Origin of the sequence: Pantoea sp. UBA7232, assembly GCF_002473195.1 — a bacterium.
In the GTDB taxonomy this organism is placed as follows: Bacteria; Pseudomonadota; Gammaproteobacteria; order Enterobacterales; family Enterobacteriaceae; genus Pantoea; species Pantoea eucrina.
In genome coordinates, this window is sequence record NZ_DKTK01000009.1 from 177,199 (window position 1) to 292,541 (window position 115,343).

The window sequence follows — 115,343 nt, forward strand, 5'->3', positions numbered from 1 at the left end:
TCTGCGCCCGGCGCTGCGGATAGCGCCCCTCCTCCCCGCCTGTAAATTTTTCATTTTGTTTTTTTAAAAAGTGTTGCGGTGTGGTCTGAAGCTTCTTCACGAAACCTTCAGCCATAAAAAACGTAAGAAAAAGAGAAAAAACCAGCAGCGGCGGGAAGCGCCATCCGGGTCCGTCGGGGGAGGGCACGGTTCCGGGATGAGCCGACAGGACGTCGGCGGGAGGGCGCGGTGAGCTGGAGCGAATGGCGGCCGGTCCCGGGGAAGCGGGCTTGAGCGAGGGAACCGCGCAGCGGCGGGCGGGGCTGGCGCAGGGCCGGGGAGTGCAGAGGGCGCGGCCAGGCGTCCTCTGCCCGGTCGCCGTGCCGGAGCAAAAGCTGCCGCCGCAGCTGACGGCGAACGGAACCAGCGCTTAACATGCGCCCCGGCGCAGCAGCACGCAGCTGGCGCTAAATCGGGGAGTACAGAGGACGCGGCCAGGCGTCCTCTGCCCGATCGCCGTGCCGGAGCACAGGCTACCGCCGCAGCTGACGGCAAACTTACCGCCTCGCCTGCATCTCTGGCGCAAGCTGCTATGCTTGAAGATGGCAAAACATGGCTGAACCGATTACGCCGCCTCTCTCTCCGCCACGCCATAATCAGAGAAAACGCATTTTAATCAGCGGGCGTCTGTAGCACTGTGTGGAACCACTATCCCCAGCAAAGGGCGCAGACAAGGCGACGGTTGCCCGGCATTCTTTTGCCCACAATATTGCTAATCAAGGAGTTAAGCGATGAACCAGCTAGACGCACTAAAACAGTTCACCACCGTGGTGGCGGACAGTGGCGATATCGAATCCATTCGTCATTATAATCCGGAAGATGCCACTACCAACCCTTCTCTGATCCTGAAAGCTGCCGGTCTTGACGCTTATAAACACCTGATTGATGACGCCATCGACTATGCGAAAAAGCAGGGTGGCAGCAAAGAAACGCAGATTATCAACGCCAGCGACAAAGTGGCTGTCAACCTCGGCATGGAAATCCTGAAAAGCGTGCCGGGCCGCGTTTCAACTGAAGTTGACGCCCGCCTCTCTTTCGATCGCGGTATGTGCGTGACCAAAGCAGAAAAGCTGGTACGCCTGTATGAAGAGCACGGTATCGACCGCTCACGTATTCTTATCAAGCTCGCCTCAACCTGGGAAGGGATCAAAGCGGCTGAAGAGCTGGAGAAAAACGGCATTAAGTGCAACCTGACGCTGCTGTTCTCCTTTGCGCAGGCGCGCGCCTGTGCAGAAGCGGGCGTCTATCTGATCTCACCTTTTGTGGGCCGCATTTATGACTGGTACAACACGCGTAAGCCAATGGACCCCTATGTTGTGGATGAAGATCCGGGCGTGAAATCTGTGCGTCGCATCTATGACTACTACAAAAAGCATCGCTACAGCACGGTGATCATGGGCGCCAGCTTCCGCAAAGTTGAGCAGATTCTGGCACTGGCGGGCTGCGATCGTCTGACCCTCTCCCCTAACCTGCTGGAAGAGCTGGCGAACAGCGACGCGCCGGTTGAGCGCAAGCTGGAGCCTTCTACCGAAGGTTTCCATCAGCCAGCCTCGCTGTCAGAAGCGGAGTTCCGCTGGGAGCACAACCAGGATCCGATGGCGGTTGAAAAACTCTCTGAAGGTATCCGCCAGTTCGCCGTTGACCAGCAGAAACTGGAAGATGTGCTGGCTGCACGCCTCTGATTGCACCACCGTTGAGTGCGGGCGAGCCGAGGCGGACCCGCTGATGCTTCACTACAAGGGAGAACCCTATGTCTTCACGCAGAGAGTTGGCTAACGCGATTCGCGCGTTGAGTATGGATGCGGTACAGAAAGCAAATTCCGGTCACCCAGGTATGCCGATGGGCATGGCCGATATCGCGGAAGTGTTATGGCGCGACTTCCTGAAACATAACCCCACTAACCCGGCCTGGGCCGATCGTGATCGCTTTATCCTTTCTAACGGCCACGGCTCAATGCTGCTCTATAGCCTGCTGCATCTCAGCGGTTACGATCTGCCAATGGAAGAGCTGAAAAACTTCCGTCAGCTGCATTCAAAAACGCCGGGACATCCGGAAATTGGCTATACGCCAGGCGTCGAAACCACCACCGGCCCGCTCGGCCAGGGTCTGGCGAATGCGGTGGGTCTGGCGATTGCTGAGCGTACGCTGGCCGCGCAGTTCAACCAGCCAGGACACGATATTGTCGACCACTTCACCTATGTGTTCATGGGTGACGGCTGCCTGATGGAAGGCATCTCACACGAAGTCTGTTCGCTGGCGGGTACGCTGGGCCTCGGCAAGCTGATCGGCTTTTACGATCACAACGGCATTTCTATCGATGGTGAAACCGAAGGCTGGTTTACCGATGATACGCACAAACGCTTTGAGTCCTATAACTGGCACGTGATCGGCAGCGCTGAAGGCATTGATGGTCACGACGCCGACGCCGTGGCCGCCGCGATTAAAGAGGCGCAGAGCGTCACCGATAAGCCGTCGCTGATTATCTGCCGCACTACTATCGGCTTTGGTTCGCCAAACAAGGCGGGCAAAGAGGAGTCACATGGTGCGGCGCTGGGCGACGAAGAGATTGCGCTGACGCGTAAGCAGCTCGGCTGGAACTACGCGCCGTTTGAAATCCCGCAGGATATCTACCAGCAGTGGGATGCAAAAGAAGCGGGTTCCGCGCACGAAAAAGCCTGGGATGAGAAGTTTGCCGCTTACCAGCAGGCGCATCCGCAGCTGGCGCAGGAGTTTAGCCGTCGTCTTAACGGCGAAATGCCGGCGGAGTGGGAAAGCCAAACCGCTGACTTTATCCGCGACCTGCAGGCGAATCCGCAGAAAATCGCCAGCCGCAAGGCGTCACAGAATACACTGGAAGCCTTTGGCAAACTGCTGCCGGAATTCCTGGGCGGATCGGCTGACCTGGCACCGAGTAACCTCACCATCTGGTCAGGTTCAAAATCGATCAAAGAGGATGCGGCCGGGAACTATATTCACTACGGCGTGCGTGAGTTCGGGATGACCGCGATTGCAAACGGCATCGCGCATCATGGCGGCTTTGTTCCTTACACCGCAACCTTCCTGATGTTTGTTGAGTACGCGCGTAACGCCGCCCGTATGGCTGCGCTGATGAAAGCGCGCCAGATCATGGTCTACACCCATGACTCTATCGGTCTGGGCGAAGATGGTCCGACGCATCAGCCGGTCGAGCAGCTGGCGAGCCTGCGTCTGACGCCTAACTTCAGCACCTGGCGTCCGTGCGATCAGGTCGAAACCGCGGTGGCATGGAAAGCAGCCGTGGAGCGTCATCACGGCCCGACCGCGCTGATCCTCTCCCGTCAGAACCTGCTGCAGCCCGAGCGCAGCCAGGCGCAGGTCGAAAACATCGCGCGCGGCGGCTATATCCTGAAGGATTGCGACGGCACGCCGGATGTGATTCTGATCGCCACCGGTTCAGAAGTGGAGATCACGCTGGGAGCGGAAGCGAAACTCAGCGCGGATGGCCACAAGGTCCGGGTCGTGTCACTGCCCAGCACCGATGTGTTCGACAAGCAGGATAGCGCCTACCGCGAATCTGTACTGCCTACTACCGTACGCGCCCGCGTTGCGGTTGAGGCAGGTATCGCCGACTACTGGTACAAATATGTCGGTATCGACGGCAAAATCGTCGGCATGACCACCTTTGGTGAATCCGCGCCGGCCGGCAAGCTGTTCCCGGCCTTCGGCTTTACCGTTGAAAACGTGGTAAGCCAGGCGGAATCGCTGCTGAAACCGGCATAAGCCCCGCGGCCCTCACCCGATAACGGTGAGGGCCGTTTTTTTTAGCACTTTCTATACAAAAAAAATCGCGTTTTCCCCTTCCCGCTCTGCGCAAACTGATTACTATAGGTTTTCTTCCGATTCTGATAGCGGACGCACTCCCGTTGAAAAAACCGACTTCATTTTTACTGGCCCTGATGGTCTCCGTGCTGCCTGTCAGCGGTATGGCACAGGTCTCACCTAATCCTTTGCTGGCATCGCAGATTGTTGATCGCTATGCCGAACATATTTTTTACGCCAGCGGCGCAACCGGCATGGCGCTGGTCGCCATCGACGGCAATCAGCGCGTCTTTACCAGCTTTGGTGAAACCCGTCCCGGTAATAATGTCCGGCCGCAGCAGGATTCCGTTATCCGCATCGCGTCACTCAGCAAGCTGATGACCAGCGAAGTGATGGTGAAAATGGCCGAGCGTGGGCAGATCCGCCTGGATGACCCGCTCAGCCGCTACGCCCCGCCGGGGGCGCGCGTTCCGGCCTATAACGGCCAGACGATCCGCCTGATCAACCTCGCCACCCACACCGGCTCGCTGCCGCGCGAACAGCCCGGCGGTAAACCGCACCGTCCGGTGTTTGTCTGGCCAACCAAAAGCGATCGCTGGCAGTGGCTGGGCAACGCCACGCTGAAAGCCGCGCCCGGCACTCAGGCGGCCTACTCCAACCTCGGGTTTGACCTGCTGGCTGACGCGCTGGCGAAAGCGGGCGGCACGCCCTATCCGGCGCTGCTGCAGCGGTTAGTCACGCGCCCGCTGGGGATGAAGGACACCACCTTTACACCCTCACCGGACCAGTGCCAGCGCCTGATGGTGCCGGAAAAAGGGGCCAGCCCCTGTAATAATACTCTGGCGGCGATCGGCAGCGGCGGCGTCTACTCTACCCCTGATGATATGGCGCGCTGGATGCAGCAGTTCCTCGACTCAGCGGTAAGCCACCGCACGCCGCAGATCGATCGCCTGCAGACGCTGATCTACCGGCGCGATCAGCTGACTAAAGTTGAAGGGATGGATGTACCCGGACGTGCCGATGCGCTGGGTATGGGCTGGGTCTATATGGCCCCCAAAGCGGGCCGGCCCGGTATCATTCAGAAAACCGGCGGTGCCGGCGGCTTCATTACTTATATGGCGATGATTCCGCAGCATAACCTTGGCGTGTTTGTGGTCGTCACCCGCTCACCGCTCAGCCGCTTTACGCCCATGAGCGACGGCGTGAATAATCTGCTGACAGAGCTGGCGGGCAATAAGACGGGTTCGCCGATGATGATCGGCGCGATCCCCTGACACCCGGAAAGTCGCTCAGCGCGCCGGCTGGCTTACCCACAGCGTGGGCCAGTCGTCGCTGCTGTGCCAGGCGTCGCAGATCTGCTCTTCCGCATATTCCGCCAGAACAAACGCGCTGCCATCAAACTGCCAGCGTGTTGCCGTACCGCAATCACCCAGCCCGCGATTTTTACTGAAGGTATAGAGCAGGCCATTACTGGCATCAAACTCTGCGTTTACCAGCTCCAGCTGCGTGTCGCTGCGCGTCGGGGGAACAAAAGGCAGATTCAGCGTCAGCCCGCGTGATACGTAGGGCTGGCTGCGCGTCACTTCAAACGCCAGATCGATAACGTTGTAGGCACCGGTTTCACAGCTGACCAGCAGCAGCGCTTTGCTGTCGGTCAGCGGCGCAACGCTCACCTCGCGCCGCAGCGGATCCAGTGAGCAGCTATCGGTGGTGATGCGCCAGGTTCCATAGTCGATCAATCCGCTGGTCTCCTCCTGCGTCAGCGGCGCGGGCGGCGGTGCTGATGACGGCAGCGATGGCAGCGACGGCGGTGGCGGGAGATCCCACTGCGCCCCACGCCTGACCCATGCGCTGGTCCCGTTTACGCGCCCCTGCACATCATCCATCAGCAGCAGCGCAGCTTTCAGGCCACGCAGCGGAACCACCGCTTTGGCCTGGTACGTCAGCTGCAGTGTGCTCGCGTCCAGCGTCTGTCCCAGAAACTCATCAATCGCGATAGCGTTGCTGGTAGCAAGATGGTGCGGCTCAACCGTCCAGTGTTTAAGGTCGGGCTTCAGGCGACGCTGATCCAGCAGCAGATTATCTTTCAGCGGGCCACCCGGCAGCGCGCCGGTATAGGCGCTGCCGTAGTCGATACGCAGCAGCGGACGATCGTCGACGCCGGCGTGGCGCGACAGCGTCATCACCAGACCATTGTCGCCGGGAAAGCTGCGCGCCACGCAAAAAGCCGCATTGTTACAGGTGAGCTGCCAGTCAGAAAAAGACTTCTGCAGAGGTTCAGCCTGCACGCTGGCGCTGGCTGCCAGAGAGCTCAAGAGCAGTGACTTTATCCAATACGACATTAACAACCCGGTCCCCGAATTTCTGGAAAGAAAATCATAGCGCACTGCGTGCGTTATCAGCAGGCTGGAAGTGTGAAGCGGCCTGAAAAGCAGAATTAACTGCTTATTAAATCAGCGATTCATCATCGTACGGACAGGTTGTACGCTGCGGTCCCATCATCCACTGCGCCTGACGGCGGCTCAATCAGATTCCCCTGACTATCAGGGCGCAGTTTGAAACGGTCAATCCCGCATAAACGGTCATAAACAGTCATGCTATGGTAGCTATGGATTAATAAGCTGGCGATCGGATCTGTTTTAACAGTGACGCTTCAGGGGTTAATTATGTGAGCCACATCAACATTACGTGCAAATAAGCTTTAAGCATTACATTAATAACTGAACTTATATCACTCAATAACGGGCCTCTTTTTTTACCACCGTGGACTCCTGCCCAGTCCACATTTTCCCGTGCCCGCTTCCAGTAATTTATAGCCATCGGAGGATAAGTATGTTGCCGATTGAGAGACAGCAAAGAATTATTAACGAACTTAATATAAATGGCCGCGTAATTGTCTCAGAGCTGGTCACGCTATGCCAGGTTTCGCAGGAAACCATACGGCGTGATTTAAGCCAGCTGGAAAAAAGAGGATTATTACAGCGCAGTCATGGTGGTGCTGTTCCGGTAAAAAAACAGAACGCCAGCATTCAGGGAAATAACAGAGCTGTCAGAGAAAACGAATTATCTTTTCGGCAGCGTATTAATGAGCATGTCGATGCAAAAATGAGCATTGCCAAGCGCGCGCTCGATTTTATCACGCCGGGTGACTGTATTTTGCTCGATAGCAGTACCACCTGCTGGTATCTGGCGCGGCAGTTGCCCGATATCGAGTTAACCGTGCTAACCAATTCGCTACGCATCGTGCAGACGCTGGCGGCGCGCGGCAGCATTCGCACTATCTGCCTCGGCGGAGAATATTCTGACCGCGATGAGGATTTTCACGGCGTGGTGGCTGAGCAGCCGCTGCGTGAATTTCAGATTAATAAGATCTTTTTTTCCTGTAGCAGTTTAGGTAATGACGGATATTTACGTGAAGGCAATGAGAATAACGCGCATTTAAAACAACAAATGTTACTGGCCGCTGAAAGAAAACATCTGTTACTGGATGGCAGTAAATTTATGCGCCCCTCTTTTGCCCGTGTTTGTCACTACCGTGATGTCGATTTTCTGATAACTGACCAATTAAAAGATAAAGAGCTGGAGCAGGAACTGGCGTGGAATGGCGTTAACGTCATTGTCTGTTCTCAGCGTCATCAGTCCATGCAGCTAATTAAAAATTAACCAGGAGTCTGTATGAAAAAACATCTTATCGCCTGTTCTCTGCTTGCCCTGTTTGCCGCCACCGGCGCGCAGGCCGCTGATAAATTACGCATGGGTATCGTCGTTAAAATCGGGGGTATTCCCTGGTTTAACGCCATGGAAGCGGGCATTAAAAGCGAGGCGGCGAAGCGCGGCATTGATGCATGGATGGTCGGCCCTACCGCAGCCGATCCGGCGCTGCAGGTGCGCGCCATTGAAGATTTGATTGCGCAGAAAGTCGACATCATCGGCGTGGTACCCAACGATCCGAAAGTGCTGGAGCCGGTACTGAAACGGGCGCGGGACGCCGGTATCGAAGTGATTACGCATGAGTCACCCGGCCAGCAGGGTGCCAACTGGGATTTTGAGTTGGTTGACGCTGCAACCCACGGAATCAATCACATGAAAGCGCTGGCGAAGTGCATGCACGACGAGGGCAAATACGCCATGTACGTGGGCAGCCTCACCGTACCGCTGCATCAGCAGTGGACCGATGCCGCGCTCAATTATCAGAAAGAGCACTATCCCAACATGCAGCTGGTCACCGACAAATTTGGCGTCGGCGAATCGCTGGATGACTCCATCCGTACCACCAACGAGCTGATGTCTAAATATCCCGATCTGAAAGGCATTATGGCGTTTGGTTCACAGGGGCCGATTGGTGCCGGGCGCGCCGTCATGAACCGCAAAAAAATTGACCAGGTTTGCGTCATTGGCTCCTTCAGTCCGGGTCAGGGCGCCTCGCTGGTGCAGCGTAACGCCATCAAAGGCGGCTACATCTGGAATCCGGAAACCGCAGGTGAAGTCTTTGTGCGTATCGCCGACATGATGCAGAAGAAAGAGCCGATCACCGACGGTATGACGATTGAAGGACTGGGCAAAGTCAAAGTGGATGAAGCGACGCATACCATTCTCGGCAACAACACAGAGAGTCTGGATAAAGACAACCTGCCAAAACTGGTAAAAATGGGGCTCTGATATGCAAGAGGTCATTCCACAGACGCTAATTGCGCTCGAGAATCTGTCGAAAACATTTGGTGGCAACCGCGCGCTGAGCGATATCTCCCTGACCTTGCTGGCAGGCGAAGTGCACTGTCTCGCTGGCACCAACGGCTGTGGCAAGAGCACCCTGATCAAAGTCATTTCCGGGGTGCACGCCCCGGACAGCGGCAGCCATATTACGCTGGGCGATGGCCCGGCACTGCCGCGCCTGACCACGCAACAGGCGCGTGATTTCGGTATTCAGGTCATCTATCAGGACCTCTCGCTGTTCCCCAACCTGAGCGTGGCGGAGAATATTGCGTTTGAGCATAACCTCAATGGTCTGCTGCGCTGGCACCGCAGCGCGCGCCTGCGTGAAAGCGCCCGCAGCATTATAACCGAGCTGAAATTTGACCTCGATCTGGATGCGAAAGTCGCGGCGCTTTCGATTGCCCAGCGCCAGCAGGTCGCGATCTGCCGCGCGCTGGTCGCCGATGCGCGCCTGGTGATCATGGATGAGCCAACCGCCTCGCTGACCCGTACCGAGGTCAATCAGCTGCTGCGCACCGTGCGCTATCTGAAAGATAAAAATATCTGCGTGGTCTTTGTCAGCCACCGGCTTGATGAGGTGCTGGAGATCTCCGACCGCGTCACGGTGATCCGCGACGGCCGCAAAATGGGCTGCTGGCCCGCCCGGGAGATGACGCCGCATCATCTGACCGAGCTGATGACCGGCCTGAAGCTCGACTACCAGCTGAAAGCGCCGACGCGTAATAGCGAGCGCGTGATCCTGGAGATAGATAATCTTACCCGTGCCGGTCAGTACCGTGACGTCAGCTTTAAACTTTATGAGGGCGAAGTACTGGGGCTGTGCGGTCTGCTTGGCTCCGGACGTACCGAGCTGGCGCTGTCGCTGTTTGGCATGACGCGTCCCGACAGCGGCAAAATCTGGCTCGACAGCAAACCGGTCCGCTTTCGCGGTCATGAAGATGCGATCAAAGCCGGCATTGGCTATGTGTCAGAAGATCGCCTGACGCTGGGGCTGGTGCAGCAGCAGTCGGTGGCCGACAACATGGTGCTGCCGATCCTCGACAAACTGCAGAACCGCTTTCACCTGATCGATGAGTACCGTAAAAACAAACTGATCCTGCAGTGGATCCAGCAGCTCGGCGTGCGCGTCGCCGACCCGAATCTCGCCATATCTACCCTCTCCGGCGGTAATCAGCAAAAAATTGTGCTGGCAAAGTGGGTTCTGACGCAGCCGCGTATTCTGATCCTCGACTCGCCTACCGTTGGCGTGGACGTCGGTGCCAAAGCCAGCATCTATCAGCTGATCCATGAGCTGGCGAAAGAGGGCCTGTCGATCATCCTGATCTCTGATGAGGTGCCGGAGGTCTGGTACAACTGCGACCGTATCCTGCACTTCCGCGATGGCACCATTCATGCCGAATATCAACCCGATAGCGTCGAGCAGCAGCAGCTGGCGGAGGTGATCAATGCCTGATTTTTCCCGTTTACGTCCGCACTCCAGCCAGGGCTGGCTCGCCTGGGTGCTGCTGGCGTTCATTCTGTTTTTCTCTGTGACCAGCGATCAGTTTCTTACCGTACAGAACCTGCTGGATCTGGCGGAGAGCTACGCGGTCACCGGCATCTTTGCGCTGGGCCTGTTTGTAGTGCTGGTGACCGGCGGGATCGATATCTCTTTTGCCGCCGTTGCCTCAGTGGTGCAGTACCTGCTTGCGTCCCTGTTTGTGCAGTTTCAGTTTGATAACGCGCTGCTCAGCATTGTGCTGGCGATCGTGTGCGGCACGCTGTTTGGCGTGATCAATGCGCTGCTGATCACCACGCTGCGGGTGGTCTCCATCATCATCACTATCAGCATGCAGTCGCTGCTGTTCGGCCTGCTGATGTGGGTGACCGGCGGCCGCAGCCTCTATTCGCTGCCGGAGTGGTGGATCACCCTGCGTAACGTGCTGCCGTTCAGCTGGCAGGGCGAGAGCTTTCAGGTCGGTTTACCGCTGGCCACCATGCTGATCATTGCAGCGGCGACGGCACTGCTGCTGAACAAAACCAACCTCGGGCGCCAGCTTTATGCGGTGGGTGGCGACGCAGAGTCTGCGCGACGTATCGGCATCCGCGTCGGCCTGATCCACGTTTTTGCCTACGGCTGGCTGGGCGCAATGGCGGCGGTTGGCGGCCTGGTACAGGTCTATCGCATGGGCGAAGTGGTGCCTAATGCACTGGTCGGCGGCGAGCTTGATGTGCTGGCGGCAACGGTGCTGGGCGGCGCCAGTCTGATGGGCGGTAAAGGCACGGTCAGCGGCACGCTAATGGGGGTCTTTCTGATCGCCATCCTGAAGAACGGTCTTAACCTGGTAGGCGTGTCGAACTACTTCATGAACATCGTGGTAGGCGGCGTCATCATGATTGCGATCGCCGTAACGCACTACAAAAAACGCAAAGAAACTGATGTCAGTTTCGTGTGACTGAGGGCATTGATGATGAAATCACTGACTGCACTGCGCCCTGACGGCACCAACCTTGGTCTGATGCTGCTGATCGCGCTGGCGCTGGCGACCTTTACGCTGATGCTGCCGGGTCGCTTCCTGACCGACTCCACCTTTATGAGCATGGCGTTTCAGCTGCCGGAACTGGGATTACTGACTCTGGCGATGTTTATCGCCATTCTCAGCGGCGGCCTGAATCTCGCCATTATTGCCACCGCCAACCTGACCGCGCTGTTTATCGCCTGGACGCTGATGAGCGCCCTGCCTGCCGGTGCCGGGATGGCGCTGCAGCTGCTGTGGCTGGTTATCGCCATTATCGGCGCCATGCTGATTGCCGCCGCCATCGGCGTCATCACCGGCCTGATGGTCACGCGCATCGGCGCGCATCCGATTCTGGTGACGCTGGCTACGATGATGACGCTGAACGGGATCGGTATCTGGCTGACCAAAGGCGCAGCCGTCAGCGGCATGCCGCCGGTGGTGCAGGCGCTGGGCGCTGATACGCTGCTGGGGATGCCGCTGCCGCTCTGGGTGTTCCTCATCGCCGCCGCGCTGCTGGCGCTGTTTCTCGGTAAAACCCGGGCCGGCAAATGTATCTATATGGGCGGCAGCAACATCAACGCAACCTGGTTTAGCGGCATTAACACCCACCGCATGGTGATGCTGGTTTACGTGATCTCCAGCCTGCTCTGCGTGCTCGCGGGCCTGATTATGATGGCGCGCTTTAACTCCGCGCGCATGGGCTACGGCGACGCCTACCTGCTGCTGACGGTACTGGCGATTATCCTCGGCGGCACCGATCCCAACGGCGGCTTTGGTCGCGTCACCGGCGTCGTGCTGGCGCTGATTGCGCTGCAGGTGCTCTCAACCGGCTTCAACCTGATGAATATCAGCCAGCACGTCAGTCTGGCGATGTGGGGTGCGGTGCTGATTGTGGTACTCGCCTTTAAACAACTCAAAACCCGACTCAACGAACACCGTGCGGTAAAGCTCAGCAAGCTGGCCGCGGTGCTTAATCCTCTGACTGAAAAGAAGGAAGTATGATGCGTATTCAAATCTCCCCGTCACTGATGTGTATGAACCTGATGGAGATCAAGCACCAGCTGCAGGTTCTCGATTCGCGCGCTGACTTTCTTCACGTGGATATCATGGATGGTCACTACGTTAAAAACATCACGCTCTCCCCTTTCTTTATTGAACAGATCCGGCCCTATACCCGCGTGGCCATTGATGTGCATCTGATGGTGGAAGAGCCGACCGACTTTATCGAGGCGGTCGCCAGAGCGGGGGCTGACTACATCTGCCCGCATGCAGAAACTATTAACCGCGACGCCTTCCGCGTGATCAATCTGATCCGCAGCTTTGGTAAAAAAGTGGGTGTTGTGCTGAATCCCGCCACGCCGGTCTCCTTTATCCAGCACTATATTCACCTGCTGGATAAAATCACCGTGATGACGGTGGACCCTGGCTACGCCGGTCAGCCCTTTATTCCGGAGATGGTGGAGAAAGTGCGCGAGCTGAAAACGCTTAAACAGCAGCACGGTTATCATTATCTGGTTGAGATCGACGGCTCCTGCAACACCCGCACCTATAACCAGCTGATTGGGGCCGGTGCAGAAGTGCTGATTGTCGGCACATCCGGCCTGTTCAATATTCATGATGATTTGGCGACCGCGTGGGAGATGATGCGCGACAGCATTGATGAAGCCCAGGGGCTGACGCAGGTGTCCGCATGAAACCACGCTGGCTCGGTATCGACATCGGCGGCACCGGTACGCGGCTGCAGCTGATGGAAGAGGATGGCGTCTGGAGCAGCTTTCGCAAAGTCGCCACCGCCAGCTGGGCGCAGCAGCCCGACGCGCTGCTGGCGCTTGCTCAGCTCATCCGCGACACGCTGGAGCAGCAGCCGGTAAGCGGCATTATGCTGGGTCTGCCGGGTATTCTCAGCCGCGACCGGCAGCTGGTGATTTCGCTGCCCTTTATTCAGGCGCTGGATGGCCAGCCGGTCGCGTCGCGCCTCACCGCGCTGCTTGGCGTGCCGGTGGCGATGGACAAAGATGTGAACCATCTGATGCTGTGGGATCTGCTGCAGCTGGAGCAGCTGCCGGACAACGCCGTGGGTCTCTATCCCGGCACTGGCATGGGCAACAGCCTGTGGCTCAACGGTGGCTTTTATCACGGCGAGCATGGTGGTGCCGGCGAGCTGGGGCATATTCCGGTGGCGGGCAACACCCTGCCCTGCCCGTGCGGTAACCACGGCTGTGCAGAAACGCTGACGTCGGGCCACTGGCTGAGCCGCTGGGCCGCACAAAACGCCGCCGATACGCCGATGCCGGCGCTGTTTACCCGCCACGGCGAACAGCCGGAACTGCAGGCGTTTGTCCGGCGGCTGGCTGAACTTATCGCGACCGAAATGAATATTCTCGATCCGGAGTACCTGATCCTCGGGGGCGGCGTACTGGCGATGGCTGATTTTCCGCTGGCGCAGCTGCGCAGCCAGATCCAGCAGCATCTGCGGCCGCCGGTTACCCGTGAAAATCTGAAGATTATCTTCAGCCACTCAACCGACTACACGGGCTGCCGCGGTGCCTGTCTGGCCGCCGAACGCCTGTTCAGGAGCGTATGATGAAAGGAAAAGTGTGTGTATTTGGTTCCTTTAATCTCGACATCGTGGCGGTGATGCGCCGCTTTCCGCTGCCGGGTGAGTCGCTGACGGCGCATCACAGTATGATGGGCGCAGGCGGCAAAGGGGCTAATCAGGCCACGGCGGCGCTGCGCGCAGGTGCGCGGGTGCACTACATCGGCAAAGTAGGCAATGACGATTTTGGCCTGTTTGCCCGCCGTCATCTGGAAAAAACCGGGTTCGATGCCATTACGCTGTTTACCTGTAAAGAGAAGCCAACCGGCAATGCGCTGATTTACGTCGCGGGCGACGACGCGGAGAATATGATTTCAGTCTATCCGGGCGCTAATACCACCGTGACCGCAGCCGAGGTGACGCGCTGCCAGCCTACGGTCGCCGCAGCCGACATTCTGCTGGTGCAGCTGGAGAATAATCTCAGCGCTATCCAGCGTATGATCGACAACGCCCGCGCCAGCGGCACCTTTGTCATCCTTAACCCGGCACCGTGGCAGAAGATTGGCGATGCGCTGCTGGCAAAGGTCGATCTGCTGACGCCGAACAGCACCGAAGCGACCCAGCTCAGCGGCGTAACGGTAACCGATTTCGCCAGCGCGCGCCGTGCCGCCGACGTGCTGCACCGCAAAGGCGCGCGCCAGGTCATTATTACGCTGGGCATGGCGGGAGCCCTGCTCTCCACGCCTGACCGGCAGCAGCGTATTCCGCTCTTTCCGGCGCAGCCGCGCGATACCACCGGCGCGGGTGACGCATTTAACGGTGCGCTTGCCGCGCGTCTCGCCTCAGGCGACGATCTGCCGCAGGCGGCGCGGTTTGCCGCAGCGTTTGCCTCGCTCTGCGTTGAGCGCGCTGGCGCAGCCGACTCAATGCCCTCCTATGCCGAGGCGCTGGCACGACTGCAGGCGCATCCGGAGTGCGTGGTCGGGGAGATAGAGAACGCGGTGGCGTAACTGAGCTTCAGGCACAGATATTCAGCCATGCAGGCCCGCCGCGGGGGCGCATCACTGCGCCCTGATTACGGCTTCAGCCATCCGGCAAGCTGCGCATGCTGCAGCAGCATAATGGTTTTACCGTCACAGATGCGCCCATCTTTTACCCTCGCCAGCGCCTGCGGGAACGACAGCTCCAGCACGGTTATCGCTTCATCTTCAACGCCACCGCCGCTGCTGGCACGCATCGCTTCACTATATTCTGCAGCAAAGAAGTGGATCAGTTCCGTAACGCCGCCGGGTGACATGTAGGCAGCAAAGAGTTTCTCAACCTTCCCCACCTGATAGCCCGTCTCCTCAATCGCCTCTTTACGGATGCAATCTTCGGGCGTGTCGTCGTCCAGCAGCCCGGCGCAGGCTTCAATCAGCTCACCGCTTTCGTTGCCGTTAACGTAAGTGGCGATGCGAAACTGCCGGGTCAGCACCACGCTGTTTTTTTCACGATTGTAGAGCAGGATGGTTGCGCCGTTACCGCGATCGTAGACTTCACGTTTGTGCCGCACCACCTCGCCATTGCTGCGCGTCAGCTCGTAGGTGTAATTGCGCAGCACAAACCAGTTTTCAGACAGGATTTTATTTTTAATGACGTTGATAGTGAATGCCATGAGCGCTCCGCTGCTTTGCTGAGAGAGGCTGAAATGATAGGCGGCAGCGGCGGGGAAAACTATCTGAATTACCTGCGCAGCGGCGGGTAAAAAAAACGGGAGCCAGGCTCCCGTTACGCTACAGAGAAAGGTTTAGCGTCCGCTTTCGTCCGCCAGCTGCGGTGACGCATCGCTGCTCTCATCCGCGTGCACCTCATGCTCTTTCATCGCCTCTGCCTGGACGCGCTTGCGTACGCCAAACCAGCCAAGCACCAGCAGTACAGCGATCAGAGGAATGGAAGCGATGGTATAGGTGCCGTTAGGGTAGTCAAACGCCATCAGCACCAGCACGCTCAGCAGGAACAGCAGCGTCAGCCAGGAGGTGAACGGCGCCCACGGCAGCTTAAAGCTGACATCCTCAGCCTTGCCCTCTTTGATCGCTTTGCGCAGACGCATCTGGCAGACCACGATAAAGCCCCAGGAAGAGATGATCCCCAGCGAGGCAACGTTCAGGACAATCTCAAACACCTGCGACGGCACGTAGTAGTTCAGCACCACGCCAACGATGTAAACCGCAACCGTGACCAGGATACCGGCATACGGAACCTGCTGCTTGCTCATCTTCGACATAAACTGCGGCGCTGAGCCGCCCATCGACATGGATCGCAGAATACGGCCGGTTGAATAGAGACCGGAGTTAAGGCTGGAGAGCGCCGCGCTCAGTACCACAATGTTCATAATACTGCCGACATAGGGAACGCCCAGCTTCGAGAAGAAGGTCACAAACGGACTCTGTCCCGCCTGGTAGGCATTCCACGGCAGCAGCAGCACCAGCAGCACCACGGAACCCACATAAAACAGGCCAATACGCCAGATCACGCTGTTGATCGCTTTCGGCAGCATGGTTTTAGGATCTTTGCACTCGCCGGCCGCGGTTCCTACCAGCTCAATCGAGGCAAAGGCAAATACCACTCCCTGCACCAGCACCAGCGCGGCCATCAGGCCATGCGGGAAGAGACCGCCGTTATCGGTGATCAGATGGAAGCCGGTCGCGTTGCCGTCGAGCGGTTTGCCGGTACCGAGAAACACCACGCCAACAATCAGGAAGATCACAATTGCCAGTACTTTCACCAGCGCAAACCAGAACTCCATTTCGGCGAACCACTTAACGCCAATCATGTTCATGGTGCCGACAATGGCCAGCGCGCCGAGCGCAAATACCCACTGCGGTACGTCGCCAAACGCGCCCCAGTAATGCATATAAAGCGCCACGGCGGTGATATCGACAATCCCGGTCATCGCCCAGTTAACGAAATACATCCAGCCCGCTACATAAGACGCTTTTTCCCCGAGGAATTCACGCGCATAGGAGACAAAGCTGCCGCTTGAGGGGCGATGCAGTACCAGCTCGCCCAGCGCACGGAGAATAAAGAAAGAGAAGATGCCGCACACCAGATAGACCAGTGCCAGCGCCGGACCTGCCAGCTGCAGGCGTGCGCCTGCGCCGAGGAACAGACCGGTGCCGATAGCACCGCCGATGGCGATCATTTGTACCTGTCGGTTACCCATCGCTTTGTGGTAACCGGTATCGTGAGAGTTCAGCCAGCGCCTTCTCGCAGCACGCTGTTCGTCGGGCGTTTTTTTAGTATGTTTCATAGCTTTCCTGTTTGTCCTGACCATCAATCACCGGCTGACCAATCGTTTGCGCCTGCGGTGCGAAATGGAGTAAAAAACCGGTGCCTGAGCAGTGGAACGATGCGCGTGGCGACCCGGGAAATTACGGCGATGAATCCTACCCGTTCTGCATGAACGAAGCAAAATATACTGGCTGGACGCACGATCTGATTTGTAAGAATCGGTCGTGACGCACAAAAAAAACCGGTCAGCAGCGTGACCGGTCAGGATGGCGTCAGAAAAGCAGAAAATCGGGCCGGGAAATGCCCGGTTGCGCAGCTCCCGGGTAACGCATCAGCGATAGATTTCAGCGCTGCCGTTCCAGAGGCTGGAGTCGCCAGGATTCTGCGCGCCAATGACGCGAAAGTGTGTGGCGCCCATCTCTTCCGCTTTTTGCGACAGCTGGCGGGTGGCGTCATCCAGCGTGCCGCGCACGCCGCTGACCGATATGGTGCCTGCAGGCTGCATGTTTTGGGCATCCGCCTCGCTCAGCGGCGTAGCAGCCAGCGTGGAAAAACTTGCGGTGGCAAGCAGGGCCGCACCAAAGAGGGTAGTAGCTCGTTTCATAAGGATCTCCTGAGTGGCAGAAAATAGCGGGTGACAGGAGAAGTATTGGCAAGCCTGTGCAAACCAGGCCAGGCGGTCGGTAAATCTGTTTAATGTTTAGCCAGATTAATGTCTGTATTGCCGGGAAAGGTAAAGCAGTACGGCACCGGTTGAGCCGTCCGGCCGCGCAACATTTACATTTCTTCCATAATTACTCCACGTTTCTCTGATTTACACCGCGTAAAGTAAAGCGGGCAGGCGCCTGCAGAGTGTGCCCGCCTCGCCTGCCAGCGCGCCAGCCGTGCGCTGCTCATATAATAATGACAAGCTGCCGCTGAGGAGTAACAGAGTTATGTCGGACTTTTTTATCGACCGCCCGGTATTTGCCTGGGTTCTGGCGATTTTACTCTGTCTGTGCGGCACGCTGGCTATCACCTCGCTTCCGGTTGAACAGTATCCGGATCTTGCTCCGCCCAATGTCCGCATCACGGCCAATTATCCCGGCGCCTCTGCCCAGACGCTGGAGAATACCGTTACGCAGGTTATCGAACAGAATATGACCGGCATCGATAACCTGATGTATATGTCCTCCAACAGCAGCAATACCGGCCAGGTGCAGATTACGCTGACCTTTCTCGCCGGTACCGATCCCGATGAGGCGCGTCAGCAGGTGCAGAACCAGCTGCAGAGCGCGCTGCGCAAACTTCCGGCCGCCGTTCAGGCGCAGGGGGTTAACGTTAATAAAACCGGCGACAGCAACATTCTGATGATTGCGTTTGTCTCCACCGATGGCAGCATGGATAAGCAGGATATTGCTGATTACGTTGCCAGTAACATCCAGGATCCGCTCAGCCGCATCGATGGCGTCGGTCAGGTGGATGCCTATGGGTCACAGTACGCTATGCGCATCTGGCTCGATCCCGTCAAACTGACGCGCTATGCGCTCACGACCGCCGATATCATTCAGGCGATTGAGTCACAAAATACCCAGGTCGCCGTTGGCCAGGTCGGCGGATTGCCGTCGGTAGAGAAGCAGGCGCTGAATGCCACGGTCAACGCGCAGTCCATGCTGCAGACGCCGGAGCAGTTTCGCGCCATTACCTTAAAAAGCAGCGGCAGTGGTGCAGTTGTCACGCTGGGTGATGTTGCCAGCATCGCCATGGGCGCAGAGAAATATGACTACCTGAGTCGCTATAACGGTCAGCCCGCATCAGGTCTGGGTGTAAAGCTGGCTTCCGGCGCGAATGAGATGAATACTGACCGGCTGGTCCGCGCCCGCGTCGCGGAGTTGGCGCACTATTTCCCCCCCGGCCTTGAAGCGAAAATCGCATTTGAAACCACGCCTTTTGTTAAGGCCTCAATAAAAGATGTCGTCAAAACGCTGCTGGAAGCGATCCTGCTGGTGTTTCTGGTGATGTATCTCTTTCTGCAGAATTTTCGCGCCACGCTGATCCCCACTATCGCGGTGCCGGTGGTGCTGCTGGGTACGTTTACCGTGCTCTATATCTGCGGCTTCAGTATTAATACCCTGACCATGTTTGCCGTCGTGCTGGCCATTGGCCTGCTGGTTGATGATGCGATCGTGGTCGTGGAAAACGTTGAGCGCATCATGAGCGAGGAAGGGTTATCGCCACGGGCCGCCACGCGCAAATCGATGGGGCAGATACAGGGCGCGCTGGTGGGCATTGCGCTGGTTCTCTCCGCGGTCTTTGTCCCGATGGCCTTTTTTGGTGGCACGGTGGGTGCCATTTATCGCCAGTTCTCCATTACGATTGTCTCCGCTATGGTGCTGTCAGTACTGGTGGCGATGATCCTGACGCCCGCCCTCTGCGCCACGCTGCTTAAGCCGCTGAAACAGGGTGAACATCACGGTCAGCGCGGATTTTTCGGCTGGTTTAACCGCGCGTTTAACGCCAGCACTCAGCGCTACGAACGGGGCGTTGCGCGACTGCTGCGCCAGAGTGGCCGCTGGATGCTGCTCTATGCCGCGCTGATCGGCCTGATGGCTTTTCTCTTTTTGCGTCTGCCGACCTCTTTTCTGCCGCTGGAAGATCGCGGCGTATTTATGACGCAGATTCAGCTGCCGCCGGGTTCAACGCTGCAGCAGACCTCCCGCGTGGTTGAGAAAGTTGAACGTTACTACCTTACGGCGGAAAAAGAGAACGTCACGTCCGTGTTTGCCACCATTGGATCCGGGCCTGGCGGCAACGGTCAGAACGTGGCGCGGCTGTTTGTCCGCCTCACGCCCTGGGATCAACGTCCCGGTGACGACCGCACCTCTTTTGCCATTATTGAGCGCGCTACCCGCGCATTTGCCGCGATTGCTGAAGCACGCGTGGTCGCCAGCAGCCCCCCGGCCATCAGCGGCATGGGCAGCTCCTCGGGCTTTGATCTGCAGCTGCAGGATCACAGCGGTATCGGGCACACGCAGATGATGGCGATGCGCGATAAGCTGCTGGCGCTGGCGTCAGCCGATCCGGCGCTGTCGCGCGTGCGGCATAATGGCCTGGACGATACGCCGCAGCTGCAGATCGATATCGACCAGCGCAAAGCGCAGGCGCTCGGCGTCTCGCTGGACACCATCAACCAGACCCTCTCTACCGCCTGGGGATCGACCTATGTGAATGATTTTCTCGATCGCGGCCGGGTTAAAAAGGTCTATGTGCAGTCGGCACCGGAGTTTCGTATGCTGCCCGGCGATATCAATAAATGGTACGTGCGCAACAGCAGCGGCGGCATGGTGCCCTTCTCTGCGTTTGCCACCAGCCGCTGGGAAACCGGCTCACCGCGCCTGGAGCGCTATAACGGCTACGCCTCGCTGGAAATTGTTGGCGAAGCGGCCAGCGGCGTCAGCAGCGGAACCGCCATGGATGAGATGGAGAAGCTGGTGGCGCAGCTGCCGCTCGGGGTAGGCTTCCAGTGGACCGGCGCATCTTATCAGGAACGATTATCCGGCGCGCAGGCCCCGGCGCTCTATGCTATTTCGCTGCTGGTGGTGTTTTTGTGTCTCGCTGCGCTCTATGAAAGCTGGTCTATTCCCTTTTCGGTGATGCTGGTTGTGCCGCTGGGTGTTGTCGGTGCTCTGCTGGCAACATGGCTGCGCGGACTGGAAAACGATGTCTATTTTCAGGTCGGGCTGCTGACGGTGATCGGGCTTTCGGCGAAAAACGCGATTCTGATCGTGGAGTTTGCGAATGAGATCAACAGCAAAGGCCGTGAGTTAAAGGAGGCCACTCTGGAAGCCTCGCGTCAGCGCCTGCGTCCGATATTAATGACTTCGCTTGCCTTTATGTTTGGCGTTCTGCCGATGGCGATCAGCAGCGGCGCGGGTTCAGGCAGTCAGCATGCGGTAGGGACTGGCGTTCTGGGCGGTATGCTGACTGCCACGCTGCTGGCTATTTTCTTTGTACCTCTGTTCTTTGTGCTGGTCCGGCGTCGCTTTCCGCTGCGTGAGAAATCGCACGATTAGCCGGCATGAAAAAAGCCGCCGGGAGAGGCTCCCGGCGGCTCTATTGATGTGTGTGGTCAGAATCGCAGCAAGGGGGGAAACGCCCTGCTTTCCTCGTCACGCGTTACTTACGTAACATCGCTTCGATAAATTCTTTCCAGTTCCCCAGTTCATATTCAACCATAACAACCTCTCTTATTGTGATGGCAATTGTACGCCGCTTTTTTCTGCAGGTGAATACGTTTCCACCTCTTATCACTATCGGCAGACGCGGGGAAAAGCTGCAATTTTTCTTTTTTGTGCCGTAACGCACATTTCTGCAAGCTTCTGTTCAGAATGAAAAATAATGTTTTTTTCATCCTGTAGCACAATTCCGTGATTAAGATAATCCTTACCGGCCTGATAATAAGACAGCGGGCAGTTTGCGCTCAGAATGAAAACGCTTACTGGTCCTGATTAGCGTTTTCGATTAAAGGCCGCAGATGATGAAAAATGCAGGCAATATCCACTGACGCTCACCGCGCGCACCCCGCTGTGGTAAACTCGCGCGCAGATTTTTTTGCAGAACGGGAAACAGCTATGACAGCGCAGTGGGTGATGTACGGAATCAAAAATTGCGACACCGTAAAAAAAGCGCGCAATGCACTAACCGTGTCCGGCATCGACTACCGGTTTCACGATTATCGCGCGGATGGACTGGATGCCGCGCTGCTGCAGCACTTTATCGATCGGCTTGGCTATGAAGCCCTGCTGAATACGCGCGGTACCACCTGGCGCAGGCTGCCGGAAGCAGAACGTGCCGAGATTAAGGATGCCGCCAGCGCCAGCGCCGTGATGCTGGCACAGCCTGCCATCATTAAACGTCCGCTGCTTGCCGCCCCCGATGGCAGCCTGCTGCCGGGCTACAGCGCCGATCTTTACCACGCTTTTATTCAGGAGAAGTCATAACATGTTCTGTCCGGTTATTGAGCTGGCTCAGCAGCTCATCCGTCGCCCTTCGCTAAGTCCGGATGATGCGGGCTGTCAGGCCTTGCTGATCGCCCGCCTGGAGGCGATCGGTTTTCAGATTGAGCAGATGCATATTAATGACACGCTGAACGTCTGGGCCACGCGCGGTCACGGTGAAACCCTGGCGTTTGCCGGACACACTGATGTCGTTCCGCCCGGTGATGCAAACCGCTGGATCAACCCGCCGTTTGAGCCCACTATCCGCGATGGCATGCTGTTTGGGCGCGGTGCCGCCGATATGAAGGGCTCGCTGGCAGCGATGGTGGTCGCCGCTGAACGTTTTGTCGCTGCGCATCCGCAGCACAAGGGCCGCCTGGCGTTTCTGATCACCTCCGATGAAGAGGCCAGCGCGGTCAACGGCACGGTCAAAGTGGTGGAGCGCCTGATGGCGCGTCATGAACGCCTGGATTACTGCCTGGTGGGTGAGCCCTCCAGTACAGAGATCGTCGGGGATGTGGTGAAAAATGGCCGGCGCGGTTCAATGACCGCAAACCTGACGCTGCACGGCGTGCAGGGCCATGTCGCCTACCCGCACCTGGCGGATAATCCGGTACACCGTGCCATGCCGGCGCTGAATGAGCTGGTGGCCACCGAGTGGGATCAGGGCAACGCATTCTTTCCGCCAACCAGCATGCAGATTGCGAATGTGCAGGCGGGTACCGGCAGCAATAACGTTATTCCTGGCGAATTTTTTGTCCAGTTTAACTTTCGCTTCAGCACCGAGCTGACCGATCAGATGATTAAAGATCGCGTGACAGAACTGCTGGACCGCCATCAGCTGCGCTATACGCTGGAGTGGACCGTTTCCGGACAGCCCTTCCTGACGTCACGCGGCAGGCTGGTCGATGCCGTGGTAAACGCCGTAACGCACTATAATGAAATTAAGCCGCAGCTGTTGACCACGGGCGGCACTTCTGACGGACGCTTTATTGCCCGTATGGGAGCGCAGGTAGTGGAGCTTGGCCCGGTTAACGCCACAATTCATAAAATCAATGAGTGCGTCAAAGCGTCAGATCTGCAGCTGCTGAGCCGCATGTATCAGCGCATTATGGAGCAGCTGATCGCCTGACCGCATATAAACAAGGAGACGGGGCATGGAGTGGTTAAAAGAGTACTGGTGGATCCTGGTGATTGTGCTGATGGTGGGCGTACTGATGAACGTCTATAAAGATCTCAAGCGCATCGATCATAAGAAATATATGGATAACCGGCCGGATTTACCCCCGCATCGTGATTTCAACGATAAGTGGGATGATGAAGATGACTGGCCAAAGAAAAAATAGGCCAGGGGCGCGTAAAAACATCAGGGGCGCATGAATACACCAGGGGCGCATAAATGCGCCCCCTACGGGTTATTGTAGGGGCGGCATTCATGCCGCCCTGGCCGCAAATGGGCGATGGACGCGTAAATACCCAGGGGCGCATAAATGCGCCCCCTACGAAATTGTAGGGGCGGCATTAATGCCACCCGCCCCCTATAAAAACATCACAACGTCGTCGTCGTTGGGTTTGGCGCCGCTCAATGCTTCATCAAAATAGCGGCGCGGTATGGTATAGCGCAGATGATGCAGCGCCCGCGCCATGCTGCGTTCATCTATCGCATGCGGCAGATCGTTCACCACATCCAGCGTCACATCGCCGCCCAGCTCGGTCAGACGCTGGTTCGCCGCTTCAGCATGCTGTAGCGGTACCTGTTCGTCATCATCGCCGTGAATAAGATGAATGGTATTACGCCTGCTGGCGCGTTCCGGCAGCGTGGTATAGCGCCCGCTAAACGCCACCACCCGTCCCGCCAGCTCCGGCTGCGCTTTTACGCCCTCCAGAACCATGGTGCTGCCCTGCGAGAACCCGACCAGCGCCGTCGCTTCGGGCCGGACGCCAGCAGTACGCTGCCAGTGCCGGACAGACTCGATAAATAGCGGCATGACCGCATCGACACACTGCTGCGGCGAGCGATCCTGAGCGGGATAGTCCATAAACCACTGGCGGCCCTGCGGCACACTACCGGTATAAGGCGCACCTACTGACACCACCTGCGCGTCCGGAAACGCCTGAGCAAACCAGGTGCCAATCTGTGCCATCGCATCAGGGTTATCATCAGCGCCGTGGTAAAGCAAAAAAAGCTGAGCAGCCTGCGCCGGCTGCTGAACAACTACATATCGTAAAGCCATACTGACCTCCTGTATTCACTATACGCCGCAGCCAGCAGAGTGATACCGGGAAAATTTGAACAAGAGCGCTGATTTATTGCAACAACGTCAGCCGCTGTTGCCAGGCCTGCGCTGCCTGCGGATCGAGCCGTTCAAGCGCCTCAGCCGTCTCCTGACGCAGCCGCTGTACCACCGCCCTGCGGCCGCTGAGACCAGCGCTGCTGCCCGCCTCGCTCAGCGTCTGTTTCTGAAGCAGTATGGCCTGCATTAACGGCTGTGGTTGTATGCGCACCAGCCGCTGCAGCATCGCATAGCTCGCCTCGAACGGGCGCTGTGCCCAGGCAAAACCTGCCAGCAGCGCCACATCCTCTTCATTAATATCCTGCGACAGCCCCGCTCCGTCCGGCAGCGGTAAATCGATGAGATCGTTCAGCCAGACAGCATCGCGCGCCAGACGCTGCGCCGCCTGCGTCTGCAGCAGTTTCCCGGCCGGCGTCAGTGCGCAGATGGCCATCGCGGCGTAGCAGCCGCTGCTCGCTTCACGCTGCGATCCGACCCGCACCAGCGTAAAGCCGCAGGCGTGCCAGAAGCGCCACAGCGCCGCCGTGTAACCAAAGCTCACCGAGAGAAAATCACAGCCGGCGGCCTGGTGACGCGCCTGTGCGACCAGCGCCCGGCCAATGCCCTGCTGACGGCGGGCGGCCGTCACCGCAATGCGGCTGATACGCAGAGAGCGCAGCGTCGCCGCCGCGCTGAAACCGGCGTGTGCCGCCAGTGACTGCGCGACCAGATTACCGCGCGGGCGACGCGTGCCGGCCCAGACAGCCTGCGCCAGTTCTGCATCCAGTCCGCCCTCTTCAACCAGCCACAGGGCACCGGCCACGCTCTCTGCTGCGCCAGCCAGCCAGAGCTGCATCCCCGGCGCGTCCAGCAGGCGGCGCAGGTCGAGCGGCGAAGTGCGATAGTGCGCGCTTGCCAGCAGACGATAGCCCGCCTCCAGCGCGGCGGGGTGCGCATCCGGCATCGCTCGGTATAACGTGATTTCTGATGCCGGCGCGGCGCGGTCCGCTTCTTCAAACAGCAGCGCGCGGTTGAGCCACTGCTCCAGCGGATCCTTAGCGCACCAGCGCAGGGGCTCATCCAGCGTGAAATAGTGAACGCCAGGCAGGGTGGCGCAGAAGCGCAGCAAAAAACCGCGTCCGGTGCCCTCGTACCCCTGCACGGTTGTGGTCAGCAGCACACGCGGAAAGCGTGCAACCAGCTGCTGCAGCAGCGGCGCCGGGATCGCGGCTGCCTCATCAACGATCAGCCATGCAGGCAGCGGATCGATCGGCTGCTGCAGGATCGCATCAGGGGCCATAAAGGAAAACTGCTCGCCGGCAAACTGCGCCAGCACCTCTGTTGACACCTTCGCCGGAGCGGTGACCAGCGCGTGGGTTGTATTACGTGCCAGCATGCCGGCCAGCGCCGACTTGCCGCGCCCGCGCGGTGCGGTAACCACCGCCACCCCGGAAGCGATCGCCTGCAGCTGAGCAAGAATAGCCGCCTGCTGCTGTGGCGCCTGGCATTGCCAGCGCGGCCAGACACCTGCGGCCGGCTGACGTACCGGCAGATGCTGGCGCTGCAGCAGCACCTCGTCATCTTTCAGCATCAGCTGCTGCAGGCGATGTATAAAACGGGGCGTGGCGATGGGCTCTGCGACATCGGCCCAGCGCAGGCTGTCCGCATCGGCAACTGTCGCCCAGCTCTCCCACGGCGGCGTCAGCAGCAGCAGCCAGCTGCCGGCGCGCAGCGTACCGGCCAGCGCGGCAAAAGCCTCAGCGTGAAAGCCGTGCCGCGCATCGAACAGCGCATGGGTAAATTCACGTCCCAGCAGCGTTCGCAGCGCTGTCGGGGCAACGTGCGGCGTCAGGTCGCAGGCGCTGCTGAGCGTGATCCAGTCACCCGGCAGCGCCTGCTGCCATAGACCGGCCTGCTCGCGCGCCCACTCTGCATCACCTGCTATAACCGCTAAGCGGCGGATGCCTGCCTGCTGCATCGCCGCCGTGATAACCGCACAGGACATCAGTTAGTGGCGAAGGTGTTGCACTGGCCCGGATCGCCGCCGTCATAACCACGTTTAAACCAGGTATAGCGCTGTTCAGATGTGCCGTGCGTAAAGCTGTCCGGCACTACGCGCCCCTGGCTCTGCTGCTGCAGGCGGTCGTCACCAATCGCTTCGGCCGCGTTAAGCGCTTCCTGCAGATCGCCCACTTCCAGAATGTTCTGCTGCTGCATATAGTGGCCCCAAACGCCGGCAAAGCAGTCCGCCTGCAGCTCCATTTTCACCGACAGCTGATTCACCTGTTTCTCACTGGCGCCCTGCTGCATTTCACGTACTTTCGGCTCAATACCCAGCAGCTTCTGCACATGGTGACCCACCTCATGCGCAATGACGTAGCCCTGCGCAAAGTCGCCGCCTGCGCCGAGTTTGGTTTTCATCTCATCATAGAAAGAGAGGTCGATATAGACGCTCTGGTCAGCCGGACAGTAAAACGGCCCCATCGCCGCCTGGCCGGTTCCGCAGTGGGTGCGCGTCACGCCGCGATACATCACCAGTTTTGGTGGCACATACTGTTTGTTCATCTGCTTAAACAGCTTGTCCCAGGTATCTTCGGTTGTGGCGAGGATCACCGAGGTAAATTTCGCCGCCTCGTTATCCTGCGCGGAGTCCACCTGGCGCTGCTGCACCGGTGCGCTGCCACCGCCGCCCAGCAGTCCGGTAAGGTCATAGCCGTAATATCCGGCCACCGCCACAACGACCAGCAGGATAATGCCGCCTTTCCCGCGCGGCAGCCGGATCTGTCGCCCGCCACCGCCAAAACCTGATGATTCGCCGCGACGATCTTCCACATTGTCGCTTTCACGACGCCCTTGCCAGCGCATGGCCTGCTCCTGTTTATTTATCTTCAGATAGGCATGATTTTAGATGGCGCCAGGCATAATCACCAGCGTTGCAGGCAGGCAGATGACGGATATAAAAAAGGGCCGTCTGCAGAGACGACCCGATAGCACCTGCCGCGTAATGCGGTTTAGTCGAGTTTGACCCCGAGGCGGTGTGCTACAGCTTCATACGCTTCCACGACGCCGCCAAGGCTCTGACGGAAACGGTCTTTATCCATTTTGTCCATGGTCTCTTTGTCCCACAAACGCGCGCCATCGGGTGAGAACTCGTCGCCCAGCGTGACTTCGCCGTTAAACAGACCAAACTCCAGCTTGAAATCGACCAGGATAAGACCGGCATCATCAAACAGTTTGCTCAGCACCTCGTTGGCTTTATACGTCAGCTCCTGCATACGCGCCAGGTTCGCTTTACTGACCCAGCCAAAGGTTTCGCAGTAAGACTCGTTGACCATGGGATCATGTTTGGCGTCATCTTTCAGGAAGAGATCAAACAGCGGCGGACTGAGCAGCATGCCCTCTTCCACCCCAAGGCGTTTGACCAGCGATCCGGCCGCGCGGTTGCGGATCACGCACTCTACCGGCACCATCTCCAGCTTTTTCACCAGCGCTTCGTTATCAGACAGCAGCGCTTCCATCTGAGTAGGAATGCCCGATTCCTGCAGTCTGGTCATAATAAAGTGGTTAAACTTGTTGTTTACCATGCCTTTACGATCAAACTGTTCGATTCGTGCCCCGTCTCCTGCTGATGTATCGTTGCGGAACTCAAGTACCAGCAAATCCGGATTGTCGGTACTGTATACGGTTTTCGCTTTACCGCGATACAACTCAGCTCGCTTTTGCATCTTGTTAACTCCAGACATGAAATAACCCGTGTTCAGCGGTGTTCCACCGCGCGACGACTGCGTGACGCAATCGTTTACCTCGCCGGGCGCCATTATGCCAAAATCAAAACAAAAAGGCCGGAGAATCTCCGGCCTTTACACAATTATTTATTCAGTGCGCCCTGCATGACGGCCACCAGCGCATCGTTCTGCGCCTGGGTCAGCACGTGACCCTTAGGATCGATAAACTGCAGACTACTGCGGTTATCAAGGTCGCCGACCTGCAGCTTATAGTCACCGTTCGGCAGCTCCGGATCTTTGGCGCCAATCGCGTCAAACGCGCTGCTGCCCGGCTGCTTATAGGTCACTTTCAGACTGCCCTGCGAACGGTTGTCATCCGTCACTTCCATGCCAGCACGCTGCAGCGCCGCCGGCAGTCGCTGCCAGGTGACGTTAAACGGCGAGCGCAGGATCAGCAGCGGCAGGCCGGTTTCATCTGCACCGCTCTGGACGTCGATCTGTCCGGTCGCACGTCCGGCGGCAGCATCCTGACTGGCAGTATCGATCTTATCCAGACCGGTACTGAGATCGTTGAGCATCTGGCCGGTATAGCGCTGAACCTGTGCCGGTGACGTTACCGTCTCACCCTGCTGCTGCAGCTCAAGCAGACGCACCGTCAGGACCTGCTGATACCCCTGATTCTGCACGCTGATCTGATAGCGGCCGCGATACTGATTATCTTCATCTGCGCGGTTCCACTGCACCCAGTCGGTGGTGAGCTGCTGCCCGGCATCGTTACGCTGGGCAATCGGGAACTTGTAGGATTGCACCACGTTGACCACCTGTGACCAGATAGAACCGCGACTGCTTTCCAGCGCCAGTACGCCAGTATTACCGGTGAACTGCGCGCGCGTACCGTTCATCAGCGCCAGCGGCTGTGCCGGCGGACGAATATCGAGTGCTTTACCCAGCGCGCCATTAGCTACGCGATGCGGAACCTCATAGTCGCCGTTCTGTATCGGCAGTATTGCCCCTGCCGGCGCGTTCAGATCGCGCAGTTCAGGCGTCTGAAGATAGGACTCATCGCCGCTTACCTGGCGCTTGTAACGCTGATCGCTGGAACAGGCTGTCAGCAGCATCAGAGTGGAGAGACCTGCTACCGTTACCAGCGTCGAGCGCTTAACTGAAAAACTCATTGATTCTCCCTAAATTAACGCAGACCCGCTTTGATAAGTGCCTGCGCCGTTTTTTCCTGGCCCGCGCTGGTCAGCGGCGTCATTGGCAGGCGCAGCGTGTCATCCGCGATCAATCCCAGCTGTTTTGCGGCCCATTTTACCGGAATAGGATTGGGCTCACAGAAAAGCGTCTGGTGCAGATGCATCAGACGCTGATTCAGGTGACGCGCTTCGGCAAATTTGCCTTCCTGCGCCAGCGCACAGAGTTCAGCCATTTCACGCGCCGCAATGTTAGCGGTGACAGAAATGACGCCTTTGCCGCCCAGCTGCATGGAATCCAGCGCAGTGGCATCATCGCCGCTGACAATAATGAACTCGTCACCAACCAGCTGTTGGATCTGTGAAACCCGCGATAAGTTCCCGGTCGCTTCTTTAATACCGATAATATTTTTAATTTCAGCCAGGCGCGCCACGGTCTCCGGCAGCATATCGCAGCCGGTACGCGACGGAACGTTATAGAGCATCTGCGGCAGATCGGTGCTTTCCGCAATCGCTTTGAAGTGCTGGTAAAGCCCTTCCTGAGTCGGACGATTGTAATAAGGCGTCACGGTCAGGCAGCCGACCACGCCGGTGCCGGTAAAGCGTTTTGTCAGAGAGATCCCTTCGGCAGTGGCGTTAGCGCCCGTTCCGGCGATAACCGGAATACGGCCATCGGCCAGCTCCAGGGTTTGCATCACCACGTCACCATGCTCTTCATGGCTGAGCGTTGCAGATTCGCCGGTGGTGCCAACAGAAACGATCGCTGCGGTTCCGCTGGCGACATGATAATCAATCAGTTTTTTCAGACTCGGGCGGCAAACCTGGCCCTGGTCATTCATAGGCGTAATGAGTGCAACAATACTTCCGGTGAACATGGGCTATCCCCTCGACAAACAAGTGCCTCATGTTACGTTTTACCTTCAAAGAAAAGCAAGCGAGCCAGCCCATTCCCGCGCTTGTCAGCAGTTTTTTTTATGTTTACCTTATAGTTATTAGCGAACGTACAGGAAAACTCATTTTGTCGCAGCCACAGCCGCATCATCTGGTCATCACTGCTCTTGGCGTCGATCGTCCGGGTATCGTTAACGCCATTACCCGCCACGTCAGCAGTTGCGGCTGCAATATAGAAGATAGCCGTCTGGCGATGCTCGGCGATGAGTTCACCTTTATTATGCTGCTTTCCGGCAGCTGGAACGCCATTACGCTGATTGAATCCACGCTGCCGATGAAAGGCGCTGAGCTGGAGCTGCTGATCGTAATGAAGCGGACAAACGCGCGCGCGACGCCACCGATGCCGGTGACGGTCCGGATTCAGGTAGAAGTGCCCGATTCGCCACGCATTATTGAGCGCTTTACCGATCTGCTTGATAAACATCAGCTGAACATCGCTGAGCTGGTGTCGCGTATTAACCCGGCTCAGGACAATGAACAGCCGGTACTCTATATTCAGATGACAGCACACAGTCCGGCAAACCGGGTAAGCGCACCGATAGAGCAGGCGTTTAATCAGCTGTGTGAAGAACTGCATGCACAAGGCTCAATTCGCCTCTATAGTGTCACCGACGACAGCAGCAATGTCCTGTAATCAGGCTCCGGGTTATTTCGCCACACACTCTGTTGCAGCAGCATAACGTGTTGTGAAATAACCCTGAGGTAAACGTCCGGCCAGCCAGCAGGCACTGCCGGGTGTCATACCCGCAGCATGAACAAAAAACGGAGAGTTGTGATGAATCCACTGAAAGCCGGTGATACCGCACCGAAATTTAGCTTGCCCGATCAGGATGGCGAACAAGTAAATTTGGCCGACTTCCAGGGACAGCGTGTTCTGGTCTATTTCTACCCGAAAGCGATGACGCCAGGCTGTACTACTCAGGCCTGCGGCCTGCGTGACAACATGGACGAGCTGAAAAAAGCGGGCGTAGAGGTACTGGGTATCAGCACCGACAAGCCGGAAAAACTGTCCCGTTTTGTTGAGAAAGAGCTGCTGAATTTCACGCTGCTTTCTGATGAAGATCACCAGGTGTGCGAGCAGTTTGGCGTCTGGGGTGAGAAGTCATTTATGGGCAAAAGCTACGACGGCATCCACCGCATCAGTTTCCTGATTGGTCAGGATGGTAAAGTGGAAAAGGTGTTCGACAGCTTTAAAACCGCAGACCATCACGATATCGTGCTTGATTACGTGAAGTCTGCCTGATCAAAAGCGGTGCGCCTTTGCTGCGCACCGCTTCCCGCTATTTCTTACTCTGCGATCTGCCGTTCCGGCGTGGTTTCCGGCCAGGCGCGTACAACCGCTTTTACCAGCGTGGCCAGCGGAATAGCAAAAAATACGCCCCAGAAGCCCCACAGTCCGCCAAAAATGACCACGGAGAGAATAATCACCAGCGGATGCAGATTTACCGCTTCTGAAAACAGCACCGGCACCAGTACGTTGCCATCCAGCGCCTGGATCACCAGATACACCACCATCAGCGTCCAGAAATCGCTGCTAAGCCCCCACTGAAACAGCCCGACGCCAATGACCGGCAGCGTAACGGCCAGCGCGCCCACGTAAGGGATCAGCACCGAAACGCCCACCAGCACCGCCAGCAGCAGCGCGTAATTGAGCCCCAGCACTAAAAAGGCGATCCAGCTGACGACGCCTGTCACCACCATCTCCAGCACTTTGCCGCGAATATAGTTGGTGATTTGCTGATTCATCTCTTTCCATACCGTGCCCGCCAGCCCGCGATTACGCGGCAGCACGCGCCGTACTGCGTTCAGCATCTGCTCTTTATCTTTCAGCAGGAAAAACACCATCAGCGGGACCAGCACCAGATAGATCATCAGCGTCATCAGACCGACCAGCGAGGCCAGTGAATAGCGCACCAGGGATTCACCCAGGCCAGTCAGGCGGCTGCGCAGATTCTCTACGATGATATCGATAATGCCTGCATCTACCAGTGCCGGAAAACGCTGTGGCAGTGCAGCCGCTGAGACATAGAGTTTATTGAGCATGTTGGGCAGATCGCGCGTCAGGTTAATGCCCTGCTGCCAGGCAACCGGCGCCACTATCAGTACCATAACCAGCAGAATGCCGGCGAAGAGTATTAACACGATGCTGGTTGCCCAGCTGCGGCTGCAGCCGATACGCTGCAGCCGCACTACGGGCCACTCCAGCAGATAAGCCAGCACCAGCGCCACCAGCAGCGGCGCCAGCAGCCCGCTAAAGAAAAACAGAATGCAGAACGCCGCCAGCAGGATCGCCAGCAGGCCAATCGCCTGCGGATCGCTGAAGCGACGCTTGTACCAATGAAACAACAGAGACAACATCAACCTTATCCTTTTACTGCCCCGGCACGGCACGCTGCCGCCCGCTTATCGATCCGCACATCAGCGCATAATACTGCTGACCAGTGCGTTATGGCCGGCAATCATCACACAGTTTCGTCCGGCGTGCTTGGCCTGATAGAGCGCCGCATCCGCCTGCCGGAGACTCTCCTCCTGCGTGCCCTGCTGCGGCTGCCAGCAGGCGATGCCCACCGAGAGCGTGATATGGCCGGGCGGATCGATCCAGCTCTCCGCAATGCTGACGCGCACCCGCTCGGCGATAACCCGTGCCTCTTCGACCGTGGTAGCCGGCAGCAGCATCAGAAACTCTTCGCCGCCGTTACGGCAGACCACATCCGTCTGACGGGCGTTACTGCGTAACGTCTGCGCCACCTGCTTAATGACGTTATCACCCGCGCCGTGGCCAAAATTATCATTTACCCGCTTAAAGTGGTCGATATCCAGCGCCAGCACGGCAAATGGCTGCTGCATCGCCTCAAAATAGTCGAGCACGGCGTGCAATCCCCGCCGGTTGAGCAGCTGCGTCAGAGGATCGCTTTGTACTTCTGAGTTAAGCCGGCCGATTTTATCCTGTACCAGTCCGATACCGGTCAGCAGCGCCCGCTTTACCTGCGCCGCCTCAAAGTACCACGCACGGATGCCGCCGATCTCTGCCGACACCCCCTGCGTATCCATCTGGCTGGCTTTCCGCGACAGCTGCCAGAGCGGCAGCGCGATCAGCCGCGCCAGCACGATCGCTACCAGCAGCGTCAGCAGCGCAAACGGCACCGAGTTTTTCAGCACGTTCAGCAGCAGACCGGAAAGCGGCGCCAGCGTGAGTGCCGCAGGCTTAAGCGCCACGACCATCCAGCCGGTACCGGGCACCACAGCGTAGCCAATCAGCTTATTGCTGCTGTTCTCTGTGATCTGCGCGGTACCGCTGCTGCGCTCCGCCCGCTCGCGTTCGCTGATAATCGCCGGCACGCTTTTACCCACCAGCTGGCTGTTCTGGTGATAAAGCACCTGATTATTGCGGTCCAGAACAAAGACCTGCGTCCCGTCGCGATAATATTGCTCGCCCAGCAGCGCATTCAGGATGCTTTTTTTCTTCAGATAGAGCGTGCCGCCCACGTACCCCAGATAGCGCCCTTCGCTGTTCCAGATCGGCCATGAAACAAACACGATCAGGTTGTTTGCGGCTGAAATCACTGCCCGGCTGACCAGCGGCTGCCGCTGCGACAGCGCTTCCCGTGACGCCTGACTGGTGAGCTGCATGCCTTTCAGCGTCAGGGATTCCGGTGAAATCGCTTTAACGATGCCATTACTGTCCACCACCGCAACGGAGTTAAAACTGCTGGTCTGCTCGCGCAGGCGATTCACTTCCTGCTGCGCAAGTGCTTCATCATCAAACGCCTGACCCAGCAGATTAGCGCTGAAGTGCAGCTGCGACTGTGCCTGCTGAAAGAAAAGTTCCGTGGTGGTCGCCAGCTTGGTCGCATAGGCGCGATTGGCTTCCAGCGTGGTTTCAATCAGCACCATACGCTGCACGCGCCAGGTCGCATAAAGCGTGTTCGCCAGCGTAATGACAATACTGATTATTGCCAGCAGCGCGATCAGCGTCCGCAGGTCAGTTTTGGGCCGGATTCGCATCAGCATAACGCTGCCGCGCGGATAGGTTGCTTCATAGATTTCGTGCCTGACGCTGTGGTGATTGAGGGGGTCACTTGTTGTTATGAGAGACACATAAGTGTACACCGCTCAGGTCGTTTCAGCACGGATCATCCTGCTGCTCTGGCAACAGAACTCTGTTTTACGCTGGATCGGTTTACGGAGGGAGGCAGAGAAGTGACAGCGGCCTGCACCGCTGTCAGCGCATGTTACAGCATCAAAAAGGCGTATCCTTCATTCTGCAGCGTAGCAACCGTCGTGCCGCTGGAGAGCGTATGGGTCACGCGGGTATCGATCCAGTCACGCTGCAGCTGGTGAAACGCCACGGACTGGTCGCAGATAGTGACTTTAACGCCCGCTTTTTTCAGCTCATCGATCAGTTTCAGGTTCGGGTTATCAAAACCGTACGCCTTATGAAACTGCTCGTTGTTCAGCGCAGCCGGTACGGCATCGCTGTTGATAGAGACCACAAAGTTTAGCTGATTAAGCGGCACGCCCGCAGCATAATAGAGGTTGGTCACGCGTGCCACGCGCTCCAGGCCCAGGTTAGCCTGGTGAATATCGCCTTCGCTGCGGTTGATCTGAAACACAATTTTATTGCTCAGCCCCGGCGTCGTTGCCGGGTTGTAGTCAGGCGTATTCACGAAGTGAATTTTGCCATAGCCGGCGATTGCCGGCGTGCTCCAGAAGTCAGCAGGCTCCGCTTTTTTATCGGCGAATTTACCGCTGACCTTATCCACCAGCTCAGGAAGCTGTAACACATTGCCGCCGACAAATCCTGCCAGCGCGGCGATAACAATATAAGACGCTACACGCATTCTGTTTCTCCTTAACCGAAACGATTACATCTGCAAAAGGGCATAGCCCTGATTTTCCAGCGTGGAGACCGTAGTCGGGCTGGAGAGCGCATGGATCACGGAACGATCGATCCAGGCGTTGGGATAGTGGTGAAAGGCAACAGACTGATCGCATACGGACACTTTTACGCCCAGCTTATTCAGCGCATTGATCAGCGGCAGATTAGGGTTATCGACGCCATAAAACTGTCTGAAGTGGCTGTCATCCAGCGTGGCAGGCGTCGCATCACCGGTCATAGAGACAACAAATTCCAGCTGATCAACAGGAACGCCGGAGGCAACGTAGAGGTTAACCACGCGCGCAACCCGCTCCAGCCCGAGGTTAGGACGTTTGATGTCACCCTCATTTTTGGTGAGCTGGAAAACCACCTTATTGCTCAGGCCGGCCGCCGGCTTAAATGCGGCATCCGCTTCATAATGAATTTTGCCATAGCCTTCAATGGCGGGCGTGCTCCAGAATCCTTCGGGATCGGCAGGCTCAGCGGTAAAATGTTTCGCTACACGCTGATAGAGGTCGTCTCCTTTAATTATTCCTGCTCCGACCACGCCTCCCAGAACAGCAATCAGGGCATAGCTTACTGCTGAACGCATACATACTCTCCGGCATACACGGCACGTGTATTAACAGTTCATAGGGGAAAAAAAAGTGCCTTATCTATACCACAGCGCATGCGGAACGGCGTGACTGACCGGCGCGGTGTCATCACGCTTTAGTTGCGCGCAACATAATTAGCAGTGCTGATTAAACAGGGAATTCGATGGTCATCGCGGCAGCGCTGCAGAATAGGCTGGCCGGGAAATCGGTTTACTTATGCTTACTGCACGGGTTGACGAACGGATCAATCCTGACCATTAATTTCTGTTAAGGTCCGTTTTTATCCCGCGCTGATGATAAAAAAAGCTGATGGAACAGAGTGATAGTTAAGGCCAGGCCAGCCCTGTTTTTCAGAGAATACCTGGAAAAATCCATGCCAGATTCAATATTTTTGAGCAACTTTACGTAACTTTGAATTTATCGCAGCATAACCTTATGCCTGTCGCTGCATTACTGTTCAGTTTTTTGCGGCAAATCAGCGACTCATCGCTCTCCGCGCTCTGTTTTGCGCTTCTGCGACCGCTCTCTTTGCAACCCGGCGGCCTGCGGTTAAGATAGCGACAGAGCAGAAAACCCGATTCACATCGAACATTTACCCTCTCTTCTGTCCGGCGACAGATGAGCATCATCAGGATCGAGGCATGTTAAACCGACTGCGTATCTCCGTACTGGCTACCCTCATTCCTGCGCTGCTGCTGACGCCCGCCTTCAGCGCACGCGCCGACCTCAGTGATAATCTGCCCGACATCGGCACGACGGCGGGTTCCACGCTATCGATTAATCAGGAACTGCAGATGGGCGATTTTTACGTGCGCCAGCTGCGGGCCAGCGCGCCACTGATTCAGGATCCGCTGCTGAACCAGTACATTAATGAGCTGGGGCAGCGTCTGGTCGCGCACGCCGGTTCAGTGCGCACGCCGTTTCACTTTTTCCTGATCCAGAATGACGAGCTTAACGCCTTTGCCTTTTTTGGCGGCAACGTGGTGCTGCACGCCTCACTGTTCCGCTATACCGATAATGAGAGCCAGCTCGCCTCGGTGATGGCGCATGAGATTTCACACGTGACGCAGCGCCATCTGGCGCGCGCCATGGAGGAGCAGAAACGCAGCGCGCCGCTGACCTGGGTTGGCGCGCTGGGTTCTATTCTGCTGGCGATGGCAAATCCGCAGGCGGGAATGGCGGCGCTGACCGGTACGCTGGCGGGCACCCAGCAGGGCATTATCAGCTTTACGCAGGGCAATGAGCAGGAGGCGGATCGCATCGGCATTCAGGTGCTGCAGCGTGCCGGTTTTGATCCGCAGGCGATGCCCGCTTTCCTGGAAAAGCTTGCCGACCAGACGCGCTTCTCCTCCCGCCCGCCGGAAATTTTGCTGACGCACCCGCTGCCTGACAGCCGTCTCTCTGACGCGCGCAACCGCGCAAACCAGATGCGTCCGGTGGTGGTACAGTCGTCGCAGGATTTCTATATGGCGAAGGTGCGTGTGCTTGGCATGTATCCTACCGGCCGCAATCAGCTCACCGACGATCTGCTGAATGAGTATGCGAAAGGCAATCTGCGTGAACAGCAGGCCGCGCAGTATGGCAAAGCGGTGCAGTTTCTGCAGGCCAAAGATTTTGCGAATGCTAAACGTACGCTGGCGCCGCTGCTGGCGAAACAGCCGGACAACGTCTGGTTCCTTGATCTGATGACCGATATCGATCTGGGGCTCAACCAGCCGCAGCAGGCGATCGCCATGCTGAGCAGCGCCCGCGGCGGCGGCACTAATCCGGTGCTGCAGCTCAACCTGGCTAACGCTTATGTGGAAGCGAAACAGCCCGCCAGCGCCAGCCGCATTCTTAACCGCTATACCTTTGCCCATCCGGACGATCTTAACGCCTGGGATCTGCTGGCGCAGGCGTCGGCGGCACAGGGATTACGCGATGAAGAGCTGTCAGCGCGGGCGGAGAGCCTGGCGCTCAGCGGCCAGCTCGATCAGGCCATTACCGCACTGGGGAGCGCCAGCGCACAGGTGCCGCTTGGCAGCCTGAAGCAGGCGCGTTATGACGCGCGTATCGATCAGCTGCGTGAGCTGCAGCGGCGTTTCCGGCAGTATCAGAAAGGATAACGTCAGAGTCCGAGCGTCTCTTTAACAAACGGGATCGTCAGTTTGCGCTGGGCACTGATAGAGGCGCGATCGAGACGATCCAGCGTTTCAAACAGCGTGCGCATTTCACGATCGAGACGCTTCAGCAGAAAACGCCCGACATCTTCCGGCAGTTCAAAACCGCGCAGCCCGGCACGCAGCTGCAGCGCCTGTAATTTATCCTCATCTGAGAGCGGCTGCAGACGATAGATTTGTCCCCAGTCGAGACGGGAGGCCAGATCGGGCAGGCCAAGACTGAGCTGGCGCGGCGGTCGATCGCCGGTGATAAGCAGGCGGGTTTTACCGGTTTCCAGAATGCGGTTATAGAGGTCAAATATCGCCATCTCCCACTCCGCTTCCCCGGCGATACACTCAATATTGTCGATGCAGACCAGCGCCAGATTCTCCATGCCTTCCAGCACCTCCGGCACAAACCAGGTCCGCTTATCCAGCGGCACATAGCCTACCGCTTCATCGCGGGCAGACATTTCAGCGCACGCCGCGTGCAGCAGGTGACTGCGCCCACCGCCTTCGCGCGACCAGAAGTAGAGATAGCTGCCGTGTTGCTGCGCCAGTGCGCCGCGCAGTGCGGCAAGCAGCGACGGATTGTCCCCTGGCCAGAAGCTGGCAAAGGTTTCATCATCAGGTAAGTAGAGTGGCAGTGAGAGCTGTGCCGGCGTGTTCAGAAGTACCTCAGCAAGTGAGCGGGCAGAAAACGGCGCAAGTTTATCACGATCCTCTGCAGAGATGAACCAGGCGTCCCTGCCCGGCGACCGCGCTTAGCGATCCTGCTGCTCCTGCGCCTCCAGCACCACCTCTTCCGGACGTAAGATATTGATAACCCGGAAAATCAGCGCCAGCGCAACGCCGACCAGCGTGGCCAGCGCCATGCCTTTCAGCTCTGCCGCACCGATATGGACTTTGGCACCGCTCACGCCGATGATCAGGATCACCGAGGTCAGGATCAGGTTCTGCGCTTTGTTGTAGTCCACTTTTGATTCAATCAGCACGCGAATACCGGAGGCGCCGATCACGCCATACAGCAGCAGCGATACGCCGCCCATCACCGGCACCGGGATCGCCTGAATCGCTGCCGCCAGCTTGCCCACGCAGGAGAGCAGAATGGCAAAAATCGCTGCCCCGCCAATAACCCAGGTGCTGTAAACGCGGGTGATCGCCATGACGCCGATGTTTTCGCCATAGGTGGTATTGGGCGTTGATCCAAAAAAGCCGGAGAACATGGTTGAGAGGCCGTTGGCGAACATAGAGCGGTGCAGCCCCGGATCGCGGATCAGATCTTTTTTCACAATGTTTGCCGTCACGACCAGATGCCCGACGTGTTCGGCAATCACCACCAGCGCGGCAGGCAGAATGGTCAGCATGGCCGCCCACTCAAAGCGCGGCGTGTAGAAGGTTGGCAGCGCAAACCAGGGCGCGTTTTCCACGCTGCGCCAGTCAACAATGCCCAGCATCGATGAGAGCGCATAGCCCACCAGCACACCAATCAGAATCGGGATGATGGCAAGAAAACCACGAAACAGCACGGAGCCGAACACCGTAACCGCCAGCGTCACCATGGAGATCAGTACGGTGGTGCTGTCCGGTGCCGCGCCTTCCGCCGGTAGCAGGCCCGCCATATTGGCCGCCACGCCTGCCAGCTCCAGCCCGATCACGGCGACAATAGCGCCCATCGCGGCAGGTGGAAACATCACGTCCAGCCAGCCGGTGCCCGCTTTTTTCACAATCAGCGCCACTATGCAAAATAGCAGACCACACAGAATAAAGCCGCCCAGCGCCACTTCGTAACCCAGCGGCAGCAGCAGCAGTACCGGTGAAATAAAGGCAAAACTGGAGCCGAGATAAGCGGGTATTTTACCTTTGCAGATAAACAGATAGAGCAGCGTACCTGCGCCGTTAAATAGCAGCACGGTCGCCGGGTTAATATGAAACAGGATCGGCACCAGCACCGTGGCACCAAACATCGCAAACAGATGCTGCAGGCTGAGTGGAATGGTTTGCAGCAGCGGCGGGCGTTCGCTCACCCCAATGGCACGTCTCGTCATCGTATCCCCTTCCCTTCCTGTATGACAGGCGGTTAATTACTGTTTTTTTGTTAAAAAAAAGCCGACTCTCTGGTCGGCTGCTCAAATACTATTTTTTAAAAAATGCTAATGCATATTCTGCCTGCAGGTGCAGGCCGGGCGTTGCTGGCGGCAATAGGTTCGCAGCCAGCGCGGAGCGTACCGGCGCAGGCAATGGTTTCGGGCACTGCCCGGGGGCAGAGCGACCAGCAACATAGCCCGGAGTAAACATTATTTCGTTCCGAAGATCTTATCGCCGGCATCGCCGAGACCTGGAATGATATAGCCTTTCTCATTCAGCCCCTGATCGACTGACGCGGTGTACAGCTCAACGTCCGGATGCGCTTTCTCCAGCGCGGCAATGCCTTCCGGGGCCGCCACCAGTACCAGCACCTTGATGCTGCTGCAGCCCGCTTTTTTCAGCAGGTCGATGGTGGCAATCATTGAGCCACCGGTCGCCAGCATCGGATCGACGACCAGCGCCATGCGCTCTTCGATGTTAGAGACCAGCTTCTGGAAATAGGGCACCGGCTCCAGCGTCTCTTCATCGCGGTAGACACCCACCACGCTGATACGCGCGCTCGGCACGTGCTCCAGTACCCCTTCCATCATGCCAAGACCGGCACGCAGAATAGGAACGACGGTAATTTTTTTACCTTTGATTTGATCAACATCAACCGGGCCGTTCCAGCCTTCAATCGTTACGCGTTCGGTTTCAAGATCGGCGGTGGCTTCATAGGTCAGCAGGCTGCCCACTTCCGAGGCCAGCTCGCGAAAGCGTTTGGTGCTGATATCATGCTCACGCATCAGGCCCAGTTTGTGTTTAACCAGCGGGTGTCTGACTTCCACGATTTTCATGATTATTCTCCCGGAATTGAGTTGAGCTAAAAAAAAATCGCCGGATTATACCGCCTTTTTGCTTTTGCGCCACAGCGGATTGCGCAGGGGGATGGCTGCCTGTCCTGAGAATAGCGGAATCGCGAAAATCTGACATAACGAATATCGGGCGTGAGATCAGACTCGCAAACGTTTGCCTGCGCTGTTAGAATTGCCGCGCTTAATTTTTGCCACCAATCGCAATCGCGTGGGGATTCCGCAGTGACCGACAAAACCTCTCTCAGCTACAAAGACGCCGGTGTTGATATTGATGCTGGTAACGATCTGGTTGACCGTATTAAAGGCGTAGTAAAGAAAACCCGCCGCCCGGAAGTGATGGGTGGACTGGGCGGCTTTGGCGCGCTGTGTGCGCTGCCGCAGAAATATCGCGAGCCGGTGCTGGTTTCGGGAACGGATGGCGTCGGTACTAAACTGCGCCTGGCGATGGATCTTAAGCGTCACGACAGTATCGGCATCGATCTGGTTGCGATGTGTGTGAACGATCTGGTGGTACAGGGCGCCGAGCCGCTGTTCTTCCTCGACTACTACGCTACCGGCAAACTGGACGTTGATACCGCCTCTGCGGTGATCACCGGTATTGCCGAAGGCTGCCTGCAGTCAGGCTGTGCGCTGGTAGGCGGAGAGACGGCGGAAATGCCGGGCATGTATCACGGCGAAGATTATGATGTCGCTGGCTTCTGTGTCGGCGTGGTGGAGAAATCGGAGATCATCGACGGCAGTAAAGTTCAGGATGGTGACATCCTGATTGCCCTGGGGGCAAGCGGCCCGCACTCCAACGGCTATTCGCTGGTACGCAAGATTCTGGAAGTCAGCGCCACCGATCCGGAACGCGAGCAGCTGGAAGGTAAATCGCTGGCCGATCACCTGCTGGCCCCGACCCGCATCTATGTAAAAAATATCCTGAGCCTGATTGAGCAGGTTGATGTGCACGCCATTGCCCACCTTACCGGCGGCGGCTTCTGGGAAAACATTCCGCGCGTGCTGCCTGACAATACGCAGGCGGTACTGGATGAGCAGAGCTGGCAGTGGCCGGCGGTGTTCAGCTGGCTGCAGCAGGCGGGGAACGTCAGCCGCCATGAGATGTATCGCACCTTTAACTGCGGCGTCGGCATGGTGATTGCCCTCAGCCCGGATGAAGCAGACAAAGCGGTACAGCTGATGCAGGATGCCGGTGAGCAGGCGTGGAAAATCGGCGTTATTAAGGCGTCTGATTCCGCAGAGCGTGTGGTTATCAATTCATGAAAAAACTGGTTGTACTGATCTCCGGCAACGGCAGCAATCTTCAGTCCATCCTTGACGCCTGCGCCAGCGGGCGGATCAACGGCAGCGTTGCTGCCGTTTTCAGTAATAAAGAGAGCGCTTACGGCCTGACGCGCGCGCAGCAGGCGAGCGTGCCGGGCCTGGCGTTGTCGCCCGGCGACTTCCCCGATCGCGAAGCTTTTGATCGCCAGCTGATGCAGGAGATCGACGCCTTTGAGCCCGATCTGGTGGTGCTGGCAGGGTATATGCGCATCCTCAGCAGCGCCTTTGTTGCGCACTATCACGATCGCCTGCTGAATATCCACCCTTCTCTGCTGCCAAAGTATCCGGGCCTGCATACCCATCGCCAGGCGCTGGAGAACGGCGATAAAGAGCACGGCACGTCGGTGCATTTTGTCACCGATGAGCTGGATGGTGGTCCGGTCGTTCTGCAGGCGCGGGTACCCATTTTTCCCGGTGATGATGAAGCCGAGATAACGGCGCGCGTGCAGCATCAGGAGCATGCCATCTATCCGCTGGCCATTAGCTGGTTTATGGATGGCCGGCTGGTGATGCGCGAAGGCAAAGCATGGCTGGATGGTCAGCTTCTGCCCGCACAAGGGTACGCCCCGTAGGTATGTCAGGGGCGCATAAATGCGCCCCCTACATTTATCCCCCGCCCCCCGTAGGCGGCGCATTCATGCGCCCATCCCCTAGCCCCCGTAGGGGGCGCATTTATGCGCCCCTGGGTTAGAACGCAATAACGCCCCGGTAACCGGCGTTAACCAAACCGGCCGGTGATGTACTCTTCGGTGCGGCGCACGCCGGGTGCGGTGAAAATCCGATCGGTTTCGCCGAACTCAATCAGCTGTCCCTGATGCATAAACGCGGTGTAATCAGACACGCGGGCCGCCTGCTGCATATTATGCGTCACCAGTACCAGCGTGAAATGCGCCTTCAGCGTGGTCATCAGCTCCTCAATCACCAGCGTAGAGATAGGGTCGAGCGCGGAGGTGGGCTCATCCAGCAGCAGCACTTCTGGCTCAATGGCAATTGCCCGGGCGATCACCAGCCGCTGCTGCTGGCCGCTGGAGAGCGTCAGCGCGTTCTGCGCCAGATGATCTTTCACCTCCCCCCAGAGCGCCGCCGCGCGCAGTGCGCGTTCGCACGCTTCATTTAAAACCCGGCGGTCGCGCACTCCCTGCAGACGCAGGCCATACACCACGTTCTCATAGATCGATTTGGGAAACGGATTCGGACGCTGAAACACCATGCCGATGCGCCGCCGCAGTGCAGGCAGATCCTGCCCTGCCTGCATTACCGGCAGCTGGTCCAGCAGAATTTCTCCTTCGGTTCGGCAGCCGCTAATCATATCGTTCATACGGTTAAAACAGCGCAGCAGCGTGGACTTTCCGCAGCCGGATGGTCCAATCAGCGCCGTAATGCGGTTTTTCGGGATCTGCAGATCGATAGCGTTCAGCGCCTGGCGCTCGCCGTACCAGAGCGATAGCTTGTTTACGCTTAGCGCAATGTTCTCAGTGGACGTCATATTTCAACCTTGTTAGTGCGTCATCAGCCGGTAGCGTTCGCGCAGCCGGTGGCGCAGCACCATCGCCAGCAGATTCAGCGACAGAATAATCATGACCAGCAGCAGCGCAGTGGCATAAACCAGCGGCCTGTCGGCGTCGATGTTCGGGCTCTGAAAGGCCAGATCGTAAATCTGAAAGCCGAGGTGCATAAATTTGCGGTCGAGATGCAGATAAGGAAACACGGCGTCTACCGGCAGCTCCGGCACCATTTTAACCACGCCGACCAGCATCAGCGGCGCCGTCTCTCCCGCCGCGCGCGCCACTGCCAGAATCAGTCCGGTGAGCATCGCCGGCACCGCCAGCGGCAGTACCACCCGCCACAGGGTTTCTGCCTGCGTTGCCCCCAGCGCCAGCGATCCCTGACGCAGCGTATCGGGTATCCGTGACAACCCCTCTTCTGTCGCCACAATCACCACCGGCAGCGTCAGCAGTGCCAGCGTCAGCGACGCCCACAGCAGGCCTGGCGTACCAAAGGTCGGGTTCGGCAGCGCACGGGAAAAGAAGAGCTGATCGAGCGTGCCGCCAATCAGCCAGACAAAAAAACCGAGACCAAATACGCCATAAACGATAGAGGGGACGCCGGCGAGATTCACCACGGCGATACGCACCAGCCGCGTCAGGGCGTGACGTCCGGCATACTCATGCAGCCAGACGGCAGCCACCACGCCGAGCGGCATAACGATGACCGACATCAGCACCACCATCAGCACCGTGCCAAAGATAGCCGGAAACGCGCCGCTCTCGCTGCCGCCTGCCGCCGGTGAGTCGCTGACAAACTGCCACACCTGCCGCAAAAAGTGCTGCGCTTTTTGCGACACGCTCATGTTATTGGGGTACCAGGCCGCGACGATCTGCGCCAGCGGGATAGTATGTTCTGCGCCCTGCGCGTCGCGCAGGATCAGCGTATCGCGCTGGCTCGCCTGCTGCAGATGCGTCAGCTGCTCAGCCAGCGCGCTGAAGCGACGATGCAGCGCCGCGCTGTTGGCGTCGAACTCTGACTGCTGCTGCAGGCCAAAACGCTGTTCGCGCTGCTGCTCATCCGCCTGCTGCTGCAGATTTTCCAGCTGCGCATTGAGCCGCGCCATATCAATACGGCGGATATCCTCTGCCTGACGCAGCTGCTCCTGTACCTGCTGCAGACGCTGCTGCAGCAGCGCATCACGGTTGTGTGCGGTGAGCGTCTCATTGTCTTCCCGCAGCGCCACCAGCCAGCCGTAAGCGTTACCGCCGTTGCGCCGTTGCAGCACCAGCACGTCACGCGGCTGTTCCGCGCGCGCGGGCCCGGTGCTGTAAATGACGCGGAAATCGGGGGCGGCAAAATCGCGGTTGCCGGTTTTTACCAGGTAGCGCCATCCGGTACTCTGCCGCTCTGCCTGCAGCGTCTCGCCCAGCAGCGTAACCGGCGACGCGCCGGGAGCCTGAAACTGATAGCGATCCACCGGCTGCGGCCAGAAGGCGCGCACGCCCTGCCAGCCAAGCAGGCCGATCAGCAGCGTAAACGCCAGTAAACAGACGGCCACCGCACCCGCCGTCAGCCAGCGCCAGCGATCGTTCTGACGATGTGCGTTTTTCATCCCTGTCCCTCATGCTGGCCATAACGCCGGCGCAGCCGCTGGCGGATCACTTCTGCGACCGTGTTGATAACCAGCGTAAACAGCAGCAGCAGCAGCGCGCTGAGAAACAGGATGCGGTAGTGCGCGCTGCCCGCTGCCGCCTCCGGCATCTCTATCGCAATATTCGCTGATAGCGCGCGCAGCCCGGCAAACAGCCCGCCTTCGCTCACCGGCGTGTTGCCGGTGGCCATCAGCACAATCATCGTCTCGCCCACCGCCCGGCCAAAACCGATCATCAGTGCGGCAAAAATCCCGGCAGAAGCGCCGGGCAGTACGACCCGCGTCAGGGTCTGCCACGGCGTGGCACCCAGCGCCAGCGATCCCTGTCCGAGCGCCCCCGGCACGCTGAACAGCGCATCTTCCGCCAGGGTAAATATCAGCGGCACCAGCGCAAATCCCATTGCTACGGCGGCAACCAGCAGATTGCGCTGTTCGTAGTGAATAAGCTGTTCACCGGCGTCCGGCCAGAGCCGGGCCGTCAGCCATAGCGTCAGCAGCGTGACCAGCAGCAGCAGCGGCAGAAGTAACAGCACCTCGACGCCCGGACGCCGCCAGCGCGCCGGCAGACGCGGGCTCAGCACGCCGCACAGCAGCAGCGTAGCGGCCAGTATCACCGGCAGCAGCAGCACGCCCGCCAGCACATGGCTGATATGCGGCGCCATCCAGACACCGGCAATCAGGCCGATCACCACGCTCGGCAGCGCGCCCATCATCTCAATGCCGGGTTTAACCCAGCGCCGCAGTCCCGGCGACATAAACCAGGCGGTATAGATAGCGGCAGCCAGCGCCAGCGGCGTGGCAAACAGCAGCGCCAGCGCGGCGGCCTTGAGGGTACCGATAACCAGCGGAACCAGGCTGAACTTCGCCTGATAGCTGTCACCGGCCGCGGTGGATTGCCACACCCAGTCGGCGTGCGGATAATTTTCATACCAGATTTTCTGCCACAGGCTACGCCAGGTAACATCAGGCCACGGGTTATCAATCCGGAACTGCTGCCAGCGCCCGGCGTGTTCGACGATCACGCCGTCACCGCGCGGCGAAAAGGCGACCGCCTGAATGCCCGGCGCCAGCTGACGCGTGAGGATCGGGCCTGACTGTTTGCTGGCAAACAGGCTGAGTACGCCCTGCGCATCCCAGCTGGCAAATACCCGGCGCTGTGACTCGGTTGCCACACCCTGCGCCCCCTGCGAGCCGTGCCAGGTTTTAATTTTTTGCAGGCGTGGACCGTGCTCGCCGGTAATGGCAAACCACTGGCTGACACCGCGATCGTCTCTGATCAGCAGCGTCCGGCCACCCGCCAGCATATGCAGGCTCGCAACCGGCTGCGTCAGCGCCTGCGTTTCGCGCAGCTGTGCGCCCTCAGCGCTAATCTGCCACACCTGCAGCTGGCGCTCACGGCTGGTAAAGAGCTGCGTGCCGTCAGGCGACAGCAGCAGCTGGTCGGCATGCTGCTGCGGCAGCATAACCTGACTGACAGGCTGCTGACTGGCCAGCGTCAGCACGCTGATCCCCGACGGCGTCTGTGCAGCAATACGCCACTGCCCGTCGTCGATGTGCGCCAGCGTCATCTGGCTGACGGCACCCTGCGGCAGGCGCAGCGGCCGATCGCCCAGCGGAAAATACCACTCGCCGCGATCGTGCTCTATTCGCGGCTGCATCAATAGCAGTGCGCCCTGCACGTTGAGTAACACGGCATCAGCCGCGCTGCTGGTCACGGCGGCCTGCGGCGCATCCGAAAGTGCCAGCGCCGGTCCGGCGGGGTCGCCGTTAAGCGGAATAAAGCGCGCTTCATGACGACTGATGCGCCAGCCCAGCGTGTCGCTGCTGCCCAGCGCCAGCGCCGGCGTTTTATCCCACAGCTGCTGGCTGAGCGCAGGCTGAAGCTGTGGCGCGCTGAACAGGGGCAGGACCACCCAGATAAGCCAGAAGAACAGCAGCAGCATCAGCAGCAATATTCCTGCGCCGCACGCCGTTACCATGCGCCGCACAAAGCGATCGATGGCGCGCCGGCGACGGTCATTAGATTCAACAGGAATATGGTTTATGCTCATGCCGGTCAGGGATTCAGATTAGAGAGTCGCTATGTTGCCCGTAGCGGATTGATAAGACAACTGTTGCGGTTGGACAAGCCTGCCATACTCTAGCAATAATGGTGAAGGAGACTGAGCGGAGCCGCACCACTGCGCGCCTTGCGCCGGACATATCGTCCCGCCACAGCATCACGGAGTCAGAATGGGTCAGGAAAAGCTGTATATAGAAAAAGAAATAAGCTGGTTATCCTTTAATGAACGTGTGCTGCAGGAAGCGGCGGATAAAAGTAACCCGCTGATTGAGCGCATGCGGTTTTTAGGGATCTATTCCAACAACCTTGAAGAGTTCTACAAGGTGCGCTTTGCCGATCTGAAGCGGCGCATTCTGATCAGCGAAGAGCAGGGTAAGCCCACTCCCCTGCGGCATCTGCTGAAGAAGATCCAGCAGCGGGTACTGAAGTCCGATCAGGAGTTTGACGCGCTCTACAATGAGCTGCTGCTGGAGATGGCACGTAACCAGATCTTCCTGATCAACGAACGCCAGCTCTCACCCAATCAGCAGGAGTGGCTGCGCCACTATTTCAAACATCAGCTGCGTCAGCACGTTACGCCGATTCTGATCAACCATGACACCGATCTGATTGAGTTTCTCAAGGATGACTACACCTATCTGGCGGTGGAGATCATTCGCGGCGAGGATATCCGCTATGCGCTGCTGGAGATCCCGTCAGACAAAGTGCCGCGCTTTATCAACCTGCCGGCCGAGTCGCCACGCCGCCGCAAGCCGATGATCCTGCTGGATAACATTCTGCGCTACTGCCTGGATGAGATTTTTAAAGGCTTCTTTGACTACGATGCGCTGAACGCCTACTCCATGAAAATGACGCGCGATGCTGAATATGATCTGGTTACAGAGATGGAGTCGAGCCTGCTGGAGCTGATGTCCTCCAGCCTGAAGCAGCGCCTTACTGCCGAACCGGTGCGCTTTGTCTATCAGCGCGATATGCCCGATGCCATGGTGGAGATGCTGCGCCACAAGCTCTCTATCTCTAACTATGACTCCATTGTGCCGGGTGGCCGCTACCATAACTTCAAAGATTTTATCGGCTTTCCCAACGTCGGCAAAAGTAACCTGGTCAACCGGCCGCTGCCGCAGATCCGCCATATCGGCTTTGATGGCTTCCGCAATGGCTTTGACGCCATCCGCGATCGCGATGTACTGCTCTACTACCCCTATCACACCTTTGAGCATGTGCTGGAGCTGCTGCGTCAGGCGTCGTTCGATCCCAGCGTACTGGCGATCAAAATCAATATCTATCGCGTAGCCAAACACTCCCGCATTATGGATGCGATGATCCACGCGGCGCACAACGGCAAAAAAGTGACGGTGGTGGTTGAGCTGCAGGCGCGCTTTGATGAAGAGGCGAATATCCACTGGGCCAAGCGGCTGACTGAAGCGGGCGTGCACGTTATTTTCTCTGCGCCTGGTCTGAAAATTCACGCCAAACTGTTTCTGATTTCCCGTCGCGAAGGTGAAGAGGTGGTGCGGTATGCGCATATCGGCACCGGCAACTTTAATGAGAAGACCGCGCGCCTGTATACCGACTACTCTCTGCTGACCGCTGACGCGCGCATCACGAACGAAGTCCGCCGCGTATTTAACTTCATCGAGAACCCCTATCGCCCGGTTACCTTTGAACATCTGATGGTGTCGCCGCAGAATTCGCGGGCCGTACTCTATCAGCTGATTGACACGGAGATCGCCAATGCGCAGCAGAGCAAGCCGTGCGAAATCACGCTTAAAATCAATAATCTGGTAGATAACGGCCTGGTCGACAGGCTCTATGCAGCCTCGTCAGCCGGGGTAAAAATCAACCTGCTGGTGCGCGGTATGTGCTCGCTGATCCCGGACCTGCCTGGCATCAGCGAAAATATTCGCATCACCAGCATTGTTGATCGTTATCTTGAGCACGACCGGGTGTATATTTTTGAAAATGGCGGTGAGAAAAAGGTGTTTCTCTCTTCGGCTGACTGGATGACGCGCAACATCGATTACCGCATTGAGGTCGCCGTGGCGGTGCTCGATCCGCGTCTTAAACAGCGGATTCTGGATATTATCGCCATTCTGTTAAGTGATACGGTTAAAGCGCGTATCGTAGACAAAGAGCTGAGTAACCGTTATGTTCCGCGCGGCAATCGCAGGAAAGTGCGCTCGCAGCTGGCGATTTACGATTACATCAAGAGACTGGAACAACCCGAATAACGCCTATGCCAATTACTCCGAAGAGTACGCCGAAGCCGCAGGAATTTGCGGCCATCGATCTCGGCTCAAACAGTTTTCATATGGTGATCGCCCGCGTGGTGGATGGCGCCATGCAGGTTCTGGGACGCCTCAAGCAGCGGGTGCATCTGGCTGACGGGCTTGACGCGCAAAACCGGCTGAGCGAAGAGGCGATAGTGCGCGGCCTGAGCTGCCTGGCCCTGTTCGCTGAGCGACTGCAGGGCTTTAGCGCCGCCAACGTGACCATTGTCGGCACGCACACGCTGCGCATTGCGACCAATGCCGAAGAGTTTTTGCAGCGCGCCGCGGAAGTGATCCCCTATCCGATTGAGGTGATCTCCGGTAACGAAGAGGCGCGCCTGATCTTCATGGGCGTTGAGCACACTCAGCCAGAAAAAGGGCGCAAGCTGGTTATCGATATCGGCGGCGGGTCAACCGAGCTGGTAATCGGCGAGGATTTTGAGCCGCAGCTGGTTGAGAGCCGCCGCATGGGCTGCGTCAGCTTCGCTAATCTCTATTTCCCGAAAGGCGAAATCAGCCAGGATAATTTCCGTCGCGCCCGCCTCGCCGCTACGCACAAGCTGGAGACGCTGGCGTGGCAGTATCGCCTGCACGGCTGGCAATATGCACTGGGCGCCTCCGGCAGTATTAAAGCCGCCTGTGAAGTGCTGCTGGCAATGGGCGAGAAAGAGAAGCGCGTAACGCCTGACAGTCTCGATATGCTGGTTGGTGAAGTGCTGAAGCATAAATCCTTTGATGCGCTGAGCCTGCCGGGCTTATCTGAAGAGCGCAAAGCGGTGTTTGTGCCTGGCCTTGCGATCCTGTGCGGCGTCTTTGACGCACTGGCGATCCGTGAACTGCGTCTCTCTGACGGCGCGCTGCGCGAAGGGGTGCTCTATGAGATGGAGGGCCGTTTCCGCCATCAGGATATCCGCAGCCGCACCGCACAGAGTCTGGCGAACCACTATGTGATCGACAGCGATCAGGCGCGCCGCGTGCTGGAGACGACAGAGCAGCTCTATCTGCAGTGGCAGGAGCAGAATCCAAAACAGGCGAACCCGCAGCTGACCGCTCTGCTGAAATGGGCGGCCCTGCTGCATGAGGTCGGGCTGACCATTAATCACAGCGGTATGCAGCGGCACTCCGCCTATATTCTGCAGCACTCCAATATGCCTGGCTTTAATCAGGATCAACAGATGCTGCTGGCCACGCTGGTACGCTTCCATCGTAAAGCGGTGAAGCAGGATGAGATCCCGCGCTTTACCCTGTTTAAGAAAAAGCAGGTGCTGCCGATGATTTTTCTGCTGCGCCTCGGCACGCTGCTGAATAACCAGCGTCAGGCGACCACGCGCCCCGATGCACTGAAGCTCTCAACGGACGATGGTCACTGGACGCTCACTTTCCCGGCCGGTTTTCTCAGCCAGAATACGCTGGTGCAGCTCGATCTGGAGCGCGAGCAGGCGTACTGGAGCGATGTGACCGGCTGGAAACTGCTGCTGGAAGAGGAGTAACGCGGGCCGTCCGCCCGCTGTCTGACAATGACGATACGCCCTGATAACTGGTTTACAGAAAAGTATGATTTATCGCCGCCGCACTCTGAAGTGCGCGCGGCGCTGCCGAAGCTGACGCCGGGCAACGCGCTGGATCTCGGCTGCGGTAAAGGCCGCAACAGCCTTTATCTCAGCCAGCACGGCTTTAACGTCACCGCCTGGGACGCTAATCCGGCAAGCCTTGACTATCTGAATACGATTATTGCTACTGAACAGCTGCCGAATATTCAGACAGCGCTGTGCGATCTCAACCAGCTGCGCTTCAACGGCAGCTATCAGTTTGTGCTCTCAACGGTGGTGATGATGTTTCTGCAGCCGGAGACGATCCCGCAGCTGATTGCCGATATGCAGGCCAGTACGCAGAAGAATGGCTACAACCTGATTGTGGCGGCGATGAGCACCGCTGACTACCCCAATACGCAGGCGTTTCCGTTTACCTTTAAATCGGGCGAGCTGAGCCACTACTACCGCAACTGGCACATCGTAAAATATAACGAGGATGTCGGCGAACTGCACCGTCGTGACGCTGACGGCAACCGTATCAAATGTCAGTTTGCTACTTTGCTGGCGCAGAAGGCGAGCTACTGAAGCCGGGCACGGTTCGCGGCGCCTGATGCATCGCTTCCGTGCTTATTTTTCATACAGCGATTGACCCCGCCCGGCAACTGTGACTAAATATTGCTATCGCCCTGAAGGGTATCAACAGGAACACCCGCGTGAACAGCGCCCTATCACCACGAAGACGTCCCAAAACCGGCACCATGACCCGCATCGTTTTGCTGATCAGCTTTTTTATTCTGGCTGGTCGCCTGATCTTTATCATTCCCGGTGCCATTGAGCATCATCAGCAGAAAAAGCCCCTGCCGGAACCGGCAACGCTGAGCAGCAGCGAGACACGCTGACGCGGCGACTGGCGCCTTTGTTCTGCCCGTTCTGGCGGTAACACGCTACACTTTGTGCTGACTTTACAGACACAAAGGACGCGTTATGTCTGCCTCGCACGCACAACAACTAACCGAATCCCGCCAGCGCATTCTTTCACTGCTGCTGAGCAAACAGGACTTAGTGGATGTCCTGCTGGATAAATCCGTCGATCTCAACGCCGCAGAGCTGCGCGAAGTGGCCGCCTGGCGCCAGCAGCTGGAGCAGGAGCTGGCGCCGCTGCACGCCGCCGACCTCGCTGATATCCTGGAAGCGCTGCCGGAAGAGGAGCGCCGGGCGCTCTGGCAGCTGGTCCCCTCCGAACAGCGTGGCCGCGTGCTGGTTGAAGCCTCAGAGACCGTCTGGGAGAGCCTGACCGAAGGCATGAGCGACCGCGAGATCCTGCGCGCGATTGAACCGCTGGATATCGACGATCAGGTTTATCTGGCGCGCTATCTGTCGCGCGATCTCACCGGCCGCCTGCTGACCACGCTGGAGCCGCAGCTGCGCGCGCGCCTGCTTGATGTGATTGAGCTGGATCGCGACCGCGTAGGCCGCATCATGGATTTCAATATTCTCACCGTGCGCGCCGACGTCACCCTTGCCACGGTGCAGCGCTTTCTGCGCAAGCGCAGCAGTATGCCCAACGGCACCGATAAAATCTTTATCACCAATGCGCAAAACCAGCTGCTCGGCGAGCTGCCGCTGACCGATATTCTGCTCAACAAGCCCAAAACGCTGGTCGCCGATGTGATGAATCCCCGTCCCACTACGTTTCAGCTCAATGACAACGCCGAGGATGCCGCCAGCGCCTTTGAGCGCTACAACCTGATCTCTGCTGCCGTTACCGACGCCAAAGGCAAACTGATTGGCCGTATTACCGTTGAGGATGTGATCGATCTGGTTAACCAGGAGAATGAGAGCAACATCCGTAAAATGGGCGGGATCAGCCAGGAGGAGGATGTGTTTGCGCCGGTGCGTAAAGCGGTGAGCAAGCGCTGGACGTGGCTGGCCATTAACCTCTGCACCGCATTTATCGCCTCGCGCGTCATCGGCCTGTTTGAAGCCACAATTTCACAGCTGGTGGCGCTCGCGACCCTGATGCCGATTGTGGCGGGCATTGGCGGCAATACCGGCAACCAGACCATTACCATGATTGTGCGCGCGCTGGCGCTGCATCAGGTGGAGCCTGGTAACTTCTCCTTCCTGATTGGTCGCGAGCTGGGCGTGGCGCTGATCAACGGCCTGTTCTGGGGCGGCATTATGGGCGGCATCACCTGGCTGATGTATGACAATATTCAGCTTGGCGGCGTGATGATGCTGGCGATGGTGCTGAACCTGCTGCTGGCGGCGCTGATGGGCGTGCTTATTCCGCTGATCATGACCAAAATGAAGCGCGATCCGGCGGTGGGGTCCAGCGTGCTGATCACCGCGCTCACCGACACCGGCGGCTTCTTTATCTTTCTCGGTCTGGCCACGCTGTTTTTACTGCCGCACTGAGTCACGGCAGCTGCGCCTTTAGAGTGGCGCAGCTACACTCATTCATACCCTTATCTGATGGAGACACAGCATGTTTAACGCAGGCGATTTTGTGCAGTCGAAAACCGGTGGTCCTAAAATGCAGGTGCTGCGTGCAGAGGGCGATATGCTCTGGTGCGCCCGTATCGACGACCCGCTGAAAAAAGAGATAGAGATTAAAGCAGACAGCGTCAATCTCTATCATGAAGAGGGCGACTTCGGCGTCTGCTGAGTGCCCGGCGCGCCGCAATCCGCGGCGCCCCCGTCAGGGATTATCCTTCTGCACGTTATCCCGGCCGATACCGCCAATAAACGGCAGCCGCAGCCGCAGCGGCGTGAAATCGACGCCCAGATTAAGCCCCAGCAGGTTCATCTCTACCCCCTCTTCCGCACCGACCGTCACGCCCAGTACGCCCAGCAGCGACAGCTGCAGACCGCGCCCCGAGGGCGGCAGCCCTATCGGGTGCAGCAGCGAGCGGTAATCCTTGCCAACCGCGTTTGCCGGCAGGTCGAGCTTCAGCGCCGGCACTTCGCGACCAATGTGCGCCAGAAAGGTATTGCTGTTTGGCCCCGGCCAGGCGCGATAGGTGGCGGGCCACGGGTAAGAGCGGATTGCCGCCTCAATCTGCGGGATCATCGCCTGCGCTGCGGCCCCGCGGTGATCCACCAGCAGACGCGGACGGGCGCCATACCAGTAGCCATCCGGCAGGTTACGGTTACGCCGCACCTTGTCACCGCTGCCCCAGCTGATCACCTCATAGCGATTATATTGCGTCTCGCCGGCGCGCTTAAAGATGATCCACGGATGCACCGCCACCGCGCCTTTCCAGCCGTAAGTGGGAGCCGCATAGACCTGCACCACCGCCTCGCTGGCGTAGCGCTGCGGATCGGGCGCCAGTCCGGCGGAGTCGCGCCGCGCGGTGGCCCAGCCGCCCTGCCCGGTCTGCAGGTCGCCGCTGCGCGTCGCCTGCGCCAGGCTCGCCGCCAGCGACAGGATCACGGCACAAAGAAAAGTCAGCAGGATAAGTTTCACAGGCAGCATTCAGGGTATCCGGGGCAGAAAAAGAAGTGCGTTATTATGCAGCAAAACGGCGCCTGTTTATTCACCAACTATGCGCTGGCACGCAACGCGACGGCAGACCCATCATCGTGCGCTGCGGCTGCGGTTCAGCCATAAAAAAAGCCCGCATGCGGCGGGCTTTATGTCAGAACGGGGTTATTCCCACTCAATCGTCGCCGGTGGCTTACCGGAGATGTCATACACCACGCGGGAGATGCCGCTGACTTCATTGATGATGCGGTTGGAGACGCGGCCAAGGAAATCGTATGGCAGATGCGCCCAGTGTGCGGTCATGAAGTCGATGGTTTCCACCGCGCGCAGTGAGACCACCCAGTCATACTTACGGCCGTCGCCCATTACGCCGACGGAGCGCACCGGCAGAAACACGGTAAACGCCTGGCTCACTTTATTGTAGAGATCCGCTTTGCGCAGCTCCTCAATAAAGATGGCGTCGGCGCGGCGCAGCAGATCGCAGTACTCTTTCTTCACTTCGCCCAGCACGCGCACGCCAAGACCCGGTCCCGGGAACGGGTGACGGTAGAGCATGTCATATGGCAGGCCCAGCTCAAGACCGATCTTGCGCACTTCATCTTTGAACAGCTCTTTCAGCGGCTCAACAAGGCCCATCTTCATCTCTTTCGGCAGGCCGCCCACGTTATGGTGCGATTTGATCACGTGCGCTTTACCGGTGGCAGAAGCAGCGGACTCAATCACATCCGGATAGATGGTGCCCTGCGCCAGCCACTTCACTTCGGTCAGCTTCAGCGCTTCTTCGTCGAACACCTCAACAAACACGCGGCCGATGATTTTACGCTTGGCTTCCGGATCGTTTTCACCCGCCAGCGCATCGAGAAAGCGCGCTTCCGCCGGTACGTGGACAATGTTCAGACCGAAATGGTCGCCAAACATATCCATCACCTGCTCCGCTTCATTCAGGCGCAGCAGACCGTTATCAACAAATACGCAGGTCAGGCGATCGCCGATAGCGCGGTGCAGCAGCATGGCGGTTACCGAGGAGTCAACGCCGCCGGAGAGGCCGAGGATCACGCGGTCGCTGCCCACCTGCTGGCGGATACGCTCAACGGCGTCTTCAATGATTTTCGCCGGCGTCCAGAGCGCTTCACAGCCGCAGATATCGCGGATAAAGCGCTCCAGCATGCGCAGTCCCTGACGGGTGTGCGTCACTTCCGGATGGAACTGCACGCCGTAGAATTTCTTCTCTTCATTCGCCATGATGGCAAACGGACAGGTTTCAGTGCTGGCGACGGTGACGAAGTCAGCCGGAATTGCGGTGACTTTATCGCCGTGGCTCATCCAGACATCCAGCAGCGGCTTGCCGGCGGCGCTGATCGCATCTTCGATATCACGCACCAGCGCGCTCTGCGTGGTGACTTCCACCTGCGCATAGCCAAACTCGCGCTCATTTGAGCCTTCAACCTTGCCGCCCAGCTGCATCGCCATAGTCTGCATGCCGTAGCAGACGCCCAGTACCGGCACGCCAGCGTTAAAGACGTACTCAGGCGCGCGCGGGCTGTCCAGCTCGGTGGTGCTCTCAGGGCCACCTGACAGGATAATTCCGTTCGGGTTGAACGCACGGATTTGCTCTTCGGTGACATCCCACGCCCAGAGTTCGCAGTAGACGCCCAGCTCACGCACGCGGCGCGCAACCAGCTGCGTATACTGCGAACCAAAATCGAGGATCAGGATACGATGTTTATGAATATTTTCAGTCGTCATTGAGGCATTTCCAGTGGGATGGACTTAACAATAAAAGCGCCCGGCCAGAGCCGGGCGGGAAATCTTCAGGGATCAGGAACCCATGCGGTAGTTCGGTGACTCTTTAGTGATGGTCACATCGTGCACGTGACTCTCATTGATGCCGGCGCCGCTGATGCGGACAAACTCCGCTTTGGTGCGCAGATCATCAATGGTCGGGCAGCCGGTCAGGCCCATGCAGGAGCGCAGGCCACCCATCTGCTGATGGACGATCTCTTTCAGGCGACCTTTATAGGCAACGCGGCCTTCGATACCTTCCGGCACCAGCTTATCTGCGGCGTTATCGGTCTGGAAGTAACGGTCAGAAGAGCCTTTGGACATTGCGCCGAGTGAGCCCATACCGCGGTACGATTTAAATGCGCGGCCCTGATAGAGTTCGATCTCACCCGGAGACTCTTCGGTGCCGGCCAGCATAGAGCCCACCATCACAGCGGCTGCGCCTGCGGCGATCGCTTTAGCGATATCGCCGGAGAAGCGGATCCCGCCATCTGCCACGACCGGAATACCGGTGCCTTCCAGCGCCGCAACGGCGTCAGAAACAGCGGTGATCTGCGGAACGCCTACGCCGGTGACGATACGGGTGGTACAGATAGAGCCGGGGCCAATCCCCACTTTCACCGCGCTGACGCCCGCTTCAGCCAGCGCCAGGGCACCGGCGCCGGTGGCAACGTTGCCGCCAATGATTTCAAGGTCAGGATATTTGGCGCGGGTTTCACGAATGCGCTGCAGTACGCCTTCGGAGTGGCCGTGCGAAGAGTCAATCAGCAGCACATCAACGCCAGCGGCAACCAGCGCATCCACGCGCTCTTCGTTACCGGCGCCGGCACCCACCGCCGCGCCCACGCGCAGACGACCCTGCGCATCTTTACAGGCGTTGGGTTTACGTTCAGCTTTCTGGAAATCTTTTACGGTAATCATGCCCAGCAGGTGGAAGCTCTCATCCACCACCAGCGCTTTTTCAACGCGCTTTTCATGCATCCTCTGCAGCACCACTTCGCGCGCCTCACCCTCTTTTACCGTCACCAGACGCTCTTTCGGCGTCATAACCGCGGTAACCGGCAGCGTCAGATCGGTTACAAAGCGCACATCGCGACCGGTGATGATCCCCACCAGCTCGTTACCGGCGTTGACGACCGGATAGCCGGCAAAGCCGTTGCGATCGGTAAGCTCTTTCACTTCCGCCAGCGTCGTGGTTGGCAGCACGGTCTGCGGCTCTGTTACCACGCCACTCTCATGCTTTTTCACCTTACGCACTTCATCAGCCTGACGCTCAATCGACATATTTTTATGAATAAAGCCGAGGCCGCCTTCCTGTGCCAGCGCAATCGCCAGACCCGCTTCGGTCACGGTATCCATCGCAGCAGAGAGCATAGGAATGTTCAGACGGATGTTTTTGGTCAGTTGGGTGCTGAGGTCAGCGGTGTTAGGCAATACAGTGGAGTGAGCGGGAACGAGCAGGACGTCGTCAAATGTGAGGGCTTCTTTCGCGATTCTTAGCATTGCAATATCTCCACCTGGGGGCGTTGAAAACAGATAAAATATTGCCGCGGCATTATACAGGACGAAACCGATTGCCTCTACTGCTTTTTCAGAAAAAGTCTTGATCCTGCGCAGCAGCCCTGTAGTATCGATGAATTAACCCTCTGATTTAAAATTTGATCTTCATCACATGTCGCTACCTGCAACCGCCAATATTTTTACCGTCAGCCGCCTCAACACCACGGTGCGCACGCTGCTGGAAAATGAGATGGGCCTGGTGTGGCTCAGCGCTGAGATCTCCAATTTCACGCAGCCCGCGTCCGGCCACTGGTACTTCACGCTGAAAGATGATGGCGCACAGGTGCGCTGCGCGATGTTCCGCAACAGCAACCGGCGCGTGACGTTCCGGCCGCAGCACGGGCAGCAGGTGCTGGTGCGGGCCAGCGTCACGCTGTATGAGCCGCGCGGCGACTATCAGTTAATCATTGAAAGCATGCATCCGGCGGGTGAAGGCCTGCTGCAGCAGCAGTTTGAGCAGCTGAAAGCGCAGCTCAGCGCAGAAGGGTTGTTCGATCAGCAGTTCAAACAGCCGCTGCCCGATCCGGCTCGCCAGGTCGGAGTGATCACCTCCGCAACCGGCGCCGCGCTGCATGATGTGCTGCGCGTGCTGCACCGCCGCGATCCCTCACTCCCGGTAGTTATCTACCCCACCGTGGTGCAGGGGGCCGATGCGCCCGCTGCCATCGTGCGCGCTATCGAGCTGGCCAACCAGCGTAACGAATGTGACGTGCTGATTGTCGGCCGCGGCGGCGGCTCGCTGGAAGATCTCTGGTGCTTCAACGATGAGCGCGTGGCGCGTGCGATTTTTGCCAGCCGCCTGCCGGTGGTCAGCGCCGTGGGGCATGAAACGGATGTCACTATCGCCGATTTTGTCGCCGATCTGCGCGCGCCCACGCCCTCTGCCGCCGCTGAGATTGTCAGCCGCAATCAGGTCGAGCTGCTGCGGCAGCTGCAGTCACAGCAGCAGCGCATGGAGATGGCGATGGACTACTATCTCGCCGGGAAGCTGCGTTATCTCACGCAGCTTCAGCATCGCCTGCAGCAGCAGCATCCGCAGCTGCGCCTGGCACGGCAGCAGACCGCCCTGTTTCAGCTGCAGCGTCGCTTAGGCGCAGCCGCCGATCGGCAGCTGCGCAGCGCGCAACGCCAGCAGGATCGGCTGCTGCAGCGGCTCAGTGCGCAGCAGCCACAGGGGCGCATCCTGCGCGCGCAGCAGCAGCTCGCGCAGTGGCACTACCGTCTGCAGCAGAGCATGCAGCAGCAGCTGGGACAGGATCGCCAGCGCTTTGGCACGCTGATGGCGCAGCTGGAAGGAGTCAGCCCGCTGGCGACGCTGGCGCGCGGCTTCAGCGTTACCACCGATGCGCAGGGCGAAGTTGTAAAACAGATCGCGCCGCTGCAGCCAGGCGACAGGCTGCGCACCCGGCTGGAAGATGGCTGGGTGGAGAGCGAAGTCACCGCCCTCACGCCGCTGAAACGCCGCCGTAAACCCCGCCAATCCTGACCAGCACGCAGGGAGATCCCCTCCCTGCCTGCACGTTTCCTGCTCTGCCTGACCCCGGTCTATACTCTTTGCATACCCATCACCCAGGGAGTCCGGCATGTCATACAGCGTAATTCCCCCCTATATTCTGCGTAACATCATCGACAACTGTGCAGGGCCGCAACAGGAGTCGGCGCGCCGCACGCTTACTCACGTTCAGCAGCTAATGGCGGAGCCGCACCGCGTCATCGCACCGGCGGATATCGCCCGGCCAGGTCAGGTGCTGCGCGCCATTTTTGATGCCAGAGAGAGTCAGACGCTGCCCGGCACGCTGATACGTCAGGAAGGTCAGCCTGGCAACGGCGACGTGGCTGCGGATGAAGCCTGGGACTATCTGGGCGTTACTTATGATTTTTTCTGGAACGTTTATCAGCGAAACTCGCTCGACAACAAAGGGCTGAAGCTGGACGGTACCGTGCACTACGGCCAGAATTATCAGAACGCTTTCTGGAACGGCCAGCAGATGGTCTTTGGCGACGGTGACGGCGAGATTTTTAATCGCTTCACCATCGCGATTGACGTGGTCGCCCATGAACTGACGCACGGCGTCACGGAAAGCGAAGCGGGACTGATCTACTTTCAGCAGGCGGGCGCGCTGAATGAGTCGATGTCTGATGTCTTTGGCTCACTGGTAAAACAGTATCAGCGGCAGCAGCGCGCGGAGGAAGCGGACTGGATCATCGGCGAAGGATTGCTGGCTAAAGACATTAACGGCAGCGGTCTGCGCTCCATGTCAGCCCCCGGCACCGCCTATGATGACCCGCTGCTGGGTAAAGATCCGCAGCCGGCGGATATGGCGCACTATATCGAAACGCGTGATGACAACGGCGGCGTGCATCTCAACTCCGGTATTCCTAACCGCGCGTTTTATCTTGCGGCCACCGCGCTGGGCGGTTTTGCATGGGAACGCGCCGGTCAGGCGTGGTATGACACGCTGTGTGACAAAACCCTGCCGCAGGATGCTGATTTCAGCACCTTTGCCCGCTTTACCGTTGAGCATGCGGCAAAACGCTTTGATCGGCAGGTCGCGGAGCAGATCCAGGCCGCCTGGCAAGAGGTGGGTGTGAAGTGAACATAGAACTGACGGATGACGCGATCGTAGAGCTGGCGCGGGAGGGCGGCTTCGCCTTTATTCCCAAACTGCGTAAAGAGCGGCGTTTTGCGCTGGCCCAGCTGCCGGAACCGCAGAAACAGCGGGTCTGTCAGGTGCTGGAGCAGGCGCTGCCGCTCGGCGAGCAGGCGGAACAGGCTACCTCCGCAGGCAGTGGCGATCAGCACTATTTCCGCATCCAGATCACCTACGCCACCCACCATGAGGCGGGTGCTATCGTGATTTACGTAGCGGAAAAAGATGCGCCGCCAGCGCTGCAGGCGCTGTGGCAGAACGGAGAGTAGGCAAAAAAAAGGCCGGCATCCTCTGCCGGCCCTGCTGCTCTTACTTGCTGTCTGGCAGCGCGTAAGCAATCACATAATCCCCGCGGTCCGGCGACTGGCGTGCGCCACCGGCAGAGATCAGGATGTACTGCTTGCCATTTTTGGGTGAGACATAGCTGATTGGGCCACCCTGGCTGCCGACCGGCAGGCGCGCTTTCCACACCTCTTTACCGGTTGAGCTGTCAAAGGCGCGCAGGTAGTAGTCCTGCGTACCGGCGATAAACACCAGTCCGCCCTGCGTCGCCAGCGTACCGCCCAGCGTTGGCATACCTACCGGCATCTGCGCGTGCATTTTGATACCAAACGGGCCGGTATCCTGCACGGTACCCACCGGCACCTGCCAGACAATCTGACGCGTTTTCATGTCGATAGCTGAAAGCGTACCAAACGGCGGGGCCTGACACGGAATGCCGAGCGGCGACATAAAGCGGTTTTTATTCACTGCATATGGCGTGCCCTTAAGCGGTACGGCGCCCATGCCGGTGTTAACCGATTCACCGCCGTTGCTGCCGCGAGCCACTTTGCTGGTGTCCTGCGGGATCATCTGTACCCACAGGCCAAGGCGCATATCGTTGACGAACATATACTGATTGTTGGGATCAAACGAGATACTGCCCCAGTTCAGACCACCCAGAGACCCCGGGAAGCTGAGCGATTTGTCCGTGTCCGGTACGGTGAACAGACCGTCATAGCGCATGCCTTTAAACGCGATACGGCACGCCAGCTGGTCAAACGGCGTCGCGCCCCACATATCGGATTCCGTCAGCGTCTGGTTGCCGATATTGGGCATCTCAACCGAGTGCGGCTGGGTTTTGGTGTACTGCTCGTTCGGGATGTGCCCCTGCGGCATCGGCCGCTCTTCCACTTTGGTCAGCGGCTTGCCGGTCAGGCGGTCCAGCACCCAGATCATGCCGGTTTTTGCCCCGATGACCACCGCCGGTTTGGTGGTGCCATCCTTCATCGGGAAGTCGACCAGGCTTGGCTGCATCGGCAGGTCAAAGTCCCACAGGTCGTTGTGAACTGTCTGATAGACCCACTTCTGTTTGCCGGTAGTGGCATCCAGCGCGAGGATGGATGCACCGTAGGTGTGATCGAGCTTTGTGCGATTCGCGCCCCACAGATCCACTGACGAGCTGCCCATCGGCAGGAACACGGTGTTCATCGCCGGATCGTAGGAGAGCGGCGCCCAGGAGTTCGGCGTGCTGCGGGTATAATCCTGGCCCGGCATCAGTACCGCATTCGGATCGTCGTTGCCTGGATCGAACGCCCAGCGCATTTTACCGCTGATCACATCAAAGCCGCGCAGTACGCCGCCTGGCATATCGGTCTGCACGTTGTCCGCCACGCGACCGCCGACTACCACGGTGGTACCGGCAACCTGCGGTGCGGAGGTCAGCTGATAGAGCGGATCGGGCGCCTTGCCCAGCCCCTGCTTCAGGTCAACCACGCCGTTGTTGCCAAAGCTGGCGCAGAACTCACCGTTGTCGGCGTTAATCGCGATAAGACGCGCATCGATCGTGTTCATCAGGATACGGCGCTGGCAGCTGTCGCCTGCGGCCAGAACCGGTGCCGGCACCGGCGTGGAGCCTGGCTGCGTGGGCTGCGTCACCGGTTTGGTGGCGTCAAAATAGGCCAGACCGCGGCAGCGGTTCCACACTTCCGCCTGCGCATTGATTTCACGCTTCCAGATCTGCTTACCGCTGTCCGCTTCTACCGCAATCACATTGTTGTGCGGCGTGCAGAGATAGAGCGTGTTGCCAACCTGCAGCGGCGTCTGCTGATCTTCAGCGCCATTGCCGGTCGGGCTGAGCGGTGTGTCGCCGGTACGGAAGGTCCAGGCAACCTGCAGTTCATTAACGTTGTCACGCGTGATCTGATCAATCGCCGCAAAACGATCCCCTTCCGGCGTGCGGCCGTAGCTGCTCCAGTCCTGCTGCGGTTTGCTTTTATCCACCGGGATCAGCGGCAGCTGCGAACCGGTAAAGGCCACGGTAGGATGCGGCTGAAACATCTGCACCACGGTAGCGATCATGCCAACCGCAATCAGCGCTGACAGTGCGTAAGAGAGCGTTGCCAGCGGCGCTTTGCCTTCGCTTTTGCGCAGCGCAGGCCAGGTCAGAAATGCGAACAGCATCAGCCCCGCCGGCACCATCAGCCGGGAAACCAGCGGCCAGAAGTGCCAGCCGGCATCCATTACCGCCCAGATCAGGGTTCCGATAAACGCCAGGACCAGCAGCGTCACCGCTGACGCTTTACGCCGCATAAACTGGACCGCCGACGCTATCATAACGATACCGGCAATCAGAAAGTATTTACTGCCATCCAGCGCCGCCAGTTTACCGCCGCCAATAGCGAAAAACAGGCCGATCGCCAGCAGCACCAGCCCGAACAGCACGGACCAGACGCTGAGTCCCCTGCCGGGGCGAGTGGAATGTTCTGCCTTCACACAAACTCTCCTGAAAAATAGTGCATGCCGCCTGTCCGGCTTCGTCGCGGGACACAGCAGCACCCTGTTTAATGACGAACCGCAAAGCAGTCCGCAACCGCGCACTCATGCATGAGAACGCGGCATATCAGGGCGAGCTCACCATAAGGCGGCAGGATTGTACCAGATGGTACAATTGAAAGTGAACGATCATAACGCAGGGTTTACCGGCCAATAGCATTTTTGCTACATCTGCCGGGCTAAGCCGCTGTTAAATCACAGGCAAAAAAAAAGAGCCCGGCGGGCTCTTTTTTACTTAACGCTTATTCTTTTTCAGGTGTGCCAGCAGACGCTTGCGCTTGCGCTGCTGCGTCGGCGTCAGCAGATTGCGTTTGCCGGCATACGGGTTATCACCCTCTTTGAACTGGATACGGATTGGCGTACCCATAACGTTCAGCGAGCGACGGAAGTAGTTCATCAGATAACGCTTGTAGGAATCGGGCAGATCTTTTACCTGATTACCATGGATGACCACGATAGGCGGGTTGTATCCACCGGCGTGCGCATATTTCAGCTTAACGCGACGGCCCCGCACCAGCGGCGGCTGATGATCTTCTGCTGCCATATTCATAATCCGCGTCAGCATGGAGGTATTTACGCGTTTGGTTGAGCAGTCGTACGCTTCCGTTACGGATTCAAACAGGTTACCTACGCCGCTGCCGTGCAGCGCCGAAATAAAGTGTACGCGGGCAAAATCGATAAAGCCGAGACGATAATCCAGCGTCTCTTTCACTTCATCTTTTACTTCCTGCGACAGGCCATCCCATTTGTTGACCACAATCACCAGCGAACGTCCGCTGTTGAGGATAAAGCCCAGCAGGGAGAGATCCTGGTCGGAGATACCGGCACGCGCGTCAATCACCAGCATCACGACGTTAGCATCTTCGATCGCCTGCAGGGTTTTGATCACCGAAAATTTCTCAACGGTATCGGTGATCTTGCCACGCTTGCGCACCCCGGCGGTGTCGATCAGGACATATTCGCGCTCGTCACGCTCCATCGGGATATAGATGCTGTCACGCGTCGTGCCTGGCATGTCATAGACCACCACGCGATCTTCACCAAGAATACGGTTGGTGAGCGTTGACTTACCTACGTTAGGACGACCCACGATAGCCAGCTTAATCGGCAGGCCGGTCGGATCAAACTCCTCTTCCTCTTCCGCCTCTTCGCCACTCTCTTCTGCGGCTAATGCGGCCCAGTAGGCTTCGTTTTCATCCTCTTCGCTGACTTCCTGCGGGTCTGCCACGTCCATCCACGGCAGCAGCGCGGTTTCCAGCAGCGAGGTAACGCCGCGACCGTGCGAGGCGGCAATCGGATGAATATCACCCAGACCTAGCGCGTAAAAGTCCAGCACGGCGGCATCGGCGTCCAGGCCATCCGTTTTGTTCGCTACGAGGAACGTCGCTTTTTCACGGGAGCGTAGATGGTTAGCGATCTGCTGATCCGCCGGCATAACGCCTGCGCGGGCATCAACCATGAACAGCACCACATCCGCTTCTTCAATCGCCAGCAGCGACTGCTCCGCCATGCGGTTCTCTACGCCCTCTTCGGTGCCATCAATACCGCCGGTATCGATAACAATAAATTCGCGCCCTTCCACTTCGGCGCGACCATATTTGCGATCGCGAGTCAGTCCAGGGAAATCGGCCACTAACGCATCACGGGTGCGCGTTAAGCGGTTAAACAGCGTGGATTTCCCCACATTGGGACGCCCAACCAGCGCGACCACAGGTACCATAACACTTGCCTCAGTTTAAAAATGAATCGCCCGAATGGCGTGAGTATAACGACATTTGCCGCCCGCTTCAGGCTTAAGGCGCCTAGAATATCACGCCTGACAAAAAACAGAACGGCTCCTGACGAATCAGGAGCCGTAATTACTGACGGAAATCCATTCCCGCGCGCTCAGGACTTAACGGCTGATGGCGTAAACCTCGCCGCCTTTCGCCTGAATCAGCAGTCTGTCACCGGCCACAACCGGCTCGGTCTGGAAGCCGTCGCTGTCCAGTTTCTGCTGCGCCACAAAGCGGCCATCCAGCGTGTTGATCCAGTGCACGTAACCTTCGCTGTCTGCCACAACCAGATAACCGTTAAACAGCACCGGTGCCGTCAGATTACGGTGCAGCAGATCGCTCTGACGCCACAGCGCTACGCCGCCATCGGCGTTAAGCGCTATCACGCGGTCGTCCTGATCCACCAGATAGATGCGTCCGGCGTCGACAATCAAATCTTTAACGCCGCCGATTTCACGCTTCCACATAATCTGACCGGAACGCAGGTCGAGTGCGGTCAGGTTACCGTTGTACGCCAGCGCATAGACCACGCCATTAACGATAACCGGCGTGGTATCGACGTCACTCAGACGATCGATCTCCGTCGCGCCGCTCGGCTGTGAAATGCGCTGCTGCCAGATCAGCTGACCCTGGTTCAGGATCACCGCGCTGACGCGACCGTTATCACCGCCAACGATAGCGCCGCCAAAGGCGACCGCAGGCGCAGACTCACCGCGCAGCGAAAGCGCCGGCATATCGAGGTTCACGGTCCATTTTACCGCACCGCTGCTCTGATCCAGTCCCTGCAGCATACCGTTACTGGTGTGAACCAGTACCAGGCCATCGCTGACCACCGGACGGGAGAGCGCTTCACCGGCGACTTTGGTCTGCCACGCCAGCGAGCCGTCGCTGCTGTTGAGTGCAAATACCTGCCCGCGCTCGCTGCCAATATAGATCCGATCGCCGCTGGCGGTGACGCCGCCGGAGAGCAGCGCAGAGATGTTTTTCGAGAAGAAACCAGTCTTCTCAGAGAGATCGACTTTCCACTTCTCTTTACCGTTGCTGGCATCCAGCGCCTTTACCACGCCAAAACGATCGGCAGCGTAAACGGTGCCGTCCAGCCATGCCGGATGCAGGTTGGAGTAGAAATCGCCAATGCCGTCGCCTACTGACGTGCTCCAGACAGTTTCCGGCGTGAACTGATTTTCCACTTTCGGCAGCGGAGCCATCTTCACTACATCTTCTTCGCCGCTGAATAGCGAGCAACCGCTGAGCAGAGTGACGGAAATCAGCCCTGGCAGCAGGTATTTACGTAATTCCATGTGCGCTCTCTTGTCTGGCTTAACTTAAGTTATCTATTTTCATCTGCAGCATCTGCTTCAGTGCCGGAGAAGCCTGCGAACCCGCGCCTTTACTCCAGGCATCGCGCGCGCCCTGCTTGTCGCCTTTGCTCAGCAATGCTTCACCGCGAATATCTGCCACAATCGCGCTCCAGCCGTCACCCTTAACGTTATCCAGGGTAGCCAGCGCGGCATCAGCCTGCTTCTGCTGCAGCTGAATACGCGCCAGACGCAGGTTGATAACCGCCTGCAGATTGGCATCTTTGGTGTCGTTTAGTCCTTTCTGCAGCAGCGCAATGGCTTTATCAAGCTGGCTGGTCTCAACGTACTGCTTCGCCAGGTCCAGCGCGGCCAGTGCACCGTAGGTATTGCTGTTTTCGCTGGCGAAGCTGGCAACGGCCTCCAGGCTTTCCGGTTTATCCGCCTGCATCGCGCTGGTGAGCTGCTGATACTCCGCAGATGCCGCTTTGCCTGAATTTTCCTGATGCAAACTCCAGTAGCGCCAGCCGCCCAGCGCCGCGATCCCTACTACCACGCCAATCGCCAGTGCTTTGCCGTTATCGGCGAAAAAGCGGCGCAGCGCATCAACCTGTTCATTCTCGTTGCTGTAAACTTCCACGCAATCCCTCTCCTTAAAATGGCTGTTGCCGCGTGCTGCTTACTGCAGCAGCGTCTGCAACGTCGCAGCGGCGTCCTGCTGAGCCAGCGTCTGCTGGTCGCCGGTGCGCAGATCTTTAATCACCACCTGGCCCGCTTTCACTTCATCTTCGCCGAGCACCAGTGCAATGCGTGCGCCCCATTTATCTGCACGGGCAAACTGCTTTTTAAAGTTGCCGCCGCCGAAGTTAGTCATCAGCTTCAGCGCCGGGTTGGCATCACGCAGCGTTTCCGCCAGCTGCATAGCCGCAGACTGAACGCCCTGCCCTGAAGCGATAACATAGACATCAACAACCCGCGTCGGTTCAAATTCAGGATTCACCGCCTGCACCAGCAGCACCAGCCGCTCCAGACCCATGGCAAATCCTACCGCTGGCGTGGCTCGTCCGCCCAGCTGCTCAACCAGGCCATCGTAACGCCCGCCGCCGCATACGGTGCCCTGCGAGCCGAGGCTGCTGGTGACCCACTCAAAGACGGTGCGGTTGTAGTAGTCGAGGCCGCGCACCAGACGCTGGTTGACGCGATAACGAATACCGGCATCATCCAGCAGCGCGCAGAGTCCGGTGAAGTGGGCGCGCGACTCTTCATCCAGGAATTCGCCCAGCGTTGGCGCATCATTCAGCAGCGCCTGAATTTCCGGATTTTTGCTGTCCAGCACGCGCAGCGGATTGGTATACATGCGGCGTTTGCAATCTTCATCCAGCACATCCTGATGCTGCTCCAGAAACGCCACCAGCGCACTGCGGTAGTCCGCGCGCGCCGCCAGAGAGCCGATGGAGTTCAGCTCCAGTTCAACGTGGTCAGCGATGCCCAGCGCTTTCCACCAGCGCGCGGTCATCATAATCAGCTCAGCATCAACATCCGGCCCCTGCAGGCCAAACACTTCGACGCCCATCTGATGAAACTGACGATAGCGCCCTTTCTGCGGACGCTCGTAGCGAAACATCGGACCGACATACCAGAGGCGCTGCTCCTGGTTATAGAGCAGACCATGTTCAATACCGGCACGTACGCAGCCCGCCGTGCCTTCCGGGCGCAGCGTCAGGCTTTCGCCGTTACGATCTTCAAAGGTGTACATCTCTTTTTCAACCACATCGGTCACTTCACCAATGGCACGGCTGAACAGTGGGGTATGCTCGACGATTGGCAGACGGATTTCACTGTAGCCATAGCTGGCCAGCACCTGCTTCAGGGTGCCCTCGATACGCTGCCAGATTGCGGTGTCGGCTGGCAGGAAGTCGTTCATCCCGCGAATCGCTTGAATATTCTTCGCCACGTTAAAATCTCTTAATACAAAAAAACCTGTCCGGCATCATACCTTATGAGGATGAAACCGCACAGGTTCATTCATAAACTGGTACGCGCCGGGCGCGCACCGCCTGGTTATTTTTCCAGCTGCTGCACGCTGATTCGACGACTCTCATCCAGCATGGATGCCTTGGCACGAATGCGCGCTTCCAGCTGATCGATCATGTCATCGTTGTCGAGACGATCGCGTTGACGAACGCCATCCTCGTAGAAACCGCTTTTCTTGCTGCCGCCGGTAACGCCGAGCGTCGAAACGGTAGCCTCGCCCGGACCGTTGACTACGCAGCCGATAATGGAGACATCCATCGGCGTAATAATATCTTCCAGCCGTTCTTCCAGCGCATTCACGGTACCGATCACATCAAACTCCTGACGTGAGCAGGTCGGACAGGCGATAAAGTTGATCCCGCGCGAACGGATGCGCAGTGATTTCAGGATGTCATAGCCAACTTTTACCTCTTCTACCGGATCGGCTGCGAGCGAAATACGCAGCGTATCGCCGATGCCCTCTGCCAGCAGCAGACCAAGGCCGATTGCCGACTTCACCGCACCCGCCCGCGCGCCGCCCGCTTCGGTGATCCCGAGATGCAGCGGCTGATCGATCGCTTTTGCCAGCAGGCGGTAAGACTCTACGGCAAGAAACACATCAGAGGCTTTAACGCTGACTTTGAACTGATCGAAGTTCAGACGATCGAGATGATCGACATGGCGCATAGCGGATTCCAGCAGCGCCTGCGGCGTGGGTTCGCCATACTTCTCCTGCAGATCCTTCTCCAGTGAACCGGCGTTCACCCCGATACGAATCGGAATGTTGTAATGGCGGGCGCAGTCCACAACCTGACGAATACGTTCGTTGTTGCCGATGTTGCCCGGATTGATACGCAGGCAGTCAACGCCATACTCCGCCACTTTGAGAGCGATACGGTAGTCAAAGTGAATATCCGCTACCAGCGGCACGTTGACCTGTTGCTTAATCAGTTTAAAGGCTTCCGCCGCGTCCATGGTCGGCACCGAGACGCGCACGATATCCACACCCACACGCTCCAGCGCACGAATCTGGTTAACCGTGGCTTCCACGTCGGTGGTGCGGGTATTAGTCATGGACTGAACGGCGATGGGAGCACCATCGCCGACTGGCACCTTGCCGACGTAAATACGCGTTGATTTGCGACGGATAATGGGTGCTTCGTTATGCATATTTTCTCTCCACAATTCCCCGGAAAGCGCGCTGCGCGTTATTGCGCACCCAGCGTCAGACGGGCAACCTGGTTATTACGGATAAAACGACTTAAATCAACGGGCTGATTCTGATATTGCACGTCAACCGCACGCGGTGCGCCAATTTTCAGACGATACGGAGGCGTGCCGGAGAGGCTGAGCTTGCCACCGCTACGCTGTATCCCGCTGAACAGTTTTTTGCCGGTTGCATCGCTGACTTCCAGCCAGCAGTCGGCCTTGAAATTCATGACCACAGCGTTGGGATCGCCTGCGGGCTGGCTGACAGCCGCGCTCGCGGTTGGCATGCTGCCAGCTGCGACGCTGTTGGCCGGTGCCGGCGAGGTGGCCGCTGGCGGCGCGTTATCAACCGGCGCCTGCGAAGGAGAAACGACCGCGTTATCACCAGAGGTGGCCGAAGAGGCAGCCGGCGCGCGGCTGCTGTTATCCGCGCTGCCAGCGGTGCTGCTCTGTGAGGTCACCGCGCCGGCACCGTTATCAACCGGCGTGCCGGCGGCATTGGTGTCGCTGTCACTGGTGCTGTCGGTGCTGGTATCGCCCAGCGGAATAGACTGACCGCCGTCGCTGCTGCCGTTCTGATCGGCCATTGAGACCAGATCGTCCTGCGAAGCCTTGTGATTCTGCCACCACCAAGCGCCGGTCAGGCCAATAACAACAAACGCCACCAGCCAGGTAAAGATCATCAGCCAGCCATCGCGCTTTTTGCGGCGCTTGCCCAGCGAGAAGCTCTGCATCGGCGCGATTTTGGCCGCGCGCACCGGCGCCTGCTTTGCCATCATTGGCAGCAGATCGTCTTCCGGTACATGAACCAGGCGGGCATAGGAGCGAATATAACCGCGCAGAAAGGTCGATGCGAGATCGGCCGGCGACTTATCCTCTTCAATGTCACGCACGGTAGAAAGTTTCAGGCACAGGCGCTCAGCGACGTTTTGCTGCGTCAGCCCCATCTGCTCACGGGCCAGACGCAGGCGTTCACCTGTGGAATGTACTGCAGATTTTTCTTGAGTGGCTTCAGTATTCATTAGCTAAATAACGCTGGTACTGTATCGATTGTGGAAAACTTCGCGCCAACCGGTCGCCATAACGTGTAACGTCAGCAGCGTTTCCCTGTTGCGCGGCGAAACGTATCTGTAACCACAGACTCTCTGCCGTTGCGGGCAGACGCTGATGGTAGAGTTCTAAAAGCACGGGAAGCATTTTTCCTGCCGGCTGCATCAGCTGCCGTTCACCCTCCTCCAGCAGCCAGTTTCCCTGCTCAGGTGCGGCTTCCAGCGCCTGCAGCAGCCGTTTGCGCCCGGCGGCCTCGTCGCCCGCCTGCAGATAACAATAGCCTGAAATCAGAAGGAGATCCTGACGGGCATCGCTCTCCGGCGCCGCACTTGCCAGCTTAAACTGTTGATGCGCTTCGCCATACTGCCCTAATCTGCAGAGAAACGCACCGTAATTGTTAGCGACATAACCATTAGCGGGCGCTAACTGTTGTGCCCGCTGGTAGTACCGGCGCGTCTGTATACTATTCTGCTGCGCCTGAGCGACCCGCGCCAGCGCCAGGGGCACGCGGTAATCTTCAGGAGCCACGCGCTGCGCCTGCAGCAGATTGCGTTCAGCAGCCGCTAAATTATTTGCGGCTAAATAGTGCAGTCCCAGCTGCAGACGAATATCCGCCGCACGATGTGATGACGGGCCGGTGACACACCCGGTTACAACAAAGCCTGCCGCAACGGCAATACCTAATCCTTTTAGCATAGCGCTCTCCCTGCGAATAAACCGGGAGAGTGCCACGCTTTACGCCCGCAGCGAATCGGCGGGCGTGCGGTTTCAGATCGCCTTCACAGAGATAGCGTCACCCGCCATCTTTTTACGCAGCGTACGCTTGGTACGGTCGATCACATCGCCCGCCAGCTGGCCGCAGGCCGCATCGATATCATCGCCGCGGGTTTTACGCACGATAGTGGTAAAGCCATAGTCCATCAGCACTTTAGAGAAGCGATCGATACGGCTGTTGGAGCTGCGGCCATAAGGGGCTCCCGGGAAGGGGTTCCATGGGATCAGGTTGATCTTGCAGGGCGTATCCTTCAGCAGCGCCGCCAGCTCATGCGCATTGTCGGTGCTGTCGTTGATATGGTCCAGCATCACATACTCAATGGTCACGCGGCCCTGATTGGCATTGGATTTGCCGATATAGCGCTTCACCGCCGCCAGGAAGGTTTCGATATTATATTTTTTGTTGATCGGGACAATTTCATCGCGAATGGTATCGTTCGGCGCGTGCAGCGAGATCGCCAGCGCTACGTCAATCATATCGCCAAGCTTATCCAGCGCGGGCACAACGCCTGAGGTGGAGAGCGTGACGCGGCGCTTGGAGAGGCCAAAGCCAAAATCATCCAGCATAATATCCATCGCCGGCACGACGTTGTTCAGGTTGAGCAGCGGCTCACCCATGCCCATCATCACCACGTTGGTAATAGGACGCTGGCCGGTGACTTTCGCGGCGCCAATAATTTTGGCCGCGCGCCATACCTGACCAATAATTTCGGAAACGCGCAGGTTGCGGTTAAAACCCTGCTGCGCCGTAGAGCAGAATTTGCACTCCAGCGCGCAGCCTACCTGAGAAGAGACGCACAGCGTGGCGCGCTCCGCCTCCGGAATATAGACCGTCTCCACCAGCTGATCGCCTACGCGAATCGCCCATTTGATGGTGCCGTCGCTGGAGCGCATCTCCTCCGCTACTTCCGGCGCGCGGATCTCTGCGCGCTGCATCAGCTTGCCGCGCAGCACTTTGTTGATATCCGTCATCTGCTCGAAATCGTCGCAGCAGTAGTGGTAAATCCACTTCATGACCTGATCGGCACGGAACGGCTTCTCGCCCATTTCGATAAAAAATTCACGCATCTGCTGACGATTGAGATCGAGCAGGTTAATTTTTTCGTTTTTAGGAGAAACCACGGCGGGGGACGCGTCAGCTGGCGTCACAATCTGTTCAGACATAATAATCTCTGGCCTCGTTGTTACACGTTACGGCTCTGGTTAGGAAGAAGAAAAAACAGCGCCCCGGCTGAGCCAGGCTCAACAGGGGCGCATTATTGTACTATAACTGCGGCACGATGCCAGGGTAACCGTTTTACGCCAGCGTAAAAGGTGTAAACTCCCCTGTCCGCTTCAGCCGCAATGCACTTAGCGGGTGCGCGCGCAGACTTCGTTTTCAGCGAAGAAGTAAGCGATTTCACGGGCAGCAGACTCTGCAGAGTCAGAACCGTGGGTCGCGTTTTCGGTGAAGCTGTCCGCGTAATCTGCACGCAGGGTGCCTGCCAGTGCGTTGTCCGGGTTGGTCGCACCCATCAGGTCACGGTGACGCTGAACGGCATTTTCGCCTTCCAGAACAGAAACCACTACCGGGCCAGAGGTCATGAACTCAACCAGACCATCAAAGAATGGACGGCCTTTGTGCTCAGCGTAGAAGCCTTCAGCCTGCTCTTTGGTCAGGTGCAGCATTTTTGCGCCAACGATTTTGAAGCCCGCGCTCTCAAAACGGTTGTAGATAGCACCGATAACGTTCTTAGCAACGGCGTTTGGTTTAATGATGGAGAAAGTACGTTCGATTGCCATGATTACCTCTGAATTAGCATCCTGAATAAACCGGGAACCCTCTCCCGGTAAGAAAAACGCGCCGATTATAGGGAGATCGACGCGTGTTGCCTATGAGTGATTGGTGGAATTATTGAAAATAATTACTTTTTGCGGTGCAGGCTGCACCGTGACGCACCCGCCACGGGTTTACGCCCTGTGCTGCAGGCCGGATATCTTCAGCAGAACAGATGCTGCATTTTCATCCCGCGGCGCTCACTTTAGCCATTGCGGGCTTGAGATAGCCTGCACATTCCCGGAGACTGACCTTTTCCGCAAGAAGAGAGAAGATGGCAATGACGGTTCCCCTGTTTGTATCTGCTGAGTGGCTGCATGAGCACTACGGTGATGAAGAAGTACAGGTGCTGGATGCGCGCATGGTTCCGCCGGGTCAGGATGCAGTGCGCGATGTCACCGCAGAGTATCTGGCCAGTCACCTGCCGCAGGCAGCTTTCTTTAATATTGAAGCGCTTTCCGATCACACCAGCCCTTACCCGCATATGATGCCCCGCCCGGAGAGTTTTGCTGTCGCAATGCGTGAGCTGGGGGTGGTGCAGGATAAGCATCTGATTGTGTATGACGAGGGTAATCTCTTCTCTGCCCCGCGCGCCTGGTGGATGCTGCGCACCTTTGGCTGCCAGCGCATCTCCATTCTGGCCGGCGGTCTGCAGGGCTGGAAAGCCGCAGGTTTGACTACCGCAGACGGCCCGGTGGCGCTGCCGGAAGGTGACTTCGCGGCACACTTCGACAGCAGTCAGGTGAAGCGACTGAACGATGTACTGCTGCTCAGCCATGAAGGAGGCGCGCAGATTGTGGACGCGCGCGCAGCAAACCGCTTTAACGCTGAGGTGGATGAGCCGCGTCCCGGCCTGCTGCGCGGACATATTCCGTACAGCCTGAATCTGCCGTGGAACAGTCTGGTGGAGAATGGCGCGCTGAAACCCGCCGCCGAGCTGCGTCAGCAGTTTGCGCAGGCAGGCGTGGCGCTGGATAAGCCCATCGTTGCCAGCTGCGGCTCGGGCGTAACGGCGGTGGTGCTGATTCTGGCGCTGACGGCGCTGGGCGTCCGCGACGCAACGCTCTATGACGGCTCCTGGGGCGAATGGGGCAGCCGCGACGATTTACCGATTGAAAAATAGTCGCCTGCCTGAAACCAGGGCGCCATGAATGGCGCCCCTACAGGATCCGTACCCGCCTGAAACCAGGGCGCCATGAATGGCGCCCCTACAGGGAATTCCCGCGTTATGCGCGTGCCAGGGCCATACGCATCAACATACGATGGTTAAATGATGCGCTGGCTGCCTTTAAAATCGCGCAGGAAACTGCCCCAGCGCCGCTCATAAAATGGCGTGATATGCGCGGTAAAAAAATGGCTGACGCCATGCTGTCCGGCATCCACTTCGCAGATATCAACAGGAGCATCATCGGTCAGCGTATCGGTCGCCACGCTGCCTGCGGCCTGAATAATTTCATCGATATCACTGTCAGCTTCTATACCAATCAGCAGATTAGGCGCTTCGTTCACGCTTTCACGCAGGCTGGCAATGTAGGCGCGGCGCACCTGTTTATATTTAGCAAACAGCTGGGTCAGGGAGTCGATCATCTGTGCCGGCGGCTCAGCTACCTCCGACAGCAGCAGCGCGTGGCCGCCCTCCAGCACTGTCTGCTGGCTCAGCGCACTTCCCTCCTCACCCAGCAGATGCGCGATTTCACCCGGCGTAAACTCTTTACCCGCTGGTAATTTCGGGTTCAGAAACAGCGCTTCCCCCAGCGTCATCTCAAACAGCGTACGCGCCGGCAGGCGCAGCCACGGCTGTTCATCCGTTATCGCCTCGCGCATAGCCGCCTCAGAGCTGAAAAACGGGATCACGCTGCCGCCTCCCTCTTTCTCCCAGTGCTGTAACTCGACGGGCGAGGTCGCGTTAAACTGTTCAGCCGGGCTTTCACCTGGCACCCAGACATCTGCGGCCAGCAACAGCTGAAAAAACTCCGGGCGATGCGCCGGCTCGGTGGCCGCCAGCTTCAGCACCTCTTCAAGACGATTACTCATGCGTGTTTCATTCCAAAAAAGCGGGCAGGAGCCAGCCTGCCCGAAGCGGGATTATTTCAGTAACAGGTTGGCAAGCGTGCGCACGCCGAGTCCGGTTGCGCCCGCTGACCACTGATCCACCGCGCTTTTGCGGTAGGTTGCGGAGCAGTCAATATGCAGCCAGCCCTGCTGATATTTTTCAACAAACCACGAGAGGAATGCGGCCGCGCTGCTGGCACCGGCGGCGTGAGCCGGGCTGGCGATGTTGTTGAGATCGGCAAAATTTGACGGCAGATGGCTGCGGTGGAACTCCGCCAGCGGCAGACGCCAGAACGCTTCATTTTCGCCGGTGGCGCTGCCCAGCAGCGACTCAGCCAGCACATCGTCGAAGGTAAACAGCGCGTGATAGTCGTTGCCGAGCGCCGTTTTGGCTGCGCCGGTCAGCGTGGCAGCATCAATCAGCAGCTCCGGCTTCTGCTCGCTGGCGTCAATCAGGCCATCCGCCAGCACCAGACGCCCTTCCGCATCGGTGTTCATCACCTCAACGGTTTTACCGTTGCGGTAGCGGATGATATCGCCAAGACGGAATGCGTTGCCGCTGACCATGTTATCGGCACAGCAGAGATAGAGTTTTACGCGCTTCGTCAGCCCACGAGCAATCGCCAGCGCCAGCGCGCCGGTGACGGTCGCCGCTCCGCCCATATCGGACTTCATAGAGTCCATAAATGCGCTCTGCTTCAGACTGTAGCCGCCGGTATCAAAGGTGATCCCTTTACCGACCAGACAGGCGTAAACCGGCGCATCTGCGTCACCGGTCGGGTTGAAGTCAAGCGCCAGCAGTACCGGCACGCGCGACGAGCCACGCCCAACGGTATGGATACCGCTATACCCCTGCTCGCGCAGATCTTCGCCTTTAGTGATGCGATAGCTGACGGCATCGCCACCCGCGTCTCTGATCAGATCGATAGCGCTGTGCGCCAGCTGTTCCGGGCTCAGGTCTTCCGCGGGCAGGTTAATGGTATCGCGCACCCAGTCAATAATCTGCAGACGACGATCGAATTCAGCGCGATCGCTGTCGCTGAGCGCCGGCCATTCCACCTGGCGCGCGCCTTTCGGGCTGCGATAGCCCTGCCAGAATGCCCAGCACTTTTCCAGATCCCAGTCGTCACCGCACAGCGCAACGTGACGGATCCCCTGGCTGTCGAGCTTGCGCGCCGCGCGCTGAATCGTCAGCAGCGCATCACTGCCCGTAAGGTGCAGCGTCATACCACTCTCGCTGCTGCTCAGCAGGGCTTTTTCGCCCCAGCGCGCATCAGCAGGCTGCGTGCTGAGCGTAATATTCATCGGTTGTGTTGTCATCGCGTCGCTCCGTTTACGTTTGGTCTCATTCCACGCCAGACCGGCGCGGAGTGGCATGGATCAGCGGGCGGCTGCCGGGGCAACGGCCCGCATCCGGCTGACGGCTTTATTGACCAGCGCAATCGCGTAGTCAATCTCCTCCTGCGTAGTGAAACGCCCCAGCGAAAAGCGCAGCGAGCTGTAGGCCAGCTCCGGCTCAACGCCCATTGCGCGCAGCACATAGGAGGGTTCCAGACTCGCCGAGGTACAGGCTGAGCCGGATGAAAGCGCCAGATCTTTCAGCGCCATAATCAGCGTTTCACCCTCAACCTGCGCAAAGCTGATATTGAGGATATTTGGTGCGCTGTGTGCCAGCGAGCCGTTAAGCTGTACGCCGCTCAGCTGGCTGATGCCCTGCCAGAGCCGCTGACGCAGCGTGGCGAGTCGCGTCATCTCTTCTGCCATTACCTCGCCTGCCAGCGCATAGGCTTCACCCATACCGACAATCTGATGCACCGGCAGCGTTCCGGAACGCATACCGCGCTCGTGCCCGCCGCCGTGCATCTGTGCGTCAATCTTCACCTGCGGCTTGCGGCGTACCCAGAGCGCACCGATGCCTTTGGGTCCATAGAGCTTATGCGCCGAGAACGACATCAGATCCACCGGCAGCGTGCTGACGTCAAGCGGCAGCTTGCCCACGCTCTGCGTGGCGTCCACGTGGAACAAAATGTCACGCGCGTGACAGAGCGCGCCCAGCGCCGCAATATCCTGGATGACACCCGTTTCGTTGTTCACGTGCATCAGCGACACCAGCACGGTATCGTCGCGCAGTGCGGCAGCCAGCATATCCGGCGTGACAATACCGTCGCTGCCGGGCGTCAGCCAGGTCACATCAAACCCTTCGCGCGCCAGCTGCAGACAGCTATCGAGTACCGCTTTATGTTCCGTCTGGCTGGTAATGATATGCCGTCCGCGCGCCTGACGGGCGTGTGCTGCCCCTTTAATGGCGAGGTTATCCGCTTCGGTCGCGCCGGAAGTAAAGACTATTTCGCGCGGATCGGCGTTAACCAGCACCGCAATCTGATTGCGGGCAACATCAACGGCCTCTTCAGCCTGCCAGCCAAAGCGGTGGGAACGGGATGCGGGATTACCGAAGGTGCCATCCAGCGTCAGACACTGCATCATTCTGCTGGCGACTCGTGGATCCACAGGCGTGGTCGCTGCGTAATCCAGATAGATCGGTAATTTCATGGCGCTGTAACTCCGTAAAATAAAACACAGGTCTTTATAGCATGATTCAGCCTGCAGAGAGTAAACCGGTCATGCGGCCGGTGACGGGAGCGCTAACAGCACAAAGCCCCGGGGGCTTAATCGCTAAGCGCCCGGGGCTTTGTAAAAGTCAGTCTTCAGTCAGGCAATAGGATTGCGATCAGGCACGCAGATTAACGTTGATGGTTTCCTGCACGCGATGCTGCTGAAAACGACGGTTATCCACGCTGTTCTGACGATCGGCAACATCCAGGATTTCCTGATTATTCACCAGCTCAGCCAGCGTAATATTGTTCAGGAAATCGCTGATGCGCTCGCTGAGATCGCGCCACAGAACGTGAGTCAGGCAGCGTTCGCCACCCTGACAGCCCTCTTTGCCCTGACATTTGGTCGCATCCACCGACTCATCTACCGCGGTGATCACCGCACCCACTGCGATAGCACTGGCATCTTTACCCAGCAGATAACCGCCACCCGGCCCGCGCACGCTGGCAACCAGGCCGTGCTTACGCAGACGCGAGAACAGCTGTTCCAGATAGGAGAGTGAAATCCCCTGACGCTCGGAAATATCCGCCAGCGGTACCGGCCCCTCATGCGAATGCAGGGCTACGTCCAGCATAGCGGTAACGGCATAGCGTCCTTTGGATGTCAGTCTCATAGCGTAAAACCTCGTCGGCATCCGCCCTTATGCAGGCGGGTTATCGGTGGAATGTCAGTCAGCGCAGTCTGCCATTCCCGAGTATTTTGGTCAACTATTTAACCGAGTAATTTACTCAACTATTTAACCTGGCGTTTTACTCAACTATTACCCTTTTCGCCTTTGGGTTTTTCAAAGGAGGAGAGCATGCCGCGCAGAATGTTCAGCTCATCGCGTTCCGGACGGGCACGCGTATAGAGGCGGCGCAGTTTGCTCATCACCTGGCTCGGCGTGCCGGTACGGATAAAGCCGCTCTCCAGCATCATCTGTTCGATATGCTGATAAAAGCGTTCCAGATCGTCCACCAGCGGATAAGGTGAGGCTTCATATTCCGGCTGCGGAGCCGCTTTTTCCTGCGCATCCAGCCACGCCATACGCACTTCATAAGCGATGATCTGCACCGCCATTGCCAGATTCAGCGAGCTGTACTCCGGGTTAGCCTGAATGGCTACGTGATAATGACACTTCTGCAGTTCGTCGTTGGTCAGTCCGACGCGCTCACGACCAAACACCAGCGCGACCGGTGCCTGCTGTCCCTCTTCCACGCTCTTGATGCCGCACTCGCGTGAATCCAGCATCGGCCATGGCAGCGAACGTGAACGGGCGCTGGTACCTACCACCAGGCTGCAGCCGGCAATCGCCTCATCCAGCGTATCAACAATGCGGGCGTTGCCGATAACGTCGCTGGCCCCCGCCGCAAGAGAGATCGCCTGCGAGTCAGGTTTAACCAGCGGATTCACCAGATAAAGGTTGCTTAACCCCATGGTTTTCATGGCGCGGGCAACAGAACCCATGTTGCCGGTGTGGGACGTTTCAACCAGTACAATTCGGATATTTTGCAGCATAATTATGAGCGGGTGAGAAAATGATGGCGCGTATCCTAACATAAATGCAGGACATTTGCTGAACACGCTGCTATACTCCGCGCCGTTTTCCCCGTTCTTTAACATCCAGCGAGAGATACCGATGCATCCGATGCTCAACATCGCCGTGCGCGCAGCGCGCAAGGCCGGAAATTTAATTGCCAAAAATTACGAAACTCCCGACGCTGTCGAAGCCAGCCAGAAAGGCAGCAACGACTTCGTGACCAATGTTGACCGTGACGCAGAAAGCCTGATTATCGAAGTCATTCGTAAATCTTACCCACAACACACCATCATCACCGAAGAGAGCGGTGAGCTGGCGGGTGAGGATCAGGATATTCAATGGGTAATCGATCCGCTGGATGGCACCACCAACTTCATCAAACGTCTGCCACACTTCTCCGTCTCTATTGCCGTGCGCATTAAAGGCCGCACTGAAGTGGCTGTGGTTTACGATCCAATGCGTAATGAACTCTTCACCGCCGTACGCGGTCAGGGCGCACAGCTGAATGGCTATCGTCTGCGCGGCAGCAACGCCCGCGATCTGGATGGCACCATCCTGGCGACCGGCTTCCCGTTCAAGGTTAAGCAGCACGCGACGCCATATATCAATATTGTTGGCAAACTGTTTACCCAGTGCGCAGACTTCCGTCGCAGCGGTTCAGCCGCGCTGGATCTGGCTTATGTCGCAGCCGGCCGCGTTGATGGCTATTTCGAGATTGGCCTGAAGCCGTGGGATTTTGCAGCGGGTGAGCTGCTGGTACGTGAGGCGGGCGGTCTGGTGACTGACTTCACCGGCAACCACGGTTATCTGCACTCAGGTAACATCGTAGCCGGCAATCCGCGCGTCGTAAAAGCCATGCTGGCTAATATGCGCGAAGAGCTGAGCGAAGCGCTGAAGCGCTAAGCAAAAAAAAAGGCGGCCCGCGGGCCGCCTTTTTTAATGGTACTGATTAACGACGTTCGTGCGTTAACACCTGACGCGGCTGAGTACGGCGACCTACACCACCCAGAATCGCTGCCAGCACGGCTTCGATAATCAGCATGATGAAGGTGAACCAGCTCGCTTTCGCCGTAGCAGCGGCAGCCTGTTCTGCTGCTTCACGTGCTTTCTGCTCCGCTTCCTGCTTCAGCTGCTGATACTTCTGCATCGCCTGCTGATAGCTCTGCTCTGCCTGGTTAACAATCTGTTCTGCTTCCTGGTCACTCTTACCGGTACGCGCTTTGATAATATTTTTCAGCGCATCGCGGTCAGCAGCCTGCAGCGTATCAGAATGACGGCTCAGCACGCCTTTAAACCAGTTGCTCAAATCAGCATCCGCGTTCTGCGGATTTTGTGCCGTATTTTTTGCCTGATTCTCAGCGTTGTTCGCTTCGTTATTTGCATCCTGCTGCAGATTTTCTGGCTGTAATTCCGGCTTGCCGGTCTGGCGCAGCGTGGTCTCCAGCTCATTCTGCAGATCGTCGAGGTTAATATTATTTTCCTGCAGCTTCTCTTTCGCCATATTGGTCAGCGAAGGCGCAACAGAAGAAATACCATTACCCAGCGCATTTACACCTGAACCCAGAATATTAAAGGCGCCGCCAATAATACCGCTTGCCAGAGAGAAAGCCAGCCACAGAGTAATAAGCGTACTGACACCAAACATCAGTAAACCGTGCAGTGCGCCTTCGCGCTGTGCCAGACGGCCGGCGATATAGCTACCTACCGCCATCGCAATCAGCATGCTGGCACCGGTCCAGATCAGCGCGCCAGTACCAAGATGCTCCAGAGGATTTTGCTCCTGCTGTGGATCAATGGTCGTAGCACCAATTGCCGTACCCAATACTCCCAGTAATATATGAACAATCAGCGCAGCGATAACACCTGCAAATATTGCGCTCCATGAAATGCGTTTTAACGGCAGTCCCGCATGTGTATCGGTCACGGTCTCCGTGATGCCATTATGAGTCCGGATTTCAGGCATGGTATTCTCCTCGCAAAAAACGACGACTGATAAAAGTTTATTTTAAAAAAGTTAATTCTCAGCTGATGTCATTTAGCGTAGACAGAGAATGCTATTTACACCAGAGGTGCACAGCAGGATATTTTTCTCTGATAGCGGAAAATTAAACATCCGGCAGATTATGCGCGGCCGGATGTTTATCCCGGGTCCGGTTAAAAGGGGCGCAGGCCGTTGCTGGCAGCGGGGAGTGCACTCTGCCACAGAAGCGCTCCGGCAAGTATCAGCGCAACCGCCCCCAGTAGCATGAGCAGCGCCATCACTACCGCAGTTCGTTTTTGATCGGCTGCTGAACGGCTCAATCTCGCTGCCAGCACGCGCGAACGCTGAACCATGATGCCCAGCAGAGACACCGTCAGCGCGGTCCCCAGCGCCATCGCCAGCGCAGCGGCCACGCCCCACAGATAAACATCAATCACTTTAGCGAATAGCAGCATCATCAGCGCCCCTGAACAGGGGCGCAGGCCCATGGAGAGGACCAGCAGCAGCTGAGTCCTGAAGCTCACCGCGTGCGCCAGCTGATGCGCATCCGGTACATGCGTATGGCCACATGCGCAGGCTGCGTCATGCTGATGCTGCGTATGTATTGCCCGGATCTGCCAGCCCGCCGCCGGACGCAGGGCTGCCCGCAGCGATTTCACGGCGCGACAGCCCAGCCAGCAGCCCAGCGCGATAACCAGCAGGTAGCTCCCCTTTTCCAGCCAGTAGCTGCTGAGATGGAGCTGGCGCGATGAGGTCTGCAGTACCACCAGCATCAGCGTCACCAGGGCAATGGCTACCCCGCCCTGCAGCAGCGCAGCCAGCAGAGTCAGACGAATGCTGGTGCGCAACTGCGCAGGGTGCGTCGCTAAAAAAGTGGCGATCACCACTTTGCCATGCCCCGGTCCCAGCGCGTGCAGGACGCCATACGCCAGGCTCAGCAGCAGCAGCGTTATCCCCGCCTGGCGCGGCTGTGCTGCGACCTGCTGCAGCAGCTGTGTCAGGGAATGGTTAAGCGCTTTCTGCCACAGCACGCTCTGTAACAGAATGTGCGGCCAGGCGTGCCAGAGCAGCATTGCGGTCAGCAGCAGCAACAGGCCGGCGGCGGGCAGTGGCCAGCGACGCCGCGTAGGGAGCGGAATATTCAGCGACATATCAGCGTCACCGTCTGGGCAAACTGGCGGCCCAAATCCATATCTTCCGGCGGCGCGTCAGCTTTATCCAGCGACAGTGCATACTGCTGCAGCGACGCGTCCGGCTGTGGGGTCGTAAGCTTCAGCTGGCAGTGCGCCTTTAGGTTCTCATCCATGGCAATATCCTGTGACGTCTCATACTGCATATCAACAAAATAGCTGGGATCAAACGTCAGCATACGGTAACGCTTCCCGGCCAACGGCTGCGGCTCGCCCAGCGGCACAATAAATTCGAGCACGGCCTTATGTCCGCTACGCGACAAATTGTACTCCTGCGGCAAATTAAGAAATTTTATCCGCGTTTTCTCCTGCCACAGCTCGGTAAAATAGTGCTGACCCAGTACGTTAGCCATCACCTGAGCCGCCAGCTTTTTCCATACCACATCACCCGGACTGGCCTGCCCGGCATCATAAAGCAGGTCGGCGGAGGTGATTTCGTCCATCGTCCAGACCATTTTTATGCCAGTCAGCCGATCGTTCTGGCTTTTCAGCTCTGCTTTCATCGCAATAAAACTGTGCGGATGGCATGCAGCCGCAGCGGAGAAAAACAGCGTAACCAGTAAAAGCGCAATTTTCATATGTTATAAAGTAACAATTTATAAGGTAAAGGTTTACGTGGCCCGAAAAAAACTGTGACCCGCCCTGAAGCTCTGAGTAAAAGTCTGCACCGATAGCGTAATTTCAGCGCGATATTGGCTATTCTTAGCTGAAAAATGAGCTGCGGATAAAATACGTGATGAGTTTTGCGCCTGCTACAGCACCGCTCTTCAGCCGTTCCCAGCGACGTTGCCATCTGTTACTGCTGTTATTTCTGCCCGCCCCCGCCCTGACGCTCGATAAACTGTGCCAGCTGAACGGCGTTGATCCTGCGGTTGCCCGTCAGGATATCGCGGATGTGGGCGATGAGATACAGCGCTTTCATCAGCTGGAACTGCATCAGATGGTGGATGGCAGCTTTCGCATTCACGGCACGGAACTGGACAGAAGACTCTGCCTGATCCACTGGCTGCGACGCGCGCTGCGCCTGTCGCAGGCGTTTGTCTGCGACCATTTTGTTCCCGCCCTGCGTCAGCGGCTCAAAGTTTTGCAGATTGAAAAAGCGCTGTGGGATGAGATCAACCTGCAGGCGCTGATCCAGCACTGCAGCCTGCGGCTGATGCGCAATTTCTCTCCCCGCGACCAGCTTTTTCTGCTTATTTTTATGAAGTATGCCCTTTGTCAGCGTCAGGCGGCGCTGTTCAGCGAGCGGCAGCGCAGCTGGCTGGCAGACAAAGCGGAGCGTGCCGCAGCAGACGATGTCATTCACCACTGGCAGAAACGCTGTCATCTGATGCCCGATGCCAGCGAAACCGATTTCTGGACGCTGCTCTTCAGCCTGATTCATGCGCCTGATGCCACCCAGCTGAGTATGCCACAGGCGCACCGGTTGATGAGTGCCACCGAAGCGCTGATTGCGCGTTTTGAACAGCTGGCAAAAACGCGCATCCGCAACCAGCATGAGCTGAAGCTCCAGCTCTATACCCATCTGGCGCAGGCGCTGGACCGCAGCCATTTTTCTATTGGCATCGATAATAGCGTGGCGCTGGATGTGGCGCGGCTCTATCCGCGGCTGATGCGCACCACCGAGCGCGCGCTGTACCATTTCAGCAGCGACTTTGGCACGCAGTTCAGCGCGGAAGAGACCAGCCTGGTGGCGGTGCTGTTTGGTGCCTGGATGATGCAGGAGAGCGCGCTGCAGGAGAAGCAGGTACTGCTGCTCACCGGCGTCGACGCCGCGCTGGAGCAGCTGCTGGAGCAACAGCTGCGCGACATGACGCTGCTGCCGATCAATATAACCTATCAGGATATGCTGCACTTCCAGCGCGAGGGCGCACCGCGCGATGTGGCGCTGGTAGTGACTCCCTATGCTATTTCGCTGCCGCTCTTTTCGCCGCCGCTGATCCATGCAGAACTGCCGTTAAGCGATCATCAGCAGCAGCGTATTCTTCAGCTGCTGGACGCCTGAGCCGCAGGGCGCAGGAACAGCGCCGGCAGCGCCACCAGCGCCATGACCCAGAAGAGATGCCCCTGCAGGTGAGCAAACAGGACACCGCAGATCATGGTCATCACGGCAATTCCGCCCCCCATCGCCAGCGCCGAGTAAAGCGACTGCAGGCGAATCACCTCGGTGCCTTTACGTGCAGCGATAAAGCGCATCGCCGCCAGATGACAGATGGTAAAACTGCCGCAGTGCAAAATCTGTGCGACAACCAGCAGCGGCAGCGCGGTCGTGGCGCCGAGCAGCGTCCAGCGCAGCAACGCGCAGACGCCGGAAAGCAGCAGCAGATCGCGCGCGCTCCAGCGTCTGAACAGACGGTTACTGAGGGCAAAGACTACAATCTCCGCCACCACGCCGAGCGACCACAGATACCCCACCACGGAGGCGGAGTAGCCCGCCTGCTGCCACCAGATGGCACTGAAGCTGTAGTAGGCAGCATGCGCGCCCTGCAGCAGCGTAACGCAGATCATAAAACGCCAGACGCTCTTTTCCCGCAGCAGATCGCGCCACGCCGCCCAGCCGCCGCTGGCGCCCTGTCGCGCCTCACCCTGCGGACGCGTCTGCGGTGGCAGCAGCATCCCGCTCAGCATGGCCACGACGCCCAGACTCAGCAGTAGCAAAACCGCCTGATAAGAGTAAGCGCTGACCAGCATGCCGGTGAGCGCCGAGCTGATGACAAACGCCAGCGATCCCCACAGCCGCACCGGACCGTAGGCCAGCCCAATCTGGCGCGTCCAGGTTGCCGCCAGCGCATCGCTCAGCGGCACCAGCGGAGAGAAAAAGAGATTGAACCCTACCATGACCAGCAGCAGCCAGAGCCACTGGCCGCCGAACCAGAAGCCGAGAGCGAACAGTGCGGTCAGAAGCGCCAGCAGCCGCAGCGCGACAATCAGCTGAGCCGGATTTTTAACCTGTGAAGCGATAAGCAGGCTGCCGGCGAAGCGCGCGACCATGCCACAACCGAGCAGCAGGCCAATTTTTTCCGCATCGAGTCCGCTGCCCTGCAGCCAGACGCTCCAGAAAGGTAAATAGATGCCGTAGCAAAAAAAGTAGGTGAAATAGCTCAGTCCCAGCCATCTGGCTGATGCGATGGTCATGCTCTCTCCTGTGGCGCGCGCCACTGCCTGCGGTTTGGGCGCTACTTTGGCAAAGCACCGGCTAAAAAGAAACCCGCAGAGCGAATCAATCGTGCGCTAAGCAGCGGAAAATACACCAATAAAAAAGGATGGCCGGAGCCATCCTTTTTTCATCCGTTAAAACCTGTCAGGCATAAACGGGCAGACGGGCACAGATATCGAGCACTTTCTGTTTGGTGCGTTCGATGGTGGCCTCGTCATTCACGTTATCCAGCACGTCGGCGATCCAGCCAGCCAGTTCACGCACGTCTGCTTCTTTGAAGCCGCGACGGGTTACCGCTGGTGTACCGATACGCACGCCAGAGGTCACAAACGGGCTTTTCGGATCGTTTGGCACGCTGTTTTTGTTCACGGTGATATTTGCACGTCCCAGAGCGGCATCCGCTTCTTTACCGGTCAGGCCTTTGCTCACCAGATCGATCAGGAACAGATGGTTATACGTACCGCCGGAAACGATGTTGTAACCGCGCTCCAGCAGGACTTCAACCATCGCTTTCGCGTTTTTAGCCACCTGCTGCTGATAGGTTTTGAACTCCGGCTCCATCGCCTCTTTGAAAGCTACAGCTTTACCGGCGATGACGTGCATCAGTGGGCCGCCCTGTCCGCCAGGGAAGACCGCAGAGTTGAGCTTCTTATACAGATCCTCATCTCCGCCCTGCGCCAGAATCAGGCCGCCACGCGGACCCGCCAGCGTTTTATGCGTAGTTGTGGTCACGATATGCGCGTGCGGAACCGGGTTAGGATAGACGTCAGCTGCCACCAGACCTGCCACGTGAGCCATATCCACAAACAGCCAGGCGCCGATGCTGTCAGCGATTTCACGCATTTTTGCCCAGTCGCAGACGCCGGAGTAGGCAGAAAAGCCGCCGATGATCATTTTTGGCTTATGCGTCTGTGCCAGCTCGGCCAGTTCGTCATAGTTGATTTTGCCGGTTTCATCGATGCCGTACGGGATAACGTTGTAGAGTTTTCCGGAAAGATTGACCGGTGAACCGTGGGTCAGGTGACCACCGTGCGCCAGATTCATACCAAGAATGGTATCACCCGGCTGCAGCAGCGCGGTGTAAACAGCGAAGTTTGCCTGCGAACCAGAGTGAGGCTGAACGTTGGCAAAATCTGCACCAAACAGGGCTTTTGCGCGGTCGATCGCCAGCTGCTCAACGATATCAACATATTCACAACCGCCGTAGTAGCGCTTGCCCGGATAGCCTTCCGCGTATTTATTGGTGAGCTGTGAACCTTGCGCCTGCATAACGCGCGGGCTGGTGTAGTTTTCTGAAGCGATCAGTTCAATGTGCTCTTCCTGACGCACTTTCTCCTGCTCCATAGCCTGCCACAAATCGGCATCATAATCGGCAATGTTCATATCACGCTTTAACATCCGCATCTCCTGACTCAGCAACTTTAACGGCAATTTAAGCCCCCGCTTAGGGGCGAAGGCCAACAGTGTAAACGGTTTTGCCAGGGGACGATAGCGCCAGGGCGCTCTTTTTACGCAAACGATTGGCATGCCGCTGGAACGCCTTTTTTACGCTTTAGCTGCACGCAAAAAAAGGGCATGGATTGACGGAAGATCAGCGTAAACCGCCCGGAATGCGTACCCGGCTCGCGCTAAAAGCTGCTGCTGCCGGTTTACAGCCGGACGTGCACGGCATAAGATTCATTTAAAATACATCTTTTAAGTTATCCGCTGAGGAACACACCATGCTTGACGCTCAGACTATCGCGACCATTAAATCTTCCGTGCCCGCTATAGCAAAAATGGGACCCGCTCTTACCGGCTGTTTTTACCACAAACTGCTGAACGATCATCCTGAACTGAAAAACGTGTTTAACATGAACAATCAGCGCAGCGGCGATCAGCGTGAAGCTCTGTTTAATGCGATTTGCGCTTACGCCACCCATCTGGAGGATTTGCCAGCGCTGCTGCCGGCGGTCGAGAAAATTGCGCAGAAGCACGCCAGCCTGAATATCCGGCCTGAACAGTACGATCTGGTAGGCGCCACGCTGCTGGCCACCATGAAGGAGCAGCTCAATCCGGACGAGGAGGTACTTGCGGCCTGGGGCAAAGCATATGCGCTGCTGGCGCAGGTCTTTATTCAGCGTGAAGAAGCTATCTATCAGGCATCTGAGCAGAAGAGTGGTGGCTGGCGCGGCCTGCGTGACTTTCGTATCCGCCGCATTACGCCGGAAAGCAGCGTGATTACCAGTCTGGAGCTGGTTCCCAATGACGGGCAGCCGGTGGCCGATTTTCTGCCGGGACAATACCTGACGCTCAGCCTGCGTCTGACAGAAAACGGGTTTATGCAGCATCGCCAGTATTCGCTGACGCACGCGCCTGACGGCAAAGCCTACCGTATTGCTGTCAAACGTGAAGCGCACGGCACCGTGTCGGGCTGGCTGCACGACTGCGCCCGGGTGGGAAATATTGTGCAGTGCAGCGCGCCGGCGGGTGACGTCGTGCTGCAGACAGAACCAGCGACGCCGGTGACGCTGATCTCAGCGGGCGTCGGTCAGACGCCGATGTTAGCGATGCTCGCGGTGCTGGCGCAGCAACAGCATCCGGCAGCCGTGACCTGGCTGCACGCGGCTGAAAATGGCGCGCAGCACGCCTTTGCGCGGGAAGTTGCCGCGCTGGGTGCCACCCTGCCGCACTTTCGCAGCCACGTCTGGTATCGCCAGCCTGCCAGCGACGATGCCGGCCGGTATGATGCAGAGGGCGTAATGGATCTGGCCTGCGTGTCAGCGGAGCTGAACCAGCCGGACCGCGCGTTCTGGCTGTGCGGGCCGCTGCCGTTTATGCAGTTTGTCGCTCGCCAGCTGCTGGATGCAGGCGTCGATACCGCACGCATTCACTATGAGGTTTTCGGCCCGCACAAGGTGCTGTAATTGCAGCAATAAAAAAGCCTGCGGCAGGCAGGCTTTTACTGTGACACCGGACAGAGTATCAGATTGCCTCTTCATCCTCTTCGCCGGTGCGGATACGCACCACGCGCGCCACGTCAAATACGAAAATTTTACCGTCGCCGATTTTGCCGGTCTGCGCCGTTTTCATGATGGTTTCCACGCAGGTATCGACAATGTCATCCCCGACCACCATCTCGATTTTTACCTTGGGCAGGAAATCGACCATATATTCGGCACCACGATAGAGTTCGGTGTGGCCTTTCTGACGTCCAAACCCTTTGACCTCGCTCACCGTCATCCCGGTGATGCCGACTTCCGCCAGCGCTTCACGCACGTCATCAAGTTTGAATGGTTTAATAATTGCATCGATCTTTTTCATCGCAGATCCCTTTTTCGCTCCCTCCATGACGGACGGATAACAGAAAGTATATATCGCTAACGGCGCCGGTGGCGCGGCTAACTACTCTTTAAAGTCGCTGGCGTCCAGCTCATGACGAGACAGCAGCTTATAGAACTCGGTACGGTTACGTCCAGCAAGACGCGCGGCGTGAGTAACGTTGCCTTTGGTCATCTGCAGCAGCTTGCGCAGATAGTTCAGCTCAAACTGGTTGCGCGCCTCCGCAAAGGTGGGCAGCGCGGTGTTCTCGCCCGACAGCGCCTGCTCTACCAGCGCTTCACCAATCACGGGAGCAACGGTCAGCGCAACGCACTGCTCAATAACGTTAACCAGCTGACGGACGTTACCCGGCCAGCTGGCGCTGACCAGCCGCTTCATTGCACCGGCAGAGAAGCTGCGGACAAATGGCTTGTGGCGCCCGGCGGCCTGACGCAGTAAATGGTTAGCCAGCAGCGGAATATCTTCAGCACGCTCGTGCAGCGCCGGAAGTTTAAGATTCACGACATTGAGCCGGTAGTAGAGATCTTCCCGAAAACTCTTTTTCTCCATCGCTTTTGGCAGGTCGCGATGGGTGGCAGAAAGGATACGTACGTTGATCTCCACATCCCGGTTACTGCCAAGGGGACGCACTTTGCGCTCCTGCAGCACGCGCAGCAGTTTGATCTGCAGCGCCGGAGGCATATCGCCAATCTCATCCAGAAACAGCGTGCCGCCCTCTGCTGCCTGAAATAATCCTTCGCGCGCGCTGACCGCGCCGGTAAATGCGCCCCGCGCGTGGCCAAACAGCTCTGACTCCAGCAGCTGCTCCGGCAGTGCGCCGCAGTTAATGGCGATAAAGGGTTTCGCCGCGCGCGGACTGGCAGCATGAATTGCCTGCGCCAGCACCTCTTTCCCGGTGCCGCTCTGACCGTTAATCAGTATGGAGACGTCCGACTGCGCCACCATGTGCGCCTGCTCCAGCAGCCGCTGCATCAGCGGATTCCGGGTGACAATCGCTTCACGCCACCGGTCGTCACTGATCGGTGCACGCAGCGCCAGCGCCTCATCGATCGCTTTATACAGCGCGTCGCGATCCACGGGTTTGGTGAGAAAGCTGAATACCCCCTGCTGCGTGGCAGAAACCGCATCGGGTATGGAGCCGTGTGCGGTCAGAATAATGACCGGCAGCCCGGCGTGACGCCGCTGAATTTCGCCAAACAGCGCCAGCCCGTCCATCTCATCCATACGCAGATCGCTGATGACCACATCCGCGGGCTCTTTCTGCAGCTGACGCAGCGCCTCAGCCCCGCTGGCGGCGGTAGCGACCTGAAAACCCTCACTGCTGAGACGCATACCGAGCAGCCTGAGCAGGCCCGGGTCATCATCCACCAGCAGTAAACGGGCACGTGCACTCATGGCTGCTCCTCCCGGATTTCGTCCCCGGCGTGCGGGCTGTCGCTGCTGTCCGGCGCTTTACGCGATGAAAGCTGGCGCTCTATGTCAGTCAGCCGCTCCAGTTTACGCTGGGTTTCGTTCAGCGCCTGATGCAGCCGGGCCTGCTGGTGGCGCAGGGCATCCAGTTCGCTATCGTGACTCTGCTGCAGCGCGCTGTAGCGGCTGCGCGCCTCGCTCAGCTCCAGCTGCGCAGCCTGGTTACTGCGCCACAACTGGATCAGCGGACGCACCGTTGCGGGAAAGTCTGCGCTGTAGCTGTCGAGCGTGGCGATATACTGACGGCGCTCAACCGGCGTGACGTTACCGTTCGCCAGCAGAATGCCCTGCTTGAAGGCGCGCGCCCAGCTCTGCACCGGCCAGCGGCGGGCCTCTGCGCGGGCTTCAGCCGCCGAAAACCGTTCGCTGCAGTCAATCGCTCGCTGCCAGTAAAGCGGATTGTTTACCGCCGCTGCGGTTTCAGCAGGCCATACGTTCTGACAGGCGGTAGTAAGGTAGTCCGGCAGCCGGGTATCGGGTTCAGTGACGCTTATATGCTCACGCTGGGGCACCGGCACCGCATGCGGCTGGCAGGCGCTCACGCCGCTTAAAATAAGTACGCTCAGAAGAGCTTGTCTGATAAGGCGTTTCATGGTTCAGGCTTCCTGGCACCGGCGGGTAAAATAATGCGGAAACAGACATCTGCCTCTTTGTGACTGACCAGCTGCAGGTCTCCCTGCATGCGCCGCAGACAATCTTTTGCAATGCTCAGGCCCAGGCCGCTGCCTTTTACGGGCCCCTGCCGCTGCTGGCTGCCCTGGTAGAAAGGTTCGAAGATCATCGCCTGCTCCTCTGGCGGAATCGGAGTACCGCTATTCGCCACATCAATCCACACCCGGTCGCCTTTTTGCCGGCTGTGCAGCCAGATGTTACCGGATTCACGACCATAGTTCACGGCGTTCGAGTAGAGGTTATCGATAACGCGCTCCAGCAGCGTCGCTTCCGCCAGACAGCGGGTGGCCTGCAAATCAACGTGCGTTTTTATTCGCCGGGCGCTGGCAGGCAGCGAGTGCACGCGGGTGACAGCCGCCACGATCGCATCCAGCGCGACCGGCTCCGGAGTAAGCGGCATCTCGTTCAGCTTGCGGTTGTAATCCAGCAGCTGCTCAATCAGGCGCTGCAGATGGCGACTGCTGCTGTCGAGAATAGCGACGATCTCCTGCTGCTCTGCGTTAAGCGGCCCGGCAACGCCATCGGCCAGCAGCTCTGTGCCTTCACGCAGGCTGGCGAGCGGCGTTTTCAGCTCGTGTGAAAGATGACGTAAAAATTCATGTCGCTGTGCCTCCAGCCAGCTTAGCCGTTCGCTAAGCCAGGCAATACGCTGTCCCAGCGAGCGCAGCTCACGCGGTCCGCGAAAGCTGACGTTATTTTCCAGCGACTGCCCTTCCCCCAGCCGGTTGATCATCCGCTCCACGCGCTTTACCGGCCCGATAATCATGCCGGTAAACAGCAGCACCAGCATCAGCGTAACCAGGAACAGGATCAGCGCCTGCCAGCCAAAGAACTGACCGCGCTCGGCGATATCGCGCTGCAGCTGCAGCCCGCGGGAAAACACCACGTCGCGCGTCGCCTGCACCATACGCGCGTTAGCATCAGAAAAGCGCTCCAGCGCAGCGGCACCGGACGCTGAAGGATTACCGTTTTCGCAGGCGGCCGTGGCGAGCTGTGGCAGCGTGCTGCGCAGCAGGGTAAACGTGGGCAGTTCCGGCAGGCTGGCCGCATGGCTGTTCAGCATCTGTCCGTAGCGGGTCCACTGGGTGGTATAGAGTCTGACCAGCGCAGCATCACCGAGTACGCAATATTGACGATAGCTGCGCTCAAGCTCCAGGGCGGTGCGGGCCATCGCCTCGCTGCGCCGCACGTCGGTAAAGGTATTGCGGTTGGTATCTGCCGCCTGATTACTGAGCGCAGAGAGGCTTTCCCACGCCTGCCACGCCAGCACCAGCAGCGGCAGTAGCACCAGTAAAAAGGCCATCAGAACCAGTTGTCGCAGGGATCGGGGAAACGGACGCCATCTCATACTGCCGCGCTCTCGTAAAAAGTGTGCTGCAGGCATGCTAGCTAACTCTGGCGCGCTTAGAAAGCCGGAAATGCAAACGGCAGACCCGAAGGTCTGCCGCTCAGAAAAGGTGGAGCCTAACTCAACGTTACGTCCGGTGCTTGATAACGCTGCAATGCAGACGATTATCGGTCAGGTGGACGGCAGGCTCCGTTTGGTGCGTCATTCAGGGTTCTGTGAGCTCTGCCGTAAATTACGGGGCAATCACAGACAGGCGAATGAGCCACGTCCTGATTATAGCAACTATCGTGCCACTTTTTAAAACTCTTTATTTATCAGAGTGGCGCCATAGTACCGCTGCCTCCGGCAGGTGGCTCTGAGCTGCTGACCATATGAAAGTGTCTCTGCTTAGCGACGCATTTAGCCTGGATTTTTCTGATTAATATAAATCAAAGAGTTAAGTGTCTCCATAAAGAGACAGTGCGGCAGGCGATTTGTCGGAATTGAGCGACAGTCGTCTGCGTCAGATAAAAAAACCGCCCTTTACTGCGGCGGCTTTTTTTTACTGCTTACAGGCACCTGCTGTAAAACGCAGATCAGCCCAGCTGCTTACGCGCATTACGGAAAATGCGCATCCACGGGCTGTCTTCGCCCCACTCTGCCGGATGCCAGGAGTTGGTGACGGTACGGAAGACGCGCTCCGGATGCGGCATCATGATCGTAACGCGACCGCTTTCGTTGGTGACCGCCGTGATACCGTTTGGCGAGCCGTTCGGGTTAGCCGGATAGCTTTCGGTCACTTTACCGAAGTTATCCGTGAAGCGCAGTGCCACCAGGCCTTTTGCTTCCAGCGCCGCCAGATGGGCGCCGTCGCGCACTTCAACAAAGCCTTCACCGTGTGATACCGCAATCGGCATGCGTGAACCTGCCATCCCCTCCAGCAGCAGCGACGGACTGGTCGCCACTTCCACCAGGCTGAAACGCGCTTCAAAGCGCTCAGACTGATTGCGGACAAAACGCGGCCACAGCTCGCTGCCGGGGATCACTTCACGCAGATTTGACATCATCTGGCAGCCGTTGCAGACCCCCAGCGCCAGCGTCTGCGGACGATGGAAGAAGTTTTCAAACTCGTCGCGCACGCGATCGTTAAACAGAATCGATTTTGCCCAGCCTTCGCCGGCACCCAGTACGTCGCCGTAAGAGAAACCGCCGCACGCCACCAGCGCATGGAACTCCTCCAGGCCGCGACGTCCCGCCAGCAGATCGCTCATGTGTACATCCACGGCGGTAAAGCCGGCGCGATGGAACGCTGCTGCCATCTCAACGTGTGAGTTAACGCCCTGCTCACGCAGCACGGCGATGCGCGGGCGCACGCCGGTGGCGATCATCGGCGCAGCCACATCTTCTTCCGGCCGGAAGGTCAGCTGAGCGTTCAGACCCGGATCGCTGTCGTTTTGCTTCGCCTCATGCTCCTGATCGGCACAGGCCGGATTATCACGCAGGCGCTGCATCTGCCAGGTGGTTTCGGCCCACCAGGTACGCAGCGTCGTGCGGCTTTCGCTGTAGACCGGATGCTCGCCGGCGCGGATCACAAAGCGGTCGCCCGGCAGCGCCTTGCCAATCACATGCAGCGCGCTGCGCAGACCGTGGTCAGCAAATACCTTCTCTACCGCTGCCAGATCGGCCGCGTTGATCTGCAGCACCGCGCCCAGCTCTTCGGTGAACAGCGCCGCCAGCGCATCGCTGCCCAGCGCGGCGATATCCGCCTCAATACCGCAGTGGCCGGTAAAGGCCATCTCCGCCAGCGTCACCAGCAGCCCGCCGTCGGAACGGTCGTGGTAAGCCAGCAGCTTCTGTTCGCTGACCAGCGTCTGGATAGCGTTGAAGAAGCCTGCCAGCTGCGCGGCGTCGCGCACGTCAGCCGGCTTATCGCCCAGCTGACGATAGACCTGCGACAGCGCGGTTGCGCCCAGCGTATTGGCACCGTTGCCGAGGTCCACCAGCAGCAGCAGGTTATCCTGCTCCGCCTGCAGCTGCGGCGTTACGGTACGCCGGACATCTTCCACGCGCGCAAACGCGGTGATCACCAGCGAGAGCGGCGACGTCATTTCACGCTCTTCATTGCCCTGCTGCCAGCGGGTTTTCATCGACATTGAGTCTTTGCCGACCGGGATAGTGATCCCCAGCGCCGGGCAGAGTTCTTCGCCAACGGCTTTGACCGCTTCGTAAAGGCCGGCATCCTCACCCGGATGTCCGGCTGCTGCCATCCAGTTCGCAGAAAGCTTCACGCGCTTCAGCGAACCAATCGCGGTAGCGGCCAGGTTAGTGAGCGCTTCGCCTACCGCCAGACGCCCGGAGGCGGCAAAATCAAGCAGCGCGACCGGGGCGCGTTCGCCCAGGGCGAAAGCTTCGCCGTGATAGCTGTCGAGGCTGGCCGTGGTCACGGCGCAGTTTGCCACCGGGATCTGCCACGGTCCCACCATCTGATCGCGCGCCACCATGCCGGTCACGGAACGGTCGCCGATGGAGATAAGAAACGTTTTCTCAGCCACCGCAGGCAGATGCAGCACGCGGTTAACCGCATCCGCAACCGTGATGCCGTTACGCTGCAGCGCTTCGCCTTTTGCCTGCTGCCGCGTGACGTCGCGCGTCATTTTTGGCGTTTTGCCCAGCAGAACATCCAGTGGCATGTCGATAGGCTTGTTGTCAAAATGGCTGTCGCTCAGCGAGAGGTGCTGCTCTTCAGTCGCCTCGCCAATCACCGCATACGGGGCGCGCTCGCGCTGGCACAGCTCATCAAACAGCGCCAGCTTCTCTGGCGCAACGGCCAGCACATAGCGCTCCTGCGACTCGTTACACCACACTTCCAGCGGGCTCATGCCCGGCTCATCGCTGAGAATGTCGCGCAGGTTGAAGTTACCGCCGCGTCCGCCATCGCTGACCAGCTCAGGCATGGCGTTAGAGAGACCGCCTGCGCCGACGTCGTGAATAAACAGAATCGGGTTGGCTTCGCCCAGCTGCCAGCAGCGGTCAATCACTTCCTGACAGCGGCGCTCCATTTCCGGGTTGTCGCGCTGCACTGAGGCAAAATCGAGGTCGGCATCGGACTGACCGGAGGCCATGGATGACGCAGCACCGCCGCCGAGGCCGATATTCATCGCCGGCCCGCCCAGCACAATCAGTTTGGCCCCCACGACGATCTCGCCTTTCTGCACGTGATCGGCACGAATATTGCCAATCCCGCCTGCCAGCATGATCGGCTTATGGTAGCCACGCAGTTCAACGCCGTTGTGGCTGTTAACCTGCTCTTCATAGGTGCGGAAGTAACCGTTCAGCGCCGGACGGCCAAATTCATTGTTAAACGCCGCGCCGCCCAGCGGGCCTTCGGTCATGATATCCAGTGCGGTAACAATACGATCCGGCTTGCCGAAATCCTCTTCCCACGGCTGCTCAAAGCCCGGAATACGCAGATTGGAAACGGAAAAGCCGGTCAGACCCGCTTTCGGTTTGGCGCCACGCCCGGTTGCGCCTTCATCGCGGATTTCGCCACCTGAACCGGTAGCGGCACCCGGCCAGGGAGAGATAGCGGTTGGATGGTTATGCGTCTCTACCTTCATCAGGATATGCGCGGCTTCCTGATGAAAAGCGTACTCGCCCTGCTGCGCATCAGCGTAGAAGCGGCCAACTTCCGAACCTTCCATCACGGCAGCGTTATCTTTATAGGCTGACAGCACGTGATCGGGATGCTGCTCAAACGTATTTTTGATCATCTTAAACAGCGATTTCGGCTGTTTTTCGCCATCGATGATCCAGTCAGCGTTGAAAATTTTGTGGCGACAGTGCTCTGAGTTCGCCTGCGCAAACATATAGAGTTCAATGTCGTTGGGGTTGCGACCCAGACGGGTGAAGGCATCCAGCAGGTAATCTATTTCATCATCCGCCAGCGCCAGGCCCAGCGTGCTATTCGCCTGCTCCAGCGCCTGACGTCCGGTTCCCAGCACGTCAACGCTCTGCAGCGGCTGCGGCGCGTGATGAGCAAACAGCTGCTCTGCCGCCTGCAGATCGCTGAATACGCACTCCATCATGCGATCGTGCAGCAGGCCAGCCAGTTGCTGCCACTGCGCTTCTGTCAGCTGCGGCGCCTGAACATAGAACGCCAGGCCGCGCTCCAGGCGCTTAACCTGCGGCAGATCGCAGTTGTGAGCAATGTCCGTGGCTTTCGATGACCAGGGAGAGATAGTGCCGGGGCGCGGCGTGACCAGCAGCAGACGCCCTTGAGGCGCATGTTCAGCGAGAGAAGGGCCATATTTCAGCAGACGCTGCAGGCGGGCGTGTTCATCCGCGCTGAGCGGTGCGGCAACATCAGCAAAATGGACATACTCGGCGTAAATATCACTCACCGGCAGATGAGCGTTCTGAAAGCGGGTCAGCAGTTTGTTTACACGAAAAGCTGACAGAGCGGGCGAACCACGCAGAATTTCCATCATTAAAGATCTCTCGTCTTCGAAGCGCCGGGCGACGCTTCCTTGGGCGCAACAGGGAAAACGGGCGGTATTATAGAGAAAGCGCGCGGGTAACGAAACCGTTTGCGCAGAAAAACTGCCATACGGGATTTGCCTGAATTTTGCGCAAAACTTGCTATATGAGTTGCCCTGTTTCGCTTTGTTGCGCAAAATGCCCCTCGCTCTGGGAGTAAAAAACAATACCAATACTGCCTTTAAAGGACAGAGGCCTGTGAGCCATTAAGAGACAACCATTTGAAACGCCTAAAATTAAATTATCTGTTTATCGGTCTGATCACCGTGCTGCTGGCGCTGGCGCTGTGGCCGGCAATCCCCTGGTACGGGGGCGATCGGGACGCGCTGACAGCGATCAAATCACGCGGTGTGTTGCGCATCAGCACCGTCAATTCGCCACTGACCTATTACACCGTCAATCAGGCACCGGCTGGCATGGATTACGAGCTGGCAAAGCGCTTTGCAGACTACCTCGGCGTCAGGCTGGAAGTCACTGTGCGACCCAGCCTGGGCGATCTGTTTGACGATCTCGATGACGGAAAAGCCGATCTGCTCGCCGCCGGGCTTATCTATAACAGCGAGCGTCTGGCGCACTATCAGGCCGGTCCCAGCTACTATTCGGTGTCGCAGCAGCTGGTTTACCGTATCGATAAGCCGCGTCCGCGCACGCTGGGCGACCTGAAAGGCCGTCTGGTGGTGCAGTCCGGCTCAGCCTATCTCTCCACGCTGCGGGCAGAAAAAGCCAACAGCTATCCCGATCTCGACTGGGCTATCGCCACCGATCAGGGACAGAAAGCGCTGCTGGAGGCGGTGGCTGACGGCAAGCTTGACTACACGGTAGGCGACTCGGTGACCGTGGGCCTGCTGCAGCGTATTCATCCGCAGCTGGCGGTAGCCTTTGATATTACCGATGAAGAGCCAGTGACCTGGTATCTGCCGCGCAATGCTGACAGCAGCCTCAACGCGGCCATGCTCGATTTCTACAGCCAGATGGGTGAAGAAGGCACCATGGCGCGGCTGGAGGAGAAGTACCTCGGTCACGTTGGCACGTTTGATTATGTTGATACCCGCACCTTCCTGCGCGCAATTGACAATACGCTGCCGGATATCAAACCGCTGTTTGAGAAATATGCGGCGAGCATGGACTGGCGCCTGCTGGCGGCGATCTCCTATCAGGAGTCGCACTGGAATCCGCAGGCGACCTCGCCCACCGGCGTGCGCGGCATGATGATGCTGACGCGCAACACGGCGGATAGTCTTAACGTTGATGACCGGCTCGATCCGGAGCAGAGCATTCGCGGCGGCAGTGAGTATCTGCAGCGCATGATGGATAAAGTGCCGGCGAGCGTGCCTGATGACGAGCGCATCTGGTTTGCGCTGGCAGCTTACAATATGGGATATGCGCACATGCTCGACGTGCGCCGGCTGACGGCAAAACAGGGCGGTAACCCTGACAGCTGGGCGGATGTAAAACTGCGCCTGCCGATGCTCAGCCAGAAGCGCTACTACGCGCAAACCGCCTACGGCTATGCGCGCGGGCATGAAGCGTATAACTACGTGGAGAATATCCGCAAGTATCAGCTAAGCCTGGTGGGCTATCTGCAGGAGCAGGAGCGCCGCCTGGCGCAGCGTTCAGCGCTGGAAGCGGAGCTGGGCGCCGGTTATCCGGCGGTTGAGCCCAAAATCGCCATGAATTAATCTGCGCGCTGTGCCTGGCGCAGCGCGCGCTTCTGCTCGCGTCGCATACGAAAAAAGTCGCTCAGCATGCCGGCGCACTCCTCCGCCAGCACGCCGCAGGCGATCTCAATCTGATGATTCATCCCCGGGTGCCCCAGTACATCCAGCAGCGAACCGGCCGCGCCGGTTTTAACATCTTTCGCGCCGTAGACCAGCCGGGTAATGCGGCTGTGGACCATAGCGCCGGCACACATGACGCACGGCTCCAGCGTGACATAGAGCGTGGTATCCAGCAGGCGATAGTTATCCAGCACTTTGCCGCCCTGGCGCAGCGCCATGATCTCCGCGTGTGCGGTGGGATCGCACTGGCCAATCGGCCGGTTCCAGCCCTCGCCTATGACTTTATCTCCCTGCACCAGCACGGCTCCGACCGGCACCTCACCCTGCTCCCGGGCACGCTGCGCCAGCTGCAGCGCATAACGCATCCAGTATTCATCAGTTTGTGGCTTCACCGGGTAACTCCTGCAGAATCAAAAGGCGGCGCATTATAGACAAAAACGCCGCGCGATTCACTCCAGCTGCTGCAGTTCACCGCGCGGCGTTACGCGCCAGCGATGCTGGCAGAAAAACAGCAGCGGGTTATCCTGCTTGCTGTCGCTATAGCCGCTGTAGAGCTGCAGCGGCGTGCCAATCTGCTCTTCCAGCTGCGCGACCTTTTCGTGGCCCAGGCAGCGCATTGCCAGCACGCGTCCGCCGCGTCCTGGCCGCATCTGGCTGGCGATCAGTTTCACACGCGGCAGAAAGGCGGAATCGAAATAGACCTGCTCCACCAGTGATTGCGGTGAGCCGGTAATCAGCCACACATCGGCATCGTTGCTCTGCAGGTAATCGGTCAGGCGCTGCTGCACCACCGGAAACGCTACTACCCGCTCGCGGAACCACTGCGCAAACTCCGCTTCACGCGCGCGCAGGCGCGTTTCGCTGTGCCCGAACGTGATTGCCCAGAGCAGCAGACTCATTGGCCAGCGCGCTGCCCGGCCCTTAATCAGCAGCCCGAGGCCAATAACCGGCAGCAGCGGAACCACCAGCAGCAGATTCAGCGGCTGCCGGCGCAGCAAAAAGCGCATAAAGGTTCCAAACATATCCTGCTGATGCAGCGTGCCATCCAGGTCGAAAAATACGACGCGGCGTTGCGAGTCCTGTGTCAAACCTCTCTCCTTTTTTAAATCAGTTGCTGCTCTACAGTGTAGCCAGCAACCGCGCTTAGCGAAGCTGTGATTTTTAATTCCGCTAGCTACAAAGCCCACTGAATAGTTTATTCTTAGTGTCATGGAATATTGACTATTGCTGCGCATGCTGCGGAGAGGTTAGCCGCGCCATGCTATGAAACCGGGAGTAAGGATCGAACATGAGTTCACTGCTGCGAATCCGCCAGCTCTATCCCCGGCTGGCGCTGAATGAGCGCCGGCTGGCCGACTTTTTACTGTCACAGCCCGATCGGGCGCGCCATCTCAGCTCGCAGAGGCTGGCTGAAGAGGCGGGCGTCAGCCAGTCGAGCGTGGTGAAATTTGCGCAGAAGCTGGGTTATAAAGGCTTTCCTGCACTGAAGCTGGCGCTGAGTGAATCGCTGGCGGATCGCGATGCGATCACCGTGCATAATCATATCCTCAGCGACGATCCGCTGAAGATCGTGGGAGAGAAGCTGCTGACGGAGAAGATCTCCGCGATCCGCGCCACGCTGGATATTAACAGCGAAGAGAAGCTGATGGAGACGCTGCATCTGCTGAAGAATGCCAACCGCATTCTGCTGGTGGGTATCGGGGCATCCGGTCTGGTGGCGAAAGATTTCTCCTGGAAACTGATGAAAATCGGTATTAACGCGGTGGCAGAGCAGGACATGCACGCCCTGCTCGCCAGCGTTCAGGCGATGGCGCCGGGCGATGTCCTGCTGGCCATCTCCTACACCGGCGAACGACGCGAAATCAATCTGGCGGCACAGGAAGCAGCCGCTATCGGTGCGGATGTGGTGGCCTTTACCGGTTTTACGCCAAATGCGCTGCAGCAGTGCGCGTCAATCTGCCTCTATACCGTTGCAGAGGAGCAGAGCACGCGCAGCGCGGCAATCTCCTCAACCAGCGCCCAGCTGGCCCTGACAGATTTGCTGTTTATGGCGCTGGTGCAGCACGATCCGGAGCGGGCATCGAGCCACATCCGCCACAGCGAAGCGCTGGTGAAAAAGCTGATATAAGCGTTAAACCAGCTTATAATGACCGCGTTTTTAATGAGGATTAACGGACGTGAAGAATGGCGTTACTGATTACGGCGAAATGTATTAACTGCGACATGTGTGAGCCGGAGTGTCCCAATCAGGCTATCGCGCTGGGTAAGGCGATATATGAAATCGATCCGGCACGCTGCACCGAGTGCGTGGGACATTATGAAACGCCAACCTGCCAGAGCGTCTGTCCTATCGACAATACGATTATCAGCGACCCGCAGCGCGCCGAAAGCCGCGACGCGCTGTGGGAGAAATTCGTGCAGCTCTGGCCGCACTGAGCGCGTAACGCTCAGTCCTCGATGATCACCGTGGCACAGGCGTAGTGGCGCTCATCAGCCAGCGTCACGTGCACGCGCTGCACGCCCAGCCGTTCAGCAATGATGCTCGCCTGCTCAAAAAAGCGCAGACCCGGTTTTCCCAGCGCATCGTTGAACACCTCAAACTGATTAAACGCCAGTCCGCCGCGGATCCCGGTGCCAAAGGCTTTGGCCGCCGCCTCTTTCACGGCGAAGCGCTTGGCAAGGAAACGCACCGGCTGCTGATGCGCCTGATACTGCTGCCACTCCGCGTCACTCAGTACGCGGCGCGCCAGACGATCGCCGGATCGTTCGATAACGCCGGCGATGCGCTCAATTTCCACGATATCGCTGCCGAGGCCGAGAATCGCCATCAGCGCCGCGCTTCCCGCATCAGCTGCTTCATTTCGCTTACCGCATCTGCCAGCCCGCTGAAGAGCGCGCGGCCGATGATGGCATGGCCGATATTCAGCTCATGCATCTCCGGCAGCGCCGCAATTGGCTGCACATTGTGATAAGTCAGTCCGTGGCCGGCATTGACCTTCAGCCCGAGAGAGGCAGCGTAGTGCGCTGCTTCGCGAATACGCATTAGCTCGGCGTCACGCGCCTGCCCTTCCGGCGCTTCAGCGTATGCGCCGGTATGAATTTCGATATAAGGCGCGCCGCTGGCAACCGCTGCGTCAATCTGCCGGCGGTCGGCATCGATAAACAGTGACACCAGTATGCCCGCCTCTGACAGCTGCTGTACCGCTGCGCTGACGCTCGCCTGCTGGCCCGCCACATCCAGGCCGCCCTCCGTGGTGACCTCCTGACGCTTCTCCGGCACCAGGCAGACAAAGTGCGGCCGGATGTCACAGGCGATAGCGATCATCTCATCCGTGACCGCCATCTCCAGGTTCATTCGCGTCTGAATGGTATCGCGCAGGATACGCACATCGCGATCGGTGATATGCCGGCGGTCTTCACGCAGATGCACGGTAATACCATCAGCGCCCGCCTGCTCGGCCACGAAAGCGGCCTGTACCGGATCGGGATAGTGGGTGCCACGCGCGTTACGTACGGTAGCGATATGATCAATATTGACGCCTAACAGCAACTCAGCCATAACTACGCTTCTCTTTATTTAATGTCAGTGCAGTGTATCGCGACGATACGTTCAGGTGGTCTGACCGCCGCTACGCCTGCGGCGCATCGGGTTTCTTCTTTGGAATAAACTGGCGAAACAGCTCCTGACTCTTCAGCGGTTTGCCGCCGAGATAGGGCTTTAGCGCAATGCGCGTAAAGCGCTTGGCGGCCCGCAGGCTATCGGCATCGGGGAAACTGCGCGCTTCAATGGCGCGCAGCTGGTGACCGGTAAAGCTGCGCTGATTCAGCACCAGGCTGGCGATAAAGCCCTTCTCTTCGCGGTAGCTGTAAGTCATGGCGTCGTCGATCGCCTCGCCGCTGCCGGCGCAGTGCAGAAAATCGACGCCGTAGCCGAGATGCCCGAGCAGCGCCAGCTCAAAACGGCGCAGCGCCGGTTCCGGCGAGGCGGTGCCGGCGGCCAGCTCCTGAATACAGTTCAGGTAATCGAAGAAGAGTTCAGAAAAGGGGATCTCCTGCTCCAGCACGCGCGACAGCAGTTCATTGACATAGAGACCGCAGTAGAGCGTGATACCGCTGAGCGGCAGCGCCAGCGAAACCGCTTCGGCATTACGCAGCGTTTTGACTTCACCGCGTCCGCCCCAGCGGACCAGCAGCGGCGTAAAAGGCTGCAGGGTGCCTTTCAGCTGAGAGCGACGCGAGCGCGCGCCTTTAGCCAGGACGCGAACGCGTCCCTGACTTTCCGTAAAGAGATCGAGCAGCAGGCTGGTTTCGCTGTAGGGGCGACTATGCAGCACAAACGCGCGTTGCCAGCCTTCCATCAGTTACAGATCGTCTGTGTAGCCCAGGCTGCGCAGCGCACGTTCGTCGTCTGCCCAGCCCGATTTAACTTTCACCCAGAGTTCAAGGTGCACTTTGGCTTCAAACATCTCTTCCATGTCACGTCGCGCTTCAATGCCGATGGTTTTGATTTTCGAGCCTTTATTGCCAATTACCATTTTCTTCTGGCCTTCACGCTCTACCAGAATCAGGCCATTGATGTCGTAGCCGCCGCGCTCATTGGCCACAAACTGTTCGATCTCAACGGTCACAGAGTAAGGCAGCTCGGCACCGAGGAAACGCATCAGCTTTTCGCGGATGATCTCTGAAGCCATAAAGCGCTGTGAGCGGTCGGTGATGTAATCTTCCGGGAAGTGGTGCTCCGCCAGCGGCAGACGCTTACGGGCAATCGCTGCGATGGTATCGACGTTTTTGCCATTCTCAGCAGAGATAGGCACGATATCGAGGAAATTCATCTGCTGGCTCAGGAACTGCAGGTGCGGCAGCAGGATACTTTTATCCTGAATGTTATCCACCTTGTTCACCGCCAGCACCACCGGGACTTTGCCGTCGCGCAGCTTGTTGAGCACCATCTCATCATCCGGCGTCCAGCGCGTGCCTTCCACGACGAAAATTATCAGCTCCACGTCGCCAATTGAGCTGCTGGCAGCACGGTTCATCAGGCGGTTGATCGCCCGCTTCTCTTCCATATGCAGCCCGGGTGTATCCACGTAGATCGCCTGATAAGCGCCCTCGGTGTGGATGCCCATAATACGGTGGCGCGTGGTTTGCGGTTTGCGTGAGGTGATCGAGACCTTCTGCCCCAGCAGCTGGTTCAGTAAGGTTGATTTACCGACGTTGGGCCGGCCTACAATCGCGACAAAGCCGCAATAAGTTTCGTGTTCGCTCATTCGGGTCCTGACTTAGTCAGCGCCGGGATGGCGCTGTCGTAAAACAATTTATTCGAGTCCAAGCTTAATTAAAGCCTGTTCGGCGGCAGCCTGTTCCGCTTTGCGGCGGCTGGAGCCTACGCCCACGACCGGATCGGCCATGCCACTCACCTGACAGTGAATGGTGAACTCCTGGTCGTGCGCTTCGCCCCGCACCTGCACCACCAGATAGGAAGGCAGCGGCAGATGGCGACCCTGCAGATACTCCTGCAGGCGCGTTTTGGGATCTTTCTGTTTATCGCCCGGGCTTATCTGCTCCAGACGGTTCAGATACCAGTCGAGAATCAGCTTCTCAACGGTCTGGATATTACTGTCGAGGAAGATGCCGCCAATCAGCGCCTCTACCGTATCCGCAAGGATCGACTCGCGACGGAAGCCGCCGCTTTTCAGTTCGCCTGGTCCAAGACGCAGGCACTCGCCCAGTTCAAACTCACGCGCCATCTCAGCCAGCGTATTGCCGCGCACCAGCGTGGCGCGCATGCGGCTCATATCGCCTTCGTCCACGCGCGGGAAGCGGTGATAAAGCGCGTTGGCAATCACATAGCTGAGAATTGAATCGCCTAAAAATTCAAGCCGTTCGTTATGCTTGCTGCTGGCGCTGCGGTGTGTCAGAGCCTGCTGCAAAAGTTCCGGATGAGTAAAAGTGTAGCCCAGTTTGCGCTGCAGCTTAGTAATGAGAATGGGGTTCATGCGATTCCAGTTGTTCTGTGCGTCTGTAACTCTGCATACGAAACAGGGCTGATAGCAGCGCGTTCTGTTTCGTGTGCAGTGGCTTCCTGTCAGACAGGAAGCCACTCGTATTTAGTGAATGCCGCCGATACGGCTCAGGCGTACGCCTGTCGGCCACTCACCTTCCTGTTTTTCAAAGCTCATCCAGATAGCGACCGCTTTACCGACCAGATTCTTCTCAGGCACAAAGCCCCAGTAGCGGCTGTCGGCGCTGTTGTCACGGTTGTCGCCCATCATGAAATATTGACCCTGCGGTACCACCCAGGTCGCCTGCGGCTGGCCCGGCTGCTGATAGTACATGTTCGCCTGACTCTGCGCCTCATTCACCAGCAGAATATTGTGCGTCACATCGCCCAGCGTCTCTTTGCGCGTCCCGAGACGCAGGCCACCGCGCAGCGTTTCACCCTGCGGTTTCCGGAAGAAGCCGTTGCCGGTCTCGTTGCCGTCAAAGCCGCTGAACGTCTGGATAAAGTCGCTTGGCTCAATATTGGTATAGGTGACCGGCAGCGCCGTATCACATTTACCGTTACCGCAGCCGGGATTGATGGTCAGCGTTTTACTGAACGGATCAAACACCACTTTATCGCCTGGCAGACCAATCACGCGCTTGATGTAGTCAACGCTGGGATCTTTCGGATATTTAAACACGGCGACATCGCCGCGCTTTGGATGTCCGGTCGGGATCAGCGTGGTCTGCGTAATGGGATCTTTAATACCGTAGGCAAACTTCTCCACCAGAATAAAGTCGCCAATCAGCAGCGTTGGCATCATTGAGCCGGAGGGGATCTGAAAGGGTTCAAAAATAAATGAACGTACAATCAGTACCACCGCCAGCACCGGGAATACCGATGCCGCCGTTTCAATCCAGCCTGGCTGCGCAGCCACTTTCGCCAGCGTTTTGCTGTCGAGGGAGTTACCCGCCTGCGCCTGTGCAGCGGCCTGTTTTGCCCGACGCTCAGGTGCCCACTTCACGCGATCGATACACCAGATGATGCCGGTCAGCAGCGTAGCGATAACCAGAATCAGGGCGAACATGTTAGCCATTGTGGTTCCTTATTTGCTGTCTTTACCGACATGCAGAATGGCGAGGAAAGCTTCCTGCGGCAGCTCAACGTTGCCGACCTGCTTCATGCGTTTCTTACCATCTTTCTGTTTCTGCAGCAGTTTTTTCTTACGGCTGACGTCACCGCCGTAGCATTTTGCCAGAACGTTTTTGCGCAGCTGCTTCACGGTCGAACGCGCAATGATATGATTGCCAATCGCCGCCTGAATCGCGATATCAAACTGCTGGCGCGGGATCAGATCTTTCATCTTCTCCACCAGCTCGCGACCGCGGTACTGCGAGTTATCGCGGTGGGTGATCAGCGCCAGGGCATCAACGCGCTCTGCGTTAATTAATACGTCCACGCGCACCATGTCTGACGCCTGGAAACGCTTGAAGTTGTAGTCCAGCGACGCATAGCCGCGCGATGTCGATTTCAGACGGTCGAAGAAGTCGAGTACCACTTCAGCCATCGGGATATCGTAGGTGAGCGCGACCTGGTTGCCGTGGTAAACCATATTGGTCTGCACGCCGCGCTTCTCCACGCACAGGGTAATCACGTTACCCAGATACTCCTGTGGCAGCAACATGTGACACTCTGCAATCGGCTCACGCAGCTCTTCAATATTGTTGAGCGGCGGCAGCTTGGCCGGGCTGTCAACATATACCACTTCGCCATCGGTGGTTTGCACTTCATACACAACCGTTGGCGCAGTGGTGATCAGATCGAGATCGTACTCGCGCTCCAGGCGCTCCTGAATGATCTCCATATGCAGCAGACCCAGGAAGCCGCAGCGGAAACCAAAGCCCAGCGCGGTTGAACTCTCTGGCTCATAGAACAGAGAGGCGTCGTTCAGGCTCAGCTTGCCGAGCGCGTCGCGGAATGACTCATAGTCATCTGAACTCACCGGGAAAAGACCGGCATAAACCTGCGGTTTGACCTTTTTGAAGCCAGGCAGCGCTTTATCTGCCGGGTTGCGCTGCAGCGTCAGCGTATCGCCCACCGGCGCACCCAGAATGTCTTTGATGGCGCACACCAGCCAGCCCACTTCCCCGCACTTCAGTTCGGTGCGGTCAACCTGTTTGGGTGTGAAGATACCCAGGCGGTCAGCGTTATAAACCTGACCGGTACTCATGACTTTGACCTTCTCGCCCTTGCGCAGCGTACCGTTTTTAATACGGATCAGGGAAACAACGCCAAGGTAGTTATCGAACCAGGAGTCGATGATCAGCGCCTGCAGCGGGCCATCCGGATCGCCTTCCGGTGCCGGAATATCGCGCACCAGGCGCTCCAGCACATCCGGCACGCCGATGCCGGTTTTAGCCGAGCAGCGCACGGCATCTACGGCATCGATACCCACGATATCTTCAATCTCTTCGGCTACGCGCTCAGGATCGGCAGCGGGCAGGTCGATCTTATTCAGTACCGGTACCACTTCCAGATCCATTTCCATGGCGGTATAGCAGTTCGCCAGCGTCTGTGCTTCAACGCCCTGTCCTGCATCGACCACCAGCAGCGCCCCTTCACAGGCCGCCAGCGAGCGGGAAACTTCATACGAGAAGTCTACGTGGCCCGGGGTGTCGATAAAATTGAGCTGGTAAGTTTCACCGTCTGGCGCTGTGTAATCGAGCGTGACGCTCTGCGCTTTAATCGTAATGCCGCGCTCGCGCTCCAGATCCATGGAATCAAGAACCTGCGCCGCCATCTCACGATCGCTCAGGCCACCACAAATCTGAATCAGACGATCGGAGAGCGTTGATTTGCCGTGGTCAATGTGAGCAATAATAGAGAAATTTCGTATGTGCTTCATTTATATGAATATCTTCACGTAGAGAATCAGTTGAAAACGTGAGCACAGACACATTCAGGCAAGCGATCTTTACCCGGAACCCTGTCGGCCTCATTAATGACGTCGCATATTACACTGTTAACGCCGCGCGTTAAAGAATGGAACCTGTGGGATTTGCAACAGAATTCAGCGGGTAAGCGGGAAATGAAAAGGCCGCACAGCAGGCGGCCCGGGCGGCATCAGCTGACATCTTCAACCCGCAGCGCATCAGGCGGAAGCGCAACGCTGAGGATCACCGGCTGAAAGGCTTCGCGTCCGGCGTAGCGGGATGAGACGCCTTTAGCAATGATAAATCCCCCTACGCCGCCAAGCAGCGCCCCGCAGGCGGCCGCGAGGTCGCTGTGAAACAGCATCTGGAACAGGCCAGCCACAGCAAACAGACCAAACAGCGGCGTCATATAGACCAGCAGCGCTGAGCCGAGCAGGCTGCTCTCGCGAATGCCTAACTCAATGCGCTGACCCGGCTGTAGCGGCTCAGCGCTGGGAATGGTCATGACATGAGCGTTCTTCGGCCCAAGCTTATTGAGCGCATGGCTGCCACAGCCTTTACGCGCTGAACAGCTGTTGCAGGAAGTTTTCGCTTCAGAATGCAGCGTGGCAACGCCATCCTGCCATGCCACTACGGTGGCCCACTCTCTCATCATTTTTTTGCCCCTGCATCAATAGCGCTGGCGATACGTTTCGCGGTTGCAGGCGGTAATTCGCCCACCACGGTGATCTCCTGATTATCGCGCACAACGGTCTGCACCGTACGACGTCCCGTGCGCAATTGCTGAGGCACGCTATTTTTATCGGCAGGCGCAATGTTAATGGCAAAACTGAACAGCCCGTCGCTGTAGAGACGCGATTCAACGGTTTTATTCATAGCGGGTATTGCGCGACGACTCTGCGAAATCAGCTTCATGCCTGCCGGTATCCAGCCAGGCTGCCAGTTAAGCTCCACTTTGTCTCCCGCCGGCAGGGAGAGCGACGGCGGCAGATTTGCCTTCTCAAGCCCCTGCATCAGATTGCGCACGCCCTCATCCACTGCAAAGCTGATAACGCGGAACTGCTCCAGCGTTTCACCATCGCGATCCAGCAAATCGATGCGCAGCGGCAGTTTGGTATCCACGTCCAGCCAGACCACATAGCTGTAGCGCGTACCGTCACGAGAGACAATACGCACAACTTCGCACATCTGGTCAGCCATACGCGATCGCCCTACCGGCACAAAGTCATACGCCTGACCCAGCCGGGAGAAATCAGCAAACATCAGTGAAGGCAGCGCGTCGATAATATGGTTGCCCGGCAGTGAGAACGGATCCAGCCCGGGTTCAAAATAGCTGATGTCGTTACCGCGCTGGATCACTTCACGGCGCGGACCATCCATCTGCAGCAGCTGCGCAAAGACGCGCTTATCCACCACGGCGTGACGATAGCGCAGAGACTCAATGCCCAGTCGTGAGACATTAATATACGCAAATTCATAATTGAGATTTTGAGTCGCCTGCTCCATCTGCTGTAACAACGCCCCGGAAGACGACGTCTGTGCCGGGGCGGTTGATGTCCAGAGCAGGCTGCCGGCCATAAGGCTAACGGCGCACCAGAGCTGCTTCATTACTGCTGTTGAGTTCCTAACGACTGCGTTCCGGGAACGGTGGCCTGCGCCTGCTGCGGTACGCTGTTTTCAAACTGTACCTGATCGGCATGCAGACGGCGCTGCAGTTCATAATCCTGCAGCATGGCGTTAACGCGACGCCGCTGATCCTGAACCTGCTGATTTGAACTGTTGGTTTCAAAGGCATCAGACGGTACGCCCAGGCTTACCGGTGATGCTTTACCCATCATCGGCAGCGTATTGAACGCCGGAGCATCTGAGGATTCTGCTGCCCCACCGGCAGAAGAGCCGTTGTAATGCTGCACGCCAACAATTACCGCCAGTGATACGCAGGCGGCTACGCCAATTTGCGTGACTGATGCCACCCAGCTGCCACCGCGACGCCAGAACGGCATTTTTTGCCAGCGTGCCGGTTCCGGCTGCGCTTCAGGGATCAGCGGTGTTGCCGCAGGGCGCAGCGGTTCATTTTCAATGGCTGCGGCCACGCGGGCGGAGATATCAAAATGCAGCACTTCGCCTACATCCCCGCGAAGGGTGTCGCGAATAAGATGGTAGCTCTCCCAGCTTTTTTGAAGTTCGACATCCTTTGACAACGAGGACAACAGCTCGCTGTCTAACGTTTCACCATCCATTAAAGCGGAAAGTTTTTCTTTCTGCATGCCTTGGTACCCTTTCAGTAGCCGTTATCACTAACGTTGGATAAGCGGTTGAACTTTGTTATCAATGGCTTCCCGGGCACGAAATATGCGCGATCGGACAGTACCAACCGGGCAATCCATAATGGCAGCGATCTCTTCATAACTCAGACCATCCAGCTCCCGGAGCGTGATAGCCATACGGAGATCTTCAGGAAGTGACTCAATTGTCCGAAAAACAATTTGTTTCAGTTCGTCAGACAACATTAAGTTCTCAGGGTTCGATATTTCTTTTAACGCGCCCGCACTTTCGAAGTTTTCTGCATCATTTGCATCTACGTCGCTGGAAGGCGGACGACGGCCCTGAGCCACCAGATAATTTTTTGCCGTGTTTACCGCGATGCGGTAAAGCCACGTGTAAAAAGCGCTATCCCCGCGGAACGACTCCAGCGCGCGATAGGCTTTGATAAATGATTCCTGTACCACATCGGGCACGTCACCCGAAGGGACATAGCGTGAAACCAGGCTCGCCACTTTATGCTGGTATCGGACTACCAGTAAGTTAAAGGACTTTTGATCTCCTTTCTGAACCCGCTCAACGAGAACCTGATCCGTTAACTGCTCGCTCATCCGAGGTAATGTCTCCCCAAAACTCTTTTATGCGTAAGTGGACTGCCAGCACATCTCATACCCGTGAGCAAGCATGCGCTTTGAGTTCTGTTCTGGCCTGAAGTTCACTACGACCTGTTTTTTCGTCGCGGCATTGCAACCCGTTATGACGTAGCGGCTGACCCGCTTTCAATAGCTTATGCAGTGCCGATCGGTGCTGGCAGAGTAGCGTAAGGCGATCTCTTTTTCATCTTTATTACTCTTCTTTTCAGCATAGCTGACGGCAGCGCGCAAAATCCGCCACTTTGCAACAAGATGCTGCAGGGATCCCGCGAACGTAACGACAGATCGCGACCGCTGCTGCAGTATGGTGACAGCCAATACTCAGCGGAAAAGATAGAAGTCTGTCACCAGGCTCAGCCAGTCAGCGGAGTAGCTTTTATCTTCATTGCGGATCGCCAGCCGCTCCTGTATCAGCTCCCCGGCCGCAGGTGAAAAGCCCAGCACCAGCCGGTTAGGCGGCCGCTGTGCGTAAGGCGCGACGTCGTAGCGCAGCCGCAAATGCCAGCCATCGGCGCGGGCGAACTGCACCAGCGCCTCGCCGCTATCCACCGGCAACACCACGCAAAACAGCCCCTCTTCTTCGATAAGCTGCGCCGCGCACTGCAGCAGCGCGGCGTGATCGAGCGTGGCGGTGCTGCGCGCCGCGTCCCGTGCTGCGCTGGACGAGGCCATGCCGGGCACAAAAAAAGGCGGATTACTGACGATCAGCGAGTAGCGCTTTTCGCACTGGCGGCTCCAGTTAAGAATATCGGCCTGATGCACGCTGATACGGGCGGCCCACGGCGACGCCTGCACATTCTCCTGCGCCTGCGCGGCGGCTTCGCTATCAAGCTCAACCGCATCCAGCGTAACCTGTTGCGGCGTACGCTGCGCCAGCATCAGAGCGATAAGCCCGCTGCCGCAGCCAATATCCAGAATACGCCGCGCCCCGGCCACTGGCGCCCACGCTCCCAGCAGCACGCCATCCGTGCCAACCTTCATTGCACAGCGATCGTGTGCGACAAAAAATTGTTTAAACGTAAACCCATCTTTTCTTAATGTCGCCCGTGCTGGCGGCTGGTACTGAGACATGCTTTCGGCCATTGAATTGTTATCTGGCGAGAGTGTAACGTGGTCGCACAATGAATTCATCTGCGCCTGATGAACACAAACAGATGAAGATTGCGGCCGATCTGTCTATAATCAGCGCCCCAAACTGAGGTAGAACATGACAGTAACCACATTCTCCGAACTCGAACTCGACGAAAGCCTGCTGGATGCCCTGCAGGAAAAAGGCTTCACGCGCCCGACGGCCATTCAGGCTGAAGCCATTCCTGCCGCGCTGGAAGGCCGTGACGTGTTAGGTTCGGCACCCACCGGAACGGGGAAAACCGCCGCCTATCTGCTGCCCGCATTACAGCATCTGCTGGACTTCCCGCGTAAGAAGTCGGGTCCGCCGCGTATCCTGATCCTCACCCCTACCCGCGAACTGGCGATGCAGGTGGCCGATCAGGCGCGTGAGCTGGCGAAGCATACCCATCTGGATATCGCCACAATCACCGGCGGCGTTGCCTATATGAACCACGCTGAAGTCTTCAGCGAAAACCAGGATATTGTGGTGGCGACCACCGGCCGTCTGCTGCAGTACATCAAAGAAGAGAACTTTGACTGCCGCGCGGTAGAAACACTGATTCTCGATGAAGCGGACCGCATGGTCGATATGGGCTTTGCCCAGGATATCGAGACCATCGCCGGTGAGACGCGCTGGCGCAAACAGACGCTGCTCTTTTCCGCCACGCTGGAAGGCGAGCACATCAAAGATTTTGCTGAACGCCTGCTCAACGATCCGGTCGCGATTGAAGCCGACCCGAGCAAAAGCGAACGCAAGCGCATTCAGCAGTGGTACTACCGTGCTGATAACCTTGAGCACAAAACCAAACTGCTGGTGCACCTGTTAAAGCAGCCGGAAGTGAAGCGTGCGATTGTGTTTGTGCGCAAGCGTGAACGTCTGCACGAGCTGGTAACCTGGATGCATGAGGCGGGCCTGCGCAGCAGCTACCTCGAAGGTGAGATGGTACAGGCGAACCGTAATGAAGCGATTAAACGCATCAACGACGGTCGCGTCAATGTGCTGGTTGCCACTGACGTTGCGGCGCGCGGTATCGATATTGATGACGTGACTCACGTGATCAACTTTGACCTGCCGCGTACGGCAGATACCTATCTGCACCGCATTGGCCGTACCGGCCGTGCCGGCCGCAAAGGGATCGCCATCTCGCTGGTAGAAGCGCACGATCACGTTCTGCTGGGTAAAATCAGCCGCTACGTTAATGAGCCGCTGAAATCGCGCGTGATTGATGAGCTGCGTCCTGAATCGCGTGCGCCGAGTGCTAAAGTCACCGGAAAGCCGTCGAAAAAGGCGCTTGCCAAACGCAAAGAGAAGAAAGAGAAAGAAGACGAAAAGCCGCGCGTGAAGAAACGTCATCGCGACACTAAAAACGTCGGTAAACGCCGCAAGCCAAGCGGATCGACCACACCGGAGTCTGGTGCGGAATAAAACGTCACCGCAGTAAAAAAAGCGCCTGAACCGGCGCTTTTTTTTTACTTTTTGTGAACTTTACGTGCCACTGCCATGCAGGTCAGCGCGAACCCCGGTAAAGGGCGCCTTTCAAACAGCGCCCGGGTTCCGGGCCGCTTCCGCGCTGACCTGCAGCATGGGCAACTTTTCATCGCTGCTTCAGTTACAGGCTCTCTGTAAAGGTACGGGTGATCACATCGCGCTGCTGCTCGGGCGTCAGGGCGTTAAACCGCACGGCATAACCAGATACGCGAATGGTCAGCTGCGGATACTTTTCGGGATGCTTAACCGCGTCCTCCAGTGTCTCCCGCTGCAGTACGTTGACGTTAAGATGCTGTCCGCCCTCAACGCGCACCTGCGGTTTCTGCTCCAGGGGCACTTCACGATACGCCATCTCGCCCAGCTCGCTCAGGGCAACCACCTGATCCTCCTCATAGAGGCCTCTGGCGCACAGACAGCGCGCCTGTCCCGCCTCTTCATCCAGCAGCCAGAATGAGTTCAGCAGCAGCGGGTTATGGGTTTGGGTAATTTGAATGCCGGTAATCATAGCGATCTCCAGAAAGGGGCGTTCTGTCTCTGAACGCCGTTGACAGATAGACAGGCTGGTATATCACCGGGACGCTGCCAGCGCCTTGACCTGCATCAAGCTGAAACGGCGGGGTTAATCCTTCTGCTCCCGCGCTGAAGCAGCTAAGCTAAGGAAAACTAGCGGCAGGAGTTAACCATGAGTGACAAGCTGACCTGGCACGATGTGCTGGCAGATGAGAAAGAGAAACCCTATTTCAAAGAGACGCTGCAGGCGGTTGCGCAGCAGCGGGCCGCGGGCGTGACCGTTTATCCGCCACAGAAAGATGTGTTTAACGCGTTTAAACTGACAGAACTGGGCGATATCAAGGTGGTGATTTTGGGTCAGGACCCCTATCACGGGCCAAATCAGGCGCACGGCCTGGCTTTTTCGGTGCTGCCTGGCGTGGCCATCCCGCCCTCTCTGCTTAATATGTATAAAGAGCTTGAACAGGATATCGACGGCTTTCAGCGCCCGCAGCACGGTTTTCTGGAGAGCTGGGCCACGCAGGGGGTAATGCTGCTGAATACGGTGCTGACCGTTGAGGCGGGCAAAGCACACTCGCACGCGCGGCTTGGCTGGGAGACGTTTACTGACAGGGTGATTGATGCCATCAATACGCACCGTGAGGGCGTGGTTTTTCTGCTGTGGGGATCGCATGCGCAGAAGAAAGGCAGCATCATTGATGCGCAGCGTCACCACGTGCTGAAAGCGCCCCACCCCTCCCCGCTCTCTGCGCACCGCGGCTTTTTAGGCTGCCGGCACTTTTCACAGACCAACGCGCTGCTCAGTAAGGCAGGAGAAACGCCGATCGACTGGACGCCGGTACTGCCCTGAAACAACAACGGCCGCGTCAGGGCGGCCGTTATGATGTACTACTCTGCTCAGGCTTTGGCTTTAGAGACCGCCACCATGGCCGGACGCAGCAGGCGACCATTCAGGGTATAGCCACGCTGCATTACCATCAGTACATGGTTCGGCTCAACCTCATCCGATTCCATCATCGACATCGCCTGATGCAGATCCGGGTTAAACGGCACGTGGGTGTCGCCCACCACTTCAACGCCAAACTTGCGCACGGCGCCCAGCAGGGATTTCAGCGTCAGCTCGATGCCTTCAATCATTGAGGCGAGCCCGGTGTTCTCTTTATCAGCCACTTCCAGCGCGCGTTCCAGGCTATCAATCACTGGCAGCAGCTCGTTGGCAAATTTTTCCAGCGCAAATTTATGCGCTTTTTCGACATCCATTTCTGCACGGCGACGGATGTTTTCAATTTCCGCCTGCGCACGCAGCTGCGCTTCACGCACGCCACCCTGCGCCAGGGTAAGCTCCGCTTCCAGTTGCGCAATGCGCTCATCACGCGGATCCACCTCAGTTGCTGTCTCCGCGTCCGCCGGCTGTTGATCCTGTTGAATTTCGTCTGAGACTTGCTCGTTTGGGGTGTTCTGTTCTTTACTACTCATGAATTTCTCCGCGTTTTGCACATTCATTTCGCTGGTTGGCTTATTATGGGGATCAGTTTGACGGTTTCAAGTGAACCCATCACATTGCCAGGCCGTTTTGGCTTATGAGGAATACCCGCCACATGAACACACACTTTAGCTGCATCGGGATCGTGGGTCATCCGCGCCATCCAACCGCGTTGACCACCCATGAGATGCTCTGGCGCTGGCTGACCGATAAGGGATACG

The 115,343-nt window shown here is 58.0% G+C and carries 105 protein-coding genes (1 of these 105 running past the window's edge); 39 read left to right on the top strand and 66 right to left on the bottom strand.

From position 1 onward, the window contains the following. Positions 1-187: hypothetical protein (locus tag B4056_RS10780; protein WP_288654732.1), on the bottom strand; the 187-nt coding region annotated here is incomplete at its 3' end. A gap of 583 nt (positions 188-770) precedes the next feature. Between B4056_RS10780 and tal the strand changes: the two genes are divergently transcribed. The 3 genes from tal (at position 771) to ampH (ending at position 5,112) form a co-directional block, all read left to right on the top strand. Next, complete coding sequence (gene tal, locus B4056_RS10785; protein ID WP_094111946.1) at positions 771-1,721, top strand: transaldolase; 951 nt, start codon at positions 771-773, stop codon at positions 1,719-1,721. Between the two features lie 68 nt (positions 1,722-1,789). After that, positions 1,790-3,799 (top strand): transketolase, encoded by a 2,010-nt coding sequence (gene tkt / locus B4056_RS10790; protein ID WP_039379483.1) that lies wholly within the window; start codon positions 1,790-1,792, stop codon positions 3,797-3,799. A 143-nt stretch (positions 3,800-3,942) separates the two neighbouring features. Beyond that, the gene (gene ampH, locus B4056_RS10795) at positions 3,943-5,112 is read left to right on the top strand and encodes a D-alanyl-D-alanine-carboxypeptidase/endopeptidase AmpH (protein ID WP_039379485.1); all 1,170 of its coding nucleotides are present in this window, start codon (positions 3,943-3,945) and stop codon (positions 5,110-5,112) included. Between the two features lie 15 nt (positions 5,113-5,127). On the opposite strand, the gene B4056_RS10800 is transcribed toward ampH, so the two are convergent. Beyond that, positions 5,128-6,180, bottom strand: coding sequence for a DUF1176 domain-containing protein (locus tag B4056_RS10800; protein ID WP_094111945.1), 1,053 nt, complete (start codon positions 6,178-6,180; stop codon positions 5,128-5,130). Positions 6,181-6,670: 490 nt separating this feature from the next. On the opposite strand from B4056_RS10800, the gene B4056_RS10805 reads away from it, so the two are divergent. From B4056_RS10805 to B4056_RS10840, 8 genes are read left to right on the top strand one after another with little or no spacing between them, the layout of a single operon-like run. Then, a complete protein-coding gene (locus tag B4056_RS10805) occupies positions 6,671-7,501 on the top strand; it encodes a DeoR/GlpR family DNA-binding transcription regulator (protein ID WP_094111944.1) in 831 nt (276 codons plus the stop codon). 12 nt (positions 7,502-7,513) lie between these two features. Next, positions 7,514-8,497 (top strand): substrate-binding domain-containing protein, encoded by a 984-nt coding sequence (locus B4056_RS10810; RefSeq protein WP_039379493.1) that lies wholly within the window; start codon positions 7,514-7,516, stop codon positions 8,495-8,497. A 1-nt stretch (position 8,498) separates the two neighbouring features. Next, positions 8,499-10,004: a sugar ABC transporter ATP-binding protein gene (locus tag B4056_RS10815; protein ID WP_039379496.1), complete on the top strand. Its 1,506-nt coding sequence runs from the start codon at positions 8,499-8,501 to the stop codon at positions 10,002-10,004. Further along, a complete protein-coding gene (locus tag B4056_RS10820) occupies positions 9,997-10,986 on the top strand; it encodes an ABC transporter permease (protein ID WP_039379498.1) in 990 nt (329 codons plus the stop codon). The genes B4056_RS10815 and B4056_RS10820 overlap by 8 nt, the downstream gene beginning before the upstream one ends. A 15-nt stretch (positions 10,987-11,001) precedes the next feature. Next, positions 11,002-12,051, top strand: a complete 1,050-nt coding sequence (locus tag B4056_RS10825; RefSeq protein WP_039385603.1) for an ABC transporter permease — start codon at positions 11,002-11,004, stop codon at positions 12,049-12,051. Further along, on the top strand, positions 12,051-12,743 hold the full coding sequence (gene alsE / locus B4056_RS10830) for a D-allulose 6-phosphate 3-epimerase (protein WP_065648729.1): 693 nt from the start codon (positions 12,051-12,053) through the stop codon (positions 12,741-12,743). The genes B4056_RS10825 and alsE overlap by 1 nt, the downstream gene beginning before the upstream one ends. Further along, complete coding sequence (alsK, locus tag B4056_RS10835) at positions 12,740-13,633, top strand: allose kinase (protein ID WP_094111943.1); 894 nt, start codon at positions 12,740-12,742, stop codon at positions 13,631-13,633. The genes alsE and alsK overlap by 4 nt, the downstream gene beginning before the upstream one ends. Continuing rightward, complete coding sequence (locus B4056_RS10840; protein WP_039379505.1) at positions 13,633-14,595, top strand: ribokinase; 963 nt, start codon at positions 13,633-13,635, stop codon at positions 14,593-14,595. Before alsK ends, B4056_RS10840 begins: the two co-directional genes overlap by 1 nt. 65 nt (positions 14,596-14,660) lie before the next feature. On the opposite strand, the gene nudK is transcribed toward B4056_RS10840, so the two are convergent. The 3 genes from nudK to B4056_RS10855 form a co-directional block, all read right to left on the bottom strand. Continuing rightward, complete coding sequence (gene nudK, locus B4056_RS10845; protein ID WP_039379507.1) at positions 14,661-15,239, bottom strand: GDP-mannose pyrophosphatase NudK; 579 nt, start codon at positions 15,237-15,239, stop codon at positions 14,661-14,663. Positions 15,240-15,371: 132 nt separating this feature from the next. Beyond that, positions 15,372-16,874, bottom strand: a complete 1,503-nt coding sequence (gene ansP / locus B4056_RS10850) for an L-asparagine permease (RefSeq protein ID WP_039379509.1) — start codon at positions 16,872-16,874, stop codon at positions 15,372-15,374. Positions 16,875-17,186: 312 nt separating this feature from the next. Beyond that, positions 17,187-17,459: a DUF1471 domain-containing protein gene (locus tag B4056_RS10855; protein WP_071667916.1), complete on the bottom strand. Its 273-nt coding sequence runs from the start codon at positions 17,457-17,459 to the stop codon at positions 17,187-17,189. A gap of 331 nt (positions 17,460-17,790) precedes the next feature. Here B4056_RS10855 and acrD point away from each other — a divergent pair, with 331 nt between their 5' ends. Then, the gene (acrD, locus tag B4056_RS10860) at positions 17,791-20,907 is read left to right on the top strand and encodes a multidrug efflux RND transporter permease AcrD (RefSeq protein WP_150034144.1); all 3,117 of its coding nucleotides are present in this window, start codon (positions 17,791-17,793) and stop codon (positions 20,905-20,907) included. A 103-nt stretch (positions 20,908-21,010) separates the two neighbouring features. On the opposite strand, the gene ypfM is transcribed toward acrD, so the two are convergent. Next, the gene (gene ypfM / locus B4056_RS17040) at positions 21,011-21,070 is read right to left on the bottom strand and encodes a protein YpfM (protein ID WP_113655867.1); all 60 of its coding nucleotides are present in this window, start codon (positions 21,068-21,070) and stop codon (positions 21,011-21,013) included. 395 nt (positions 21,071-21,465) lie between these two features. On the opposite strand from ypfM, the gene B4056_RS10865 reads away from it, so the two are divergent. From B4056_RS10865 to B4056_RS10875, 3 genes are read left to right on the top strand one after another with little or no spacing between them, the layout of a single operon-like run. After that, positions 21,466-21,834: an ArsC family reductase gene (locus B4056_RS10865; RefSeq protein ID WP_094111948.1), complete on the top strand. Its 369-nt coding sequence runs from the start codon at positions 21,466-21,468 to the stop codon at positions 21,832-21,834. A 1-nt stretch (position 21,835) separates the two neighbouring features. Beyond that, positions 21,836-22,963 (top strand): succinyl-diaminopimelate desuccinylase, encoded by a 1,128-nt coding sequence (gene dapE, locus B4056_RS10870; RefSeq protein WP_039379515.1) that lies wholly within the window; start codon positions 21,836-21,838, stop codon positions 22,961-22,963. Positions 22,964-22,988: 25 nt separating this feature from the next. Next, positions 22,989-23,177, top strand: a complete 189-nt coding sequence (locus tag B4056_RS10875; RefSeq protein WP_039379517.1) for a YpfN family protein — start codon at positions 22,989-22,991, stop codon at positions 23,175-23,177. Positions 23,178-23,369: 192 nt separating this feature from the next. Here B4056_RS10875 and ypfH read toward each other — a convergent pair whose 3' ends face one another. The 6 genes from ypfH to dapA all read right to left on the bottom strand — a co-directional run bounded on the left by ypfH (position 23,370) and on the right by dapA (position 29,897). Then, positions 23,370-24,065, bottom strand: a complete 696-nt coding sequence (gene ypfH / locus B4056_RS10880; RefSeq protein ID WP_094111941.1) for an esterase — start codon at positions 24,063-24,065, stop codon at positions 23,370-23,372. A gap of 73 nt (positions 24,066-24,138) precedes the next feature. Then, on the bottom strand, positions 24,139-26,109 hold the full coding sequence (locus B4056_RS10885; RefSeq protein WP_288654738.1) for a tRNA(Met) cytidine acetyltransferase TmcA: 1,971 nt from the start codon (positions 26,107-26,109) through the stop codon (positions 24,139-24,141). Further along, entirely contained in the window at positions 26,109-26,969 is an 861-nt protein-coding gene (gene ypfJ, locus B4056_RS10890) for a KPN_02809 family neutral zinc metallopeptidase (RefSeq protein WP_039379523.1), read from the bottom strand. The genes B4056_RS10885 and ypfJ overlap by 1 nt, the downstream gene beginning before the upstream one ends. Before the next feature lie 146 nt (positions 26,970-27,115). Then, positions 27,116-27,829, bottom strand: coding sequence for a phosphoribosylaminoimidazolesuccinocarboxamide synthase (gene purC, locus B4056_RS10895; protein ID WP_094111947.1), 714 nt, complete (start codon positions 27,827-27,829; stop codon positions 27,116-27,118). Positions 27,830-27,972: 143 nt separating this feature from the next. Next, positions 27,973-29,004, bottom strand: coding sequence for an outer membrane protein assembly factor BamC (gene bamC / locus B4056_RS10900; protein WP_071667912.1), 1,032 nt, complete (start codon positions 29,002-29,004; stop codon positions 27,973-27,975). Between the two features lie 14 nt (positions 29,005-29,018). Beyond that, complete coding sequence (gene dapA / locus B4056_RS10905) at positions 29,019-29,897, bottom strand: 4-hydroxy-tetrahydrodipicolinate synthase (protein ID WP_071667911.1); 879 nt, start codon at positions 29,895-29,897, stop codon at positions 29,019-29,021. A gap of 143 nt (positions 29,898-30,040) precedes the next feature. Here dapA and B4056_RS10910 point away from each other — a divergent pair, with 143 nt between their 5' ends. Both B4056_RS10910 and bcp read left to right on the top strand, forming a co-directional pair. After that, complete coding sequence (locus B4056_RS10910; protein ID WP_039379528.1) at positions 30,041-30,607, top strand: glycine cleavage system transcriptional repressor; 567 nt, start codon at positions 30,041-30,043, stop codon at positions 30,605-30,607. Positions 30,608-30,748: 141 nt separating this feature from the next. Beyond that, on the top strand, positions 30,749-31,216 hold the full coding sequence (gene bcp, locus B4056_RS10915) for a thioredoxin-dependent thiol peroxidase (RefSeq protein WP_071667909.1): 468 nt from the start codon (positions 30,749-30,751) through the stop codon (positions 31,214-31,216). Positions 31,217-31,260: 44 nt separating this feature from the next. Here the strand turns inward: bcp and B4056_RS10920 are convergent, their stop codons facing one another. The 4 genes from B4056_RS10920 to B4056_RS10935 all read right to left on the bottom strand — a co-directional run bounded on the left by B4056_RS10920 (position 31,261) and on the right by B4056_RS10935 (position 35,444). After that, positions 31,261-32,331: an AI-2E family transporter gene (locus tag B4056_RS10920; protein ID WP_113655859.1), complete on the bottom strand. Its 1,071-nt coding sequence runs from the start codon at positions 32,329-32,331 to the stop codon at positions 31,261-31,263. Positions 32,332-32,391: 60 nt separating this feature from the next. Further along, the gene (locus tag B4056_RS10925) at positions 32,392-33,984 is read right to left on the bottom strand and encodes a sensor domain-containing diguanylate cyclase (RefSeq protein ID WP_094111939.1); all 1,593 of its coding nucleotides are present in this window, start codon (positions 33,982-33,984) and stop codon (positions 32,392-32,394) included. Positions 33,985-34,205: 221 nt separating this feature from the next. Beyond that, entirely contained in the window at positions 34,206-34,814 is a 609-nt protein-coding gene (locus B4056_RS10930) for a DsrE family protein (RefSeq protein ID WP_094111938.1), read from the bottom strand. Positions 34,815-34,838: 24 nt separating this feature from the next. Next, positions 34,839-35,444, bottom strand: coding sequence for a DsrE family protein (locus tag B4056_RS10935; RefSeq protein WP_094111937.1), 606 nt, complete (start codon positions 35,442-35,444; stop codon positions 34,839-34,841). Between the two features lie 645 nt (positions 35,445-36,089). On the opposite strand from B4056_RS10935, the gene B4056_RS10940 reads away from it, so the two are divergent. After that, positions 36,090-37,553 (top strand): tetratricopeptide repeat protein, encoded by a 1,464-nt coding sequence (locus B4056_RS10940; protein WP_094111936.1) that lies wholly within the window; start codon positions 36,090-36,092, stop codon positions 37,551-37,553. A 2-nt stretch (positions 37,554-37,555) separates the two neighbouring features. Here B4056_RS10940 and hda read toward each other — a convergent pair whose 3' ends face one another. The 3 genes from hda to upp form a co-directional block, all read right to left on the bottom strand. Then, positions 37,556-38,257, bottom strand: a complete 702-nt coding sequence (hda, locus tag B4056_RS10945) for a DnaA inactivator Hda (protein ID WP_211049497.1) — start codon at positions 38,255-38,257, stop codon at positions 37,556-37,558. A gap of 93 nt (positions 38,258-38,350) precedes the next feature. Continuing rightward, positions 38,351-39,634: a uracil permease gene (gene uraA / locus B4056_RS10950; protein WP_113655857.1), complete on the bottom strand. Its 1,284-nt coding sequence runs from the start codon at positions 39,632-39,634 to the stop codon at positions 38,351-38,353. A gap of 249 nt (positions 39,635-39,883) precedes the next feature. Next, positions 39,884-40,510, bottom strand: a complete 627-nt coding sequence (gene upp, locus B4056_RS10955) for a uracil phosphoribosyltransferase (RefSeq protein WP_039379551.1) — start codon at positions 40,508-40,510, stop codon at positions 39,884-39,886. Positions 40,511-40,750: 240 nt separating this feature from the next. Between upp and purM the strand changes: the two genes are divergently transcribed. Next, positions 40,751-41,791, top strand: coding sequence for a phosphoribosylformylglycinamidine cyclo-ligase (gene purM, locus B4056_RS10960; RefSeq protein WP_150034139.1), 1,041 nt, complete (start codon positions 40,751-40,753; stop codon positions 41,789-41,791). Then, the gene (gene purN, locus B4056_RS10965; protein ID WP_288654742.1) at positions 41,788-42,423 is read left to right on the top strand and encodes a phosphoribosylglycinamide formyltransferase; all 636 of its coding nucleotides are present in this window, start codon (positions 41,788-41,790) and stop codon (positions 42,421-42,423) included. The genes purM and purN overlap by 4 nt, the downstream gene beginning before the upstream one ends. Positions 42,424-42,569: 146 nt before the next feature. Here the strand turns inward: purN and pstB are convergent, their stop codons facing one another. From pstB to B4056_RS10980, 3 genes are read right to left on the bottom strand one after another with little or no spacing between them, the layout of a single operon-like run. Further along, a complete protein-coding gene (gene pstB, locus B4056_RS10970; RefSeq protein ID WP_094112267.1) occupies positions 42,570-43,337 on the bottom strand; it encodes a phosphate ABC transporter ATP-binding protein PstB in 768 nt (255 codons plus the stop codon). 12 nt (positions 43,338-43,349) lie between these two features. Beyond that, positions 43,350-44,951 carry a phosphate ABC transporter permease PstA gene (gene pstA / locus B4056_RS10975; protein ID WP_113655856.1) on the bottom strand — a complete coding sequence of 534 codons (1,602 nt, stop codon included), beginning with the start codon at positions 44,949-44,951 and terminating at the stop codon, positions 43,350-43,352. Continuing rightward, positions 44,948-47,041, bottom strand: a complete 2,094-nt coding sequence (locus tag B4056_RS10980) for an ABC transporter permease subunit (RefSeq protein WP_288654745.1) — start codon at positions 47,039-47,041, stop codon at positions 44,948-44,950. Before B4056_RS10980 ends, pstA begins: the two co-directional genes overlap by 4 nt. Before the next feature lie 181 nt (positions 47,042-47,222). On the opposite strand from B4056_RS10980, the gene ppk1 reads away from it, so the two are divergent. The 6 genes from ppk1 to B4056_RS11010 all read left to right on the top strand — a co-directional run bounded on the left by ppk1 (position 47,223) and on the right by B4056_RS11010 (position 53,522). Then, positions 47,223-49,283 carry a polyphosphate kinase 1 gene (gene ppk1 / locus B4056_RS10985; RefSeq protein WP_288654747.1) on the top strand — a complete coding sequence of 687 codons (2,061 nt, stop codon included), beginning with the start codon at positions 47,223-47,225 and terminating at the stop codon, positions 49,281-49,283. A gap of 5 nt (positions 49,284-49,288) precedes the next feature. Continuing rightward, positions 49,289-50,812 carry an exopolyphosphatase gene (ppx, locus tag B4056_RS10990; RefSeq protein WP_039379568.1) on the top strand — a complete coding sequence of 508 codons (1,524 nt, stop codon included), beginning with the start codon at positions 49,289-49,291 and terminating at the stop codon, positions 50,810-50,812. Positions 50,813-50,839: 27 nt separating this feature from the next. After that, a complete protein-coding gene (gene tehB / locus B4056_RS10995) occupies positions 50,840-51,439 on the top strand; it encodes a tellurite resistance methyltransferase TehB (RefSeq protein WP_094112265.1) in 600 nt (199 codons plus the stop codon). A gap of 128 nt (positions 51,440-51,567) precedes the next feature. Beyond that, complete coding sequence (locus B4056_RS11000) at positions 51,568-51,753, top strand: YfgG family protein (protein WP_094112264.1); 186 nt, start codon at positions 51,568-51,570, stop codon at positions 51,751-51,753. Positions 51,754-51,838: 85 nt separating this feature from the next. Continuing rightward, entirely contained in the window at positions 51,839-53,272 is a 1,434-nt protein-coding gene (gene mgtE, locus B4056_RS11005) for a magnesium transporter (protein ID WP_039379576.1), read from the top strand. Between the two features lie 70 nt (positions 53,273-53,342). Continuing rightward, positions 53,343-53,522 (top strand): hypothetical protein, encoded by a 180-nt coding sequence (locus tag B4056_RS11010; RefSeq protein ID WP_039379580.1) that lies wholly within the window; start codon positions 53,343-53,345, stop codon positions 53,520-53,522. 33 nt (positions 53,523-53,555) lie between these two features. Here B4056_RS11010 and B4056_RS11015 read toward each other — a convergent pair whose 3' ends face one another. The 3 genes from B4056_RS11015 to guaB all read right to left on the bottom strand — a co-directional run bounded on the left by B4056_RS11015 (position 53,556) and on the right by guaB (position 57,626). After that, complete coding sequence (locus tag B4056_RS11015) at positions 53,556-54,332, bottom strand: DUF3750 domain-containing protein (RefSeq protein ID WP_039379583.1); 777 nt, start codon at positions 54,330-54,332, stop codon at positions 53,556-53,558. A gap of 174 nt (positions 54,333-54,506) precedes the next feature. Next, positions 54,507-56,087, bottom strand: a complete 1,581-nt coding sequence (guaA, locus tag B4056_RS11020; RefSeq protein ID WP_071667902.1) for a glutamine-hydrolyzing GMP synthase — start codon at positions 56,085-56,087, stop codon at positions 54,507-54,509. A 72-nt stretch (positions 56,088-56,159) separates the two neighbouring features. Continuing rightward, positions 56,160-57,626 carry an IMP dehydrogenase gene (gene guaB, locus B4056_RS11025; RefSeq protein WP_071667901.1) on the bottom strand — a complete coding sequence of 489 codons (1,467 nt, stop codon included), beginning with the start codon at positions 57,624-57,626 and terminating at the stop codon, positions 56,160-56,162. Positions 57,627-57,795: 169 nt separating this feature from the next. Between guaB and xseA the strand changes: the two genes are divergently transcribed. From xseA to B4056_RS11040, 3 genes are all read left to right on the top strand, one after another. Then, positions 57,796-59,169, top strand: a complete 1,374-nt coding sequence (xseA, locus tag B4056_RS11030; RefSeq protein WP_071667900.1) for an exodeoxyribonuclease VII large subunit — start codon at positions 57,796-57,798, stop codon at positions 59,167-59,169. A 97-nt stretch (positions 59,170-59,266) separates the two neighbouring features. After that, entirely contained in the window at positions 59,267-60,280 is a 1,014-nt protein-coding gene (locus tag B4056_RS11035) for a M4 family metallopeptidase (protein ID WP_113655621.1), read from the top strand. After that, entirely contained in the window at positions 60,277-60,603 is a 327-nt protein-coding gene (locus tag B4056_RS11040; protein ID WP_039379602.1) for a protealysin inhibitor emfourin, read from the top strand. Before B4056_RS11035 ends, B4056_RS11040 begins: the two co-directional genes overlap by 4 nt. A 40-nt stretch (positions 60,604-60,643) precedes the next feature. On the opposite strand, the gene B4056_RS11045 is transcribed toward B4056_RS11040, so the two are convergent. The 10 genes from B4056_RS11045 to ndk all read right to left on the bottom strand — a co-directional run bounded on the left by B4056_RS11045 (position 60,644) and on the right by ndk (position 73,049). After that, complete coding sequence (locus B4056_RS11045) at positions 60,644-63,088, bottom strand: glucose/quinate/shikimate family membrane-bound PQQ-dependent dehydrogenase (RefSeq protein ID WP_039379605.1); 2,445 nt, start codon at positions 63,086-63,088, stop codon at positions 60,644-60,646. A gap of 295 nt (positions 63,089-63,383) precedes the next feature. Next, positions 63,384-64,868 carry a ribosome biogenesis GTPase Der gene (gene der, locus B4056_RS11050; RefSeq protein WP_039379608.1) on the bottom strand — a complete coding sequence of 495 codons (1,485 nt, stop codon included), beginning with the start codon at positions 64,866-64,868 and terminating at the stop codon, positions 63,384-63,386. Positions 64,869-65,042: 174 nt separating this feature from the next. Further along, positions 65,043-66,224, bottom strand: coding sequence for an outer membrane protein assembly factor BamB (bamB, locus tag B4056_RS11055; RefSeq protein ID WP_071667898.1), 1,182 nt, complete (start codon positions 66,222-66,224; stop codon positions 65,043-65,045). Positions 66,225-66,243: 19 nt separating this feature from the next. Then, the gene (locus tag B4056_RS11060) at positions 66,244-66,861 is read right to left on the bottom strand and encodes a YfgM family protein (protein WP_113655622.1); all 618 of its coding nucleotides are present in this window, start codon (positions 66,859-66,861) and stop codon (positions 66,244-66,246) included. A gap of 39 nt (positions 66,862-66,900) precedes the next feature. Beyond that, positions 66,901-68,175 (bottom strand): histidine--tRNA ligase, encoded by a 1,275-nt coding sequence (gene hisS, locus B4056_RS11065; RefSeq protein WP_039379615.1) that lies wholly within the window; start codon positions 68,173-68,175, stop codon positions 66,901-66,903. A gap of 107 nt (positions 68,176-68,282) precedes the next feature. Continuing rightward, positions 68,283-69,404, bottom strand: a complete 1,122-nt coding sequence (ispG, locus tag B4056_RS11070) for a flavodoxin-dependent (E)-4-hydroxy-3-methylbut-2-enyl-diphosphate synthase (protein WP_039379618.1) — start codon at positions 69,402-69,404, stop codon at positions 68,283-68,285. Positions 69,405-69,442: 38 nt separating this feature from the next. After that, on the bottom strand, positions 69,443-70,465 hold the full coding sequence (gene rodZ / locus B4056_RS11075) for a cytoskeleton protein RodZ (RefSeq protein WP_071667897.1): 1,023 nt from the start codon (positions 70,463-70,465) through the stop codon (positions 69,443-69,445). Beyond that, on the bottom strand, positions 70,455-71,189 hold the full coding sequence (gene pilW / locus B4056_RS11080) for a type IV pilus biogenesis/stability protein PilW (RefSeq protein ID WP_071667896.1): 735 nt from the start codon (positions 71,187-71,189) through the stop codon (positions 70,455-70,457). Before pilW ends, rodZ begins: the two co-directional genes overlap by 11 nt. Positions 71,190-71,261: 72 nt before the next feature. Further along, positions 71,262-72,431 (bottom strand): bifunctional tRNA (adenosine(37)-C2)-methyltransferase TrmG/ribosomal RNA large subunit methyltransferase RlmN, encoded by a 1,170-nt coding sequence (locus tag B4056_RS11085; protein ID WP_039379627.1) that lies wholly within the window; start codon positions 72,429-72,431, stop codon positions 71,262-71,264. Between the two features lie 186 nt (positions 72,432-72,617). After that, positions 72,618-73,049: a nucleoside-diphosphate kinase gene (ndk, locus tag B4056_RS11090; RefSeq protein ID WP_039379630.1), complete on the bottom strand. Its 432-nt coding sequence runs from the start codon at positions 73,047-73,049 to the stop codon at positions 72,618-72,620. A 314-nt stretch (positions 73,050-73,363) separates the two neighbouring features. Here ndk and sseA point away from each other — a divergent pair, with 314 nt between their 5' ends. Next, complete coding sequence (gene sseA / locus B4056_RS11095; RefSeq protein WP_039385610.1) at positions 73,364-74,206, top strand: 3-mercaptopyruvate sulfurtransferase; 843 nt, start codon at positions 73,364-73,366, stop codon at positions 74,204-74,206. Positions 74,207-74,349: 143 nt separating this feature from the next. Here the strand turns inward: sseA and sseB are convergent, their stop codons facing one another. The 5 genes from sseB to trmJ form a co-directional block, all read right to left on the bottom strand. Then, positions 74,350-75,117, bottom strand: a complete 768-nt coding sequence (gene sseB / locus B4056_RS11100; RefSeq protein ID WP_039379633.1) for an enhanced serine sensitivity protein SseB — start codon at positions 75,115-75,117, stop codon at positions 74,350-74,352. Between the two features lie 51 nt (positions 75,118-75,168). Then, positions 75,169-76,455 carry an aminopeptidase PepB gene (gene pepB, locus B4056_RS11105; RefSeq protein WP_039385612.1) on the bottom strand — a complete coding sequence of 429 codons (1,287 nt, stop codon included), beginning with the start codon at positions 76,453-76,455 and terminating at the stop codon, positions 75,169-75,171. Between the two features lie 60 nt (positions 76,456-76,515). Further along, positions 76,516-77,685, bottom strand: coding sequence for an IscS subfamily cysteine desulfurase (locus B4056_RS11110; protein WP_288654753.1), 1,170 nt, complete (start codon positions 77,683-77,685; stop codon positions 76,516-76,518). Positions 77,686-77,863: 178 nt separating this feature from the next. Further along, positions 77,864-78,361: a Fe-S cluster assembly transcriptional regulator IscR gene (iscR, locus tag B4056_RS11115; RefSeq protein ID WP_094112084.1), complete on the bottom strand. Its 498-nt coding sequence runs from the start codon at positions 78,359-78,361 to the stop codon at positions 77,864-77,866. A 140-nt stretch (positions 78,362-78,501) separates the two neighbouring features. Beyond that, positions 78,502-79,245 carry a tRNA (cytosine(32)/uridine(32)-2'-O)-methyltransferase TrmJ gene (gene trmJ, locus B4056_RS11120; protein WP_288654754.1) on the bottom strand — a complete coding sequence of 248 codons (744 nt, stop codon included), beginning with the start codon at positions 79,243-79,245 and terminating at the stop codon, positions 78,502-78,504. Positions 79,246-79,366: 121 nt separating this feature from the next. Between trmJ and suhB the strand changes: the two genes are divergently transcribed. Then, positions 79,367-80,170 carry an inositol-1-monophosphatase gene (gene suhB, locus B4056_RS11125; protein ID WP_039379640.1) on the top strand — a complete coding sequence of 268 codons (804 nt, stop codon included), beginning with the start codon at positions 79,367-79,369 and terminating at the stop codon, positions 80,168-80,170. Between the two features lie 46 nt (positions 80,171-80,216). On the opposite strand, the gene B4056_RS11130 is transcribed toward suhB, so the two are convergent. From B4056_RS11130 to B4056_RS11140, 3 genes are all read right to left on the bottom strand, one after another. Further along, positions 80,217-81,230: a TIGR04086 family membrane protein gene (locus tag B4056_RS11130; protein WP_039379643.1), complete on the bottom strand. Its 1,014-nt coding sequence runs from the start codon at positions 81,228-81,230 to the stop codon at positions 80,217-80,219. Between the two features lie 191 nt (positions 81,231-81,421). Continuing rightward, positions 81,422-82,399, bottom strand: coding sequence for a nickel/cobalt transporter (locus B4056_RS11135; RefSeq protein ID WP_094112082.1), 978 nt, complete (start codon positions 82,397-82,399; stop codon positions 81,422-81,424). After that, a complete protein-coding gene (locus B4056_RS11140; protein ID WP_094112081.1) occupies positions 82,390-83,016 on the bottom strand; it encodes a DUF1007 family protein in 627 nt (208 codons plus the stop codon). Before B4056_RS11140 ends, B4056_RS11135 begins: the two co-directional genes overlap by 10 nt. Before the next feature lie 158 nt (positions 83,017-83,174). On the opposite strand from B4056_RS11140, the gene csiE reads away from it, so the two are divergent. Further along, complete coding sequence (gene csiE / locus B4056_RS11145) at positions 83,175-84,443, top strand: stationary phase inducible protein CsiE (protein ID WP_094112080.1); 1,269 nt, start codon at positions 83,175-83,177, stop codon at positions 84,441-84,443. On the opposite strand, the gene B4056_RS11150 is transcribed toward csiE, so the two are convergent. Both B4056_RS11150 and glyA read right to left on the bottom strand, forming a co-directional pair. Next, a complete protein-coding gene (locus B4056_RS11150) occupies positions 84,425-85,573 on the bottom strand; it encodes a 3-phenylpropionate MFS transporter (RefSeq protein WP_071667891.1) in 1,149 nt (382 codons plus the stop codon). The genes csiE and B4056_RS11150 overlap by 19 nt on opposite strands. A gap of 166 nt (positions 85,574-85,739) precedes the next feature. Continuing rightward, positions 85,740-86,993 carry a serine hydroxymethyltransferase gene (glyA, locus tag B4056_RS11155; RefSeq protein ID WP_039379655.1) on the bottom strand — a complete coding sequence of 418 codons (1,254 nt, stop codon included), beginning with the start codon at positions 86,991-86,993 and terminating at the stop codon, positions 85,740-85,742. A gap of 323 nt (positions 86,994-87,316) precedes the next feature. On the opposite strand from glyA, the gene hmpA reads away from it, so the two are divergent. Next, complete coding sequence (gene hmpA / locus B4056_RS11160; protein WP_094112079.1) at positions 87,317-88,501, top strand: NO-inducible flavohemoprotein; 1,185 nt, start codon at positions 87,317-87,319, stop codon at positions 88,499-88,501. A 58-nt stretch (positions 88,502-88,559) separates the two neighbouring features. On the opposite strand, the gene glnB is transcribed toward hmpA, so the two are convergent. The 5 genes from glnB to purL all read right to left on the bottom strand — a co-directional run bounded on the left by glnB (position 88,560) and on the right by purL (position 96,872). Beyond that, the gene (gene glnB / locus B4056_RS11165) at positions 88,560-88,898 is read right to left on the bottom strand and encodes a nitrogen regulatory protein P-II (protein WP_007886217.1); all 339 of its coding nucleotides are present in this window, start codon (positions 88,896-88,898) and stop codon (positions 88,560-88,562) included. Between the two features lie 81 nt (positions 88,899-88,979). Further along, a complete protein-coding gene (gene glrR / locus B4056_RS11170; protein WP_039379663.1) occupies positions 88,980-90,311 on the bottom strand; it encodes a two-component system response regulator GlrR in 1,332 nt (443 codons plus the stop codon). After that, positions 90,308-90,979: a two-component system QseEF-associated lipoprotein QseG gene (gene qseG / locus B4056_RS11175; RefSeq protein ID WP_039379666.1), complete on the bottom strand. Its 672-nt coding sequence runs from the start codon at positions 90,977-90,979 to the stop codon at positions 90,308-90,310. Before qseG ends, glrR begins: the two co-directional genes overlap by 4 nt. Then, the gene (locus tag B4056_RS11180; protein WP_071667889.1) at positions 90,976-92,406 is read right to left on the bottom strand and encodes a sensor histidine kinase; all 1,431 of its coding nucleotides are present in this window, start codon (positions 92,404-92,406) and stop codon (positions 90,976-90,978) included. The genes qseG and B4056_RS11180 overlap by 4 nt, the downstream gene beginning before the upstream one ends. Before the next feature lie 575 nt (positions 92,407-92,981). Continuing rightward, positions 92,982-96,872: a phosphoribosylformylglycinamidine synthase gene (gene purL / locus B4056_RS11185; RefSeq protein WP_288654757.1), complete on the bottom strand. Its 3,891-nt coding sequence runs from the start codon at positions 96,870-96,872 to the stop codon at positions 92,982-92,984. A 270-nt stretch (positions 96,873-97,142) separates the two neighbouring features. Between purL and mltF the strand changes: the two genes are divergently transcribed. Beyond that, positions 97,143-98,600, top strand: a complete 1,458-nt coding sequence (mltF, locus tag B4056_RS11190; RefSeq protein WP_039379675.1) for a membrane-bound lytic murein transglycosylase MltF — start codon at positions 97,143-97,145, stop codon at positions 98,598-98,600. Here the strand turns inward: mltF and tadA are convergent. Together tadA and yfhb are read right to left on the bottom strand one after the other, a co-directional pair. Continuing rightward, the gene (gene tadA / locus B4056_RS11195; protein ID WP_113655629.1) at positions 98,597-99,091 is read right to left on the bottom strand and encodes a tRNA adenosine(34) deaminase TadA; all 495 of its coding nucleotides are present in this window, start codon (positions 99,089-99,091) and stop codon (positions 98,597-98,599) included. The two genes, mltF and tadA, sit on opposite strands and share 4 nt — an antisense overlap. Positions 99,092-99,148: 57 nt before the next feature. After that, the gene (gene yfhb / locus B4056_RS11200) at positions 99,149-99,787 is read right to left on the bottom strand and encodes a phosphatidylglycerophosphatase C (protein ID WP_094112077.1); all 639 of its coding nucleotides are present in this window, start codon (positions 99,785-99,787) and stop codon (positions 99,149-99,151) included. A 200-nt stretch (positions 99,788-99,987) separates the two neighbouring features. On the opposite strand from yfhb, the gene B4056_RS11205 reads away from it, so the two are divergent. Together B4056_RS11205 and B4056_RS11210 are read left to right on the top strand one after the other, a co-directional pair. Further along, the gene (locus tag B4056_RS11205) at positions 99,988-100,827 is read left to right on the top strand and encodes a MurR/RpiR family transcriptional regulator (protein ID WP_288654759.1); all 840 of its coding nucleotides are present in this window, start codon (positions 99,988-99,990) and stop codon (positions 100,825-100,827) included. 56 nt (positions 100,828-100,883) lie between these two features. After that, on the top strand, positions 100,884-101,135 hold the full coding sequence (locus B4056_RS11210; RefSeq protein WP_104085296.1) for a YfhL family 4Fe-4S dicluster ferredoxin: 252 nt from the start codon (positions 100,884-100,886) through the stop codon (positions 101,133-101,135). 11 nt (positions 101,136-101,146) lie between these two features. On the opposite strand, the gene acpS is transcribed toward B4056_RS11210, so the two are convergent. The 12 genes from acpS to trmN all read right to left on the bottom strand — a co-directional run bounded on the left by acpS (position 101,147) and on the right by trmN (position 111,601). Continuing rightward, positions 101,147-101,527, bottom strand: coding sequence for a holo-ACP synthase (gene acpS / locus B4056_RS11215; RefSeq protein WP_039379688.1), 381 nt, complete (start codon positions 101,525-101,527; stop codon positions 101,147-101,149). Continuing rightward, positions 101,527-102,258, bottom strand: coding sequence for a pyridoxine 5'-phosphate synthase (gene pdxJ, locus B4056_RS11220; RefSeq protein WP_094111706.1), 732 nt, complete (start codon positions 102,256-102,258; stop codon positions 101,527-101,529). The genes acpS and pdxJ overlap by 1 nt, the downstream gene beginning before the upstream one ends. A 70-nt stretch (positions 102,259-102,328) precedes the next feature. After that, on the bottom strand, positions 102,329-103,057 hold the full coding sequence (gene recO / locus B4056_RS11225; RefSeq protein WP_039379693.1) for a DNA repair protein RecO: 729 nt from the start codon (positions 103,055-103,057) through the stop codon (positions 102,329-102,331). A gap of 3 nt (positions 103,058-103,060) precedes the next feature. Beyond that, the gene (gene era, locus B4056_RS11230) at positions 103,061-103,966 is read right to left on the bottom strand and encodes a GTPase Era (RefSeq protein ID WP_288654762.1); all 906 of its coding nucleotides are present in this window, start codon (positions 103,964-103,966) and stop codon (positions 103,061-103,063) included. A gap of 48 nt (positions 103,967-104,014) precedes the next feature. Continuing rightward, entirely contained in the window at positions 104,015-104,695 is a 681-nt protein-coding gene (gene rnc / locus B4056_RS11235; protein WP_039379698.1) for a ribonuclease III, read from the bottom strand. Between the two features lie 111 nt (positions 104,696-104,806). Next, positions 104,807-105,778 carry a signal peptidase I gene (gene lepB / locus B4056_RS11240; protein ID WP_104085297.1) on the bottom strand — a complete coding sequence of 324 codons (972 nt, stop codon included), beginning with the start codon at positions 105,776-105,778 and terminating at the stop codon, positions 104,807-104,809. A gap of 9 nt (positions 105,779-105,787) precedes the next feature. After that, entirely contained in the window at positions 105,788-107,587 is a 1,800-nt protein-coding gene (gene lepA / locus B4056_RS11245) for a translation elongation factor 4 (RefSeq protein ID WP_039379703.1), read from the bottom strand. A gap of 218 nt (positions 107,588-107,805) precedes the next feature. Next, on the bottom strand, positions 107,806-108,270 hold the full coding sequence (gene rseC / locus B4056_RS11250; RefSeq protein ID WP_094111708.1) for a SoxR-reducing system protein RseC: 465 nt from the start codon (positions 108,268-108,270) through the stop codon (positions 107,806-107,808). Then, a complete protein-coding gene (gene rseB, locus B4056_RS11255) occupies positions 108,267-109,223 on the bottom strand; it encodes a sigma-E factor regulatory protein RseB (protein WP_094111709.1) in 957 nt (318 codons plus the stop codon). Before rseB ends, rseC begins: the two co-directional genes overlap by 4 nt. Beyond that, positions 109,223-109,882, bottom strand: a complete 660-nt coding sequence (gene rseA, locus B4056_RS11260; RefSeq protein ID WP_039379711.1) for an anti-sigma-E factor RseA — start codon at positions 109,880-109,882, stop codon at positions 109,223-109,225. Before rseA ends, rseB begins: the two co-directional genes overlap by 1 nt. A gap of 30 nt (positions 109,883-109,912) precedes the next feature. Continuing rightward, positions 109,913-110,488, bottom strand: coding sequence for an RNA polymerase sigma factor RpoE (rpoE, locus tag B4056_RS11265; protein WP_288654766.1), 576 nt, complete (start codon positions 110,486-110,488; stop codon positions 109,913-109,915). Between the two features lie 363 nt (positions 110,489-110,851). Further along, positions 110,852-111,601 (bottom strand): tRNA(1)(Val) (adenine(37)-N(6))-methyltransferase TrmN, encoded by a 750-nt coding sequence (gene trmN / locus B4056_RS11270; protein ID WP_288654768.1) that lies wholly within the window; start codon positions 111,599-111,601, stop codon positions 110,852-110,854. Between the two features lie 136 nt (positions 111,602-111,737). On the opposite strand from trmN, the gene srmB reads away from it, so the two are divergent. Further along, positions 111,738-113,066, top strand: a complete 1,329-nt coding sequence (srmB, locus tag B4056_RS11275) for an ATP-dependent RNA helicase SrmB (protein WP_039379716.1) — start codon at positions 111,738-111,740, stop codon at positions 113,064-113,066. Between the two features lie 184 nt (positions 113,067-113,250). Here the strand turns inward: srmB and grcA are convergent, their stop codons facing one another. Further along, positions 113,251-113,634 carry an autonomous glycyl radical cofactor GrcA gene (gene grcA, locus B4056_RS11280; protein ID WP_039379718.1) on the bottom strand — a complete coding sequence of 128 codons (384 nt, stop codon included), beginning with the start codon at positions 113,632-113,634 and terminating at the stop codon, positions 113,251-113,253. Positions 113,635-113,811: 177 nt separating this feature from the next. On the opposite strand from grcA, the gene ung reads away from it, so the two are divergent. Beyond that, positions 113,812-114,489 carry a uracil-DNA glycosylase gene (ung, locus tag B4056_RS11285; protein ID WP_094111711.1) on the top strand — a complete coding sequence of 226 codons (678 nt, stop codon included), beginning with the start codon at positions 113,812-113,814 and terminating at the stop codon, positions 114,487-114,489. A 47-nt stretch (positions 114,490-114,536) separates the two neighbouring features. Here ung and grpE read toward each other — a convergent pair whose 3' ends face one another. After that, a complete protein-coding gene (gene grpE / locus B4056_RS11290) occupies positions 114,537-115,115 on the bottom strand; it encodes a nucleotide exchange factor GrpE (protein ID WP_288654770.1) in 579 nt (192 codons plus the stop codon). A gap of 122 nt (positions 115,116-115,237) precedes the next feature. Here grpE and nadK point away from each other — a divergent pair, with 122 nt between their 5' ends. Beyond that, positions 115,238-115,343: the 5' portion of an NAD(+) kinase gene (nadK, locus tag B4056_RS11295; RefSeq protein WP_065648649.1), read on the top strand. Its footprint extends 773 nt past the window's final position; only the first 106 of its 879 coding nucleotides appear in the window; the start codon lies at positions 115,238-115,240; its stop codon lies off the right edge, out of view.

Coding starts and splice junctions, on each gene's coding strand:
- tal (WP_094111946.1), top strand. CDS start 771: ATGAACCAGCTAGACGCACTAAAACAGTTCACCACCGTGGTGGCGGAC.
- tkt (WP_039379483.1), top strand. CDS start 1,790: ATGTCTTCACGCAGAGAGTTGGCTAACGCGATTCGCGCGTTGAGTATG.
- B4056_RS10800 (WP_094111945.1), bottom strand. CDS start 6,180: ATGTCGTATTGGATAAAGTCACTGCTCTTGAGCTCTCTGGCAGCCAGC.
- B4056_RS10805 (WP_094111944.1), top strand. CDS start 6,671: ATGTTGCCGATTGAGAGACAGCAAAGAATTATTAACGAACTTAATATA.
- B4056_RS10810 (WP_039379493.1), top strand. CDS start 7,514: ATGAAAAAACATCTTATCGCCTGTTCTCTGCTTGCCCTGTTTGCCGCC.
- B4056_RS10815 (WP_039379496.1), top strand. CDS start 8,499: ATGCAAGAGGTCATTCCACAGACGCTAATTGCGCTCGAGAATCTGTCG.
- B4056_RS10820 (WP_039379498.1), top strand. CDS start 9,997: ATGCCTGATTTTTCCCGTTTACGTCCGCACTCCAGCCAGGGCTGGCTC.
- B4056_RS10825 (WP_039385603.1), top strand. CDS start 11,002: ATGAAATCACTGACTGCACTGCGCCCTGACGGCACCAACCTTGGTCTG.
- alsE (WP_065648729.1), top strand. CDS start 12,051: ATGCGTATTCAAATCTCCCCGTCACTGATGTGTATGAACCTGATGGAG.
- alsK (WP_094111943.1), top strand. CDS start 12,740: ATGAAACCACGCTGGCTCGGTATCGACATCGGCGGCACCGGTACGCGG.
- B4056_RS10840 (WP_039379505.1), top strand. CDS start 13,633: ATGAAAGGAAAAGTGTGTGTATTTGGTTCCTTTAATCTCGACATCGTG.
- nudK (WP_039379507.1), bottom strand. CDS start 15,239: ATGGCATTCACTATCAACGTCATTAAAAATAAAATCCTGTCTGAAAAC.
- ansP (WP_039379509.1), bottom strand. CDS start 16,874: ATGAAACATACTAAAAAAACGCCCGACGAACAGCGTGCTGCGAGAAGG.
- B4056_RS10855 (WP_071667916.1), bottom strand. CDS start 17,459: ATGAAACGAGCTACTACCCTCTTTGGTGCGGCCCTGCTTGCCACCGCA.
- acrD (WP_150034144.1), top strand. CDS start 17,791: ATGTCGGACTTTTTTATCGACCGCCCGGTATTTGCCTGGGTTCTGGCG.
- B4056_RS10865 (WP_094111948.1), top strand. CDS start 21,466: ATGACAGCGCAGTGGGTGATGTACGGAATCAAAAATTGCGACACCGTA.
- dapE (WP_039379515.1), top strand. CDS start 21,836: ATGTTCTGTCCGGTTATTGAGCTGGCTCAGCAGCTCATCCGTCGCCCT.
- B4056_RS10875 (WP_039379517.1), top strand. CDS start 22,989: ATGGAGTGGTTAAAAGAGTACTGGTGGATCCTGGTGATTGTGCTGATG.
- ypfH (WP_094111941.1), bottom strand. CDS start 24,065: ATGGCTTTACGATATGTAGTTGTTCAGCAGCCGGCGCAGGCTGCTCAG.
- B4056_RS10885 (WP_288654738.1), bottom strand. CDS start 26,109: ATGTCCTGTGCGGTTATCACGGCGGCGATGCAGCAGGCAGGCATCCGC.
- ypfJ (WP_039379523.1), bottom strand. CDS start 26,969: ATGCGCTGGCAAGGGCGTCGTGAAAGCGACAATGTGGAAGATCGTCGC.
- purC (WP_094111947.1), bottom strand. CDS start 27,829: ATGCAAAAGCGAGCTGAGTTGTATCGCGGTAAAGCGAAAACCGTATAC.
- bamC (WP_071667912.1), bottom strand. CDS start 29,004: ATGAGTTTTTCAGTTAAGCGCTCGACGCTGGTAACGGTAGCAGGTCTC.
- dapA (WP_071667911.1), bottom strand. CDS start 29,897: ATGTTCACCGGAAGTATTGTTGCACTCATTACGCCTATGAATGACCAG.
- bcp (WP_071667909.1), top strand. CDS start 30,749: ATGAATCCACTGAAAGCCGGTGATACCGCACCGAAATTTAGCTTGCCC.
- B4056_RS10920 (WP_113655859.1), bottom strand. CDS start 32,331: ATGTTGTCTCTGTTGTTTCATTGGTACAAGCGTCGCTTCAGCGATCCG.
- B4056_RS10925 (WP_094111939.1), bottom strand. CDS start 33,984: ATGCTGATGCGAATCCGGCCCAAAACTGACCTGCGGACGCTGATCGCG.
- B4056_RS10930 (WP_094111938.1), bottom strand. CDS start 34,814: ATGCGTGTAGCGTCTTATATTGTTATCGCCGCGCTGGCAGGATTTGTC.
- B4056_RS10935 (WP_094111937.1), bottom strand. CDS start 35,444: ATGCGTTCAGCAGTAAGCTATGCCCTGATTGCTGTTCTGGGAGGCGTG.
- B4056_RS10940 (WP_094111936.1), top strand. CDS start 36,090: ATGTTAAACCGACTGCGTATCTCCGTACTGGCTACCCTCATTCCTGCG.
- uraA (WP_113655857.1), bottom strand. CDS start 39,634: ATGACGAGACGTGCCATTGGGGTGAGCGAACGCCCGCCGCTGCTGCAA.
- upp (WP_039379551.1), bottom strand. CDS start 40,510: ATGAAAATCGTGGAAGTCAGACACCCGCTGGTTAAACACAAACTGGGC.
- purN (WP_288654742.1), top strand. CDS start 41,788: ATGAAAAAACTGGTTGTACTGATCTCCGGCAACGGCAGCAATCTTCAG.
- pstB (WP_094112267.1), bottom strand. CDS start 43,337: ATGACGTCCACTGAGAACATTGCGCTAAGCGTAAACAAGCTATCGCTC.
- pstA (WP_113655856.1), bottom strand. CDS start 44,951: ATGAAAAACGCACATCGTCAGAACGATCGCTGGCGCTGGCTGACGGCG.
- B4056_RS10980 (WP_288654745.1), bottom strand. CDS start 47,041: ATGAGCATAAACCATATTCCTGTTGAATCTAATGACCGTCGCCGGCGC.
- ppk1 (WP_288654747.1), top strand. CDS start 47,223: ATGGGTCAGGAAAAGCTGTATATAGAAAAAGAAATAAGCTGGTTATCC.
- ppx (WP_039379568.1), top strand. CDS start 49,289: ATGCCAATTACTCCGAAGAGTACGCCGAAGCCGCAGGAATTTGCGGCC.
- tehB (WP_094112265.1), top strand. CDS start 50,840: ATGACGATACGCCCTGATAACTGGTTTACAGAAAAGTATGATTTATCG.
- mgtE (WP_039379576.1), top strand. CDS start 51,839: ATGTCTGCCTCGCACGCACAACAACTAACCGAATCCCGCCAGCGCATT.
- B4056_RS11010 (WP_039379580.1), top strand. CDS start 53,343: ATGTTTAACGCAGGCGATTTTGTGCAGTCGAAAACCGGTGGTCCTAAA.
- B4056_RS11015 (WP_039379583.1), bottom strand. CDS start 54,332: ATGCTGCCTGTGAAACTTATCCTGCTGACTTTTCTTTGTGCCGTGATC.
- guaA (WP_071667902.1), bottom strand. CDS start 56,087: ATGACGACTGAAAATATTCATAAACATCGTATCCTGATCCTCGATTTT.
- guaB (WP_071667901.1), bottom strand. CDS start 57,626: ATGCTAAGAATCGCGAAAGAAGCCCTCACATTTGACGACGTCCTGCTC.
- xseA (WP_071667900.1), top strand. CDS start 57,796: ATGTCGCTACCTGCAACCGCCAATATTTTTACCGTCAGCCGCCTCAAC.
- B4056_RS11035 (WP_113655621.1), top strand. CDS start 59,267: ATGTCATACAGCGTAATTCCCCCCTATATTCTGCGTAACATCATCGAC.
- der (WP_039379608.1), bottom strand. CDS start 64,868: ATGGTACCTGTGGTCGCGCTGGTTGGGCGTCCCAATGTGGGGAAATCC.
- bamB (WP_071667898.1), bottom strand. CDS start 66,224: ATGGAATTACGTAAATACCTGCTGCCAGGGCTGATTTCCGTCACTCTG.
- ispG (WP_039379618.1), bottom strand. CDS start 69,404: ATGCATAACGAAGCACCCATTATCCGTCGCAAATCAACGCGTATTTAC.
- rodZ (WP_071667897.1), bottom strand. CDS start 70,465: ATGAATACTGAAGCCACTCAAGAAAAATCTGCAGTACATTCCACAGGT.
- pilW (WP_071667896.1), bottom strand. CDS start 71,189: ATGCTAAAAGGATTAGGTATTGCCGTTGCGGCAGGCTTTGTTGTAACC.
- B4056_RS11085 (WP_039379627.1), bottom strand. CDS start 72,431: ATGTCTGAACAGATTGTGACGCCAGCTGACGCGTCCCCCGCCGTGGTT.
- ndk (WP_039379630.1), bottom strand. CDS start 73,049: ATGGCAATCGAACGTACTTTCTCCATCATTAAACCAAACGCCGTTGCT.
- sseA (WP_039385610.1), top strand. CDS start 73,364: ATGACGGTTCCCCTGTTTGTATCTGCTGAGTGGCTGCATGAGCACTAC.
- sseB (WP_039379633.1), bottom strand. CDS start 75,117: ATGAGTAATCGTCTTGAAGAGGTGCTGAAGCTGGCGGCCACCGAGCCG.
- pepB (WP_039385612.1), bottom strand. CDS start 76,455: ATGACAACACAACCGATGAATATTACGCTCAGCACGCAGCCTGCTGAT.
- B4056_RS11110 (WP_288654753.1), bottom strand. CDS start 77,685: ATGAAATTACCGATCTATCTGGATTACGCAGCGACCACGCCTGTGGAT.
- iscR (WP_094112084.1), bottom strand. CDS start 78,361: ATGAGACTGACATCCAAAGGACGCTATGCCGTTACCGCTATGCTGGAC.
- trmJ (WP_288654754.1), bottom strand. CDS start 79,245: ATGCTGCAAAATATCCGAATTGTACTGGTTGAAACGTCCCACACCGGC.
- suhB (WP_039379640.1), top strand. CDS start 79,367: ATGCATCCGATGCTCAACATCGCCGTGCGCGCAGCGCGCAAGGCCGGA.
- B4056_RS11130 (WP_039379643.1), bottom strand. CDS start 81,230: ATGCCTGAAATCCGGACTCATAATGGCATCACGGAGACCGTGACCGAT.
- B4056_RS11135 (WP_094112082.1), bottom strand. CDS start 82,399: ATGTCGCTGAATATTCCGCTCCCTACGCGGCGTCGCTGGCCACTGCCC.
- B4056_RS11140 (WP_094112081.1), bottom strand. CDS start 83,016: ATGAAAATTGCGCTTTTACTGGTTACGCTGTTTTTCTCCGCTGCGGCT.
- csiE (WP_094112080.1), top strand. CDS start 83,175: ATGAGTTTTGCGCCTGCTACAGCACCGCTCTTCAGCCGTTCCCAGCGA.
- B4056_RS11150 (WP_071667891.1), bottom strand. CDS start 85,573: ATGACCATCGCATCAGCCAGATGGCTGGGACTGAGCTATTTCACCTAC.
- glyA (WP_039379655.1), bottom strand. CDS start 86,993: ATGTTAAAGCGTGATATGAACATTGCCGATTATGATGCCGATTTGTGG.
- hmpA (WP_094112079.1), top strand. CDS start 87,317: ATGCTTGACGCTCAGACTATCGCGACCATTAAATCTTCCGTGCCCGCT.
- glnB (WP_007886217.1), bottom strand. CDS start 88,898: ATGAAAAAGATCGATGCAATTATTAAACCATTCAAACTTGATGACGTG.
- glrR (WP_039379663.1), bottom strand. CDS start 90,311: ATGAGTGCACGTGCCCGTTTACTGCTGGTGGATGATGACCCGGGCCTG.
- qseG (WP_039379666.1), bottom strand. CDS start 90,979: ATGAAACGCCTTATCAGACAAGCTCTTCTGAGCGTACTTATTTTAAGC.
- B4056_RS11180 (WP_071667889.1), bottom strand. CDS start 92,406: ATGAGATGGCGTCCGTTTCCCCGATCCCTGCGACAACTGGTTCTGATG.
- purL (WP_288654757.1), bottom strand. CDS start 96,872: ATGATGGAAATTCTGCGTGGTTCGCCCGCTCTGTCAGCTTTTCGTGTA.
- B4056_RS11205 (WP_288654759.1), top strand. CDS start 99,988: ATGAGTTCACTGCTGCGAATCCGCCAGCTCTATCCCCGGCTGGCGCTG.
- B4056_RS11210 (WP_104085296.1), top strand. CDS start 100,884: ATGGCGTTACTGATTACGGCGAAATGTATTAACTGCGACATGTGTGAG.
- acpS (WP_039379688.1), bottom strand. CDS start 101,527: ATGGCGATTCTCGGCCTCGGCAGCGATATCGTGGAAATTGAGCGCATC.
- pdxJ (WP_094111706.1), bottom strand. CDS start 102,258: ATGGCTGAGTTGCTGTTAGGCGTCAATATTGATCATATCGCTACCGTA.
- recO (WP_039379693.1), bottom strand. CDS start 103,057: ATGGAAGGCTGGCAACGCGCGTTTGTGCTGCATAGTCGCCCCTACAGC.
- era (WP_288654762.1), bottom strand. CDS start 103,966: ATGAGCGAACACGAAACTTATTGCGGCTTTGTCGCGATTGTAGGCCGG.
- rnc (WP_039379698.1), bottom strand. CDS start 104,695: ATGAACCCCATTCTCATTACTAAGCTGCAGCGCAAACTGGGCTACACT.
- lepB (WP_104085297.1), bottom strand. CDS start 105,778: ATGGCTAACATGTTCGCCCTGATTCTGGTTATCGCTACGCTGCTGACC.
- lepA (WP_039379703.1), bottom strand. CDS start 107,587: ATGAAGCACATACGAAATTTCTCTATTATTGCTCACATTGACCACGGC.
- rseC (WP_094111708.1), bottom strand. CDS start 108,270: ATGATGAGAGAGTGGGCCACCGTAGTGGCATGGCAGGATGGCGTTGCC.
- rseB (WP_094111709.1), bottom strand. CDS start 109,223: ATGAAGCAGCTCTGGTGCGCCGTTAGCCTTATGGCCGGCAGCCTGCTC.
- rseA (WP_039379711.1), bottom strand. CDS start 109,882: ATGCAGAAAGAAAAACTTTCCGCTTTAATGGATGGTGAAACGTTAGAC.
- rpoE (WP_288654766.1), bottom strand. CDS start 110,488: ATGAGCGAGCAGTTAACGGATCAGGTTCTCGTTGAGCGGGTTCAGAAA.
- trmN (WP_288654768.1), bottom strand. CDS start 111,601: ATGTCTCAGTACCAGCCGCCAGCACGGGCGACATTAAGAAAAGATGGG.
- srmB (WP_039379716.1), top strand. CDS start 111,738: ATGACAGTAACCACATTCTCCGAACTCGAACTCGACGAAAGCCTGCTG.
- grcA (WP_039379718.1), bottom strand. CDS start 113,634: ATGATTACCGGCATTCAAATTACCCAAACCCATAACCCGCTGCTGCTG.
- ung (WP_094111711.1), top strand. CDS start 113,812: ATGAGTGACAAGCTGACCTGGCACGATGTGCTGGCAGATGAGAAAGAG.
- grpE (WP_288654770.1), bottom strand. CDS start 115,115: ATGAGTAGTAAAGAACAGAACACCCCAAACGAGCAAGTCTCAGACGAA.